General features: G+C 31.3%; 115 protein-coding genes, 1 tRNA gene and 1 pseudogene (2 of these 117 cut by a window edge). 66 read left to right on the top strand and 51 right to left on the bottom strand.

The window, feature by feature from the left end:
- From ftsY to JK636_RS03960, 11 genes are all read left to right on the top strand, one after another.
- Nucleotides 1-255: the end of a signal recognition particle-docking protein FtsY gene (gene ftsY / locus JK636_RS04010; protein WP_202747558.1), read on the top strand. It extends 660 nt beyond the left edge of the window; only the last 255 of its 915 coding nucleotides appear in the window; its start codon lies off the left edge, out of view; it ends in the stop codon at nucleotides 253-255.
- An 80-nt stretch (nucleotides 256-335) separates the two neighbouring features.
- Nucleotides 336-683 carry a putative DNA-binding protein gene (locus JK636_RS04005; RefSeq protein WP_202747557.1) on the top strand — a complete coding sequence of 116 codons (348 nt, stop codon included), beginning with the start codon at nucleotides 336-338 and terminating at the stop codon, nucleotides 681-683.
- Nucleotides 684-693: 10 nt separating this feature from the next.
- Complete coding sequence (ffh, locus tag JK636_RS04000) at nucleotides 694-2,049, top strand: signal recognition particle protein (RefSeq protein ID WP_202747556.1); 1,356 nt, start codon at nucleotides 694-696, stop codon at nucleotides 2,047-2,049.
- A 26-nt stretch (nucleotides 2,050-2,075) separates the two neighbouring features.
- Nucleotides 2,076-2,333, top strand: coding sequence for a 30S ribosomal protein S16 (gene rpsP / locus JK636_RS03995; RefSeq protein WP_202747555.1), 258 nt, complete (start codon nucleotides 2,076-2,078; stop codon nucleotides 2,331-2,333).
- Nucleotides 2,334-2,351: 18 nt separating this feature from the next.
- Nucleotides 2,352-2,579: a KH domain-containing protein gene (locus JK636_RS03990; RefSeq protein ID WP_021655071.1), complete on the top strand. Its 228-nt coding sequence runs from the start codon at nucleotides 2,352-2,354 to the stop codon at nucleotides 2,577-2,579.
- A gap of 64 nt (nucleotides 2,580-2,643) precedes the next feature.
- Complete coding sequence (gene rimM / locus JK636_RS03985; protein ID WP_202747554.1) at nucleotides 2,644-3,132, top strand: ribosome maturation factor RimM; 489 nt, start codon at nucleotides 2,644-2,646, stop codon at nucleotides 3,130-3,132.
- Nucleotides 3,129-3,833 carry a tRNA (guanosine(37)-N1)-methyltransferase TrmD gene (gene trmD, locus JK636_RS03980; protein WP_202747553.1) on the top strand — a complete coding sequence of 235 codons (705 nt, stop codon included), beginning with the start codon at nucleotides 3,129-3,131 and terminating at the stop codon, nucleotides 3,831-3,833. The genes rimM and trmD overlap by 4 nt, the downstream gene beginning before the upstream one ends.
- 115 nt (nucleotides 3,834-3,948) lie before the next feature.
- Entirely contained in the window at nucleotides 3,949-4,293 is a 345-nt protein-coding gene (rplS, locus tag JK636_RS03975) for a 50S ribosomal protein L19 (protein WP_202747552.1), read from the top strand.
- Nucleotides 4,294-4,341: 48 nt separating this feature from the next.
- Nucleotides 4,342-4,857 (top strand): signal peptidase I, encoded by a 516-nt coding sequence (lepB, locus tag JK636_RS03970; protein WP_202747551.1) that lies wholly within the window; start codon nucleotides 4,342-4,344, stop codon nucleotides 4,855-4,857.
- A 1-nt stretch (nucleotide 4,858) separates the two neighbouring features.
- Nucleotides 4,859-5,701, top strand: a complete 843-nt coding sequence (ylqF, locus tag JK636_RS03965; RefSeq protein WP_202747550.1) for a ribosome biogenesis GTPase YlqF — start codon at nucleotides 4,859-4,861, stop codon at nucleotides 5,699-5,701.
- Nucleotides 5,702-5,769: 68 nt separating this feature from the next.
- Nucleotides 5,770-6,552, top strand: a complete 783-nt coding sequence (locus JK636_RS03960; RefSeq protein WP_243428153.1) for a ribonuclease HII — start codon at nucleotides 5,770-5,772, stop codon at nucleotides 6,550-6,552.
- A gap of 36 nt (nucleotides 6,553-6,588) precedes the next feature.
- Here JK636_RS03960 and JK636_RS03955 read toward each other — a convergent pair whose 3' ends face one another.
- Nucleotides 6,589-6,957 (bottom strand): YraN family protein, encoded by a 369-nt coding sequence (locus tag JK636_RS03955; protein ID WP_202747549.1) that lies wholly within the window; start codon nucleotides 6,955-6,957, stop codon nucleotides 6,589-6,591.
- 146 nt (nucleotides 6,958-7,103) lie between these two features.
- Here JK636_RS03955 and JK636_RS03950 point away from each other — a divergent pair, with 146 nt between their 5' ends.
- The 39 genes from JK636_RS03950 (at nucleotide 7,104) to JK636_RS03760 (ending at nucleotide 46,393) form a co-directional block, all read left to right on the top strand.
- Nucleotides 7,104-8,627, top strand: a complete 1,524-nt coding sequence (locus tag JK636_RS03950) for a YifB family Mg chelatase-like AAA ATPase (protein ID WP_202747548.1) — start codon at nucleotides 7,104-7,106, stop codon at nucleotides 8,625-8,627.
- Between the two features lie 64 nt (nucleotides 8,628-8,691).
- Nucleotides 8,692-9,759 (top strand): DNA-processing protein DprA, encoded by a 1,068-nt coding sequence (gene dprA / locus JK636_RS03945; RefSeq protein WP_202747547.1) that lies wholly within the window; start codon nucleotides 8,692-8,694, stop codon nucleotides 9,757-9,759.
- Nucleotides 9,760-9,882: 123 nt separating this feature from the next.
- Complete coding sequence (gene topA, locus JK636_RS03940) at nucleotides 9,883-11,973, top strand: type I DNA topoisomerase (protein WP_202747546.1); 2,091 nt, start codon at nucleotides 9,883-9,885, stop codon at nucleotides 11,971-11,973.
- 202 nt (nucleotides 11,974-12,175) lie between these two features.
- Nucleotides 12,176-12,952, top strand: coding sequence for a GTP-sensing pleiotropic transcriptional regulator CodY (codY, locus tag JK636_RS03935; RefSeq protein ID WP_202747545.1), 777 nt, complete (start codon nucleotides 12,176-12,178; stop codon nucleotides 12,950-12,952).
- Nucleotides 12,953-13,086: 134 nt separating this feature from the next.
- Complete coding sequence (gene rpsB / locus JK636_RS03930; protein WP_202747544.1) at nucleotides 13,087-13,788, top strand: 30S ribosomal protein S2; 702 nt, start codon at nucleotides 13,087-13,089, stop codon at nucleotides 13,786-13,788.
- A gap of 83 nt (nucleotides 13,789-13,871) precedes the next feature.
- The gene (gene tsf, locus JK636_RS03925) at nucleotides 13,872-14,792 is read left to right on the top strand and encodes a translation elongation factor Ts (RefSeq protein WP_202747543.1); all 921 of its coding nucleotides are present in this window, start codon (nucleotides 13,872-13,874) and stop codon (nucleotides 14,790-14,792) included.
- 105 nt (nucleotides 14,793-14,897) lie between these two features.
- Nucleotides 14,898-15,608: a UMP kinase gene (pyrH, locus tag JK636_RS03920; protein WP_202747542.1), complete on the top strand. Its 711-nt coding sequence runs from the start codon at nucleotides 14,898-14,900 to the stop codon at nucleotides 15,606-15,608.
- A gap of 14 nt (nucleotides 15,609-15,622) precedes the next feature.
- Entirely contained in the window at nucleotides 15,623-16,180 is a 558-nt protein-coding gene (gene frr, locus JK636_RS03915; protein WP_202747541.1) for a ribosome recycling factor, read from the top strand.
- A 92-nt stretch (nucleotides 16,181-16,272) separates the two neighbouring features.
- Entirely contained in the window at nucleotides 16,273-17,037 is a 765-nt protein-coding gene (locus JK636_RS03910) for an isoprenyl transferase (protein WP_202747540.1), read from the top strand.
- A 9-nt stretch (nucleotides 17,038-17,046) separates the two neighbouring features.
- The gene (locus tag JK636_RS03905; protein ID WP_202747539.1) at nucleotides 17,047-17,844 is read left to right on the top strand and encodes a phosphatidate cytidylyltransferase; all 798 of its coding nucleotides are present in this window, start codon (nucleotides 17,047-17,049) and stop codon (nucleotides 17,842-17,844) included.
- Nucleotides 17,845-18,043: 199 nt separating this feature from the next.
- Entirely contained in the window at nucleotides 18,044-19,201 is a 1,158-nt protein-coding gene (locus JK636_RS03900; protein ID WP_202747538.1) for a 1-deoxy-D-xylulose-5-phosphate reductoisomerase, read from the top strand.
- A 21-nt stretch (nucleotides 19,202-19,222) separates the two neighbouring features.
- The gene (gene rseP, locus JK636_RS03895) at nucleotides 19,223-20,233 is read left to right on the top strand and encodes an RIP metalloprotease RseP (protein WP_202748721.1); all 1,011 of its coding nucleotides are present in this window, start codon (nucleotides 19,223-19,225) and stop codon (nucleotides 20,231-20,233) included.
- 20 nt (nucleotides 20,234-20,253) lie between these two features.
- The gene (gene ispG / locus JK636_RS03890) at nucleotides 20,254-21,303 is read left to right on the top strand and encodes a flavodoxin-dependent (E)-4-hydroxy-3-methylbut-2-enyl-diphosphate synthase (protein ID WP_202747537.1); all 1,050 of its coding nucleotides are present in this window, start codon (nucleotides 20,254-20,256) and stop codon (nucleotides 21,301-21,303) included.
- A 285-nt stretch (nucleotides 21,304-21,588) separates the two neighbouring features.
- Complete coding sequence (gene rimP / locus JK636_RS03885; RefSeq protein WP_202747536.1) at nucleotides 21,589-22,050, top strand: ribosome maturation factor RimP; 462 nt, start codon at nucleotides 21,589-21,591, stop codon at nucleotides 22,048-22,050.
- 13 nt (nucleotides 22,051-22,063) lie between these two features.
- Nucleotides 22,064-23,125 (top strand): transcription termination factor NusA, encoded by a 1,062-nt coding sequence (gene nusA, locus JK636_RS03880; RefSeq protein ID WP_202747535.1) that lies wholly within the window; start codon nucleotides 22,064-22,066, stop codon nucleotides 23,123-23,125.
- Nucleotides 23,126-23,134: 9 nt separating this feature from the next.
- Nucleotides 23,135-23,404: an RNase P modulator RnpM gene (gene rnpM, locus JK636_RS03875; protein WP_202747534.1), complete on the top strand. Its 270-nt coding sequence runs from the start codon at nucleotides 23,135-23,137 to the stop codon at nucleotides 23,402-23,404.
- Complete coding sequence (locus JK636_RS03870; protein WP_202747533.1) at nucleotides 23,394-23,696, top strand: ribosomal L7Ae/L30e/S12e/Gadd45 family protein; 303 nt, start codon at nucleotides 23,394-23,396, stop codon at nucleotides 23,694-23,696. The genes rnpM and JK636_RS03870 overlap by 11 nt, the downstream gene beginning before the upstream one ends.
- A 19-nt stretch (nucleotides 23,697-23,715) precedes the next feature.
- Complete coding sequence (gene infB / locus JK636_RS03865; protein ID WP_202747532.1) at nucleotides 23,716-25,809, top strand: translation initiation factor IF-2; 2,094 nt, start codon at nucleotides 23,716-23,718, stop codon at nucleotides 25,807-25,809.
- 21 nt (nucleotides 25,810-25,830) lie between these two features.
- Nucleotides 25,831-26,193: a 30S ribosome-binding factor RbfA gene (gene rbfA, locus JK636_RS03860; protein ID WP_202747531.1), complete on the top strand. Its 363-nt coding sequence runs from the start codon at nucleotides 25,831-25,833 to the stop codon at nucleotides 26,191-26,193.
- Nucleotides 26,174-27,139 carry a DHH family phosphoesterase gene (locus JK636_RS03855; RefSeq protein WP_202747530.1) on the top strand — a complete coding sequence of 322 codons (966 nt, stop codon included), beginning with the start codon at nucleotides 26,174-26,176 and terminating at the stop codon, nucleotides 27,137-27,139. The genes rbfA and JK636_RS03855 overlap by 20 nt, the downstream gene beginning before the upstream one ends.
- Nucleotides 27,139-28,008: a tRNA pseudouridine(55) synthase TruB gene (gene truB / locus JK636_RS03850; protein ID WP_202747529.1), complete on the top strand. Its 870-nt coding sequence runs from the start codon at nucleotides 27,139-27,141 to the stop codon at nucleotides 28,006-28,008. Before JK636_RS03855 ends, truB begins: the two co-directional genes overlap by 1 nt.
- A gap of 11 nt (nucleotides 28,009-28,019) precedes the next feature.
- On the top strand, nucleotides 28,020-28,955 hold the full coding sequence (locus JK636_RS03845; RefSeq protein ID WP_202747528.1) for a bifunctional riboflavin kinase/FAD synthetase: 936 nt from the start codon (nucleotides 28,020-28,022) through the stop codon (nucleotides 28,953-28,955).
- Between the two features lie 127 nt (nucleotides 28,956-29,082).
- Nucleotides 29,083-29,346, top strand: coding sequence for a 30S ribosomal protein S15 (gene rpsO, locus JK636_RS03840; protein WP_202747527.1), 264 nt, complete (start codon nucleotides 29,083-29,085; stop codon nucleotides 29,344-29,346).
- Nucleotides 29,347-29,467: 121 nt separating this feature from the next.
- A complete protein-coding gene (locus JK636_RS03835; protein ID WP_202747526.1) occupies nucleotides 29,468-31,588 on the top strand; it encodes a polyribonucleotide nucleotidyltransferase in 2,121 nt (706 codons plus the stop codon).
- A 76-nt stretch (nucleotides 31,589-31,664) separates the two neighbouring features.
- Complete coding sequence (locus JK636_RS03830) at nucleotides 31,665-32,963, top strand: M16 family metallopeptidase (RefSeq protein ID WP_202747525.1); 1,299 nt, start codon at nucleotides 31,665-31,667, stop codon at nucleotides 32,961-32,963.
- Nucleotides 32,920-33,369, top strand: coding sequence for a dUTP diphosphatase (dut, locus tag JK636_RS03825; RefSeq protein ID WP_338025724.1), 450 nt, complete (start codon nucleotides 32,920-32,922; stop codon nucleotides 33,367-33,369). Before JK636_RS03830 ends, dut begins: the two co-directional genes overlap by 44 nt.
- A gap of 94 nt (nucleotides 33,370-33,463) precedes the next feature.
- Nucleotides 33,464-33,739, top strand: a complete 276-nt coding sequence (locus JK636_RS03820; protein ID WP_202747523.1) for a YlmC/YmxH family sporulation protein — start codon at nucleotides 33,464-33,466, stop codon at nucleotides 33,737-33,739.
- A gap of 12 nt (nucleotides 33,740-33,751) precedes the next feature.
- Entirely contained in the window at nucleotides 33,752-34,951 is a 1,200-nt protein-coding gene (dapG, locus tag JK636_RS03815) for an aspartate kinase (RefSeq protein WP_202747522.1), read from the top strand.
- A 62-nt stretch (nucleotides 34,952-35,013) separates the two neighbouring features.
- A complete protein-coding gene (locus tag JK636_RS03810; protein WP_202747521.1) occupies nucleotides 35,014-35,694 on the top strand; it encodes a ClpP family protease in 681 nt (226 codons plus the stop codon).
- Between the two features lie 100 nt (nucleotides 35,695-35,794).
- Entirely contained in the window at nucleotides 35,795-38,020 is a 2,226-nt protein-coding gene (locus JK636_RS03805; protein ID WP_243428116.1) for an FtsK/SpoIIIE family DNA translocase, read from the top strand.
- Nucleotides 38,021-38,112: 92 nt separating this feature from the next.
- Nucleotides 38,113-39,450 (top strand): 30S ribosomal protein S12 methylthiotransferase RimO, encoded by a 1,338-nt coding sequence (gene rimO / locus JK636_RS03800; protein WP_202747520.1) that lies wholly within the window; start codon nucleotides 38,113-38,115, stop codon nucleotides 39,448-39,450.
- Nucleotides 39,437-39,982 carry a CDP-diacylglycerol--glycerol-3-phosphate 3-phosphatidyltransferase gene (gene pgsA / locus JK636_RS03795; RefSeq protein ID WP_202747519.1) on the top strand — a complete coding sequence of 182 codons (546 nt, stop codon included), beginning with the start codon at nucleotides 39,437-39,439 and terminating at the stop codon, nucleotides 39,980-39,982. Before rimO ends, pgsA begins: the two co-directional genes overlap by 14 nt.
- Before the next feature lie 156 nt (nucleotides 39,983-40,138).
- On the top strand, nucleotides 40,139-41,179 hold the full coding sequence (recA, locus tag JK636_RS03790; RefSeq protein ID WP_202747518.1) for a recombinase RecA: 1,041 nt from the start codon (nucleotides 40,139-40,141) through the stop codon (nucleotides 41,177-41,179).
- A gap of 201 nt (nucleotides 41,180-41,380) precedes the next feature.
- Nucleotides 41,381-42,937: a ribonuclease Y gene (gene rny, locus JK636_RS03785; protein ID WP_202747517.1), complete on the top strand. Its 1,557-nt coding sequence runs from the start codon at nucleotides 41,381-41,383 to the stop codon at nucleotides 42,935-42,937.
- Nucleotides 42,938-43,130: 193 nt separating this feature from the next.
- On the top strand, nucleotides 43,131-43,391 hold the full coding sequence (locus tag JK636_RS03780; protein ID WP_202747516.1) for a stage V sporulation protein S: 261 nt from the start codon (nucleotides 43,131-43,133) through the stop codon (nucleotides 43,389-43,391).
- A gap of 144 nt (nucleotides 43,392-43,535) precedes the next feature.
- Nucleotides 43,536-44,369, top strand: coding sequence for a PHP domain-containing protein (locus JK636_RS03775; RefSeq protein ID WP_202747515.1), 834 nt, complete (start codon nucleotides 43,536-43,538; stop codon nucleotides 44,367-44,369).
- A 10-nt stretch (nucleotides 44,370-44,379) separates the two neighbouring features.
- The gene (locus JK636_RS03770) at nucleotides 44,380-45,573 is read left to right on the top strand and encodes a pyridoxal phosphate-dependent aminotransferase (RefSeq protein ID WP_202747514.1); all 1,194 of its coding nucleotides are present in this window, start codon (nucleotides 44,380-44,382) and stop codon (nucleotides 45,571-45,573) included.
- 21 nt (nucleotides 45,574-45,594) lie between these two features.
- Entirely contained in the window at nucleotides 45,595-46,053 is a 459-nt protein-coding gene (locus JK636_RS03765) for a PTS sugar transporter subunit IIA (protein ID WP_202747513.1), read from the top strand.
- Between the two features lie 79 nt (nucleotides 46,054-46,132).
- Complete coding sequence (locus JK636_RS03760; RefSeq protein ID WP_021655118.1) at nucleotides 46,133-46,393, top strand: HPr family phosphocarrier protein; 261 nt, start codon at nucleotides 46,133-46,135, stop codon at nucleotides 46,391-46,393.
- A 56-nt stretch (nucleotides 46,394-46,449) separates the two neighbouring features.
- Here the strand turns inward: JK636_RS03760 and JK636_RS03755 are convergent, their stop codons facing one another.
- Entirely contained in the window at nucleotides 46,450-46,656 is a 207-nt protein-coding gene (locus JK636_RS03755) for a DUF378 domain-containing protein (RefSeq protein ID WP_202747512.1), read from the bottom strand.
- 727 nt (nucleotides 46,657-47,383) lie between these two features.
- On the opposite strand from JK636_RS03755, the gene JK636_RS03750 reads away from it, so the two are divergent.
- Nucleotides 47,384-48,394, top strand: a complete 1,011-nt coding sequence (locus tag JK636_RS03750) for a tyrosine recombinase XerC (protein WP_243428151.1) — start codon at nucleotides 47,384-47,386, stop codon at nucleotides 48,392-48,394.
- Between the two features lie 40 nt (nucleotides 48,395-48,434).
- On the opposite strand, the gene JK636_RS03745 is transcribed toward JK636_RS03750, so the two are convergent.
- Complete coding sequence (locus JK636_RS03745) at nucleotides 48,435-48,803, bottom strand: hypothetical protein (protein ID WP_202747510.1); 369 nt, start codon at nucleotides 48,801-48,803, stop codon at nucleotides 48,435-48,437.
- A gap of 140 nt (nucleotides 48,804-48,943) precedes the next feature.
- Here JK636_RS03745 and lexA point away from each other — a divergent pair, with 140 nt between their 5' ends.
- Nucleotides 48,944-49,552, top strand: a complete 609-nt coding sequence (lexA, locus tag JK636_RS03740; RefSeq protein WP_202747509.1) for a transcriptional repressor LexA — start codon at nucleotides 48,944-48,946, stop codon at nucleotides 49,550-49,552.
- Nucleotides 49,553-49,581: 29 nt separating this feature from the next.
- Here lexA and JK636_RS03735 read toward each other — a convergent pair whose 3' ends face one another.
- The 6 genes from JK636_RS03735 to miaB all read right to left on the bottom strand — a co-directional run bounded on the left by JK636_RS03735 (nucleotide 49,582) and on the right by miaB (nucleotide 58,145).
- Complete coding sequence (locus JK636_RS03735; protein WP_202747508.1) at nucleotides 49,582-50,865, bottom strand: methionine gamma-lyase family protein; 1,284 nt, start codon at nucleotides 50,863-50,865, stop codon at nucleotides 49,582-49,584.
- A gap of 131 nt (nucleotides 50,866-50,996) precedes the next feature.
- On the bottom strand, nucleotides 50,997-51,245 hold the full coding sequence (hfq, locus tag JK636_RS03730; RefSeq protein WP_202747507.1) for an RNA chaperone Hfq: 249 nt from the start codon (nucleotides 51,243-51,245) through the stop codon (nucleotides 50,997-50,999).
- 70 nt (nucleotides 51,246-51,315) lie between these two features.
- Entirely contained in the window at nucleotides 51,316-52,254 is a 939-nt protein-coding gene (gene miaA / locus JK636_RS03725) for a tRNA (adenosine(37)-N6)-dimethylallyltransferase MiaA (RefSeq protein WP_202747506.1), read from the bottom strand.
- 28 nt (nucleotides 52,255-52,282) lie between these two features.
- The gene (mutL, locus tag JK636_RS03720; RefSeq protein ID WP_202748719.1) at nucleotides 52,283-54,112 is read right to left on the bottom strand and encodes a DNA mismatch repair endonuclease MutL; all 1,830 of its coding nucleotides are present in this window, start codon (nucleotides 54,110-54,112) and stop codon (nucleotides 52,283-52,285) included.
- A gap of 17 nt (nucleotides 54,113-54,129) precedes the next feature.
- Nucleotides 54,130-56,736 (bottom strand): DNA mismatch repair protein MutS, encoded by a 2,607-nt coding sequence (gene mutS, locus JK636_RS03715; RefSeq protein WP_202747505.1) that lies wholly within the window; start codon nucleotides 56,734-56,736, stop codon nucleotides 54,130-54,132.
- A 77-nt stretch (nucleotides 56,737-56,813) separates the two neighbouring features.
- Nucleotides 56,814-58,145 carry a tRNA (N6-isopentenyl adenosine(37)-C2)-methylthiotransferase MiaB gene (gene miaB, locus JK636_RS03710; protein WP_202747504.1) on the bottom strand — a complete coding sequence of 444 codons (1,332 nt, stop codon included), beginning with the start codon at nucleotides 58,143-58,145 and terminating at the stop codon, nucleotides 56,814-56,816.
- A gap of 316 nt (nucleotides 58,146-58,461) precedes the next feature.
- Between miaB and JK636_RS03705 the strand changes: the two genes are divergently transcribed.
- Nucleotides 58,462-59,646: an aminotransferase-like domain-containing protein gene (locus JK636_RS03705; protein ID WP_202747503.1), complete on the top strand. Its 1,185-nt coding sequence runs from the start codon at nucleotides 58,462-58,464 to the stop codon at nucleotides 59,644-59,646.
- Nucleotides 59,647-59,709: 63 nt separating this feature from the next.
- Nucleotides 59,710-60,906: a pyridoxal phosphate-dependent aminotransferase gene (locus JK636_RS03700; protein ID WP_202747502.1), complete on the top strand. Its 1,197-nt coding sequence runs from the start codon at nucleotides 59,710-59,712 to the stop codon at nucleotides 60,904-60,906.
- Between the two features lie 31 nt (nucleotides 60,907-60,937).
- Here JK636_RS03700 and JK636_RS03695 read toward each other — a convergent pair whose 3' ends face one another.
- From JK636_RS03695 to JK636_RS03650, 10 genes and pseudogenes are all read right to left on the bottom strand, one after another.
- Nucleotides 60,938-61,807 (bottom strand): GNAT family N-acetyltransferase, encoded by an 870-nt coding sequence (locus JK636_RS03695; protein WP_202747501.1) that lies wholly within the window; start codon nucleotides 61,805-61,807, stop codon nucleotides 60,938-60,940.
- Between the two features lie 137 nt (nucleotides 61,808-61,944).
- A pseudogene (gene rpsA, locus JK636_RS03690) lies at nucleotides 61,945-63,036 on the bottom strand (30S ribosomal protein S1); the annotation flags it as partial.
- 44 nt (nucleotides 63,037-63,080) lie between these two features.
- On the bottom strand, nucleotides 63,081-63,752 hold the full coding sequence (gene cmk / locus JK636_RS03685) for a (d)CMP kinase (RefSeq protein WP_420839266.1): 672 nt from the start codon (nucleotides 63,750-63,752) through the stop codon (nucleotides 63,081-63,083).
- A gap of 77 nt (nucleotides 63,753-63,829) precedes the next feature.
- The gene (gene aroH, locus JK636_RS03680; RefSeq protein WP_202747498.1) at nucleotides 63,830-64,186 is read right to left on the bottom strand and encodes a chorismate mutase; all 357 of its coding nucleotides are present in this window, start codon (nucleotides 64,184-64,186) and stop codon (nucleotides 63,830-63,832) included.
- Nucleotides 64,183-65,409 carry a BaiN/RdsA family NAD(P)/FAD-dependent oxidoreductase gene (locus tag JK636_RS03675; protein ID WP_202747497.1) on the bottom strand — a complete coding sequence of 409 codons (1,227 nt, stop codon included), beginning with the start codon at nucleotides 65,407-65,409 and terminating at the stop codon, nucleotides 64,183-64,185. The genes aroH and JK636_RS03675 overlap by 4 nt, the downstream gene beginning before the upstream one ends.
- A 120-nt stretch (nucleotides 65,410-65,529) precedes the next feature.
- On the bottom strand, nucleotides 65,530-66,897 hold the full coding sequence (gene gdhA, locus JK636_RS03670; protein ID WP_243428115.1) for an NADP-specific glutamate dehydrogenase: 1,368 nt from the start codon (nucleotides 66,895-66,897) through the stop codon (nucleotides 65,530-65,532).
- A 196-nt stretch (nucleotides 66,898-67,093) separates the two neighbouring features.
- Nucleotides 67,094-67,972 (bottom strand): SIS domain-containing protein, encoded by an 879-nt coding sequence (locus JK636_RS03665; protein WP_202747496.1) that lies wholly within the window; start codon nucleotides 67,970-67,972, stop codon nucleotides 67,094-67,096.
- Between the two features lie 132 nt (nucleotides 67,973-68,104).
- On the bottom strand, nucleotides 68,105-68,650 hold the full coding sequence (gene mnmM, locus JK636_RS03660; protein WP_202747495.1) for a tRNA 5-(aminomethyl)-2-thiouridylate-methyltransferase MnmM: 546 nt from the start codon (nucleotides 68,648-68,650) through the stop codon (nucleotides 68,105-68,107).
- A 33-nt stretch (nucleotides 68,651-68,683) separates the two neighbouring features.
- The gene (locus JK636_RS03655) at nucleotides 68,684-69,394 is read right to left on the bottom strand and encodes a pseudouridine synthase (RefSeq protein ID WP_202747494.1); all 711 of its coding nucleotides are present in this window, start codon (nucleotides 69,392-69,394) and stop codon (nucleotides 68,684-68,686) included.
- An 11-nt stretch (nucleotides 69,395-69,405) separates the two neighbouring features.
- On the bottom strand, nucleotides 69,406-69,639 hold the full coding sequence (locus tag JK636_RS03650) for a TIGR04540 family protein (protein WP_202747493.1): 234 nt from the start codon (nucleotides 69,637-69,639) through the stop codon (nucleotides 69,406-69,408).
- Nucleotides 69,640-69,947: 308 nt separating this feature from the next.
- Between JK636_RS03650 and JK636_RS03645 the strand changes: the two genes are divergently transcribed.
- Complete coding sequence (locus JK636_RS03645; protein ID WP_202747492.1) at nucleotides 69,948-70,574, top strand: flavodoxin family protein; 627 nt, start codon at nucleotides 69,948-69,950, stop codon at nucleotides 70,572-70,574.
- Nucleotides 70,575-70,628: 54 nt separating this feature from the next.
- On the opposite strand, the gene JK636_RS03640 is transcribed toward JK636_RS03645, so the two are convergent.
- The 3 genes from JK636_RS03640 to JK636_RS03630 all read right to left on the bottom strand — a co-directional run bounded on the left by JK636_RS03640 (nucleotide 70,629) and on the right by JK636_RS03630 (nucleotide 73,340).
- The gene (locus tag JK636_RS03640) at nucleotides 70,629-71,423 is read right to left on the bottom strand and encodes a Cof-type HAD-IIB family hydrolase (protein WP_202747491.1); all 795 of its coding nucleotides are present in this window, start codon (nucleotides 71,421-71,423) and stop codon (nucleotides 70,629-70,631) included.
- A gap of 14 nt (nucleotides 71,424-71,437) precedes the next feature.
- On the bottom strand, nucleotides 71,438-72,265 hold the full coding sequence (locus tag JK636_RS03635; RefSeq protein WP_202747490.1) for a tyrosine-type recombinase/integrase: 828 nt from the start codon (nucleotides 72,263-72,265) through the stop codon (nucleotides 71,438-71,440).
- Between the two features lie 175 nt (nucleotides 72,266-72,440).
- Nucleotides 72,441-73,340: a hypothetical protein gene (locus tag JK636_RS03630; protein WP_202747489.1), complete on the bottom strand. Its 900-nt coding sequence runs from the start codon at nucleotides 73,338-73,340 to the stop codon at nucleotides 72,441-72,443.
- Between the two features lie 287 nt (nucleotides 73,341-73,627).
- Here JK636_RS03630 and JK636_RS03625 point away from each other — a divergent pair, with 287 nt between their 5' ends.
- Nucleotides 73,628-73,834 carry an alpha/beta-type small acid-soluble spore protein gene (locus JK636_RS03625; RefSeq protein ID WP_202747488.1) on the top strand — a complete coding sequence of 69 codons (207 nt, stop codon included), beginning with the start codon at nucleotides 73,628-73,630 and terminating at the stop codon, nucleotides 73,832-73,834.
- A gap of 78 nt (nucleotides 73,835-73,912) precedes the next feature.
- Here the strand turns inward: JK636_RS03625 and gndA are convergent, their stop codons facing one another.
- Together gndA and JK636_RS03615 are read right to left on the bottom strand one after the other, a co-directional pair.
- The gene (gene gndA, locus JK636_RS03620; RefSeq protein ID WP_202747487.1) at nucleotides 73,913-75,319 is read right to left on the bottom strand and encodes an NADP-dependent phosphogluconate dehydrogenase; all 1,407 of its coding nucleotides are present in this window, start codon (nucleotides 75,317-75,319) and stop codon (nucleotides 73,913-73,915) included.
- 401 nt (nucleotides 75,320-75,720) lie between these two features.
- Entirely contained in the window at nucleotides 75,721-76,620 is a 900-nt protein-coding gene (locus JK636_RS03615) for a Gfo/Idh/MocA family protein (RefSeq protein WP_202747486.1), read from the bottom strand.
- Between the two features lie 147 nt (nucleotides 76,621-76,767).
- Here JK636_RS03615 and JK636_RS03610 point away from each other — a divergent pair, with 147 nt between their 5' ends.
- A complete protein-coding gene (locus JK636_RS03610) occupies nucleotides 76,768-77,964 on the top strand; it encodes an MFS transporter (protein ID WP_202747485.1) in 1,197 nt (398 codons plus the stop codon).
- A 63-nt stretch (nucleotides 77,965-78,027) separates the two neighbouring features.
- Here the strand turns inward: JK636_RS03610 and JK636_RS03605 are convergent, their stop codons facing one another.
- The 10 genes from JK636_RS03605 to glsA form a co-directional block, all read right to left on the bottom strand.
- The gene (locus JK636_RS03605; protein ID WP_202747484.1) at nucleotides 78,028-79,461 is read right to left on the bottom strand and encodes an MFS transporter; all 1,434 of its coding nucleotides are present in this window, start codon (nucleotides 79,459-79,461) and stop codon (nucleotides 78,028-78,030) included.
- A gap of 34 nt (nucleotides 79,462-79,495) precedes the next feature.
- Nucleotides 79,496-79,891, bottom strand: a complete 396-nt coding sequence (locus tag JK636_RS03600; protein ID WP_202747483.1) for a MerR family transcriptional regulator — start codon at nucleotides 79,889-79,891, stop codon at nucleotides 79,496-79,498.
- Between the two features lie 152 nt (nucleotides 79,892-80,043).
- On the bottom strand, nucleotides 80,044-81,042 hold the full coding sequence (locus JK636_RS03595) for an inorganic phosphate transporter (protein WP_202747482.1): 999 nt from the start codon (nucleotides 81,040-81,042) through the stop codon (nucleotides 80,044-80,046).
- Between the two features lie 12 nt (nucleotides 81,043-81,054).
- On the bottom strand, nucleotides 81,055-81,678 hold the full coding sequence (locus JK636_RS03590; RefSeq protein WP_202747481.1) for a DUF47 domain-containing protein: 624 nt from the start codon (nucleotides 81,676-81,678) through the stop codon (nucleotides 81,055-81,057).
- A 192-nt stretch (nucleotides 81,679-81,870) separates the two neighbouring features.
- Nucleotides 81,871-83,007: an amidohydrolase gene (locus JK636_RS03585; protein WP_202747480.1), complete on the bottom strand. Its 1,137-nt coding sequence runs from the start codon at nucleotides 83,005-83,007 to the stop codon at nucleotides 81,871-81,873.
- Nucleotides 83,008-83,303: 296 nt separating this feature from the next.
- Nucleotides 83,304-83,867, bottom strand: a complete 564-nt coding sequence (locus JK636_RS03580) for a lytic transglycosylase domain-containing protein (protein ID WP_202747479.1) — start codon at nucleotides 83,865-83,867, stop codon at nucleotides 83,304-83,306.
- A gap of 4 nt (nucleotides 83,868-83,871) precedes the next feature.
- A complete protein-coding gene (gene coaE, locus JK636_RS03575) occupies nucleotides 83,872-84,471 on the bottom strand; it encodes a dephospho-CoA kinase (RefSeq protein ID WP_202747478.1) in 600 nt (199 codons plus the stop codon).
- Complete coding sequence (gene polA, locus JK636_RS03570) at nucleotides 84,471-87,101, bottom strand: DNA polymerase I (RefSeq protein WP_202747477.1); 2,631 nt, start codon at nucleotides 87,099-87,101, stop codon at nucleotides 84,471-84,473. Before polA ends, coaE begins: the two co-directional genes overlap by 1 nt.
- A gap of 15 nt (nucleotides 87,102-87,116) precedes the next feature.
- Nucleotides 87,117-88,262: a chorismate synthase gene (gene aroC, locus JK636_RS03565; RefSeq protein ID WP_202747476.1), complete on the bottom strand. Its 1,146-nt coding sequence runs from the start codon at nucleotides 88,260-88,262 to the stop codon at nucleotides 87,117-87,119.
- A 24-nt stretch (nucleotides 88,263-88,286) separates the two neighbouring features.
- Nucleotides 88,287-89,204: a glutaminase A gene (gene glsA, locus JK636_RS03560; RefSeq protein WP_202747475.1), complete on the bottom strand. Its 918-nt coding sequence runs from the start codon at nucleotides 89,202-89,204 to the stop codon at nucleotides 88,287-88,289.
- A gap of 167 nt (nucleotides 89,205-89,371) precedes the next feature.
- On the opposite strand from glsA, the gene JK636_RS03555 reads away from it, so the two are divergent.
- Nucleotides 89,372-89,453, top strand: a tRNA-Leu gene (locus JK636_RS03555).
- Between the two features lie 332 nt (nucleotides 89,454-89,785).
- Here the strand turns inward: JK636_RS03555 and JK636_RS03550 are convergent.
- The 5 genes from JK636_RS03550 to JK636_RS03535 all read right to left on the bottom strand — a co-directional run bounded on the left by JK636_RS03550 (nucleotide 89,786) and on the right by JK636_RS03535 (nucleotide 90,740).
- Nucleotides 89,786-90,019, bottom strand: a complete 234-nt coding sequence (locus JK636_RS03550) for a hypothetical protein (protein ID WP_202747474.1) — start codon at nucleotides 90,017-90,019, stop codon at nucleotides 89,786-89,788.
- A gap of 15 nt (nucleotides 90,020-90,034) precedes the next feature.
- The gene (locus tag JK636_RS23785) at nucleotides 90,035-90,157 is read right to left on the bottom strand and encodes a hypothetical protein (protein WP_021656586.1); all 123 of its coding nucleotides are present in this window, start codon (nucleotides 90,155-90,157) and stop codon (nucleotides 90,035-90,037) included.
- 18 nt (nucleotides 90,158-90,175) lie between these two features.
- Nucleotides 90,176-90,313: a CPC_1213 family protein gene (locus JK636_RS03545; RefSeq protein ID WP_202748815.1), complete on the bottom strand. Its 138-nt coding sequence runs from the start codon at nucleotides 90,311-90,313 to the stop codon at nucleotides 90,176-90,178.
- A 101-nt stretch (nucleotides 90,314-90,414) separates the two neighbouring features.
- Nucleotides 90,415-90,573 (bottom strand): hypothetical protein, encoded by a 159-nt coding sequence (locus JK636_RS03540; protein ID WP_202747473.1) that lies wholly within the window; start codon nucleotides 90,571-90,573, stop codon nucleotides 90,415-90,417.
- Nucleotides 90,573-90,740 (bottom strand): hypothetical protein, encoded by a 168-nt coding sequence (locus JK636_RS03535; RefSeq protein ID WP_202747472.1) that lies wholly within the window; start codon nucleotides 90,738-90,740, stop codon nucleotides 90,573-90,575. The genes JK636_RS03540 and JK636_RS03535 overlap by 1 nt, the downstream gene beginning before the upstream one ends.
- Before the next feature lie 96 nt (nucleotides 90,741-90,836).
- Between JK636_RS03535 and JK636_RS03530 the strand changes: the two genes are divergently transcribed.
- The 3 genes from JK636_RS03530 (at nucleotide 90,837) to JK636_RS03520 (ending at nucleotide 97,608) form a co-directional block, all read left to right on the top strand.
- A complete protein-coding gene (locus JK636_RS03530) occupies nucleotides 90,837-91,328 on the top strand; it encodes a DUF4883 family protein (protein WP_243428114.1) in 492 nt (163 codons plus the stop codon).
- 117 nt (nucleotides 91,329-91,445) lie between these two features.
- Entirely contained in the window at nucleotides 91,446-96,317 is a 4,872-nt protein-coding gene (locus tag JK636_RS03525) for a cytidyltransferase (protein ID WP_202747470.1), read from the top strand.
- A 16-nt stretch (nucleotides 96,318-96,333) separates the two neighbouring features.
- The gene (locus JK636_RS03520; protein WP_202747469.1) at nucleotides 96,334-97,608 is read left to right on the top strand and encodes a lactate/malate family dehydrogenase; all 1,275 of its coding nucleotides are present in this window, start codon (nucleotides 96,334-96,336) and stop codon (nucleotides 97,606-97,608) included.
- 39 nt (nucleotides 97,609-97,647) lie between these two features.
- Here JK636_RS03520 and folK read toward each other — a convergent pair whose 3' ends face one another.
- The 3 genes from folK to folE are packed head-to-tail and all read right to left on the bottom strand — an operon-like array spanning nucleotide 97,648 to nucleotide 99,859.
- Nucleotides 97,648-98,475 carry a 2-amino-4-hydroxy-6-hydroxymethyldihydropteridine diphosphokinase gene (gene folK / locus JK636_RS03515; RefSeq protein WP_202747468.1) on the bottom strand — a complete coding sequence of 276 codons (828 nt, stop codon included), beginning with the start codon at nucleotides 98,473-98,475 and terminating at the stop codon, nucleotides 97,648-97,650.
- A gap of 5 nt (nucleotides 98,476-98,480) precedes the next feature.
- Complete coding sequence (gene folP, locus JK636_RS03510; protein ID WP_202747467.1) at nucleotides 98,481-99,287, bottom strand: dihydropteroate synthase; 807 nt, start codon at nucleotides 99,285-99,287, stop codon at nucleotides 98,481-98,483.
- Between the two features lie 14 nt (nucleotides 99,288-99,301).
- Nucleotides 99,302-99,859, bottom strand: coding sequence for a GTP cyclohydrolase I FolE (gene folE / locus JK636_RS03505; RefSeq protein ID WP_202748717.1), 558 nt, complete (start codon nucleotides 99,857-99,859; stop codon nucleotides 99,302-99,304).
- 137 nt (nucleotides 99,860-99,996) lie between these two features.
- Between folE and JK636_RS03500 the strand changes: the two genes are divergently transcribed.
- Nucleotides 99,997-100,839: a PHP domain-containing protein gene (locus JK636_RS03500; protein ID WP_202747466.1), complete on the top strand. Its 843-nt coding sequence runs from the start codon at nucleotides 99,997-99,999 to the stop codon at nucleotides 100,837-100,839.
- Nucleotides 100,840-100,912: 73 nt separating this feature from the next.
- Here JK636_RS03500 and JK636_RS03495 read toward each other — a convergent pair whose 3' ends face one another.
- Both JK636_RS03495 and JK636_RS03490 read right to left on the bottom strand, forming a co-directional pair.
- Entirely contained in the window at nucleotides 100,913-101,830 is a 918-nt protein-coding gene (locus tag JK636_RS03495; protein WP_202747465.1) for a glycerophosphodiester phosphodiesterase, read from the bottom strand.
- 125 nt (nucleotides 101,831-101,955) lie between these two features.
- Complete coding sequence (locus JK636_RS03490) at nucleotides 101,956-102,855, bottom strand: hypothetical protein (RefSeq protein WP_202747464.1); 900 nt, start codon at nucleotides 102,853-102,855, stop codon at nucleotides 101,956-101,958.
- Between the two features lie 333 nt (nucleotides 102,856-103,188).
- Here JK636_RS03490 and JK636_RS03485 point away from each other — a divergent pair, with 333 nt between their 5' ends.
- Nucleotides 103,189-103,710, top strand: coding sequence for a GNAT family N-acetyltransferase (locus JK636_RS03485; RefSeq protein WP_202747463.1), 522 nt, complete (start codon nucleotides 103,189-103,191; stop codon nucleotides 103,708-103,710).
- Between the two features lie 260 nt (nucleotides 103,711-103,970).
- Here JK636_RS03485 and JK636_RS03480 read toward each other — a convergent pair whose 3' ends face one another.
- The 6 genes from JK636_RS03480 to JK636_RS03455 form a co-directional block, all read right to left on the bottom strand.
- Nucleotides 103,971-105,116 (bottom strand): NAD(P)/FAD-dependent oxidoreductase, encoded by a 1,146-nt coding sequence (locus JK636_RS03480; protein WP_202747462.1) that lies wholly within the window; start codon nucleotides 105,114-105,116, stop codon nucleotides 103,971-103,973.
- Between the two features lie 66 nt (nucleotides 105,117-105,182).
- Complete coding sequence (gene cydC, locus JK636_RS03475) at nucleotides 105,183-106,922, bottom strand: thiol reductant ABC exporter subunit CydC (RefSeq protein WP_202747461.1); 1,740 nt, start codon at nucleotides 106,920-106,922, stop codon at nucleotides 105,183-105,185.
- Entirely contained in the window at nucleotides 106,919-108,637 is a 1,719-nt protein-coding gene (gene cydD / locus JK636_RS03470; protein WP_202747460.1) for a thiol reductant ABC exporter subunit CydD, read from the bottom strand. Before cydD ends, cydC begins: the two co-directional genes overlap by 4 nt.
- Before the next feature lie 11 nt (nucleotides 108,638-108,648).
- On the bottom strand, nucleotides 108,649-109,653 hold the full coding sequence (cydB, locus tag JK636_RS03465) for a cytochrome d ubiquinol oxidase subunit II (RefSeq protein WP_202747459.1): 1,005 nt from the start codon (nucleotides 109,651-109,653) through the stop codon (nucleotides 108,649-108,651).
- Nucleotides 109,644-111,035: a cytochrome ubiquinol oxidase subunit I gene (locus JK636_RS03460; protein WP_202747458.1), complete on the bottom strand. Its 1,392-nt coding sequence runs from the start codon at nucleotides 111,033-111,035 to the stop codon at nucleotides 109,644-109,646. The genes cydB and JK636_RS03460 overlap by 10 nt, the downstream gene beginning before the upstream one ends.
- 102 nt (nucleotides 111,036-111,137) lie before the next feature.
- Nucleotides 111,138-112,019 (bottom strand): prenyltransferase, encoded by an 882-nt coding sequence (locus JK636_RS03455; RefSeq protein WP_202747457.1) that lies wholly within the window; start codon nucleotides 112,017-112,019, stop codon nucleotides 111,138-111,140.
- Nucleotides 112,020-112,164: 145 nt separating this feature from the next.
- On the opposite strand from JK636_RS03455, the gene JK636_RS03450 reads away from it, so the two are divergent.
- Entirely contained in the window at nucleotides 112,165-113,115 is a 951-nt protein-coding gene (locus JK636_RS03450; protein WP_202747456.1) for a polyprenyl synthetase family protein, read from the top strand.
- Between the two features lie 381 nt (nucleotides 113,116-113,496).
- Here the strand turns inward: JK636_RS03450 and JK636_RS03445 are convergent, their stop codons facing one another.
- The gene (locus tag JK636_RS03445) at nucleotides 113,497-113,730 is read right to left on the bottom strand and encodes a DUF2164 domain-containing protein (protein ID WP_202747455.1); all 234 of its coding nucleotides are present in this window, start codon (nucleotides 113,728-113,730) and stop codon (nucleotides 113,497-113,499) included.
- 290 nt (nucleotides 113,731-114,020) lie between these two features.
- On the opposite strand from JK636_RS03445, the gene JK636_RS03440 reads away from it, so the two are divergent.
- Nucleotides 114,021-114,587, top strand: a complete 567-nt coding sequence (locus JK636_RS03440) for a TetR/AcrR family transcriptional regulator (protein ID WP_202747454.1) — start codon at nucleotides 114,021-114,023, stop codon at nucleotides 114,585-114,587.
- Nucleotides 114,588-114,735: 148 nt separating this feature from the next.
- Nucleotides 114,736-115,343, top strand: the 5' end (the start) of a protein-coding gene (locus JK636_RS03435; RefSeq protein WP_202747453.1) for an oleate hydratase. 1,162 nt of this gene lie beyond the right edge of the window; 608 of the gene's 1,770 nt are visible here — the first part of the coding sequence; it begins with the start codon at nucleotides 114,736-114,738; its stop codon lies off the right edge, out of view.

The following is a 115,343-nucleotide window of genomic DNA, read 5'->3' as shown; positions in this document are numbered from 1 at the left end:
GCTCAAAAACAGACTTTACTGGTATTGGATGCTACAACTGGACAAAATGCTGTTCAACAGGCAAAACAATTTATGGATGTTTGCAAAGTGGATGGAATAATTCTTACTAAATTAGATGGAACTGCAAAGGGTGGTGTGGTTATATCAATAAAGCATCAGCTTAATATACCTGTTAAACTAATAGGTGTTGGTGAAGGTATTGATGATTTGCAAGAATTTGTTCCAAAAGATTTTGTTGAAGCTCTTTTTGAATAAAATTTTATGGCTGTTAAGTAAAAATACTTGACAGCCTTTTTAATGTCTGATATTATAATTGCTGTGGGTAAGGTGGTTATATGGAAGAAAGATTTGATATTTCTATTCTATTAGATTTTTATGGAAATCTTTTGACAGAAAAACAACTTGATATAATGAATATGTATTATAATGAAGATTTATCATTAAGTGAAATTGCTGAGCTTAATAATACAAGCAGACAGGCGATTCATGATATAATAAAAAGATGTCAAAAACTTTTGATTGGCTATGAAAATAAATTACATCTAAAAAAAAAGAGTGCTGACAATGCTTTAATTAAAAAATCTTTATTGAAAAAACTTGATGTTATAAAGTGCAAAGTTAATAATAATGATATAGAATTATATATAAATGATATTGAAAAAGAGATAATGGAGAATTTATAGGAGGATTACAATGGCTTTTGAAGGATTGGCTTCTAAACTTCAAGATACTATAAAAAAGCTCAAGGGAAAAGGTAAGTTAAACGAAAAAGATATAAAAGAAGCTATGAGAGAGGTTAAGCTTGCATTATTAGAGGCTGATGTTAATTATAAAGTTGTTAAAGATTTTATAAATAATGTAAGCGAAAAATGTACCGGAAAAGAAGTACTAGAAAGTTTAACTCCTGGACAGCAAGTTATTAAAGTTGTAAATGACGAGCTAACATCTCTTATGGGAAATAGTGAAAGCACCATAAATTATGTTAATAATGGTATTACTGTTATCATGCTTGTAGGTCTTCAAGGTGCCGGTAAGACTACAATGGCCGGCAAACTAGCTCTACAGCTAAGAAAGAAAAATAAGAAGCCTGTTTTAGTTGCTTGTGATATTTACAGGCCTGCCGCAATAAAACAATTGCAAGTTGTAGGAAAGCAAATTGATGTTCCTGTTTTTACTATGGGTGATAAGGTAAGCCCTGTTGATATAGCAAAAGCTTCATTAGAACATGCTAAAAATAACAATTATAATGTTGTAATAGTAGATACAGCTGGAAGACTTCATATTGATGAAGATTTAATGGGTGAACTCAGAAGTATGAAGGATTCAATACAACCAAACGAAATTATGCTTGTTGTGGATTCGATGACTGGACAGGATGCTGTTAATGTGTCTCAAAGCTTTAATGAGCAGCTTGATATTACAGGGGTTATATTAACTAAATTAGATGGTGATACTAGAGGCGGAGCCGCATTATCAATAAAAGCAATAAGCGGAAAACCAATAAAATTCATAGGTGTTGGCGAAAAAATGAATGATCTTGAAGTATTTTATCCTGACAGAATGTCTTCAAGAATCCTAGGTATGGGTGATGTTCTTTCATTAATTGAAAAAGCACAATCAGCCATCGATGAAAAACAAGCCAAAGAATTAAGCGCAAAAATGATGAGTCAGGAATTTAATCTGGATGATTATTTGTCTTTGATGAGTCAAATGAAGAAGCTTGGCCCTCTTAATAAAATAATGGAAATGATGCCTGGTGTTAATTCAAAAGAGCTTCAAGGGGTTGATTTTACACAAGGTGAAAAAGAGTTAAAAAGACGTGAGGCCATAATAAATTCCATGACTAAAAAAGAAAGAACAAATCCTAGTTTAGTTAGCAGCTCTCCATCAAGGAAGAAAAGAATAGCTCTAGGCTCAGGAAGTAATATACAAGAAATAAATAAATTTCTTAAAGAATTTGATATGATGAAAAAGTTAATGAAACAGACTAAAAACATGCAAAAGGGCATGAAAAAAGGTATCTTTGGCAAGTTGCCCTTTATGAGTTAGTCGTACTTTAAAAGGAGGTGAAATAAATGGCTGTAAAGATAAGATTAAGAAGAATGGGTGCTAAAAAAGCTCCATTTTATAGAGTTGTTGTTGCTGATTCAAGATCTCCAAGAGATGGAAGATTTATTGAAGAAATAGGTTATTACAATCCTACTACAGAACCTGCTCTTATTAAAATTGATGAAGAAAAAGCTGCACAATGGGTAAAGAATGGTGCTCAACCATCAGAAATAGTTAAAAAGCTTTTTAACAGAGCTGGACTTAACGAAAAGCTTTCAAAGTAATCACTGGGGGTGTATTCTGTGAAGGAATTAGTTGAAATTATAGCTAAATCATTAGTTGATAACCCAGAAGCTGTTCAAGTTAATGAAGTTCTAGGTGAACAATCTATTATACTTGAGCTTAAAGTTGCACCTGAAGATATGGGAAAAGTGATAGGAAAACAGGGAAGAATAGCGAAAGCTATCAGAACTGTAGTTAAAGCAGCAGCTATTAAAGATAATAAAAGAGTTGTTGTAGAAATAATATAGGGTTTAGGTGTATCCTAAACCCTTATTTCATTTTAAAGTAAATTAACTAAGAGGTGAAAGGGTAATGAAGGAATTTTTGACTGTAGGTCAAATTATTAATACCCACGGGCTACAAGGAGAATTAAAAGTATATCCTCTAACAGACGACATTAGAAGATTTAGAAAGTTAAAAAAAATATACATAGATAATGTTGAGAATACAGTTATATGGTGTAAATTACAAAGTGATAAGGTTATACTTAAAGTTGAAGGTATAGACAGTATAGAAAAAGCACAAAAATATAAAGATAAGTACATAGAGATACCTAGAGAGGAAGCTGTACCCCTATCTGAAGGTGAGCACTTTATAGCCGATATAATAGGCTGTAAAGTTTTAGATGAAAATGGCAGAGAACTAGGTACTGTCTACGACGTAATACAAACACCAAGTAATGATGTGTACTGGGTAAAAGGAAATACTGAAGTTCTAGTTCCTGCACTTAAAACTATTGTTTCTAACATAGACGTTACAAAAGGTATAATAATTATTAAACCACTAGAGGTATGGCAATGAAAATTCATATTTTAACACTGTTTCCTGAAATGTTTGATATTTTTAATTATAGTATTATAGGAAGATCAAAAGAAAAAAACTTAATAGATATCAATGCTATAAATATAAGAGATTTTTCTAAAGACAAACATAAAAAGGTTGATGATTATCCATATGGTGGCGGTGTTGGTATGATAATGACTGCTCAGCCAATAGTTGATTCAATACGGGCTGTTAGAAATATTAATAAAGGTAAAGTTATCTTTTTAGGACCTAAGGGAAAATCTTTTAATCAGGATATGGCAAAAGAACTTTCAGCAGAAAGTGAGCTTATATTTTTGTGTGGTCATTATGAAGGAATAGATGAGAGAGTGTATTCTTATATAGATGATGAAATTTCATTAGGAGATTTTGTATTAACAGGCGGTGAAATGGCCTGTATACCAATTATAGATAGTATTTGCAGATTGGTTCCTGGTGTTTTGTCCAGTTCAGAAAGTTTTATGGATGAATCTTTCTTTTCAGGGCTTTTGGAATACCCTCAATATACTAGACCTGAGTATTTTGAAAATATTCAAGTCCCTGAAATACTCTTGTCTGGCCATCATGAGAATATTAGAAAATGGAGAAGAGTGCAATCTCTTCGTATTACAAAAGAAAAAAGACCGGATTTATTTAAAAAGTTTGAACTAACTAAAGAAGACAAAAAATTGCTTAAATAATTAATATATTGCATTAATATATGATATATGTTAAAATACATTTTGTGCTAGTACGGGCGTTCCTCTGATACAAAAGCGATCAAGAACGTCAAAAAAATATTAGGAGGGAATGCACATGTTAGAAATTATAAGAGCTATAGAAGCTGAACAAATCAGAACTGACTTACCTAAATTTAATGTTGGTGATACTGTTAAAGTTCACGTTAAAGTAAAAGAAGGTAATAGAGAAAGAATACAGATATTCGAAGGTATCGTTCTAAAGAGACAGAATGGTGGAATCAGAGAGACATTTACAGTAAGAAGAATTTCTTATGGAGTAGGTGTTGAAAGAACTTTCCCTGTAAACGCTCCTATTATTAGTAAAATTGATGTTGTTAGAAGAGGTAAGGTTAGAAGAGCTAAACTATTCTATTTAAGAGATAGAGTTGGTAAAGCAGCAAAAGTTAAAGAGTTAATATAAAGAGGGGTCTATTTAGACCCTTTTTTATATATAAAGGGAAGTGTTAAAATGCTAAAAAACTTAATTGAGTTAGCTAAATCTGTAATAATTGCTATAGTTGCAGCAGTTCTTATAATAACTTTTGTTTTTGAAACAGTTAGCGTTGATGGCCTATCCATGTTTCCAACATTAAATAATAAGGATAGGTTAATAGTTGAAAAGGTTTCCTACTATTTTAGATATCCTAAGGTTAATGATATTATTGTATTAAAGTATCCAGCAGATACAAGAGAGAAATTCATAAAAAGAGTTGTAGCTGTAGCTGGTGATAAAGTAAAAATTGAAGATAATAGACTTTTTGTAAACGGTATTGAAAAGGATGAACCCTATCTAAATGAAAAATTTATAAATGGATTTTTTAATGAAGTTACTGTACCTGAAAATACTGTTTTTGTTTTAGGGGATAATAGAAATAATAGTAGAGACAGCAGATTTCCGGATGTAGGATTTGTTAATAAAAAGCTTATAGTTGGTAGGGCTGTTTTAAGATTATACCCATTCAACAAGATAGGAAGGATTAGATAATATGGCAATAAACTGGTTTCCAGGACATATGGCGAAAACAAGAAGAGAACTAAAGGAAAATATTAAACTTGTAGATGCCGTTATTGAAATAAGAGATGCACGAATAGTTAAATCCAGCAGAAATCCAGAAATTGATGATATTTGTGGAGATAAACCTAGGGTTATTTTGTTAAATAAAAGCGATTTAAGCGAAGAGAGCGTAACCAATCAGTGGATTAAGTCTCTTTCAAAAAATAATGTTGCAGCCATAACAGTGAATAGTGTAAGTGGAGGTGGTCTAAATTTAATCAAGCCTACTTTAGATAAAATTTTGAAAGAAAAGCACGATAGATTAAAAGCTAAAGGGCTGTCAAATATTACAACACGTGTTATGGTTGTAGGAATCCCTAATGTAGGTAAATCATCATTTATAAATAAGCTTGCTAAAAATAATATAGCTAAAACTGGTGATAGACCTGGTGTTACTAAAAGCAGGCAGTGGATAAAAACAAAGATAGGTATAGAGCTTATGGATACTCCGGGTATATTATGGCCTAAATTCGAGGATGAAGATGTTGCTCTTAATTTAGCTTTTACCGGTGCTATCAAGGACGAGGTAATGGATATTGAGGAACTTGCTCTTAAACTTATAGAGAAGCTTTCTATAGATTATAAAAACAGACTACAAGAAAGATATAAACTGGAACATATAGGCGATAGTCCATTAGAGACCATGGATAATATAGCAAAGAAAAGAGGAACGATACTATCAGGCGGCATAATCGATTATAATCGCGTTTCAGTAATGATTTTAGATGAATTTAGAGGAGGAAAGTTAGGGAAGATTTCATTAGAAAGGCCTTAACTTGAGGAATATTATTTGTGAACAGTATGAATGATTCAAACATTGATTTTACGAAAATGAATTATAATATGATAAAGAAACTTGCAGATAGTTTTAAAGATGATTATACAAATTTTAATATCACTAAAGAATCAATATTACAAATAATTAAATTGCTTAATGAAGATGATAGAAAAAATGTTCAAGAATTATCTATAAGACTATCGAAACAAATACAATCTTTTGATACAGAAGTTTCTAGAGTAAAAAATATGTATAACTTTGATAAAAATTATTTATCTTTAGGATACATAGCTGGCGTTGATGAGGTCGGACGCGGACCTTTAGCAGGCCCTATAGTAGCAGCCGCAGTTGTACTTAACTTAAACACTACAAAAGATTCTGAGCTAATATTAGGTATAAAAGATTCTAAAAAACTATCAAGCAAAGCTAGAGAAGAACTGTCCTCAAAGATTATGAAAAAAGCTATAAGTTATTCTTTTTCTGTAATAGATAGTAATGAAATTGATTCAAAAGGAATAGCTTGGTGTAATAATGAGGTTTTTAAAATAGCTGTCTCAAAACTTAATACGCTGCCTAATTTAGTTTTATCAGATGGATATCCAATAAAGAATTTTAAAATTAAAAATAATTATGTCATAAAAGGTGATGAAAAAAGTGCAAGTATTGCTTGTGCTTCTATTATAGCAAAGGTTTACAGAGACAATATAATGAAAGATTATTCAAAAATATATCCTGAATATTCTTTTGAAGAAAATTCAGGTTATGGTACAAAAGAACATATAGATGCTATAAAAAAGTATGGACCTTGTAAGATACATAGAATGTACTTTTTAAGGAATATAATTTAAATAAAACCAAGTGTGGTTAGTATTTCGCACTTGGTTTTATGTTTGAAAAGCATTTTTTATCAAAGTAACAGTATATTCATTACAGTACTTATTCAATATTACTTCAATAACATCAAATCGAAAAGTTAACTTTTCAATTCTATTTTTTAGTATATAAAATTGTGCAACCTTACATATCTTGTATTGCTTTCCTTTAGTTACAGCCTCTCTCGGGTATCCGTACTGCTTATCATATCTTGTTTTAACCTCAATAAAGGTTATATAATTGCCATCTCTTGCTATTATGTCAATTTCACCTATATTACACCGAAAGTTTCTGCTCATTATTTCATACCCTAGATTTTTAATATAATTTTCAGCTATTTCCTCTCCATATGAACCAACAGGTTTATTTTGATTGTTCATAAACTAGTCTCCTTACAAGATTTTAATTTACTATTTATTAATATTGACAGGTATTTTAATACTAAACAATTTTATTTATATTTATATTTATTTTTAGTTATATAAATATATTTATTTGTCAATAATTTATGGCTAGAGGTGATAATATGTCTGTTAAAATAAATACTGCAACCTTTAGCGGAATTGAAGGTATAAGTATCACTGTTGAAATTGATATTTCTATGGGTTTGCCAACTTTTAATATTGTTGGCCTTGCAGATACTTCAGTAAAAGAATCAAAAGAAAGAGTAAGAGCTGCTATTATAAATTCTGGTTTTGAATTTCCTATAAATAGAATAACTATTAATTTGGCACCTGCAGATATAAAGAAAGACGGATCTCTGTTTGATTTACCAATTGCTATAGGCATTTTAGCAGCTTCTAAGCAAATCTACTCTGAAGATATAGATAAATATTTATTTATAGGTGAACTTTCATTATCAGGTGAAATACGAAAAATAAGGGGAGCACTTCCTATCATTATAGAAGGCCTAAAGAATGATATTAAAAATTTTATAATACCAACCAATAATAGAGTTGAATGCTCAATAGTAAAAAATTCTTGTATATATCCTTTTGACAATTTAAAACAAGTTATAAGTTTTTTAGAGAATGAAGATATGCTTCCCATAACTATTAATTATAGTAATGAACAGGAAAATAACAATTCCAAATTTGACTTTGAGGATGTTATTGGTCAGGAGAGCAGTAAAAGAGCTATAGAGGTAGCAGCTGCCGGAGGTCACAATATACTTCTTTGGGGGCCTCCTGGCTCGGGTAAAAGCATGCTTGCATCAAGAATACCAAGTATATTACCAGAGCTTGATTACGAAGAAGCTTTAGAAGTTACTAAAATTTATAGTGTTTCTGGAAATTTAAAAGAGGAAGGGCTTGCTAAATATAGACCATTTAGAAATCCTCACCATACCAGCTCTAATATATCGTTAATAGGTGGTGGACGCAATCTCGCCCCAGGAGAAATATCATTGTCACACAACGGTGTATTATTTCTGGATGAAATGCTTGAATTTAAAAAAAGCGTTCTGGAAGTATTGAGGCAACCCTTAGAAGATAAGATTGTAAAAATATCACGTGCTAACGGTAATATAAGCTATCCTGCTAATTTCATGTTAGTCGGAGCGACTAATCCATGTCCCTGCGGTTTTTATGCAAGTAATACCAAAGTATGTACATGTACTGATCATGAGAAGAAATTGTATCTAAGTAAATTATCGGGGCCTCTCCTTGATAGAATAGATATTTTTTCATTTGTAACATCTTTAAAATATGAGGAATTTAATAAAAAAACTAAAAGTGAACCTTCTGTGTCTATAAAAGAAAGAATTGTCAAAGCCAGAGAAATTCAAAAGTCACGATATAAAAATGATAAATTATGCTGCAATTCGCAGATGACTGGGAATCAAATTGATAAATACTGTAAGCTTGATAGTCAAAGCAATAAACTATTAAAAGTTGTATATACAAAATATAATTTAAGTAATAGAGCATATAATCGCTTACTTAAATTATCAAGGACTATTGCGGACTTAGATGGCAGAGAAGATATACAGTATAGTGATGTGATAGAGGCTATACAATATAGAAAATTCATTAATGAAAATATAGTTTGATAAAAATATTTAATCAGTATATTATTGGTAATTATTTTAATGTTATAATTAGGAGTATATTGCAATGATTGAACATGATATTTGGTTTTCAACACTTAAGTTATCAAACCAAACTAAAAATAATCTCATAAAATATTATAAAGATCCTAATAACTTGTGGGATGCCCTTTCTCAAGGTGATTTGGTTTATAAACAACTAAAAAATATACTAATTGATAGTTGGGATGATAAAAAAATAAATTTTATTAAAGATATAATAATAAAAAGTAACATAAAAATAACAACATATAATAAAGAAAATTATCCTAGTAAGCTAAGATTATATGATGACTCTCCTGTCGTTTTATATTATTACGGAAATATAGATATGTTAAATACAAGGACTAATGTTTCCATTGTAGGTTCTAGGAAAAATTCTATTTATGGAACAAATGTTACAAAACTTATATCAAAAGAATTAGCTATTAATGATATAAATATTATTAGTGGTCTTGCAAAAGGAATAGATACCTATGCTCATTCTACTTGTATTGAGAATGATGGCTTTACATGTGCTGTACTTGGCTGTGGTATAGACATAATTTATCCAAAAGAAAATAAAATTTTATATGAAGATATGAAATTTAAAGGTGTAATTTTATCAGAATTTCCTCCTGGAACACAACCATACGCATATAATTTTCCGATTAGAAATAGAATTATAAGCCAATTAAGTGATTTGGTTATAATCGTTGAGGCTGGAATTAAAAGTGGTTCACTAATTACTGCAAATTTAGCTTTAGAACAAGGTATAGATGTTATGGCAGTTCCTGGTTCTATATTTTCGGAACAAAGCAAAGGATGCAACAAGATTATTAGAGATGGAGCCTATCCATTGACTTCTATAGAAGATGTTTTTGAATTATTAAAAACGAACTATATACATACTGGCAATAATAGTTATACATTAAATCCTAGTGAAAAGAAAATTCATGAGTTAATTAATGATAGCCCTATACATATTGATGATATTATTAAAATAGCTAATATTGACATTAAACAATTATATGAGGTATTATTTGAATTGCAACTAAAAAATGAAATAATGTGCTTGTCTGGAAATTATTATGTAAAAAACATTAAAGAAATATAATTATATATATAAATCTTTAATAATTTGCATATTAACAAATAAATTACAAATAATTTATTTGATAGTACTATATTATGAGGGGGTGAATAGCCTAGTTAATAACTAAATTAGCTAGGTATATATATGGGTCAGAAGTTAGTAATTGTTGAGTCACCTGCTAAAGCTAAAACTATAAGTAAATATCTTGGAAAAGATTTTATAGTAGAAGCATCAATGGGGCATATAAGAGATTTGCCTAAAAGCCAATTAGGAGTGGATAAGGAAAATAATTATACTCCTAAGTACATAACAATAAGAGGAAAAGGCGAGCTGCTGGAAAAACTAAGAAAAGCCGCAAAAAAAAGTGATAAAATTTATTTGGCGACAGACCCTGATAGAGAGGGCGAGGCAATTTCGTGGCACTTATCAAAAATATTAAATATAAGTGATTCCGAAAAGTGCAGAATAGAGTTCAATGAGATTACAAAAAATGCAGTAAAAACCGCAATTAAAAACCCAAGGACTTTAAATATAAATTTAGTCGATGCACAACAAGCAAGGAGAGTTTTAGACAGGCTTGTTGGCTATGAGATAAGCCCAATCTTATGGAGAAAAATAAGGTGGGGCCTCAGTGCTGGAAGAGTTCAATCTGTTGCTCTAAAGATGGTGTGTGATAGAGAAAATGAGATAAATACATTTTCTCCAAAAGAATACTGGTCTATTGATTCCAAATTACTTTCACCAAATAGCAAAAAAACTTTTATAGTAAAATTGTTTTCAAAAGATAATAAAAAAATCGAAATACATAATGAATCTGAGAGCAATAAAATAATTGAAGAATTAAATTCACAAAATTTTGTCGTAGATAAAATTAAAAAATCACAAAAAAACAAAAATCCTCTTCCTCCATTTACAACTAGTACTCTACAACAAGACGCCTATAAAAAATTGAATTTTTCAACAAAACGAACTATGTCTATTGCGCAGCAGCTTTACGAAGGAATAGATATTAAAAGCCATGGAACATTGGGTCTTATAACTTATATGAGAACGGATTCCGTTAGAGTTTCAGAAGAAGCTCAAAAATCGGCTGGCGAATTTATTGAAAATAACTTCGGTAGCGAATATAAGCCTGAAAACCCAAGAATCTTTAAAAGCAAAAAAAATATTCAAGATGCTCATGAGGCAATAAGACCTTCTTATATAGATTTAACTCCTGAGAAGGTAAAAGATAGTTTAAAGGATGAACAATATAAACTTTACTCATTAATTTGGAAAAGATTTATTGCAAGTCAAATGTCATCTAGTATACTTAATACAATAACTGTAGAAGTCATAAATGGGAACTATCAATTAAGGGCAAGCGGATCTACAGTAAAATTTGATGGTTTCATGAAAATTTATGAATATTCAACAGACGAAGAAGAAGAATCAACTTACCTTCCAGATTTATATGAAGGTGACACCTTGACTAAAAAATCCATAGAAGGAAAACAGCACTTTACACAACCGCCTGCAAAATATTCAGAAGCGACATTGGTTAAAACATTGGAAGAATACGGTATTGGGAGGCCGAGTACATATTCCCCCATTATTTCTACATTATTAGACAGAAAATATATAGAAAGAGATAAAAAAACTTTGATTCCAACAGAGTTAGGAATAATTGTAAACAATGTTGTTAGTGATTACTTTAAAGAAATAGTTGATGTTGAGTTCACTGTAGATATTGAAGAAAAACTAGATAGAGTTGAGGAAGGTAAAGATAATTGGAATAAAGTTGTAGATGAATTCTTCAAACCAATTAAAGAATCAATTGAGATAGCTGAAAAAGAATTATCAAAAATTACAATAGAAGACAAAATAAGCGAAGAAAAATGCGATAAATGTGGCCGAAACATGGTAATAAAACACGGACGTTTTGGAGATTTTCTAGCTTGCCCAGGTTATCCTGAATGTAAAAACACAAAACCAATAGTTGAGAAATTAGATGTTAAGTGCCCAAAGTGCGGTGAGAATATTCTTATTAAAAAAAGCAAGAAAGGCAAGAAATTTTTTGGATGCAGTGGCTATCCAAATTGCGATTATGTCAGCTGGTTTGAACCAACTAATGAAAAATGTGATTTATGTGAAGGGTTAATGGTAAAAAGGTATTCAAAATCCAAAGGAAACTTCCTTGAATGTTCAAATCCAGAGTGTAAAAACAAAAAATATAGTGATGATAAACAAATATAATGCAAAATATTGTCGAACTTAATAAAAAATATGTTGAATTATAAGAGACCTTGTGATATTATTGTTTGGGAAAAAGAATCCAATTCAAAATTTTTCAAAAAGTCTTAATTAATAAAGCTTTTATAGAAATTATTTCCTTTAGTGCTATTGACATAAAAAATATCATGTAATTAATATTATGAGAAACGTAGGAGGAATTTAAATGGCATCTTTATTAAATAAAACCCGTATGCTAAATAAAATTTTGCAAAAGTCAGGAACCGAGCCAGTTGTATTTGATGACATTTGTAAATTATTAAGTGATGTTCTATCATGTAATGTTTATATAATTAGCAGAAAAGGTAAAATACTTGGCTATAATTTATCTGCAGACTTTGAGTGTGATGTTGTAAAAAGCAAAATAATCACTGAAATGAGATTTCCTGAAAGTTATAATAATAAGTTATTGAACGTTCATGAAACACTATCAAATATAGAGAATGATGGGCTATGTACATTCGAACAGGAAATGGAATGTAAAATACAAAGCAAACTTTCCACTATAGTACCAATAAACGGTAACAGAGAGCGTTTAGGTACACTTTTAATTGCTAGATTCGATAATCAGTTTAATGATGATGATTTAGTTTTATCTGAATATAGTGCTACTATTATTGGACTTGAAATATTAAGATCAAAAAGTGAACAAATAGAAGATGAAGCAAGAAAGAAAGCTGTAGTTCAATTAGCAATTGGTACTCTTTCATATTCTGAATTGGAAGCTGTAGAACATATATTTAATGAACTCGAAGGTAGCGAGGGACTTTTAGTTGCTTCAAAGATAGCTGATAAAGTTGGTATTACTAGATCGGTTATTGTTAATGCTTTAAGAAAATTTGAAAGTGCAGGCGTTATAGAATCAAGATCTTTAGGAATGAAGGGAACTCATATAAAAATATTAAATGATAAACTTCTTGACGAATTAAAAAAAATAAAATAAAATGTTGAACAGCATAAAAGCTTATGTTATACTACATAAGTAGAAAATACACACACTATCAAACTTATGAATTGGTGCCCTTGGGTAGTTCATAAGTATGACGATAGTGGAGGAAAAACCTAGGAGGTAGAAAAATGTCAGTTATATCAATGAAACAATTATTAGAAGCAGGTGTTCATTTTGGACATCAAACAAGAAGATGGAACCCTAAGATGGCTCCATATATCTTTACAGAAAGAAACGGTATCTATATTATCGATCTTCAGAAAACTGTAAAGAAAATAGAAGATGCATATGAATTTGTTAAGAGTGTATCAGCAGAAGGAAAAGATGTTTTATTCGTTGGTACAAAGAAACAAGCTCAAGAAGCTATCCAAGAGGAAGCTGTTAGAAGTGGAATGCACTTTGTAAACAATAGATGGTTAGGCGGAATGCTAACTAACTTTAGAACAATAAAAGCAAGAATAAGAAGATTAGAAGAGTTGAATAAAATGGAAGAGGACGGAACATTTGAAGTTCTTCCTAAGAAAGAAGTTATAAAATTAAAAGCTGAAAGAGAAAAACTAGAAAAAAATCTAGGCGGAATTAGAAACATGGACAGCAACAATATCGGAGCTTTATTTGTTGTTGACCCAAGAAAAGAAAAAAATGCAATCTCAGAAGCTAAAATACTTGGTATACCAGTAGTTTCTATTGTTGATACTAACTGTGATCCAGATGAGGTTGATTATGTAATACCTGGTAATGATGATGCTATAAGAGCTGTTAAACTTATAACTGCAAAGATAGCAGATGCTATAATTGAAGGAAGACAAGGCGAACAATTAGCTGAGTAATTTTATTATAAGTAATAAAAAAGGTAGGTGAAAAGTTAATTTCATTTACCTTTTAAATTAACTTTTTATAGGAGGAATTATAAATGATTACCGCACAGATGGTTAAAGAATTAAGAGAAAGAACTGGCGCTGGCATGATGGAATGCAAAAAAGCATTAAATGAATCTAACGGCGATTTAGAAAAAGCAGTTGAAATTTTAAGAGAAAGAGGATTAGCTGCTGCTGCAAAAAAGGCAGGAAGAGTTGCTTCCGAAGGATTGGTTGAAACTTATATTAGTGATGATAAAAAGTCTGGATCAATAGTTGAAATAAACTGCGAGACTGATTTCGTTTCAGCTAATGAAGAATTTGCTTCATTAAGTAAAAATATAGCAAAACAAGTTGCTTCTACTAATGCTAAAACTATAGATGAATTAATAGAAGAAAAATACATAGCTGATAATAATATTTCAATTAAGGATGCTGTTACTGCTTTAATCGCAAAATTAGGTGAAAATATGGCAGTAAGAAGATTTAACAGATTCTCAATTGATAAAGGTGTGGTACATAGTTATATTCATGGCGGCGGAAGAATAGGTGTATTAGTTGAAGTAGCCTGTGAAAAAGAGAGCGATGAAGTAGCAACTGTTGCTAAGGATGTTGCTATGCAAGTTGCTGCTGCAAATCCATTATTCCTAAGCAGGGATCAAGTTGATAATGATACACTTGCTAAAGAAAGAGAAATATATAAAGTTCAAGCTATGAATGAAGGAAAACCTGAGCATATAGCAGAAAAAATGGTTGAAGGAAGAATCCAAAAGTACTATAAAGAAAATTGCTTGTTAGAGCAAGTTTGGATTAGAAATTCTGATTTAACAATAACTAAGTATTTACAAGAAAAATCAAAAGAAATTGGTGCACCTATAACTGTTACTAGATTTGTAAGATTTGAAAAAGGCGAAGGTATTGAAAAGAAAGAAGAAAACTTTGCTGAAGAAGTTCGTAAACAAATGCAACAGGGATAATTATTGAAAGAGAACATCTTGTGTTCTCTTTTTTTAAGATAATTATAAAATTTACATTTTTCTATTATACTATGTAATTATTGCTAATTTGGAGGTATAATATATATGAAAACAGCAAAGTACAAAAGAATTATGCTTAAATTATCAGGTGAAGCTCTTGCAGGGCCAAATGGATTTGGTATTGATTTTAATGTTGCCCAAAGAATTGCAGAAGAAATCAAAGAAATCTCGGATATGGGCATTGAAATAGGCGCTGTAGTAGGTGGAGGAAATATCTGGAGAGGACGCTCTGGAGAAGGTATGGATAGAACAACAGCTGATTATATGGGCATGCTTGCAACCTGTATAAATGCTCTTGCACTACAGGATTCCTTAGAAAATATAGGTGTTAATACAAGAGTACAAACAGCAATAGAGATGCGTGAAGTCGCAGAACCTTTTATTAGAAGAAGGGCAATGAGACACCTAGAAAAAGGAAGAGTTGTAATTTTTGCAGCTGGAACTGGTAATCCATATTTCTCTACAGATACAACAGCTGCTTTAAGAGCAGCTGAAATAGAAGCTGATGCTATACTGCTTGCTAAAAAAGTAGATGGTGTTTATGATAAAGATCCTAATAAATATTCGGATGCTAAGAAATATAATAAACTTACATATATACAAGTTTTAGAACAAGGTTTACAAGTTATGGATTCAACTGCTACTTCTCTATGTATGGATAATAATATTCCTATACTAGTATTTGGACTAGACGCACCTGGAAATATCAAGAGAGTTGTATTAGGTGATGAAATCGGAACCTTAGTTTCAAAATAGAAGGAGGCAATTCTATGATTAAAGACATAACTCATAATACAAACGAAAAAATGAACAAGACTGTTTCTGTTTTAAAAAATGAATTAGCTTCTATGAAAGCAGGAAGAGCAAATCCTACAATGTTGGACAGAATTGAAGTAGAATACTATGGAAGTATGGCATCAATAAACCAAGTAGCTAATGTATCTGCACCAGAACCAAGGATAATACTAATTCAGCCTTGGGAAAAGAGTACACTTAAAGCCATTGAAAAAGCTATACTTAAATCTGACTTAGGATTAAATCCGTCAAATGACGGTTCGGTTATTAGACTTATTGTTCCAGAACTTACTGAGGAAACTAGAAGAAACTTAGTTAAGACAGTTAAAAAAACTGGTGAAGAGGCTAAAGTCGCTGTAAGATCTATAAGAAGAGAAAGCAACGATAAAATAAAATCATTAAAGAAAAACAATGAAATTTCAGAAGATGATTTAAAAAAATCAGAAGAAGATATTCAAAAGATAACTGATAATTTTGTAAAAGAAATAGATAAAATAATAGACGCAAAAGAAAAAGAAATTATGTCTGTATAAATAGAACCTGCGTTATCGCAGGTTCTATTTATACACATTAATTAAATGGCTAAAAATAAATAGGCAAATTTGTAGAAACGGAGAGATTTGTTGTGTTTAAATTCTTTAAATCAACAAAAAAGATTACTGATTCAGATAATGATAATATAGATATGGATAAAATACCTAAGCATATTGCGATTATCATGGATGGTAATGGAAGATGGGCAAGAGAAAGAAACCTTCCAAGAACTATGGGCCACAGAGCAGGAGTAGAAACTATACGTGATATCGTTAAAGAATGTAATAATCTTGGAGTTAAATATTTAACGTTATATGCATTTTCAACAGAAAATTGGGGAAGACCTTCTGAGGAAGTATCTACACTAATGAAATTGTTAGTTGAATACTTAAGAAATGAATTTGAAGAGTTGAATTCAAACAATGTAGTAATAAGTTCAATTGGTGATATATCAAAACTTCCTCAAATATGCCGAGCCGAGTTAATGACAGCCTATGAAAAAACAAAATTAAATACAGGTTTAATTTTAAATCTAGCTCTTAACTATGGTGGAAGAGATGAAATAACAACGGCTTTTAAAAAGATGTATACAGACTTAAAATTTAGCAGACTAAAAGAGGAAGATATAACCGAAGACACAATCTCAAGTTATTTATATACTAAAGGGATGCCGGATCCTGATATTATTATAAGACCGAGCGGCGAACAAAGAATAAGCAATTTTTTATTATGGCAAAGCGCTTACTCTGAATTTTGGATATCTGATATAAAATGGCCTGATTTTAAAAAAGAACACTTGCATAAAGCTATATTAGATTTCCAGAAAAGAGACCGAAGATTTGGCGGAGTAAAGTAGAGGTGTATTATGAATAAAAGATATTTAGGTGCATTATTAATATCACCATTTTTGATTTTTTTATTTTTAGGCGGAATTTATTTAAAATATATAATTATGTTAATGTCTTTAGCAGGAATGTATGAATATTTTAAGGTTTCAAAGCAAAAAAATATTAATCCAATGGAATACATAGCGTACTTATTGTGCGTCATATATTATATACTAATAAATAAAAATATTAACTATCAAAATATATTACTATTAATAATATTTTTAGTTTTTATTTTGTTATGTATACCAGTAATAAATATAAAATATAATTTTATAGATGTTGCTGTTACAGTCTTAGGCTTCATATATGTTTCAGTTTTTTTCAGCTTCATAGTATTAGTTGATATGAAACAATATGGAAACTACTTATTATGGCTAATATTCATATCTTCATGGCTATGCGATACTACAGCATATTATGCAGGAAGATATTTGGGAAAAAACAAACTATGTCCCAAAGTCAGTCCTAAAAAAACTATTGAGGGTTCAATTGGCGGTATGCTTGGAAGTTCATTAGGATGCTTGATATTTGGCTATATACTTAATAGATACGGAATTAACATCCCTCTTTATCATTTTATATTAATAGGGGTTTTATGCGGTATATTTGGCCAATTTGGAGATTTAGTAGCTTCCTCGATTAAAAGAGTTGCAGGCGTGAAAGATTACAGCAATTTAATTCCTGGACACGGCGGAATATTAGATAGGTTTGACAGCATATTGTTTTCAGCAGTAATAGTATACTATTATTTGACTATATTTTTAAAATTATAGTATTTATTAGTTTGTATTATATAATTTGAGCAGTTTATATTTATCATGTAAAATTATAATATGTGATAAATATAACTGCTTAATTTATTTTTAATTATATTTTTATTTTCAGTATTAATTATTTATATGCTATATTATTTTGTATATAATAAAATATATCTTCGATAGGTAAAACGTTAATTACTAGGAGGAAAAGAAATTGAAATATATAAGCATTTTAGGTGCAACAGGCTCAATAGGAACCCAAACTTTAGAAGTTTTAAGAAATTCTAATAATAGTTTTAAATTGTTAGGTTTTTCTGCAAATAAAAGTTACAGTGAAATCATAAACATAATTAATGAGTTTAATCCTGAGCATGTGGCAATTACAGATGAAACTACATATCAAAGGGTTAAGGATTTTTGCTCTAAAAATAATATTTGTATAGAAGTTTCCTATGGGATAGATGGACTTAATAAAGTAGCTACCCTTCCAGTTGTTAATATAGTTGTTACTTCAATTGTCGGAATGATTGGTCTTGTTCCTACAATCAATGCTATAAAAGCTGGAAAAGATATTGCATTAGCTAATAAAGAAACTTTAGTAGTAGGAGGTAAATTAGTTAAAGCTGAAGCTCAAAAACATAACGTAAAAATTCTACCTGTAGACTCAGAACATGGAGCAATATTTCAATGCCTTCAAGGAAATAAGCATTCGGAAGTTAAAAAAATAATACTGACAGCATCTGGTGGACCATTTAGAGGAAAAACCTCCGAAGAATTAAAATCTATAACACTTAAAGATGCATTGGCACACCCAAAATGGACTATGGGTAAAAAAATAACTATTGATTCAGCTACACTTATGAATAAAGGGTTGGAGGTGATTGAAGCTCATTGGCTTTTTAATATGAATTACTCAGATATTGATGTAGTAGTACATCCTGAAAGTGTAATCCATTCTATGGTGGAGTACATTGATGGGAGCGTTATGGCCCAAATGGCGGCAACTGATATGAAGTTACCGATACAATATGCAATAAATTATCCAAACAGACAAAATAGTGTTGTAGAGTATTTAGATTTTTGCAAAATTAAATCATTAACTTTTGAAAATCCAGATATATCTACCTTTAAATGTTTAAAACTAGCATATGAAGCAGGAGAAATCGGCGGTACACTGCCAACTATTTTAAACGGAGCTAACGAAGTGGCTGTTGATTTATTTTTAAATAATAAAGTAAGTTTTCTTAAAATTGGAGATATTATTGAGGAGTGCATGAATATATTTTCTTATTCTAATAATTTCACAATTAATGATATATTAGAAACAGACAATAAAGTTAGGAAATATGTTTATAATAAATATGGGGATTAAGGAGGAGTTTTTATGAGCATTATTTATTTATTAGGTGGGCTGTTAGCATTCAGTGTGTTGATTATAGTTCATGAATTTGGTCATTTTATTTTAGCCAAACTGAATGGGGTTAAAGTTGAAGAATTCTCTATTGGAATGGGACCAAAACTTTTTGGTGTTAAAGGGAAAGAAACAGAATACCTTATTAAGGCGTTTCCTATAGGCGGTTATGTTAAAATGCTGGGTGAGGAAGAACAAGTTTTAGATTCAAGATCATTTTCTTCCAAATCAGCGCCCCAAAAATTAAGTATAATTGCTGCAGGACCAATTATGAACTTTGTATTGGCAATTTTGCTTTTTACAGTAATAGGGTCAGTGAGAGGATTTCAAATTCCTGTGGTTGATAAGGTGGAAAATAATTTACCAGCCTATGAAGCAGGTATTCAAAAGGGCGATAAAATTATTAAAGTTAACAATAAAAAAATCAGCACTTGGGATGATTTCTTTACACAGGTATATATGGCAAATGGCGGTAATTTGAATATTACTTTATTAAGAGATGCTGAAAACAAAACATTAAATATTACTCCTGTAAAGGATACAAAGGAAAATAGATATATTATTGGAATCTATCCGGTTGTTCTTGAAAAGCCTGGTTTTTCAAAATCCGTATCCTATGGGTTTACTCAAACGAATACAATTATAAAACAAACCTTTGATGTCTTAAAAACCTTAGTTAAAGGTAAAGTATCTTCAAATGATATAGGTGGACCTATTACCATCATTAAGGTATCAACTAAGGCTGCTGAACAGGGGTTAATTCCACTTATGGCATTTGCAGCATATCTGAGTGTTCAATTAGCCATATTTAACATAATTCCTTTCCCCGCTCTTGATGGAGGATGGATTTTCCTACTATTATTTGAAATCATTACACGTAAGAAAATTGATGACAACAAGATCGGAATAGTCAATTACATAGGATTTGCTATTCTTATGACATTAATGGTAATTGTAGTAGTAAAGGATATTTTATATCCGATAAAACTTTAATATAATTAGGAGATAACAAAATGGATAGACGTAACACTAAAAAAATAAAACTTGGTAATATATATGTTGGCGGTGATTCTCCAATAACTATTCAGTCTATGACTAATACTGATACAAGAAATATATCAGCAACTGTTTCTCAAATTATTGCTCTTGAAGAAGCTGGATGTGATATAATTCGTTGTGCAGTTCCTGATATTGAAGCAAGTGAAGCTTTAGAAAAAATTATAAAGCAGGTACATATTCCTGTCGTAGCTGATATTCATTTTGATTACAGATTGGCTTTAAGTGCAATAAAAAGCGGTGTATCAGCATTAAGGATAAATCCAGGAAATATTGGAACTAAGGAAAGAGTAAAGGCTGTGGCAGAAGCAGCGAAAGAAAAAAATATTCCTATAAGAATTGGTGTAAACTCAGGATCAGTTGAAAAAGATATATTAAGTAAGTATGGTAATGTATGCCCTGAAGCATTAGTAGAAAGTGCTTTGAAACACGTTAATATATTAGAAGACTTAAATTTCTATGATATTGCCATATCAATAAAATCATCTAATGTTCTTCAAATGATAGACAGTTACAGATTAATATCAAAAAAGGTTGAATATCCTTTACATGTTGGTGTTACTGAATCGGGGACTATTTGGAGAGGCACAATTAAATCCAGCGTTGGAATCGGAACATTATTATGCGAGGGCATAGGTGATACTATAAGAGTTTCTCTCACTGGAGACCCTGTTGAAGAAGTTAAAGTAGGAAAGGAAATTTTAAAGTCTATTGGACTATTAGATTCAGGTGTAGAATTTATATCATGCCCAACCTGCGGAAGAACTCAAATAGATCTTATAAAGATTGCTAAGGAAGTAGAAGAAAAAGTATCCAAATTAGATAAAAAGATAAAAATAGCAGTTATGGGTTGTGCTGTAAATGGTCCTGGAGAGGCTAGAGAAGCAGATATAGGAATAGCAGGTGGCAATGGTGAAGGTCTAATATTTAAAAAGGGAGAGATCATAAAAAAAGTAAAAGAGGAAAATTTGGTTGAAGAATTATTAAAGGAAATTAATAATTTATAGAATTCTTAGTCTATTTACTCTATTTTAGCTAAATAATGAAGTTTTCCTTGAATTTAGTTTTTTGTTGTGTTAAACTGTTTATAGTTAATTATTACTGATAATTTTTCGGCGAAGGAGTGGGTTGTAAAAGCCCGCTTTTTCTATTTTTAAGACGCAACATAAGTTGCGTTTTATTATAAACAATTTTAAATATAAACCCATAATAGTAAACTTAAGTTAAAACTTATTATAACTGTAATATACTTTTATAATTTTGTAAAACATATAGGTAAGGAGGGAGTATAAATGAACAAGGATGATTTAATAAAAAGATTATATCAAATAATAGAGCCAAGTATTGCTGAGGAAGGATATGAACTTTACTATCTAGAGTATGTTAAGGAAAACGGTGAAAACTTTTTAAGAATTTATATAGATAATTCTTCTGGAATTGGCTTGGATGATTGTGAAAAGGTAAGCAGACGTGTTAGCGACATTATTGATGCAGAGGATCCTATTTCAGACTCATATTATCTCGAAGTATCATCTCCAGGAATAGATAGAACTTTATATAATGACAAACATCTAGAAAAAAATATTAATAATTCAGTAATAGTAAGATTAAATAAATTGTATGCCGGCAAAAAGTTATTTGAAGGAAAGTTAATTTCATTTAATCCTAAAGAAATAATTATTAATTCAGACAATGTTGATACTAGTATTCCAAGGGAAATAATAAAAATCATTAATTTAAAAGGGGATTTTTAAGGAGGTTACAAAAATGAATGAGGAATTTATAGAAGCTTTAAGAGAAATTGTTAAAGAAAAGGGTATTAGTGAAGATTTACTTTTCACTACAATTGAAGATGCTTTAGTAGCCGCCTACAAAAAGAATTATACTACAGGAAGTACCCAAAATGTAAAAGTAACTATGAATAGAGCTAATGGAGAAATCCATGTATATTCTCAAAAGAACGTAGTTGTTAATGTTGAAAATGACGTTGAGGAAATTTCTTTAGAGGAAGCAAGAGAAGTAAATCCAAGATATCAATTGGAAGATATTGTAGATATTGAAGTAACTCCAAAAAAATTTGGAAGAGTTGCTGCTCAAGCTGCTAAACAGGTAGTAATACAAAGAATTAAAGAAGCAGAAAGAAGCATTATTTATAATGAATTCATAACAAAAGAGTATGATATTATTACTGGTACTGTCATTAGAAAAGATAAAGGTAATGTATTCGTAGATTTAGGAAAAATTGAAGCAGTACTTGGACCAAATGAACAGATGTCAGGTGAAGCATATAATTTTAATGATAAATTAAAATTATATATAGTGGAAGTAAAAAATACAACCAAAGGCGCCCAAGTAGTAGTATCTAGAACACACCCTGGACTAGTAAAGAGATTGTTTGAACTTGAAGTTCCTGAAATATTTGATGGAGTTGTAGAGATTAAAAGCATAGCTAGGGAAGCAGGATCAAGAACTAAAATATCGGTTCACTCAAATGATGAAAATGTTGATGCTATGGGTTCTTGTGTTGGCCCTAAAGGCAGCAGAGTTCAAAGTATTGTAAATGAGTTAAAGAATGAAAAAATAGATATCATAAAGTGGAGTAAGCTTCCAGAACAATATATATCCAATTCTCTAAGTCCCGCAAAAGTTTTAGATGTAACTCTAGATGAAGAAAGTAAATCAGCAAAAGTAATAGTTGATGACAATCAACTATCACTAGCTATAGGAAAAGAAGGTCAAAATGTCAGACTTGCTGCAAAACTTACTGGTTGGAAAATAGACATAAAGAGCAAGTCTCAGTCTGAAAGCTTAAACAATCGTAATGAGTAGGTGAGTGTGATGAAGTCCAAAAAAATACCTCAGCGAATGTGCACAGGTTGTATGGAAATGAAACCTAAAAAAGAATTAATACGTATAGTCAAATCTAATGATGGAAAAATATTTGTTGACTTAACCGGTAAAAAGCCTGGTAGAGGTGCTTATATTTGTAGAAATGACGAGTGCCTTTTAAAAGCTATCAAAGCAAAACGTCTAGATAAAAATTTAGAAACAAAAATTGATGATTTAATATACAATAAACTGAAAGAAGAGATAGCTGATGAGAGATAAGTTTCTTCAGTTTTTAGGTTTAACTAAGAAATCTGGTAATTTGGTTGAAGGTTATAATAAGTGTGAAGATATATTAAAGAGAAATAAACTATTTTTAATAATATTATCTTCAGATTGTTCAGAAAATACTAGTGACAAATTTATCAGATATTGCAATAACTACAAAATACCTTATATTCAAGCTTATACTAAGGAAGATCTAGCAATACCTTTAGGAAAACCAGAAATTAATGTGTTAGGTGTTACAAACGAGCAAATGAGTAAAAAACTATTAGAATTATGGAACCAGTAAAAAATTCGGGGGTGAATATATGTCAAAAATAAGAGTATATGAATTAGCAAAGGAATTAGACGTATCAAGCAAGGACTTGATTAATTTATTATCAGAAGAGTTTAACATTAATGTTAAGAATCACATGAGTGTAATAGAAGAAGAAGATAGTGAGTTAATCAAAGAATTAATTAAAGAAAGTAATAAATCTCAAGAAAAAACTACAGCAGCTCAAACTGAAGATGAAGATATTATAGAAAAATATGAAGAATTAGCTGAAGAAAAAGTTAAAGTTAAGAAAAACAAGAAGAAAAGCAAAAACGATTTTTTTAGTCTAGAGGATTTAAACGAAGAGAATGATGTAGTAAATACATCTGATAGCTCAATTATAGAAGTAGGTGATACCATTACTGTAAAAGAGTTGTCAGAAAAATTAAACAAACCTACAACTGAAGTTATCAAGCAATTAATATTTATGGGAGTAATGGCTGCAATAAATCAAGAGATAGATTTTAATATTGCAGAAAAAGTTGCAGAAAAATTTGAAGTTACTATATCAAAAAAAGAAGACACACATGTAAATGTTGAAGTAGAGCTCGATGCTGAAGAAGATTTAGATGCTGAAAAACGACCTCCTATCGTAACTATAATGGGTCATGTTGACCATGGTAAGACTTCTTTACTTGATGCAATAAAAAAATCAAAGGTGACTGAAACAGAAGCCGGCGGTATAACTCAGCATATTGGTGCTTATACAGTAACAATAAACGATGAAAAAATAACTTTCCTAGATACTCCAGGACATGAAGCATTTACTGCTATGAGGGCACGTGGGGCTCAAATTACAGATATAGTAGTTTTAGTAGTTGCAGCGGATGATGGGGTTATGCCTCAAACTATAGAGGCTATTAATCACTGTAAAGCGGCTAATGTACCTATGATAATAGCAATTAATAAAATGGATAGAGCTAGTGCTAATCCTGACAGGGTAAAACAGGAATTAACCGAGTATGGATTAGTATCAGAAGACTGGGGTGGCGACACTATTTGCGTTCCTGTTTCTGCTCATACTAAAGAAGGTATAGATAATCTTTTAGAAATGATTATATTAACCTCTGAAATTCAAGAATTAAAAGGGAACCCTAATAGAAATGCGAAAGGTACAGTTGTTGAAGCAAAGCTAGATAAAGGCAGAGGTCCTGTAGCTACTTTATTAGTTCAAAATGGTACACTTCATGTAGGGGATTCTATACTTGTAGGAACTACTTATGGAAGAATAAGAGCTATGTTTGATGATAAGGGCAAAAAAATTAAGCATGCTGGACCTTCCATTCCTGTAGAGATTTTAGGACTATCGGAAGTTCCTGCTGCTGGAGATAAGTTTAATGTTACAAAAGATGAAAAAACTGCAAGAGAAATGGCTGAAAAGAGAAAAGATAAGTTCAGAGCAGAACATTTACAGTCTACAAACAAAGTTTCTCTAGAAGACTTATATAGTCAAATTCAAGAAGGAAAAGTTAAAGAACTAGGAATTATTGTAAAAGCCGATGTTCAAGGTTCTGTAGAGGCTGTAAAGCAATCTTTTGAGAAATTATCTACTGATAATGTAAAAGTTAGAATAATACATGGTGCAGTAGGAGCAATTACTGAAACAGATGTTATTCTTGCCACTGCTTCTAATGCCATAATAATTGGTTTTAATGTACGACCTGATACTAATGCAGCAGCACTTGCTGAAAAAGAGAAGGTTGATATAAAAACTTACAGAATTATATATGATGCTATAGATGATATAAAATCAGCAATGATTGGAATGTTAGAGCCTGAATACAAAGAAGTTGTTTTAGGTAAGGCTGAAGTAAGAATGACATATAAAATTTCTAATGTTGGAACAATTGCAGGATGTTATGTATTGAATGGTAAAATTACAAGAAACAGCAGCGTTAGAGTTATAAGGGACGGAATTGTAATTTTCGAGTCAACTTTGGCTTCTTTAAAAAGATTCAAAGATGACGTAAAAGAAGCAGCTGCCGGATATGAATGTGGTCTTAGTGTCGAAAAATTCAACGACTTAAAAGAAGGCGATATTATAGAAGCTTATACTATGGAAGAAATTAAACCTAAGCAATTATAATACTGAAAAGGAGAGGATTGCATGGCTAAATACCGAAGCGGGAGAATTAATGAAGAGATTAAAAAGGAAATTAGTGATATAATCCATAATGAAATTCGAGATCCAAGATTAACTGCTATGGTAAGCGTAACGAGAGTTGATGTAACAAAAGACTTAAGATACGCTAAAGTATTCGTCAGTATATTCGGTAAGGAAGAAGAAAAGAATGCTTCACTTAGTGCTCTTAAAAGTTCTTCTGGATTTATAAGACGTGAAGTAGGTCATAGGGTAAATTTGAGATATACTCCCGAGATATTAATAGAGCTTGATAATGCTATAGAGCACGGCATGCATATTAATTCACTAATTGAGAGTTTAAAGGAGAATGTTAAGCATGATAAATAAGGTTGTTGAAGTACTAAAAAAAAGTACTTCAGTTGGAATTACCTTTCATGTTTCTCCAGATGGTGATTCGTTAGGCAGCGCTTTAGCTCTCATGCTTGTACTAAAAAAACTAGGAAAGGAAGCTTATATAGTTTCAAGTGATAAAATTCCTGAAACATATAGCTTCTTGCCTTATTTAAATTCTATAATGAATGAGTTTAGAATTAGTGAGAACTCTCTCGACTCTATAGTAGTATTAGATTGCGGTAACTACGAAAGAATATCTGCTAAAATAGATTTTGATAAAAAAGAATATACTCTAGTTAACATAGATCATCATATTTCTAACGACTTTTATGGTGATATTAATTTTATAGATACCAAAGCTTCATCTGTTGGAGAACTTATCTTTGAAATTATGAAATTATTACAGGTTGAGCTTGATGTTGATATAGCAACATGTATATATACTTCAATTTTATCCGATACTGGCGGTTTTAAGCATTCAAATACAACTAGTAGAACACACTCAATTGTAAGTGAATTATTAATCTCTGGTGTTAAATTTAGTGATATACATAGATTAATTTTTGAGAACAAAAAATTTAATCACATAAAGCTTATGGGAAAGGTTATAGATAGTTCTTATCTAGCTTTCAGCAATCAAGTTTGTGTTATGAAATTCACAAAAAAAATGCTGGAAAATTTAAATATAGAGCTTACAGATACCTCATATTTAGTGGATTTAGGCATGAATATTGATTCAGTAGAAGCTGCTGTTCTAATTAAGGAATGTGACGAGTGTGTCAAAGTAAGTTTAAGATCAAAATCATTTCTAGATGTTAGAAAAATAGCCGAAAGTTTTGGTGGTGGCGGACATATTAGAGCAGCAGGCGCTACCTTAAAAATAGGAGTCAAAGAGGCCGAGGACGTAATATTAAAAGTTATTGAAAAAGAGTTGATATAATGGATGGAGTTTTAAATATTTATAAACCTTCTGGTATTAGTTCGTTTGATGTAGTTAGAAAAATAATGAAACTATGTAACACAAGAAAAGTAGGTCATACTGGTACTTTAGATCCATTGGCTTCTGGAGTACTGCCTATATGTGTTGGTAAAGCTACAAAGATAGTAGATTATTTAATGAGTGAAACAAAAACATACAGGGCACAATTGAAACTAGGAATTACTACTGATACTTATGACAGAGAAGGAAGTATTATTTCCGAAAAGAAAGTGAATATTTCTGAAGAAGCAATATTGAGAATCTTTAATCAGTATATAGGGGAGATTGAACAAGAACCGCCTATGTATTCCGCTTTAAAAGTTAATGGTAAAAGATTATATGAACTTGCGAGACAGGGGATAGTAATAGAAAGGAACAAGAGAAATATAACAATTTTTGATATAACTATTGAAGACATTTCTCTACCCATTATCACTTTTATTGTAACTTGTTCTAAAGGCACCTATATAAGGAGTTTATGTCATGATATAGGTAACAATTTAGGTACAGGCGGAATTATGTGGAATTTGGAACGCACGCAGACTGGTAATTTTAAAAAAGAAAATTCAATTGATTTTTATTCGCTTGACGAAGAAATTATATCAAAAAATATATTGCAAATAGAACATTCTCTAAATATATTTGATAAGGTTTCGTTTAGTAATAAGTACGAAAAGTTATTACTAAATGGTGTTAAAATAAAAAACACATTTATTATAAATTCTATAGATATGGATAAGATTCTCAGAGTTTATGTTGATACCAATAAGTTTATAGGTTTGGGCAAAAGAGATGAAGAGGGATTTAAAATCATTAAATTATTAGTTTAGGAGCAGTAATTATGATAGTTTTACAAGATAATTTTGATAGTAAACTAAGTTTTAAAACCTATATAGCACTTGGAAGTTTTGATGGTTTACATATTGGTCATATGAGTTTAATTAATAAAACACTGGAATTATCAAAACATAATAAGGTTAAAAGCATGGTATATACCTTTAATAATCATCCACTTAGTATTATAAATAAAGATAAAGTTCCTAAATTATTAATGGACAATGAATCAAAACTTAATATATTGGATAAAATCGGAATAGATATCGTAAATTTAGTGGATTTTAATATAGATTATATGAAAATTGTTCCAGAGCAATTTGTTATGAATATGCTTGAATTTTACAATGCCGCTGGTATAATTGTTGGTTTTAACTATAAATTTGGTTATAAAAATGCAGGAGATGTATCATTGCTTGAGAAATTAAGCAAAAGACTTAACTTTGAGTTAATCGTTATGGATTCTGTTATGTATAACGATAATGTTATTAGTAGTTCGAGAATTAGAAATTTAATATCAGACGGAAATGTTGCAGAAGCTAATAAAATGTTGTTTCAACCTTTCATGCTTAAGGGTAAAGTTATAAAAGGAAAACAGCTTGGCAGAAAATTAGGTTTCCCGACTGTAAATTTACAATACAATACCGAATTCATTCTTCCTGCTACAGGAGTTTATTATACAACCATCGAATACAACGGAATATTTTATAAAGGTATTACTAGTGTAGGATATAATCCAACAGTAGAACCTATAAATATTAAAATTTCAATAGAAACTTATATATTAGATTTTAATAAGAATATATATGATGAAAATATAAAAGTCTATTTTATTGAAAAAATGAGAGATGAAATAAAGTTTGATAGCTTAGATGACCTTATTAGACAGCTTGAAAAAGATAAATTTTATGCTGAAAGTCAAGTTTTGCAAAAAATTGATTAAAAAGAACAAAAAGTAATTTACATTATATTATATATTTGTTATAATACTTGCGTGAACCTTATGCTAAGAACAACGAATTGCCAACGTAATTCTTGGGATAAAGGGGATAATTTTTGGAGGTGTTACAATGGAAAAGGCAAAAAAACAAGAGATAATTGAGCTATATAAAAGACATGAAGGAGATACTGGTTCTCCAGAAGTTCAAATAGCTTTACTAACAGAAAGAATTAATCATTTAACAGATCACTTAAAGAGCCATAAAAAAGATCACCATTCAAGAAGAGGTCTTCTTATGATGGTTGGTAAAAGAAGAGGTCTTCTAAATTATTTAGCTAAAGAAGATATTCAAAGGTATCGTGATATTGTTGAAAAACTTGGATTAAGAAGATAATCAAGAGCGGGTCAACACCGCTCTATTATTTTAAAATTATTTACTACAAATAGATTAAATTTTATAATAAATAATTTTTAGTAGATAATACTATAAGTGTACATTGAAGGGAGGTAAATGTATGAGTAATATACTAGAAACCACCGTTGCAGGTAGAAAACTTAAAATTGAATATGGTAAAGTCGGTATGTTATCAAATTGTGCTTTATTGGTTAGTTATGGAGATACTGTAGTTCTTACTAATGTAAATGCTTCACAAAAACCAAGAGAGGGGATTGATTTCTTTCCTCTAAGTGTAGAATACGAAGAGAGGTTATATGCAGTAGGGAAAATTCCAGGAGGGTTTATTAAAAGAGAAGGAAAACCTTCAGAGAAGGCTATTTTAAATGGCAGAGCTATAGATAGACCTCTAAGACCTTTATTTCCAAAAGGATATAGGAATGACGTTCAGGTTGTTTGTACTGTAATGTCTGTTGAACCCGATAATCTTCCTGAAATCTTAGCAATTAATGCAGCATCTGTTGCTTTATGTATTTCGAGTATTCCATTCACAGATCCTGTTGGCGCTGTATCTGTTGGTTTAATTGATGGCAATTTTATTTTAAACCCTACATCGAAAGAAAGAGAGCAGAGTATATTAAATCTTACCGTTTGCGCTACTAAGGAAAGAGTAATAATGCTTGAAGCTGGCGGCGATGAGATACCAGATGATGTAATGTATGATGCTATTATGTTTGGTTTTGAGGAATGTAGAAACATAGTAAAATTCCAAGAAGAAGCTATGGCTAAGATAGGTAAAGAAAAAATAGTTCCAGAGCTTTATAAGGTAGCGAAGGAATTAGAAAACGAAGTGAGAGAATTCTCCTTCAATCTAATCAAAGATGCTATGTACATAACCGACAAAGATAAGAGAAATGAAGCAATGGATTCAGCTAAATCTAAAATTAGTGAAACCTTTGCTGAAAAATATCCTGATAACTCTTCTGACATATCTGACGTTGTTTATAGAATTCAAAAAGAAGTAGTTAGAAATATGATATTAAACGAAAAAAGAAGGCCTGACGGAAGATCATTTGATCAAATAAGACCTATAGGCTGTGAAGTAGCTCTATTACCTAGAACACATGGAACTGGATTATTTACTAGAGGGTTAACTCAAGTTATGACAGTTGCTACAATTGGTGCTTTAGGTGACGTTCAAATTTTGGATGGTATTGGTGAAGAAGAATTTAAGAGATATATGCACCATTATAATTTCCCATCTTACAGCGTAGGAGAGGTAAAACCTTTAAGAGGACCTGGAAGAAGAGAAATAGGACATGGAGCGTTAGCTGAAAAGGCTTTAGAACCTCTTATTCCATCAGAGGAAGAGTTCCCATACACTATTAGATTAGTCTCAGAAGTTTTAAGCTCGAATGGTTCTACATCTCAAGCCAGTGTTTGTGGTAGTACGCTTGCACTTCTTGATGCTGGTGTACCAATAAAGAGACCGGCTGCAGGAATTGCTATGGGATTAGTTACAAGTGAAGATTTAACTAAAGAGGAAGTCTTAACTGATATTCAGGGGATAGAAGACTTCTTTGGAGACATGGACTTCAAAGTAGCAGGTACAGAAAAAGGAATAACAGCAATACAAATAGATACAAAGATAAAAGGAATTTCTAATGAGTGTATAAAAAAATCAATCGAAGATGCACGAAAAGCAAGACTGTATATCTTAGATAAAATCAACGAATGTATACCTGCTCCTAGAAAAGAACTTTCCAAGTATGCACCAAGAGCCTATACAATAACAATAGATCCTGAAAAAATCAGAGATGTTATAGGTACAGGAGGCAAAACTATTAATAGAATAATAGCTGAAACTGGAGTTAAAATTGATATAAAAGATGATGGAAAAGTTTTTGTTATGTCTAATGATAGTATTGGTGCGGAAAGAGCCCTAAAAATCATAGATGATTTAACTAGAGAAATAAAGGTCGGCGAAATCTACCTTGGTAAAGTAACTAAGATTGCAAACTTTGGTGCATTTGTGGAAATACTGCCAGGTAAAGAAGGATTAGTACATATATCAAAATTGGATTTTGCAAGAGTTAACAAAGTTGAAGATATTGTTTCTGTTGGTGATGAAATTTTAGTTAAGGTTACAGAAATTGATAATCAGGGTAGAATTAATCTTTCGAGGAAAGATGCTATTAGAGATTCAGAATCAGAAAATGATGAAAAGGAAACTGAAAAATAGAAGGGCATCACTGCCTTTTTATTTTTTATAAAAATAATTGCTTACTATTTGATGCTTCTTGTTATAGGAGGAAAACATGTATAATATTTTTAGACTTAGTAATGGTTTGAGGATAGTTGTAGAAAATATAGATTATGTGAATTCAGTAAGTGTAGGACTATGGGTAGAAAATGGATCAAGAAATGAGAATAACTTAAACAATGGTATATCTCATTTTATTGAACATATGTTTTTTAAAGGAACAAATACTAGAACTTCAAAACAAATTGCAGAAGCCATAGAAGATGTAGGTGGTCAAATAAATGCTTTTACTGGCAAAGAAGCTACATGTTTTTATATCAAAGCTTTAGATTCCCACTTAGAGCTATCATTGGAAGTCTTATCTGACATGTTATTTAACAGCAAGTTTTCTGCCGACGATATCGAAAAAGAAAAAAGTGTCATCATTGAAGAAATAAATATGAGTGAAGATCAACCAGAAGATGTACTATCCGATTTGCATAGTATAGCAATATGGGGCGATGATAGTATATCTATGCCTATACTTGGATCAATAGATACTGTTAAGTCCTTTAGCAGAGAAAAGTTAATTAAGTATGTTTCTGAATACTACATTCCTGAAAATTCAGTAATTTCAATAGCAGGAAAAATAAATATGAATATAATAGAAAGTATAGTTAGTAAATACTTTGGCCATTGGACTAGTTGCAACAAAGTAATCACTAAGTACTCTTCTCCGAAAATATTAAACAATCATTTAATGAAAGAAAAGGATATAGAACAACTTCATTTAAGCTTAGGACTAATTGGAATTGACACGGGGAATGATGATATATACCCAATGCTACTTTTAAATAATATGTTTGGCGGAGGTGCTTCGTCTATATTATTTCAAAAAATACGAGAAGATTTAGGTTTATGTTACTCCATATATTCTTATATTTCATCTTTTAATAATACTGGTGTTCTAAGCATTTATACTGGCTTAAATTCTAAGTATTCAGTTGAAGTTGTGAGCACCATCAAGGATGAGATTATTAAATTTTCAACGATTGATATCACAAATGAGAAATTATTCAAACTAAAAGAACAGCTTAAAGGAAATTATATTTTAGGACTTGAAAGTACTAGCAGCCGTATGTTTAGCAATGGAAAATCAGTCTTATTTTTAAATAAAGTTAAAACCCCAATGGACATAATCACAAAAGTTGATAGTATTACTAAAGAAGATTTAAATGATGTAATGAATAAAACCTTCACAAAAGGAATACAAAATTCATCATTTGTAGGTAACAATTTAGATTTAGATTCGTTAATTAACATAATGGAGAGTGATAGTATTGCTTTTAAAAATAAAAAAAGTAAAAGGGTTTGAAGACCTACCTACTCCTAAATTTATGACTAGTGGAGCTGCAGGTATGGATTTATTTGCAGCTATAGATGGAGATATTACTATTAAACCATTTGAAAGACATAAGGTGCCTATTGGTATCTGCATAGAACTACCTAAAGGGTATGAAGCACAAATACGTCCAAGAAGCGGGCTAGCAGCTAATTATGGGATAACTCTTTTAAATTCCCCAGGAACTGTGGATTGGGACTACAGGGGTGAAATAAATATAATATTAATAAATTTAGGTACTGAGAATTTTATAATTAAAAAAGGTGATCGGATTGCCCAAATGGTAATAAATAAAATAGAAACACCAATTATAGAATTAGTTGAAGAGATAAGTGAATCACAAAGAGGAACTGGAGGATTTGGTTCTACCGGACTTTAGTACTAAAACCTTAATATCTTTCATAGTATTCTATATAAATAGATTAGTATTTTATAATGCCAAATTCTATGTAAGATATTAAGGGGGAACCAACATGAGTGAAAATATAAAATATTATAGTGAAATGGAAAGATACGAAATTATAAATATTAATGATGGAGAAAAGTATAATTATTTATCCAACAATGATATTGTAATAAGCGATGATGGAAACTTGAAGTTTTTAATTTTAAATGATACTAAAACCAAATTTAGTTTTTTTGGTGGTAATGAATTCATTGAGGTACCTTGGGACTTTATAAAAAAAATTGGATCAAGGACTATAATAATAGATGCTGAGGAAAGTGTTTTAAAGAAAACTCGGGTATGATGGAGGGTCAATATGAGATTGTTAATTCAAAAATTTGGAGGTACGTCCGTTTCATCTCATGAGAGACGACAATTAGTTATAGATAAAATTATTCATGCTATAAAAGAAGGATTTAGTCCTATTGTTGTAGTTTCTGCTATGGGGAGGAAGAATGATCCTTATGCAACTGACACACTTCTTTCTCTGATTAGTGATGATTTTAAAAGTAAAAATCTTTTAGCAACAGATTTAATAATGAGTTGCGGTGAAACTATAAGTACTGTTGTAATGGCTGATGAATTAAGTAAATTCGGCATAGATTCAGTTCCTCTAACCGGAGGACAGTCAGGTATAATTACAGATTCAAATTTTAACAATGCCCAAGTATTGAATATTAATACAGAAACTTTATTAAATTTAGTTGAGAGTGGAAAAGTTCCTGTAGTAGCAGGATTTCAAGGACAAACAAAAGATGGATTTACTACCACACTTGGACGAGGTGGTAGTGATGTTACTGCTTCTTTATTAGGTGTGGCATTAAATGCTGAAAAAATTTATATTTATACTGATGTTGATGGAATTATGACAGCTGATCCAAGAATTGTTTCTGAGGCTTCATTAATAGAGGAAATAAGTTATAACGAAGTCTTTCAATTTGCTCATCAAGGTGCCAAGGTTATTCATCCTAGAGCAGTTGAAATTGCAATGAAAGGTAATATTCCTCTTGTAATAAAGAATACACTCAGCAACTGTGGAGGCACAGTAATAAATAATACTGGAAGCTTTAATACTGAAAGCGTTATGACCGGAATAACTCATATGAGCAATAGAGTACAATTAAGAGTTAGTTTAGCTGATAATAAAAATAATGACAGCTATGCTGTTTTACTAGATGTACTTGCGCAAAATATGATTAGTATTGATCTTATTAATGTATTTCCTAAAGAAAGCATTTTTACTATTGATTCTAAAGACTTAGAGAAATTTAATGAGATAATGAGTGTTCTCGAATTAAAATATACATGTATTGAGAACTGCAGCAAGATAGCGTTGATTGGAAGCAGAATTAGAGGAGTACCTGGAATAATGGCTAGAGTGCTTAAAGCATTGGCTAAAGAAAATATTGAAGTTTTACAAACGGCGGATTCTCATACTACTATATGGTGTCTTGTAGAATCAAAGTTTACTGATCAAGCAATTAATGCACTTCATAAGGAATTTAGCTTAGGATAATCATTTTAATGCATATATATTTCTTCTATTGTAAAAACTAGTTTATGCTAGGAGGAATGTATATGTCGGAAGAAAATACAAAAAAAGATTTAGATAATATTAAAGAACTTGGTGTATCAAATATACCTAGGCCAGATGAGAGAATTCAAATTCTCCCAATTATAGGCCAAGTGGAAGGGCACATGATGCTTCCGCCACAAACAAAGGCCACTAAGTATGAACATGTAATCCCACAGCTTATATCTATTGAAACTAATGAAAGGGTAGAAGGTGTACTTATAATATTAAATACTGTAGGTGGAGACGTAGAAGCAGGTCTTGCAATTGCAGAAATGATAAGAAGTCTAAGTAAACCTACTGTATCACTTGTTATTGGAGGAGGTCATTCTATAGGAGTTCCTTTAGCTACCTCAGCAGATTATTCCTTTATTTCACCTTCTGCTACAATGATAATCCATCCAATAAGAATGAATGGGTTAATAATAGGTGTTCCTCAAACCTTTGAATATTTTAATAAAATGCAAGATAGGATTATAGAGTTTATCACTAGAACGAGCAATATAGATAAAGAAACATTAAAAAAGCTTATGCTTCAAAGTGATGAGCTTCTTAATGATATGGGAACAATTCTAATAGGCAATCAAGCTGTAGAATATGGATTAATTGATGATGTAGGAGGTATAAGTGAAGCATTAAGAAAACTTGATTCACTTATTGATACTACGACTAAAAGTAAACCATAGGATTTTTCCTATGGTTAGTTTTTGTAATTTTAACATTTATATTTAGAAGTAAAGGAAATTTGTAAATTGTGTAGAATAATATTTCAAGGAGGTGACTATTTTGGCAAAGAAAAAAACAAATACTAATTATGATATTATCGGGTTATTATATATAACTTTTGGAATTCTTTCTATGTTCAGTATATTTTCAACTTCTTCTTCTGGTATAGTAGGAAAGTTTATCAAAAAAATGCTAATAGCAATATTAGGACTTGGAGCATATATACTTCCTTTTTTTATTGTCTTTATAGGCTTTTGTTACATACTAAAAAAGGGTAATATTAGCTTCAACAAAAAATTTTATGGTATTCTATTATTTTTTATAACTACATTAATGTTTTTACAAATGCTTAATATGACTTCTTATTATTCACAAGACAGTATAATTCTTGGAATATCGCAAATATATAATTCCGATACTAATATACATGGTGGAATAATTAGTTTTCTTATAGATGTTCCACTATATAAGTTGTTTGGTGTAATAGGTTGCTATATTATCTTTATATTTTTATATATTATTTCGATTATAATGGTTTGGCAGGTTTCACTATATGATGTTGTTATTAAGATAAAACCAACCTTAAAAGTAAAGAAAAAAAGTCAAAAGAATATACACAATGAGAATTCACCTAGTGTAGAGAGCGAAAATTTAGTTGCATATGATAGTGAAAAGGAACATTTTATTAACAAGGTCAACAATAAATTGAAAATTATTGATTTCATGAAATCTACGGATGAGCTTTCAGAATCTAATATTTCACAAAATAATGAAGATACTATTTCAAAGGATTCTATTAATAAAGAACTTGAGGCACAAATAAATAAAGTATCTGGTGAAGATATTGCAGAATATACATACCCTCCTACTGAATTTTTGAATTTTAATAATTTATCTAAATTGAACAAAGAGGATAAAAAAGATTTAATTAATAATGCCAGCAAACTTGAAGAAACATTGAGTAGTTTCGGTGTTGAAGCTAAAGTTGTACAAGTTACAAAAGGACCTTCTGTAACAAGATTTGAAATTCAGCCTAACGCTGGAGTTAAAGTAAGTAAAATTGTTAATTTGTCTGATGATATAGCGTTAAGTCTTGCAGCATCTGGAGTAAGAATTGAGGCTCCTATTCCTGGTAAGTCAGTTGTTGGTATAGAAGTTCCAAACAGAGATTTAACACCTGTTTTTTTAAGAGAAGTTGTTGAATCTCAGGAATTTACAGCCCATAGTAAAAATCTATCCTTTTGTTTAGGAAAAGACATAGCAGGCAATTGTGTTGTTTCTGATTTAAGTAAAATGCCTCATCTACTTATTGCTGGGGCTACTGGCTCTGGTAAAAGTGTGTGTATTAATACGTTAATCATAAGCTTGCTTTATAAGTATTCTCCAGAAAATGTAAAGCTTCTTATGATTGATCCTAAAGTTGTTGAACTAAGTGTTTATAATGGAATTCCTCATTTGTTAATTCCAGTTGTTACAGATCCTAAAAAAGCCGCAGCGGCATTAAATTGGGCTGTTAATGAAATGACTAGGAGATATAAGCTGTTTGCAGATAATAATGTCCGAAATATCGAAAGCTATAATGAACTTGTTAATAAGGGAAAACTACAGGACAAATTACCTTGGATAGTTGTTATTGTAGATGAATTAGCAGATTTGATGATGGTATGTCCTAATGATATTGAGGATTATATTGGACGACTTGCACAAATGGCAAGAGCAGCAGGTATGCATTTAGTTATCGCCACCCAAAGACCATCAGTTGACGTAATAACAGGTGTTATAAAAGCAAATATACCTTCACGTATATCATTTGCAGTTTCTAGTCAAATTGACTCAAGAACAATTTTAGACTCATCAGGTGCCGAAAAATTGCTAGGTAAAGGAGATATGCTGTTTTATCCAGTAGGTGAATCAAAACCATTAAGAATACAAGGAGCATTTATTTCAGAGGAAGAAGTAGAAAAAGTAGTTTCTTATATTAAGAATCAGAAGTCTGAATTGGAGTATAGTACTGAAATACTTGAAGAATTAGATAATAAGACAGAATCTTCCTCGGATGAAATAGATGAGCTTATGAGAGAGGCTGTTAAAATAGTTTTTGATGCAGGACAAGCTTCAACTTCTTTGTTGCAAAGACGACTTAGAATAGGGTATAATAGAGCGGCAAGAATTATTGAACAAATGGAAGAACTAAGAATTATCTCAGGAAAAGATGGCAGCAAACCAAGACAAATATTAATAGATAAAGAATCCTTATCAACGGAATCTTATCTTCATAATAATTAAAATTTATTAATAATTTTATATAGTACTTGTGAATTTGCCAAATGAGATTTAAAATTATTTATGTATTCATATTAACATTAGGAGGAAGCCTCGTGGATAGACTAAAGTTTGGTACTATAAGTTTAGGTTGTGACAAAAATAGAATTGATTCAGAAATAGCCATAGGGAAATTGAATAAAAAATATGAGTTAGTCAATAATCCGAAAGAAGCAGATATTATTTTAGTAAATACTTGTGGATTTATAGAATCATCTAAACAAGAATCTATAGATACAATTTTAGAAATGGCAAAATACAAAAAGCTATATAACTGTAAGGTGCTTGTTGTTTCAGGGTGTCTAAGCCAAAGGTACAAAGAAGAATTATTGGATTTAATGCCTGAAATTGATATAATGCTAGGCGTTAATAATTATGACAAATTAATTGATAGCATAGAAAACTTTTTAGCTAAGAGTACTAGAATATATCATCTTGATTACAGTGACAACTATTTTCAAGAAGGCGAAAGAATCTTAACCACAAGCAAATCCACTGCTTATATAAGAATAGGCGAGGGTTGCAACAACTTTTGCACATATTGCGTAATCCCTAAAATTAGAGGTAAATATAGAAGTAGAAAAGTAGAGGATATACTTAATGAAGCAAAAGTATTAGCCGAGTCTGGTGTAGTTGAACTTATATTAGTAGCTCAAGATACCACTATGTATGGAATTGATATATACGGAAAAAAGAATCTTAATTATCTTCTAAGTGAACTGTCCAAAATAGAAGGAATATCTTGGTTAAGACTATTATATTGTTATCCTGAAGAAATAACGGATGAATTAATTCAAGAAATTGCTGATAACCCAAAAGTATGCAAATATATAGATATGCCAATTCAGCATATAAGCAATAATATATTAAAAAGAATGAATAGAAGAGGTCGTAAAGAAGAAATTATCAATAATATAAAAAAAATGAGAGAAGCTATACCAAAACTTACTTTAAGAACATCAATTATTGTAGGTTTTCCAAATGAAACTGACGAGGATTTTAACGAACTAAAAGAGTTTATTTCATACACAAAGTTTGATAAATTAGGAGTTTTTAAGTATTCACAAGAAGAGGATACACCTGCAGCATTAATGGAAAACCAAATTTCCGAAGAAACTAAAGAATTACGTGAAAAAGAGTTAATGCTATTGCAGCAGCAAATTTCTTCAGCAATAAATGATAATAAAATTGGTAAAGTGTATGAAGTGATAGTAGAAAACTATAAAAAAGATGGACTATACTCAGGAAGAAGTTATGAAATGTCTCCTGAAATTGACGGTGAAATATATTTTAAGAGTAATGAAGAATTAACTTTAGGCCAATTTATAAATGTAAAAATAACTGAGTCGTTAGAATATGATTTAATAGGAGTTGTATATAATGAATCTTGCTAATAAACTTACAGTTATTCGAATCTTTTTAATACCAATATTTTTGGTATTTATAGCTGTCAAAGGAATACCTTACGGCAAAGAAATAGCTACTGCTGTTTTTATAGTTGCTGCCATGACCGATAAACTAGACGGGTACATAGCACGAAGCAGAAATCAAATTACTCGCTTTGGAAAATTCATGGATCCTCTCGCTGACAAGCTTTTGGTAACAGCAGCTCTTGTATCGCTTGTTGAGTTTCAATTAATTCCAACTTGGATAGCTATGGTTATTATTGCTAGAGAATTTGCTGTAACTGGACTAAGATCACTTGCTGCTGCAGAAGGGGTTGTTATTGCAGCAAGCTGGTGGGGAAAAATAAAGACAGTTGTACAAATTATTGCTATTATCTTAGCATTAGTAAACCTAACATACAATAATTACTACTTTGTTTTAATAACTAAAATAAGTATGATATTGGCTGTAATTATAACAATTTTATCTGGATTAGACTATTTTATGAAAAATAAAGATGTTATTAGAACAGATAAGTGATTAATAATTTTAAAAAAGGATATAACTATAAAAAGTTCCTAGAAATTTTTAGGAACTTTTTATTATTCAGTGTTGACCAATTAAATAATATATTATATAATTAAATAGAACTAATGTTCGTTAAATAGAAAGGATGTGAACCCTTACGGGGTAATTATGGATAATGAAAAGTTAAAAGCTATAGAAGCTGCTATGGGACAAATAGAAAAGCAATTTGGAAAAGGCTCAATAATGAAACTTGGTGAGCACAGTGTTTTAAATCTTGATTCTGTTTCAACAGGATGCTTAGATTTAGACATTGCACTTGGAATAGGAGGAGTACCTAAGGGAAGAATTGTAGAGATATTTGGGCCAGAATCTTCAGGTAAAACAACTGTTGCTCTTCATATTGTTGCTGAAGCACAAAAAAAAGGCGGTGCTGCAGCATATATTGATGCAGAACATGCTTTAGATCCCACATATGCAAAAGCTCTTGGCGTAGATATAGATAATCTTGTTATATCACAACCTGATACAGGTGAGCAGGCTTTAGAAATTGCTGAAGCTTTAATTAGATCTAATGCCATAGATGTTATTGTAGTTGACTCAGTTGCTGCTTTAGTTCCTAGAGCTGAAATTGAAGGTGAAATGGGTGATTCACATGTAGGCCTACAAGCTAGATTAATGTCTCAAGCGTTAAGAAAACTGGCAGGCTCAATAAGCAAATCAAAATGTGTAACAATTTTTATAAATCAACTTAGAGAGAAAGTTGGTATCATGTTCGGTAATCCAGAAACAACACCTGGTGGTAGAGCTCTAAAATTCTATTCATCTGTGAGACTTGACATTAGAAAAATAGATTCAATCAAGCAGGGAGACGAAGTATTAGGAAACAGAACAAGAGTCAAAGTAATAAAGAACAAAGTTGCTCCACCATTTAGGCAAGCAGAGTTTGATATTATGTATGGCGAAGGTATATCCAGACAAGGTAATGTTCTAGATGTAGGTGTAAGAGAAGAGATTGTTCAAAAGAGTGGGGCATGGTTCTCTTATAACGAAACAAGACTTGGGCAAGGAAGAGAAAATGCTAAGCAATTCTTAAAGGAAAATACAGATATATTGTTAGAAATCGAAAACAAAATTAGGGGTAAGTATGACCTTCCTCTAGCTGAAAATAACGCTGTTTCGAATTCAAAAGAAGATGTATCAAATAAATAATTTTACAACAATTTTCAGTATACTATATATCCGATAAATTGTATTAAATGCTAAGTATATAAACTTGACATATAGTTAAATCTAATATAAAATAGTATACAAATACTGGTTTAGCATATTCAAATTTTGCCAATTAAATAAATATAACACCTTTATAAGCTTATATCCTGATAATTTAAATTATGCAAAGGAAGCAAGGAGGTGTTAGATTTGACTAATACAATTATAATTATTATTGGCATCATAATAATCACTGTTGCAGCAATTATATGTGCTGCAGTTTATGTAAGAAAAAATATATCACAAGCTAAAATTTCACAAGCTGAGGAAAAGTCAAAACACATTATGGACGAAGCCTCAAAAGAGGTAGAATCTTTAAAGAAAGAATCAGTACTTGAGGCTAAAGAAGAGGTACATAGACTCAGGACTGATTTTGAGAAAGAGTCTAGAGATCGAAGAAATGAAATTCAACGACTTGAAAGAAGACTAATTCAGCGTGAAGAATTATTAGATAAAAAAGGTGATATGCTTGAAAAAAGAGATGAAAATCTCAACAAAAAACAACTTGAAATTCAATCATTAGAAGAACAAATTCAAAATCTTTATCAAAAGCAAAGAGAAGAACTGGAAAGGCTTTCTGGTTTAACTTCAGAAGATGCAAAACAATTATTATTAGATGAAATTAGAAAAGAAATTAAACACGATGCTGCAATTTTAATAAAGGAAGTAGAAACTAAAGCTAAAGAAGAAGCTGATAAGAGGGCTCGCGAGGTTATTACTTGTGCTATTCAAAGATGTGCAGCAGATCACGTAGCTGAAACAACTGTTCATGTTGTAGCACTTCCTAATGATGAAATGAAAGGGAGAATAATAGGTAGAGAAGGAAGAAATATAAGAACTCTCGAAACACTTACAGGAATTGATTTAATTATTGATGATACTCCTGAAGCAGTTATTCTTTCTGGTTTTGACCCAATTAGAAGAGAAGTCGCTAGAATTGCACTTGAAAAATTAATTGTAGATGGTAGAATTCATCCAGCAAGAATTGAAGAAATGGTTGAAAAAGCTAAAAAAGAAGTTGAAAACCACATTAAGGAAGAAGGAGAACAAGCTACTTTTGAGACTGGTATACACGGATTACATTCTGAACTAATTAGATTGCTTGGAAGATTGAAATATAGAACTAGTTATGGTCAAAATGTTTTAAAACATTCGATTGAAGTGTCTTACTTAGCAGGATTAATGGCTTCAGAATTAGGATTAGATGTAGCAGTTGCAAAGAGAGCAGGCTTACTTCATGATATTGGTAAGGCTGTTGATCATGAAGTTGAAGGTCCACATGCTTTAATTGGAGCGGACCTTGCAAAGAAATATCACGAATCGTCAATTATAGTAAATGCTATAGGGGCTCATCATGGTGATGTTGAATTCCAGTCATTAGAAGCAATACTTGTTCAAGCAGCAGATGCTATTTCTGCAGCAAGACCTGGTGCTCGAAGAGAAACACTAGAAGCATATATAAAGAGACTTGAAAAATTAGAGGAAATTGCAAATCTTTATGAGGGTGTAGAAAAGTCTTTTGCTATTCAAGCAGGCAGAGAAGTTAGAATTTTAGTTAAGCCTGATGAAGTTGATGATGCTGGCGCAACAGAATTAGCTAGAAATATTGTTAAGAAAATAGAAAGCGAATTAGAGTATCCTGGCCAAATCAAAGTTAATGTTATTAGGGAAACTCGTTCAATTGAATACGCAAAATAGTAATAATAGATAGGCTGCTGACTAAATAGGTTAGCAGCTTATTATTTTAATGAGTTATATACTATTACAATAATTACTATTAAATTCTGTATCCTTCTGAAAAATATTTTTATTAAAAGGATTTTTTTACTTCAATGTAGAAATATTAGTATGTCAATAAAATCTAGTAGATTTTTACAGGAGGGTTATTATAATGGAAGTATTAAAAGTTTCAGCAAAATCTAATCCAAATTCTGTAGCAGGTGCCTTAGCCGGCGTTTTAAGAGAAACTAGCACTGCGGAAATTCAAGCAATTGGAGCTGGGGCACTTAATCAAGCAGTAAAGGCTATTGCAATTGCAAGAGGGTTTGTGGCTCCTACTGGAATAGACTTGGTATGTATACCAGCGTTCACAGATGTTATAATTGATGGTGATAAGAAAACAGCTATCAAACTTATAATCCAACCTAGATAAGATAAAACAATCACAAACTTGAAGAAAACCTTTCTTCAAGTTTTATTATTATTTATAAAAATGTTTACAATAGGAATACTAAATGATATATTATTATTATGAAATGAATGTAATCCTTCATTTTTTTGTGAAAAGGTGTATAATATGCAGTTTTCAGATTTACATATCCATTCAGCGTACTCAGATGGATTAATGTGGCCAAGAGAAATTGCTGAAATGGCTAGTCAAAACAATGTTAAGTGTATCTCTATAACAGATCATGACACTATAGATTCTCAATATAAAATAAATGAGTTATCTAGGCAATTTGGTATTAATATTATCCCCGGAATTGAGCTAAGTACTGAATATAATGATACAGAATTACATTTACTAGGATACTTTATTAATATACATAATGCCGAATTACAGCAAGTGCTTAGCTTAATAAAGGACAGTAGAGTAAAAAGAATAAAAGATATTATTCAGAAATTGAATAATCTGGATATAGATATTTCGTATAGCGATATTATTCACGAAGGTTCTACCTTAGGTCGTCCTCATATAGCAAAAATATTAGTCTCTAAAGGGTATGTCTCTAACACAAAAGAGGCATTTACCCAATACTTAACTAAAGGAAAACCTGCTTATGTAGATAGATATAAAATTTATTATAAAGATGCTTTAAAACTCATTAATAATTGTAATGGTATTTCCGTTTTGGCTCATCCTGGTGAAATAAGAAAAGGAATCCACCTCAAAGAAACAGTTAAAGAATTGAAGGTTTATGGGCTAAACGGTATTGAAGTATTTCATCCAGCTCATTCTTCTACGCAAGTAAATGATTATTATAATCTGTCTAAGAAATATTCTTTAGTGATAAGCGGCGGCAGCGACTATCATGGAAGCCATAATAATACTGTTTCTACTATTGGTACATATGGTTTAGACGAAAACCTTACAAATAAGTTTCTAAAATTAAATTTTTTTAATAGATAGGAGATTAATTATGATTTACTCAATTAAAGCAGAAGGTATATCACCATCTATAACATTATCTATAGATGCAAAAGCTAAGAAAATGAAAGAAGAAGGAATTGATGTAATTGGGTTTGGCGCTGGAGAACCTGATTTTAACACACCTAAAAATATTCAAGATGCGGCTATAGAAGCTATAAAAAAAGGGTTTACAAAGTATACTGCTGCGTCAGGGATAAAAGACCTCAAAGAAGCTATTGTTGAAAAATTCAAAGCAGATAATAATTTAAATTATAAACCTTCACAAATAATAGTTTCAACAGGTGCAAAACAGAGTCTTTCTAATGTATTCCAGGCAATTCTCAATCCGGGTGATGAAGTAATTATACCTACACCATATTGGGTTAGCTATCCAGAGTTAGTAAAATTATCTGATGGTGTACCAAAGTTTGTTGAAACAAATGAGAAAAATAACTTTAAATACGATATAGATTCACTTAAAAAGATAGTTACAAATAAAACTAAAGCTATAATAGTCAACAGCCCTAATAATCCAACAGGTACGGTATACAGTAAAGAAAATTTATTAGAAATTGCTGATTTTGCAAAAAAGCATGATTTAATTATTATTTCTGACGAAATTTATGAAAAGCTAATATATACTGACAATAAACATATAAGTATTGCTAGTCTTTCAGATGATGCATATAATAGAACAGTTGTAATAAATGGTGTATCTAAGTCTTATGCTATGACTGGATGGAGAATAGGCTATGCAGCTTGTGGAGATGAAAAAATAACTAAACTAATGTCTAATATACAAAGCCATGTCACTTCAAATCCGAATTCAGTTGCTCAGTATGCTGCTCTTGAAGCATTAAAGGGGGAGCAAAGCACTATCCAGTATATGCTTAATGAATTTAACAATAGAAGAAAATATATGATAGACAGAATAAATAAAATGGATTATATATCATGTAAAGAGCCTGAAGGCGCCTTCTATGTAATGGTAAATATATCGAAAGTTCTAGGTAAAAGTATACATGGAATTTGCATAAATGATTCTTTAATATTCTCAGATGTACTTCTTGATGAAGAAAAAGTTGCAGTTATTCCTGGTAGTGCTTTCGGTGTAGATAACTATATTAGATTATCCTATGCAACATCATTGGAAAATATAGAAAAGGGCCTAAATAGAATCGAAAATTTCTTGAAAAAGCTTTAGTTTAATTAGGAGACGTTTTTTATGAATGATACTATAAAATTAGTTATGCCAGTAGATGGCGAGGTTTTGCCATTATCAGAAGTTCAAGATTACTTATTTAGCAAAAGAATAATAGGTGAAGGCCTAGCAATAAATCCTAAAGATAACTTCATAATTTCTCCTGTTGAAGGCGAGATTACACTTGTATATGATACAAAACATGCTATAGTATTAAAAACTAAAGAAGGACTTCAAATTCTTATACATGTTGGAATTGATTCAGTAAAACTTGAAGGCAGAGGTTTAGCTACCTACGTAAAAGTAGGAGATAAAGTATCAAAAGGAGATAAGTTGATGTTTTTTGATAAAGATTTTTTAGAGAAAAAAGCTTCATCAATTACTCCTATAATAATAACTAATCCTGAACTTGTTGAATCATTTGATATAAATTATAAAGCTTCTAAATGCGGAGATACTCTTCTAGTTATTAAATTAAAATAAACGTTTTATCATTGTAATATTTTTTAAAAATGCTATAATATAAATGTTAGTTATAATTAATTAGTAGAGGTGATATGAAGTGGTAACTAAAGAGGTAGTTGTTAAAAACGCAACTGGCTTACATGCTAGACCTGCGACTTTATTAGTAAAAAAAGCATCATCCTTTAAATCAGACGTAAGTATAGAATTTAATGGTAGAAAAGCTAATGTAAAGAGCCTTATAGGTGTTTTATCATTAGGAGTTACAAAAAACTCCACTGTTAAGGTAATTGCATCTGGAGACGATGAAAGCTTAGCTGTTGAAGAAATAGTAAAGTTAATAGACTCACTAGAAGAGTAAAAAATAAAAGGCTAAAATCAGCCTTTTATTTTTTTCGCCATTCCAATGCATTTTATTCATTTTCTTGTTTTTAATAAAAAAATCAACATATCAACTCCAGCTATCCCTATTAAAATATAAGCAATTCTAGAAGCAAGCTGTAAATTAGCTTCAAACAATATATGTATTAGATCAAAATTGAATAACCCATACAACCCCCAATTAATTGCGCCAATAATAGTCAGAATAAAAGATATCTTATCAAGTATACTTAATTTATACATTCTAAGCCTCCATATTTATAAATTATATATATATTATATTATCCTTAAACATAGATAAGAACATTTAAGCCTACCACTAAAGCTATTAGTGCATAGGAAGGCCATAGGCAAGTTATAAAGGTTTTTTAGCCCTTCTACTCCTGTTTTGGGAAATATTCGTTCTAGGGGCTTATATGGAGTTTGAAGTCTGAATTTACCGAAGCTATAATTTATTTATCTATTAGGACACTAAATGCGAAAAATATAGTTTAATAATTTGAATTAAGTTTTATATTTAAACTAAAGTTATGGTTTTACATATAAAACTAGGGGAGTGCAATTTATACAACAAGAATTTCGCATAAGTATATTTCGCTAAATGTAAATTTATTAGAATCGACTTTACAAACGAAGTGATCTTCGATATAATTGAGAAGGGGGTGGAGAATTTATGAAAATTAATAGATATGAATCTATTACATACAGTAATAAAGAAAAAGATATATTATCAAATACATTTTTGAGCAGTGATGAAAAAGAAATTATTAGCAATCTTAGAATCAATTTTAAGGATAAAATCTATTCTTTTATAATTGAAGATTTATATAAATTTCGAAAGAATAACTACTCTACTTCTCAACTTGCGCATATATACAATATTAGTACTAGGCAGATTCAAAACATTTTAAAGGATTTAGATTTAAATAAATATAAACCTCCGAAAGAAAACCCTTCTAATGATAATGAAATGCAAAATAAAGCTAAAGGTTTCTCTAGTTATAATTCTGATTCTATTTTACCTAATAGATTAAAAGAATTTCTAAACTATCTTTCTGTAATTAAAGGGAGATCTAAAAATACTATCGATGGATATAAGATAGATTTGTCACTGTTATTTAGATTTATCAAGCTTTACAGAGGCGAATTAGATAAAGATGTAGAGGATATAGAGTTCGAGCAAATTTCTATAGCTGATATTGATGATGGTTACATAAAAAGCATAAAACTACCAGACTTTTATGCTTTTCTATCGTTTGTTGAGAGCGATAGAAATAATAGCACCTATGCAAGAGCAAGAAAAGTAGCTTCAATTAAATCCTTTTTCAAATATCTTTACACTAAAGCAAAGTTTCTGAATGAAAATCCAGCTTTAGAATTAGAAACTCCTAGAATAAGTAAAAGGAATCCTATTTATTTAACTTTAGCTGAAAGTAAAAATTTATTAGATACCACTATCACTAATGATTCAAAACATACTAAAAGAGATTTTTGCATAATAACTTTATTTTTAAACTGCGGACTTCGTTTATCAGAACTGTGCAGCATCGACATTTCAAAAATAAAAGACGATACTTTAACTATTGTTGGTAAAGGAAATAAAGAAAGAACTGTTTACTTAAACAACGCATGTATAAAAGCTATTTCAGAATATATGCTTGAAAGAGCTTCCATGAAAATACTGCCCGAACACAAAGATGCACTTTTTATTAGTGAAAGAAACTGCCGTATAAATAAACGCACTGTAGAAATAATAGTAAAAAAATACATTAAGCTTTCCGGGCTGACTAATTTAAAATATACACCTCATAAACTAAGACATACTGCGGCTACTTTGATGTACAAACATGGTAATGTAGATATTAGAAGTCTACAGATGATCCTTGGTCATGAAAATATATCTACTACTCAAATATATACACATGTGGATGATGAAAGACTTAGAAACGCTGTTAAATCTAATCCGTTAAATATAGAATAAAATTGGAAGGTAAATCAATACCTTCCAACTTTACTCTTTATTATTTTCTGCTTTGGTAAACTAAAAGGCCAGGATATTGTTCTACTAGCTGTCCTTTTAATTCCTCCCCTGATTCAACTAAATCCTTAAGTTCTGAAATGTCCTCTATATAGTCCCAAAACTCGTCATCCTCGCTTAATACTATATTAGCATCTTCATGTATCTTATTTAACTGCTCATTTTCGTTCAAATCCCTGTCAGTTTCAAAAACCTCATCAATCTTTATAGCCTTGATATCATACCCTTCCATTTCAAGGCACTTACCACAGTTATCGCATTTTTTTCTTGGATTTAAATCACATATATCACACTCATTGCAATCATTACAGTTCTTATTTTTATCAAAAATACAAAGCTCATTTTTACCCATTGTTATACAGCTCCTTAAAATAAGTATAATAAAGATTATATCAAAATACTTTTCTTAAATCAACTTAGAATTAGAACACTTGTTTGATATTTAATTATATATATGCTATAATCAAATTAAAGATTGAGAGGTGTTATTTCTTGTTAGAAAAGAAACGCGACAAACAAACAGAAATCTATGAATTTATGAAATCTTTTGTACTATTAAAAGGATATCCGCCTTCTGTTAGAGAAATATGTGAAGCTGTTGGCCTTAGATCTACTTCTACAGTTCATGGCCATTTGGAAAGATTAGAAAGAAAAGGACTTATTAGAAGAGACCCTACCAAACCAAGAGCCATTGAGCTAATTAAGGATAATGTAACAAAGAGAGAAATTATTGACATACCTGTAGTCGGTAAGGTTACTGCTGGTTTGCCTATTCTTGCAGTAGAAAATATTGAAGATACTTTTTCTATCCCTTTTAATTACATAAGAAGCAACAAAGAACTTTTTAGTCTTCGTATTTCTGGAGAAAGCATGATTGATGCTGGTATCATGGACGGCGATCTGGCTATTATAGAAAAAGACAGCACTGCTTCTAACGGTGATATTGTTGTTGCATTAATTGAAAATGAAGCAACATTAAAAAGATTTTTTAAAGAAAAAAATCATATCAGGCTTCAACCTGAAAATAAGACTATGTCACCTATTTTTGTAGCTGACTGTAAAATACTAGGAAAGCTAGTTGGTTTATATAGATCTTATTAAAACAAAAAAGAGAAGATATCTTCTCTTTTTTATTTTAATATTTTAGACAAAGAAATTAAAACTCCTATTTTTGCATGATCAAAGGTAAGACCACCTTGAAGATATGCAATGAATGGTTCTCTAATTGGTGCATCTGCAGAAAGCTCTATGGACGAACCTTGTATAAAAGCTCCTGCCGCCATAATTACCTGATCATTATACCCCGGCATATCCCATGGCTCACATTGAACAAAAGAATCTATCGGAGAGCCAGCTTGGATGCCCTTACAAAAGTTTATTAATTTTTCTTTATCATTAAACTTAACTGCCTGAATAATATCACTTCTTCTATCATTAAACTTTGGTAGAACTTCAAATCCTGCAAGTTCCATTATTCTCGAACAAAATACAGCACCTTTAACAGCTTCCATAGCAATATGGGGAGCTAAAAACAGTCCCTGATATAGAAGTCTCATTACCCCAAAGGTTGAACCGCACTCTCCCCCTATTCCAGGAACGGTAAGCCTGTAAGCTGCTTGTTCAACATATTTTTGCTTTCCAGCGATATATCCTCCTGTAGGCGCTATGCCACCACCAATATTCTTTATTAGCGATCCAGCAATTAAATCTGCTCCCACATCTGTTGGTTCATATTTATTGATAAGCTCTCCATAACAATTATCTACAAAGCATATAACATTAGGATTTATTCCTTTAATAAAACTTATTATTTCACCAATTTCTGATACAAGTAAAGACTTTCTCCATCCATAACCTGTAGAACGCTGAATATGTACCAATTTTATAGTCTTATCCTCTTCAAGATGTTTCTTAATTGCTTCAAAATCAATTTTTCCATCTTCAGTTAAATTTACTTGCTTGTAATTTACACCATACTCAGCTAAAGAACCAATATTCTTATTACCGCTTATTCCTATAATATTGTGAAGCGTATCATAAGGAGTTCCACATATTGACATCATAGTATCTTTAGGTCTTAAATTACCAAATAAAGCAGCACCTATAGCGTGAGTACCATTGACAAAATGTGGTCTAACTAGTGCGCTTTCACAGTTAAATACCTTAGCATATACCTTGTCTAAACTATCCCTTCCAATATCTCCATAGCCATAACCAGTAGAATTAGTAAAGTGCGAATCGCTAATTCTTTCCTGTTGAAAAGCATTTAAAATTTTAAGTTGGTTGTATTCTCTTATTTCATCATAGTACTTAAACTCTTCTTCAACATCTTTAAGTGCTTTTATGTATAATTTTATAACATCGTCATTTATTTTATATTGCTCTTTTAAAAGATTAATTGTATTATCAAGCATCGTAAAGCTACCTCCTATGTAAAACAAACATATATTTCAATGAAAAATATAATATTCTTTTCAAACACTAAATAATATAACACAAAAAAAAAAAATAGGCAATTAACAGCCTATCTTTTATGTAATACTAATTATACTAACTCATCTTCACCAGGTTGATTGCTAAATAATATTGGTTTTAAAGGAGTTATGGTTGATACTGCATGTTTATAAATAAGCATTTGTTTACCATCGCAATCTAGTACGACTGTAAAACTATCAAACCCCTTAACGTTTCCCCTTATTTGGAACCCATTAGTTAAATATATAGTTACAGGTATTTTACTCTTTCTTGCTCCATTTAAGAAGATATCTTGTAGATTATTAGCTGTTTTATTCATTCTATTCCCCTCCAAATAAAAATTTATTTTAAATATTTATTCTATAAATATTATAAAACTCCTCTAATTTTTATAAATTCTTCATACTATTTACTTTACACATTATATGTTCAACAATTTCTTCTTCACTTGCAAAATCATCTTTATTTATCCATACAGCTCTATTATCTTTTCTAAACCAGGTTAGCTGCCTTTTAGCATAGTTTCTGCTTCCCTTTTTTATCATTTCAATGCTTTCCTCGAGTGTAAGCTTTCCCTCAAGGTAAAACAATATTTCTTTATATCCTATCCCTTTCATAGACTGCATATTAGAATTATATCCCATTTTCTTTAGTTTAATAACTTCTTCTATAAGACCTTCCTCAAGCATCATATCAACTCTTTGATTTATTCTTTCATATAATTGAGCCCTATCCATCGTTAGAACAAAATAATATACATTATAAGGTATATTGTATATATCTTCTTCTTTAATAAACTCACTTATAGGCTTTCCAGTACACTTATAAACCTCAAGAGCTCTCATAACTCTTTTAGAATCATTAGGGAACAAACGATTATAGGCTTCTATATCTATATCCTTGAGCAAAGAATGTAAATGCTCCTTACCCTTTTCCTGTAATATTATTTCAAGTTGTTTTCTATATTCCTCATCCTTTGCAGCATCTGTAAAACCGTAATTATATATTATTGAATTTATATATAACCCAGTGCCTCCTACAAGCATTGGAAGTTTATTTCTATCTATAATATCTTCTATAGCTTCCTCGGCATGTAATTTAAACTGAGCCACACTGAAATCTTCATTAGGTTCTACCACATCAATTAGATGATGCCGTACTCCATTCATCTCATCCTCTTTTATTTTAGCAGATCCAATATCCATATGCTTATAAATCTGCATAGAGTCAGCAGATATTATTTCACCATTAACTTTCTTTGCCAGTTCAATGGATATAGATGTTTTACCAATTCCAGTTGGCCCAGCTATTATAAGTAAATCCTTCATATTAACTCCCTTCCCCTTAGAAGATCTATTACTGTATTCTTTTGAATCTTTTTTCCAATTCATTTAAAGTTATTTTGATAATAGTAGGTCTTCCATGAGGACAAGTAAATGGATTATCAATGAACCTAAGTTCATTGATTAATGAATTCATTTCAAGCATGGATAATCTATTATTAGCCTTTACAGCAGACTTACAAGCCGCTGTGGCTATCCTGTCATACTTTACTTCAACAGTTTCTCCAGACCCCATAGATTTAAGATTATCAATTATATTTAGAAATAAATTTTTTACTTCTATGTTGCCCAAGATAATAGGTACTTCTCTTATACTTATAGTATTCTCTCCAAAAATTTCAATGTTAAATCCCGTTCTCATAAATATTTCTTTATTCTCCGAATATATCATAAAATCCTCACTACTCATTTCTAATACTACTGGTAAAGAAAGTAGTTGAGCTACAACTTGACTTTCCTTTACTTTTTTAATGAATTTCTCAAACATAATTTTTTCATGAGCTGCGTGTTGATCTATAATATATAATTCCTGACCTGACTGAGCAAGTATATAAGTATCATTGAATTGTCCAATAACTGACAGCTCTGCAAATTTAGCTTCCTTCATAGACAATTCCTCCTGTTCCTTTATCACAGGTAAATTGTTCTCGGAAAGGATATTATAATGCTTATTATTTAAAGGCATATCTCCATATATATTCGAATTATAAGTAGTCGCAGTTTCTTCTATATTTTCGTATTTATAAGAATTACTTTTTAAATCTATAGGCACTTGAACTATAGTTTTTTCTCTTGCTTCCTTGCCAAAATCAAAGCTTTCAAAATCATTGTTTTGGATATCGAATGAATCTTTAAGACTTTTTCTTAAAGTTTCATGCACCGTATCAAAAACTAGCTTAAATATAAATCTTTCATCTTTAAACTTTATTTCTGATTTTGTAGGATGCACATTTATATCAATTAACTCCGGGAAAATTTCTAGAAAAATTATAAAAAATGGGTATTTATTGATAGTTAAAAACGATTTAAAAGCACTTTCAACAGCTGTAGTAATTAATCTGTTTTTAACATATCTTTTATTAACAAATAAACTTTGATTATTCCTGCTGCCTCTGCTGATTTCAGAATTACCTATGTATCCGTATACTGAAGCAATGTCCGTATGTCTTTCTATTTCTGTGATATTATCGCTTATATTTTTACCATAAATAGCTCTTATAGTATCACTTACATTATTGCTAGGAGCAGTAAATAATACCTTATTATTGTTGCTAAGGGCTTTAAAAGACACTTTAGAATTTACCAAAGCTAATCTTTGTATAATATCATTAATAAGAGCTGCTTCTCTTTGTGACGATTTCATAAACTTTAATCTAGCCGGGACATTATAAAACAAATCATTTACCTCAATAGTAGTACCTATATTGCTGCCAGTATCTTTAAAATAGTTTATTCTTCCACCAGAAATTGAAATTTCCTTACCATACTCAAATTCAGAAGTTCTGCTTTTTAATATTACATTTGATACTGCAGCCACACTTGCTAGTGCCTCTCCCCTGAAACCGAATGTATTAATTTTATAAATATCGTCTATTTCGTTTATCTTGCTAGTTGCATGAGGCAGAAAAGCTTTTTCTATATCTTCGGGATGGATTCCTTCTCCATCATCTATAATTCTTATAGATTTTTGTCCACCCTCTTGAATTTCTACCGTTATATTTTTACTATTTGCATCAAGACTGTTTTCAATTAATTCTTTTACTACAGAAAATGGTCTTTCAACAACCTCTCCAGCCGCTATTTTATTAGAAGTATTAACATCTAATACATTAATTCTCTTCAAATTATCACCTTCACGTTTCATAGAGATTTAACCTTTTTAATTAAATCATATAACTTATTAAACCCTTCCATAGGTGTTAAGTTTAGAATATCTATTTTCTTAATTTCTTCAATTATACTATCTTTCTCAATATCAGAAAAGCTTATCTGAAGCATGTTATTTTTTGCACTTGCATCGACTGCTGTTTCCTTAATTGATAAATCTTCATTTTTCGAAATATCCTGTTCTAAAGATTTTAAGATTTCTTTTGCTCTTGCAATAACGCTTTCAGGCAGCCCTGCAAGCTTTGCAACTTCAACACCATAAGATTGATCTGCTCCGCCTCTTATTATTTTCCTTAAAAAAATTATATCTTTTCCCATTTCCTTTACTGCTACAGAATAATTTTTAACACCCTTTATTTTACCTTCAAGCTTTGTAAGTTCATGGTAATGAGTTGCAAACATAGTTTTACATCTTATATCCTTATTATCACAAATATACTCAATAACAGCCCAAGCTATGCTTAGTCCATCATAGGTACTGGTCCCCCTCCCAACTTCATCCAAAAGAACAAGACTTCTATTAGTGGCATTTTGAAGTATATTAGATACCTCCCACATTTCCACCATAAAAGTGCTCTTGCCTGAATTCAAATCATCAGAAGCGCCTATCCTCGTAAATATCCTATCGCATATTGAAATAGAAGCACTTGAAGCTGGTACAAAGCTCCCCATTTGGGCCATTAAGGTTATAAGTGCCACCTGTCTCATATAAGTTGACTTTCCAGCCATATTAGGCCCAGTAATAATAAGCAGCATATCTTCTTTATTATTTATAAAAGTATTATTTGCTACAAAAGTCCCAGAAGGTATTACCTTCTCTATAACAGGGTGTTTTCCGTCCTTAATAGAAATAGCACCATCATTTGTAATATTTGGCTTGCAGTAATTACTTTCCACTGCTAAAGTTGCCAAAGACATTAAGCAATCTAGTTCAGCAATGAACTTTGCAGTTTTTTTCATCCTATCAATATGTTTTTCAACTTCATCTCTCACTTCTACAAAAAGTTCATATTCAATGGTGATAAGTTTTTCTTCTGCGCCTAATATTTTATCTTCCACTTCTTTCAATTCCTGAGTAATATATCTTTCAGCATTAGATAATGTCTGTTTTCTTATATACCTTCCCTCTGGTATTAAATGTTTATTAGCATTTGTTATTTCTATATAGTATCCAAATACTTTGTTATAGCTTACCTTTAATGATTTTATACCAGTAACTTCTTTTTCCTGCTGCTCTAATGAAGCTATCCACTCTTTTCCATGAGCTTTAGCTGCTCTAAGATCGTCAACTTCGTCACTATATAACTCTTTAATTATGCTTCCATCTTTAACAGACAAAGCAGGATTATCAATGATAGCTTCATCCAAAAGCTTATAAATATCACTAAGCTCATCTATATCTTGAAAAATACTTTTTATCATAATAGAACTACATTGTTCTATTATTTCTTTAACCTTAGGAACCCTTCCTAAAGAATTTTTTAAGGCTGTCAGTTCTTTAGCATTAACACTCTTAGACGCTACTTTTCCAATAATTCTTTCGATATCATAAATTTCAGATAAAGCATCCTTTAGATCACTATGTAAGGTTATATTATGAACTAATTCATCAATAGCATCAAGTCTTAATTCTATTTTTTTCTTATTTATAAGAGGTTGCTCTATCCATCTTCTCAACTCTCTGGCCCCCATGGAAGTGCAGGTTTTATCCATTATGCCCAGTAAAGAACCTTTCTTAGTCTTATCTCTCTGTGATTCTGTAAGTTCTAAATTTCTTCTTGTATTGATATCAATATTTAAGAATTCTTCCACGCTGTAATACTGAATAGTATTTATATTACATAAGCTGTGTTTTTGAGTTTCAAAAATATAATTAAGCATCCCATTTGCTGCATTTATTGTACAGGAGTGAAATAATTCCTCATTAAAATCAGTAAATTGTTCTTTTAAATTATGCAGAGACCCTTCAATAAAAAAGTCCTTATTTCTTTTAGAAATTAAAATATTATATCTTTCATTTACAGCTTTCAGCAACTCTTCATCTGACTCATCTAAAATTATTATTTCAGTCGGCAAATACTTTGATATTTCGTCCATTATGATATTCTCATTATATTTTGTATTAGCGCAGTAAAAATCCCCTGTAGATATATCAGCAAAACAAATACCAGTATTTTTAGAATTATCTATATATAAGCTCATAATATAATTATTTTTTTTCTCATCTAAGAAAGATGAATCCGTATAAGTTCCAGGAGTAATAATCTTTATTATGTCTCGTTTTACAATGCCTTTTGCTACACTTGGATCCTCAAGCTGCTCACATATTGCAATTTTATACCCTTTCCCTACAAGTCTTCCAATATATGAATTTGCTGCATGATAAGGTATACCACACATTGGTGCTCTGTTTTCAAGTCCGCAGTCTCTTCCTGTTAGTACTAATTCAAGTTCTCTTGATGCAACTTCTGCATCTTCAAAGAACATCTCATAGAAATCACCAAGCCTGAAGAAAAGAATGCTGTCTTTACATTTTTCTTTTACTTGCAGATACTGCTGCATCATTGGAGTTAATGCCACTTTTATACCTCCTTTTGTTCATGTAGTGAATTTTAAAAAAGCTCTTTTTTAAAAGAGCTTTTTTAAAAGAGCTTTTTTTATAACTGTTCCCCGTTTAGTGAAAATGAAAACGCCTCTGTTATTTTAACTTTTGAAATATGTCCTATGGAGCTTTCATCACCTTTAAAGTTCACCAGTTTTCCAGTAGTAGTTCTTCCCATTAACTTATCAGTATTGTTTTTACTTGTACCTTCAACTAATACATCAACTATTCTTCCAGCATATCTTTTATTCTTTTTAGCACTTATTTCATTAATAGCTTCAACTAATCTGTTAAACCTTTCATGCTTTACTTTATCGTCAATCTGCTCGATCATATCATCAGCAGGCGTGCCTTTGCGTTTTGAATAAATAAAAGTAAATGCTGAATCATACTCTACTTCTTTTACCAAGCTTAAGGTTTCTTCAAAGTCTTCTTCTGTTTCTCCAGGGAAACCTACTATAATATCAGTAGTTATCGCTACATCTGGTATTGCTTCTTTAATTTTTTTCACAAGTTGTAAATACTGGTTCCTGTCATATTGTCTGTTCATTTTCTTTAATATATTTGAAGACCCTGATTGAACCGGAAGATGTATATGATCGCATACTTTGCTGCACTCAGCTATTGCATCTATTACTTCCTGAGATAAGTCCTTAGGATGAGAAGTCATAAATCTGATTCTTTCAAGACCTTCAATATTATTTATTCTTCTTAAAAGCCTTGCAAAGTTCATATTATCATCAAGACCTTTACCATAAGAATTTACATTCTGACCAAGCAAAGTAATTTCTTTATAGCCTTTAGAAACTAATTCTTTAATCTCTTTTTCAATATCTTCAGGCCCTCTGCTTCTTTCTCTGCCTCTAACATAAGGTACTATGCAGTAAGTACAGAAATTATTGCATCCATACATAATAGTTACAAATGCTTTTATGCTGCTTTCCCTATCTATTGGAATACCTTCAACGATACCTTCTTCCTTATTAATAATCTCAATTATGGACTTGCCTTCCTGTTTAACTCTATTTAAATACTCTGGAAACTTATATGCATTATGAGTTCCAAATATTATATCTACAAAAGGATATTTCTTTATAATATTTTCGGCCATACCTTCCTGCTGCATCATACATCCACATACAGCTATAATAAGCTCCGGTTTTTTTTGCTTCAAGCTTTTTAAAGCTCCTAGGTTTCCATAAACCTTAAGTTCAGCATTCTCTCTAACGCAACAGGTATTAAATATAATAATAGAGGCTTCTTCTTTAACCTCTGTCCTAACGTAACCTTGGGACTTTAGCATGCCTGAAAGTTTTTCTGAGTCCTCTTCGTTCATTTGACAACCCCAAGTCTCTATAAGATATTTCTTGTTTTGTTCATTATTCATTACAACTCTCCTTTAACTACTGTATAAAATTATAGAAAATACAACTATATTTACTTTACATAATTTAATTAATCAAATAATATTATATATAATTTACACCAAATTTTAAAGGGTTTATCTTATTTATTATTATACTCTTCAATATTTAAATTTTATAAAGTATTATTTTAATAATAGTTAAAAAAATATCAATTGTCCGGTAAATGAAATTTGTATAACATTTTATTTTAATATTGAAATAATTGCTTCATTTTTGTTATAATGATTATAAGGGGACAAAAATATAATTTACAATATAAAATATGGGGGTGTTCTTATGAACATACGTTATTCTGAAAGAACTTCAAAAATTAAAGCTTCTGAAATTAGAGAATTGTTGAAATTAACAGAGATGCCTGATATTATTTCATTTGCAGGAGGCCTACCCGCTCCAGAGTTATTTCCAATAGATAAAATGGAAATAATTTCTTCAAAAGTTTTAAGAGAAGATGGGAAAGCTGCACTACAATATAGCACGACCGAAGGTTATGTACCTCTTAGAGATATTATTGCTAAGCAGAGAATGAGCGTTGCAGGTGTTAAAGCATCAGTAGATAACATTATGATTACCAGCGGCTCTCAGCAAGGTTTGGAATTTTCAGCAAAAATTTTTGTTGATAAGGGAGATATTATAATTTGCGAAAGCCCAAGTTATCTAGGTGCGTTAAATGCCTTTAAAGCTTATCAGCCAACATTTATTGAAATACCGATGGATGATGATGGAATGGATGTTGATGAGCTTGAAGCAGCTCTTGTTAAATATCCAGATGCAAAAATGATATATACTATTCCAGATTTTCAAAATCCAAGCGGAAAAACCATGTCAGTAGAAAGAAGAAAGAAAGTCGCTAAGCTAGCTAAGCAATACAGTATACCTGTTTTAGAAGACAGTCCTTACAGTGAATTGGCTTTTGAAGGAAACGTTAATCCTTCTATTAAGAGCTTTGATGAAGAAGGCTATGTTATATATCTTGGAACTTTCTCTAAAACCTTCTGCCCTGGTTTAAGAATAGGCTGGGTATGTGCGGATCCTGAAATACTTCAAAAATATATAATTGTAAAGCAAGGCGCGGATCTACAATGCAGTACAATTTCACAAAGAGAAATAGCTTTATTTATGAAAGAATATGATTTAAATGAACATATAGACAATATAAAAGAAATTTATAAAAGAAGAAGAGATGTAATGCTGGACTCCATTGAAAAGTATTTTCCAAGAGAAGTAAAATATACACGTCCTAAAGGCGGATTATTTACATGGGTTCAAATAAATGAGAATCTGGATGCAGCAAAAATTTTAGAAGAAGCATTAAAATATAAGGTAGCATTTGTTCCAGGCGGCTCTTTCTTTCCAAATGGAGGAAACTTAAACCACTTTAGACTAAATTATTCCAATATGAATGAAGAATTGATAGTTGAAGGTATGAAAAGATTAGGTAATGTATTGCAAAAATGTTGTTAACCTTTTATTATATATAGTGTGCTTATAAGAATTACTTAATGTCCATAAACAAGGAGGATAAAAATGAATATTTCTAAAAGAATTTCAAACATGCAGTTTTCACCAATAAGAAAACTAACACCTTATGCAGAAAATGCTAAAAAAAGAGGAGTAAAGGTTTACCACTTAAATATAGGACAGCCTGACATAGTAACTCCTGATACATTTTTCGAAGCAGTTAACGGCTTTAATGAAACCGTTTTAAAGTATGCAAACTCTCAAGGTGTGGATGTTCTTGTTGAAAGTTTTATAAAGTATTATAAAGAATGGGATATAAATTTTGACACTGATGAAATTATGATAACCAACGGAGGAAGTGAAGCCATTCAATTCACATTAATGGCTATATGCGATGTTGGTGATGAGATAATAATTCCAGAACCATTTTACACTAACTATAATGGTTTTTCTGAAGCTGCAGGCGTAAATGTAGTTCCATTTATAACTAAAGCTGAAGATGGCTTCCATCTTCCAGCTAAAGAAGTAATTGTGAGCAAAATTACAGATAAAACAAGGGCTATATTAGTATCAAATCCTGGTAATCCTACTGGTGTTGTTTATACTTACGAAGAAATAAGAATGCTTGCAGACATTGCAAAAGAACATAATTTATATATTATAGCAGATGAGGTATACAGAGAGTTTGTTTACGATAATTTAAAATTTACTTCTGCACTTTATATGAATGATATTTTAGACAGAGTTATACTTATTGATAGTATATCAAAACGTTACAGTGCATGCGGTGCTAGAATAGGACTTGTAGCTTCAAAGAATAAAGAACTAATTAATCAAATATTAAAACTTTGCCAGTCAAGACTTTGCTGCCCTACTATAGAACAGCTGGCTGCTGCAAACTTAATTAATACACCAAAAAGCTATTTTGACGAAGTGAAAAACGAATATGAAAGCAGAAGAAATATAATGTTTGAAGGATTATCAAACATACCTGGAGTAATATGCAAAAAACCTACAGGTGCATTTTATATAATGGCTAAACTTCCAATTAATGATGCGGATGATTTTGCTAAGTGGATGCTTACAGATTTCAGCTTTGAAAATAAAACTGTAATGTTTGCACCAGCTGAAGGTTTCTATGCTTCAGAAGAACTTGGAAAAAATGAAATTAGATTATCCTACTGCTTAAATTGCGATGATTTAAAAGATTCTATGAAGATATTAGCTATAGCATTGGAAGAGTATATTAAATTAGGAAGATAATAATAAAAAACTCGGGATTACCCGAGTTTTTTTATCTTCTTAGCTCCCATTTACATGTTTCGCGCTGTATTTTAAAACCTAAGCTCCTATAAAGATTTAAAGCTGTTGAATTATTAGCAGATACTTTTAAATTAACTTTTTTAAAGCCATTAATAATTACTATTCTTATAAGAGACTCTACCAAAAATCTTCCGTAGCCCTTCCCTCTATAACCTTCTATAACTCCAATATTTACAATAGTGGGAATATCACCATCTATTATTATTTGTCCATATCCAATATATTCATTATCTTTCTTTATGAAAATCGATCCTTCATCATAATAGTATTTCTGTGATTCATCATAATAAATATCTTCAATACCAAGAGGAATTCTTGAATCGTTTTTGAACACCTCATTTTGAATATTACACCTAATCTGCTCATGTAACCCTTTCTTAAAAGGTTCTATATCCACACTATCCTTAACGCTTATATTGTTAAACATGCACGTATTAAGACACATTATATATGTACTCTCTCTTTTATAGAAACCAAGCTCCTCTAAAATAGAAAAATTAATGCTGTTCTTTTCACAATAATACGTATAAAAGGCTCGCGGCTTTAGCGATTCAATAAGTTCTCTGAATCCTTTTATCAAATTTTCTTGTTGTCCATTTATATACATTGAATTAATAACATAATGTCTATCATCATATTTTGAAAACCAAATATAGCCTGTTAGCTCATCTTTAGTATATAAAAGCTTTACAGACCTGCTCAAAAAAAATTGTTTAGTAAAGTTAATAGTATTATAATAATCAAAAAAATTTTCATTTAACTCATTAAATAATTTTCTTTTCTCATTTAGTATTGAAAACTTTTTCAATCTCTTTTTATTAAGAGTAACACAGCTATACATACAACAAACCTCATATGCTCTATAAAGTCTAATATATTAAATTATATTACAACTATAATTATATATTACTTTTACATAAATTTAAAACTTAGTTTTATTATAAAAAAATATCACCTATATTAGGTGATATTTGAGCATTATACTTCTTCAATTTCTCTTATGCTTAAACTTATTCTCTTCGTTTCTCTGTTAACTTCAAGAATTTTAGCCTTCACCATCTGATTAATTTCAAGCACTTCACTTGGATTAGCTATTCTTTTATTGCTTATTTGAGATATATGAACTAAACCGTCTACTCCAGGCTCTAATTCAACAAAAGCTCCAAATGCAGCAAATCTAACTACTTTACCTAAAACTATATTTCCAACAGGATATTTTTCTTCTATTCCTGTCCAAGGATTTTCAGTTAATGCTTTAATACTTAAAGAAAGCTTTTTGTTTTCTTTATCTAAACTTAATATAACAGCTTCAACCTTATGTCCAACCTTTAAAACATCACCTGGCTTATTTACTTTGCCCCAGGAAATTTCTGAAACGTGAAGAAGACCATCGACACCATTAACATCAACAAAAGCCCCAAAGTTTGTAAGCCTTTTTACTTCCCCTGTAACCTTATCTCCTTCTTTAAGAGTTTCCCATGCTAACTCTTCCTTCTTTTCCTTTTCTTTCTTTAATAGTTCGCGTCTTGAACCTACGATTCTTGTTCCTTTTCTATCCTGGCTGAATTCTATAATGTTTATTTCAACTTCTTTTCCTATATAATGCTCCATATTATTTACATGAAATAATTCAATATGAGAAGCTGGTATGAAAACCCTCACTCCTCTATAACTTGATATTAATCCCCCGTTTACAGCTTCCTTAATTACAGCAGTTATAGTCTCTTTATTTTCATAAATAGACTTAATTTGTTTTAAGGCTTCATCTCTTTCTATTTCAGTTCTTGAAAGCACAACATATCCATCTTCATTATTTCTATTTATTACTTTTACCTCTATTTCGTCTCCAACCTTTAATAAATCAGACAGTTGTGTATTACTATCTTTAACAACCTCTTCTTTAGGAAGATACCCATCAGATTTATAACCTATATTTATGTACGCTTCTTTTTCATTTAATGAGATAACTGTACCCTTAATTATTTTTCCAACAGATACTGAAGAAAGATTCTCATTCATAAATGCTAATTGTTCATTAAACTCTTCAGATTTAATTTCATTCATTTTGATATTTCCTCCTTTATAATCAATAAGTATAAAAGCTCATAAAAAGCTTAAATCTTAACTTTACATTCCAGATATTCTTTTACGAAAATGCTCATTTTTTCTATAACTTCATCAATTGTTAATTCAGAAGAATCTATTTCTATAGCGTCTTCTGCCTTAGTTAAAGGATTTACTTCTCTATGTGAATCTATATAGTCTCTTCTAATAATATCATTTAAGAGTTCTTCATAATTTACATCAATACCTTTATCTGAAAGTTCCTCATATCTTCGCTTTGCTCGTGTTTTAGGGCTCGCAGTTAAGTAAAACTTAATAGGTGCATCCTTTAATACAACAGTTCCAATATCTCTGCCATCCATAACAACATTATACTTATATGACATCCTTCTCTGCATTGAAACTAGTTTTTCTCTTACTTCTGAAACTGCTGCATAATTTGAAACATTATTGCTTATTACAGGCATACATATTTGTTCATTAATATTCTCGTTATTAAGAAATAAATCGTCATGCTCAAAATGCATTTCCATAGTATCTATAAGTTTTAAGAGCTCTTTTATATTGTCATAGGAAATATTTTTCTCCATAGCCTTTAAAGTTACAGCTCTATACATAGCACCTGTGTTTATATACATAAGATTAAATTTGTTTGCTAAAATTTTAGCTATTGTGCTCTTTCCTGCTCCAGCAGGACCATCAATGGCAATAGATAACTTCAATTCCATTCCGCCCTTCTATGTTATTGTAACCTTAATTTATATTCTATACAAATAATAAAATTCCTCTAATTTAAGACTTAATTAGTTAAATCTTTTCTTAATCCTTTTGCTTTATTGAGATATATAAATTTAACCTCTTTATCATTAAAACCTTCACATAATACGGAAACCCTTATACATAGTTCAAGTGAATTTTCTACTTTCATTTCGTTAAAATGCATAATTGCTTTATTCTTAATATCAAAATGCTCTCTTAGAAATTTTCCTGGATAATCTTTCGTTATATCATCTGTGCAGGAAAATATAATCATAACTATATCATCAATTTTTATATTGTTAGTTTCGATTATTCTCTCAAAAAGCTCTATCGTACATTCTTTTATATTCTCTTTACTGTCGCTTTCCACTGTTGTTGCTCCTCTTATTGCTATCATATATCTTCACCAGCCTTTACCCCTGCCAAATAGCCTGTGGATAACGCTATTTGAATATTATAGCCTCCGGTAAAAGCATCAACATCAATTACTTCACCTGCAAAGGCAAGGTTATTAATAATTTTGGACCGCATAGTTGAAGGGTCAATTTCCTTTGTATCAATCCCTCCTGCTGTAACTATAGCCTCTTCAACTGGTCTTAGAGCCTTTATGGTAAGTGTAAAATTACTTAATAAAGCTACAAGCTTCTTTCTTTCTTCCCTTGTAATTAAGTTAACCTTTTTATTCTCATCTATACCAGAAAGAGTAATAACTGTATTAATTAACTTTTGTGGAAGCAAATCATCTAATGAATTTTTAAAATCCTTATTAGAATATTTTGCAAAGTCATTTTGTATTCTTTTATCAAGTTCTTCAGTACTTAGAGCAGGCTTTAAATTGATAACTGCTTTAAGATCTTTTTTATCTTTAACAACTGAACTTGAACTTAATACTATAGGACCTGAAATTCCAAAGTGAGTGAAAATCATTTCTCCAAAGTCTTTGTACAAAGTTTTGTTCTTTTCCATGATTTTTAATTCTACATTTTTTAGAGAAAGCCCTTGAAGATCCTTAATCCACTCTTCCTCAACTACAATTGGTACTAGGGAAGGTCTTGGCTTAATTATTTTATGTCCTAATTCCTTTGCAAAATTCATACCCTCTCCCGTAGAGCCTGTTCTAGGATAAGAAAGGCCTCCTGTACAAATAATAAAGTAGTCTCCTTCTATTATACTATTGTCCCGAAGTTTTACAGACTGAACTTTATTATTATGGCTTATTAATTCTTTTACAGCAGCGTTAAACCTTACTTCCACACCTTTTCTTAAAATCTCACTTGAAAATGCATTTATAATATCCGATGACTTATCAGAGGCCGGAAAAACCCTCTCTCCTCTTTCCACCTTTAAGTTAACTCCCAACTTTTCAAAAAAATTTATTGTATCTTCATTAGTAAAACTATAAAGAGGACTATATAAAAAATATGGATTACCAGGTATGTAATTAAAAAACTCGCCAATATCCTTTGCATTAGTTATATTGCATCTTCCTTTGCCTGTTATAAAGAGCTTCTTGCCAAGCTTATCATTTTTTTCAAGAAGTATAACCTTATGCTTATCTGCTGCAGCAAGTGCAGCCATCATTCCAGCAGGACCTCCACCAATAACAACAACTTTAGCCATTAAATCACCACCATTTTTATTCACTATTATAATTTAATATATTATCTAATATTATTCAATGCTAAAATAAAATACAGCATAAAAAGAGAACCTAGCTAAGAGGTTCTCTTTTTATGCTGATTAATAATTTCCTTGTGAGTGCATAGCTTCTGCAACTTTTACGAAGCCTGCTATATTAGCTCCAGCAACTAAATTGTATCCATAGCCATAGTTTTCTGAAGCTTTCTTACAGTTATTGTATATATTAACCATAATTGTATGAAGCTTTTGATCAACTTCTTCAGCAGACCATGACATTCTCATGCTGTTTTGAGCCATTTCTAATGCTGATGTAGCAACACCGCCTGCATTTGCAGCCTTTGCTGGTCCTACAATTAATCCATTCTTTTGGAAGTATTCAACTGCTTCATTAGTACATGGCATATTAGCAGCTTCACAAACAAATTTAACTCCATTTGCTACTATTTGTTTAGCGTGTTCTAATTGAATATCATTTTGAACAGCACATGGCATAACTATGTCAACCTTTACATTCCATGGCTTTTGACCTGGGAAGAATTGAACGCCGTATTTATCAGCATAGTCTTTAATTCTTGCACCTTTGTTTTCATTAAGCATTTGAACCATGTAATCAATTTTTTCGCCACTAACTCCGTCTGGATCATAAATATATCCGTCTGGTCCTGAAAGTGTTACAACTTTACCGCCTAGTTGGCTAACTTTTATACATGCTCCCCAAGCAACATTACCAAATCCTGAAACAGCAACTGTTTTACCATTGAAGTCTAATCCTTCATGTCTAAGCATTTCCTGACAGAAATAAGTTACTCCAAAACCAGTAGCTTCTGGTCTTATTAAGCTTCCACCATAAGTTAATCCTTTTCCTGTAAGAACTCCATTTTCAAAGGATGCTTTAATTCTTCTATATTGTCCAAATAAGTAACCGATTTCTCTTCCTCCAACACCGATATCACCAGCTGGAACGTCTACATCTGGACCTATGTGTCTGTATAATTCAGTCATGAAACTTTGGCAGAATCTCATTATTTCTGCATCTGACTTTCCTCTTGGATCAAAATCTGAACCACCTTTTCCTCCTCCTATTGGAAGACCAGTTAGGGAGTTCTTTAATATTTGTTCAAAACCTAAGAATTTAACTATTCCTATATATACTGATGGATGGAATCTAAGTCCGCCTTTGTAAGGTCCTATAGCTCCATTAAATTGTACTCTGTATCCTCTGTTAACTTGAACATTTCCTTGATCATCAACCCATGGAACTCTAAACATTATTTGTCTTTCTGGTTCGCAGAATCTCTCAAGTAAATTTTCTTCAATATATTCTGGGTGTTTCTCAAGAACTGGAGCTAGAGAGTTCATAACTTCCTCTACAGCCTGAAGAAATTCTGGTTCATGAGCATTTCTTTTCTTAACGTTTTCAATAACCTGCTCAATATAGGTTTTAGGATCCATTTTTACATTTGACATAATATTTACCTCCTAAAATGAATGTTTAATTTCATTCATAATAATTATTGAATGTTAACTTGCTTACAGTATATATTATTCTATACAAAATGCAATATTCCTTCTTTTTTTTAAAAAAATTTTAATATTTTTTATAATTAAATTTTTAAATGAAAATGACTAAAAAAAAGGTTTATATAAAGATAAAGAGGATAATTTATCTATCCTCTTTATCTTTATATGAGTATACCTGATATTCTTCCCAAATACTTTCTAATTCATTAAAGGTATTTGAAATTTTTTGTTTTTCTCTGAGTCCAACAGCTATTATAAGAGCATTTATAACACTTAAAGGTGCAACTAGTGAATCAACAAAGGAAGCCATATTGCTTTGCGCTATAAGAGTATAATCAGCTTTAGCTGCAAGCGGAGATAATAAACTATCTGTTATCGCAACAACTTTTGTCCCTCGGCTTTGTGCAAAACTTAGAGATTCAATAGTTCTAGCTGCATATCTTGGAAATCCTATACCAATAACCAAATCTTCATCTGATATATTTATCATTTGTTCAAATATATCACTTATTCCATACCCAACTATTTTTACATTATCTAATATAAGATTAAGGTAAAAACCTAAAAATTCAGCTAACGCTGTGGAGCTTCTTAAACCGATTATGTATATTTTTTTAGCGGTAAATATACTGTTTACAACGTCTTCAAAATTCTTATGATTAATTTTTTCAAGAGTTGCTCTAATATTCTCCATATCTGACTTTAAAACGCCTTTTAAAGCTGATTCTTCACTTACATAATCATTGGAAAGTTCAATCCTTTGAACTGTGGTAAGACGGTTTTTGATAAGCTCTTGAAGAGCCTTTTGCAATTTAGGATAGCCGCTGAATCCAAGTTCATTTGCAAATCTTACAACTGTTGATTCACTTACTCCAACACTAGTACCTAATTTTGCAGCTGTCATGAAAGCAGCTTTATCATAATGTTTTAAAATATATTCTGCTATTAATTTTTGTCCTTTACTCAATCTAGGAAATTTCATCTGAATGGTTCTCATCAGATCCTGTTTATTTTCTTCCACTGAAGTTCAATCCTTTCTATTAAGTTTAATGAAAAAATGAATGATTTATTTCATTTTAACATTTATTGAAAAAATTATCAACAGAACTTTCAATTGTTCGTTACTTTTTACGATAAAAATATTGCAAAGTCACTATTTAATATTTTTTTCAATTATAATTAGCAATGGTGCATTATCTCGATTCGCAAAATAATGCACCATTACTCCAAATTCTTTTTTAGGAAGCTTGCTGACAAAGCTTAAAACAGCCTCTTTTTCTTTCATACCTTCTTCATGTCCAATATAAACAGCAATACTTATTATTCCTCCTGGGGCTAAGATATCTAGTCCTTCTTCTAAGCTTTTTATTGTTGTATATGCTGTGGTTGTCAATTCCTTATTTCCTCTTGGAAGAAACCCTAAGTTATACATTATACAATCTACTTTTTCACTTACATATGTTTTGAAATATTCATGTGAGTCATTAATCAAGACTACATTTTCTTTATTGCGTTTCTTATAATTATCAACTGCTTCATTTTGAATATCAAAAGAATAAACCTTATTAAACTTTTCGCTTAAAAAATCAGTGTCATAGCCATTTCCAAGCGTTGCATCAACAGCATACTGAAAATTACTTAAATATTTCGATATGATACTTTGAGCTAGTTGACTTATATCATAAACATATTTATACATATATATCGCCTTCTTAATACAAGTGGGTAAAGTTTATAAATTTTTCAAATAAGTTATTTCTTCTGCTTTTAAATATCTCCACTCACTAAGCTTTAAGCCTTCAAGCTTTATGTCCCCTACTGCAACTCTTTTAAGCTTCATAACAGGATGATTTATAGCATCGCACATCTTTCTTATCTGCCTGTTCTTGCCTTCGTGAATAATTATTTCTGCAGAGCATGTACTTCCTGATGATTTTAATAATCTAAATTTTGCTGGGGCTGTAATATAACCACCAATATCTACACCACTGCAGAATTTTTTAATATCATTTTTATCCGGAACACCTTTAAGTTCTGCTATATATATTTTATTTACAGATTTTCGAGGATGAATTACCTTATTATATACTTCTCCATCATTTGTAAGAAGTATCAAGCCTGAAGTATCATAATCAAGTCTTCCAATAGGATAAATTCTTTCCTCTACATTTATCAAGTCCACAATTGTTTTTCTTCCTTTTTCATCTTTAACAGAAGATATAACTCCTACTGGCTTGTTTAATGCAATATAAACTTTTTTCTCTTCTGGAGTTATTAGCTCATTATCTATAAAAACCTTATCTATAGCAGAATCAATTTTATATCCAAGCTCAGTAATAATTGTACCATTAACTTTTACTCGTCCTTCTAAAATTATCTCTTCACTTTTTCTTCTTGAAGCAACTCCGCAATAAGCTATATATTTTTGTAATCTTTCTACCACTATATCACCCTTTATTTATCTCTAAGCTTTTGTTCTACCTCATCAATGATAGTTTTTCTATCTTCACCTATAATACTTATAAGTCTTGCAGGCATAAATCCATTTTTATATATTGTATTTTTTTCTATAATTGCTGTTATTGACTTTTCAAATTTTTCTTTGTCAATTAACTCTTCCCTATAGGTATCTACCAAATCAATTAATTTTGTTGCTAATTCTTTTGGATTTTTATAAACTGCTTTCATATTTATATCTCCCTTACAAAAAATAAAACTTTTCATTTTATTATGATACATTTTTTATTAAATTATTGCAAACACATTTTAATATTGTAACACACATAGCTTTCTAATTACCAATATATATAATGCAAAAGTTCTACCACATTAATGATGTCCTAAAGTCCTTGAAGATTGGATATTTTATGACTGCATTAGTGTAAGAACTTTATTGCATTATATATAGGTTGTGAAATTCTACATTTTTCAGATAGATTATTGTATAATATACAGTGGAAGTTATAAATTATTTTAGATTGGGATGGGTGATAATAATGAAGGTATTACTTATTAACGGAAGTCCAAAAGCTAAAGGCTGTACTTATACCGCTTTATGTGAAGTGGAAAAAGAACTAATAAAAGAAGGTATTACAACAGAAATTCTGCATGTAGGAAGTAAACCTATCAGAGGATGCATGGCCTGTGGTGGATGTTTTAAAGATGATAATGGCAAATGTATATTTAATGACGATATAGTAAATATAGCTTTAGAAAAAGCAAAAGAAGCTGATGGTTTTATTTTTGGCTCACCAGTACACTATGCTGCCGCCTCAGGGCAGATAACCTCTTTCTTAGACAGATTTTTCTATGCAGGAAACTGCTTTCAATATAAGCCAGGAGCAGCAGTTGTTAGCTGCCGCCGCGGTGGCTCTACTGCTGCCTTTGATCAGTTAAACAAATACTTTACTATTTCAAATATGCCTGTAGTATCCTCTCAATATTGGAATATGGTTCATGGCAATACACCTGAAGAAGTAAAGCAGGATTTAGAAGGAATGCAGACAATGAGAACCTTAGGCAGGAATATGGCTTGGCTTTTAAAATGCATACAAGCCGGTAAAGAAGCGGGGATCACGCTTCCAGAAAAAGAAGAAAGAGCAGTTACTAATTTCATAAGATAACTAAAGAGTCAGCAAAAGCTGACTCTTTATATTTAGAACTACAAATATTTAATTTTATATTATCCGCAGTCTTTCAAGACCATTATAAATACCATGGGAAAAAACATCATTAGTAACGAAATAGGCAACTTTTTTTAACTTTTCGTTAGCATTTCCCATAGCAATTCCATATTTAACAGTCTGCAGCATCTCGATATCATTAATTCCATCTCCAAAAGCAATTGTATTATCTATGCTTATATTAAGGTTGTCCGCAAATTTTTTTATACCATCAGCCTTAGTACAGTCCTTAAAATAAACATCATAGGAACTAAGTCCTGGATGATTCATGAAATTAAATTTATCTTCTAACAGACTAGTACTTAATTTTTTTTGCCTGTCATTATTAAAAATTAATACCATTTTATTTGCTGATATCTCATTAGGATCATTAATATCCGTCAAGTGATTTGGATTAATTGAAAATACTTGGAGCAGATTTTTAATATTATTTGAATTAAAATCAGAAACGTAGGATAAATCCTGCCCTTCAAATATATAATCAATCCCTTCAGAGCTGCACATGGATATGACCTGACCTAATGTGCTTATGTCAATTTTTCTATTGTACAATGCTTTGCCATTCATCTCTATATAAGCTCCGTTTGAAGTTATATATGCGTCAAATTTCAGTTTTGTAATTTCTTTATCTAAAAAAGATTTAGGTCTTCCTGTAGCTAATACCGCTAAATGTCCATTTTTCTTTATTTTCGTAATTGCTTGTTCAGTAGAGTCTAAAACACGCTCCATACCGTTAGCGCAATCAATTAAAGTTCCATCTACGTCAAAAAATACTGCCTTTTGTCCCATCCATTATCTCCTTTTTATAGTTCGTTTATAGCTGTCATTAACTGTTCTTTTGTTTTTCTTGTATATATTCTTGTAGTATTTATATTGCTATGCCCTGCAAGATCGGCAACTACATCAATGCTAAGCCCCTTTTCAATAAGGCTTAAACAGTAGAGATGCCTGAAATTATGAGCGTGAGCTGAATCGATATTAACATTTGCCATGTTTGCATATTTTTTTATCATGTTATGAACAGTTTGTCTATTTATCGGACCTCTTTGTCCTGTAAACAGTTTATCGCTATTATTTGTTCTTTGAAGCTTATATTCTCCAAGTATATCTACAAGCTTTGGAGGCACAAAGATAGTTCTGTACTTGCTTCCTTTTCCTTTAATAGATAAATAATTTTTCCCTACATCCCCTACTCCAAGCTGAAGCAGTTCGCTTACCCTCATTCCAGTTAAGTATAAAGTTTGAAATATAGTCTCAGCTCTAATGTCCTTATTTTTCCTTGCGCAATTAATAAGCTTATCAAAATCTTCCTTAAAAAGCAAATCATCAAGATACTGTTGATGTTGAGTTTTTATTTGTTTTAACTTAAAAGTAAAACCAGCATTATACTCTTCATTAAGAAAATCCAGAAAATTTTTGATGCTTATAAATTTTCTATTAATAGAGGTGACATTAATTTCTTTTTCTTCAAGATGTCCAACGAAACTAAGTATATCATTTTTATCAATACTTAACACTGGCTTAACTATATACTCTAGAAATTGTCCAACATCACTTTTATAACTGCTAATAGTATTTAAGGATAAATCTCGCTTTTTTAAATAATCGCAAAAATAATTCAAGTAATCCATCTCTGTCTCCTATTTTTAAAAATCCACTTCAAAATCTATTATACCACAACTCGATACATAACTTAAATTATGTATCGAGTTATATCGAAAACTTTCTAAATAAACTAAAAAGTTTTATGCAAAACTAATATTTCTACTTCTGCAAAAAACTTTTTTCAAAAATTTTAACACAGCGCTACTTCTTTATACGCTCCATATCTTTTATATACCGAAGCTGAAGCTTATTATATTCTGACTTAAGCTCCAAAATTTCAGTTTCTTTTCTAACTTGAAACTCTTTTCTTAAAAGTTCTTCAAGTTCTTTTATATCAGCTTCTTTATCTTTTCTCATTCTGTCAATTTGTTTAGCCATTTCTTCTATTTGCATTTCAAGCAGTTCGCTCTTTTTATCACTCTTATCTTCCAGTGCATTGTAATTGTATTTAAGCTTTTCTATCTCTTTTTCCTTATCATTAACAATTGCTTTAATAGCTTCTATCTGCGCGGAAAGTTCTTTATTTTCAGCTGTTCGCCTTAAATTTTCAACCTCCAAGCCTCTTAAACTATATACATCTTTAAGCACTGCTGCGTGGGCATCTTTTGCTTTATCCGCATCTTGTTGAAGATATTTATTTTTGTCTTCTAATTTCTTATTTTCCTCATTTAGTTTATTAATAACAAGTTCAAGTTCATTATTTTGAAGCTTAAGTTCTTTTATTTGAACTTCTTCGCTTTCAAATTTCATTTTATAACTCTCAATTTCCTTTTTATAATTTTCAATTTGCTGTTCATAGAAGCTTCTATCAGATCCAATAGTGTCCTGAGCCTTAGTTGAAATAGTTTTAAATACTCCCAAAATATCATTAAGACTACTTGAAATCAAACTTATTTCATGCTCTAGATTCAAATTGCTCTGCCTGTTATCTTCTCTTTCTTTACTTATATATGTACTTATCATATTTTCAAGAAGTCTTTTTCTATTATATCCAGGTTTCTCACTCAACTCTAGAAATAGCTCCTTATAATACTGTTCCACTCTTACACTAAGAGGCGAATCTTTCTTATTGTCTTGAGTTTCGTTATTAAATTCATCCATTGTTGTTACCTCCAGACTATATATCAACTCAAATATTATTATACAACTTATTTTTTAATTTGTATACATTCTTATTTTTTTGTTTACCATATTTATTATGTTTACTCCAGTATACTTATAATTTGTTGTATACATACCTTGAATTATTGTTTACATAATATCTCAAAATACATTTCATTATTTATTAAAAATTACATTATTAAATGGAAAAGAGTTTTTTATAGTTTAATTTGCCAGTATATATTTAGATTTATAATTCAAACTAATAAAGACATGGAGGTGTTTTTATGAGTAGAAGACCGTTAGTTCCAGAAGCTAAAAATGCATTAGACAAAATAAAAACAGAATATGCAAATGAAATTGGACTTAAATACAATGATGGATATAAGGGTAATGTAAGTTCAAAATTAAACGGATATATCGGTGGTCCCGTAGGTGGGTTAATGACCAAAAAGATGGTGGAAGAATTTGAAAGAAAATTAATAGATAAATAGAAATATAAAAAAAGAGTCTGGATTAAATTAAATTTATCCTAGACTCTCTAATTTTGCATTGATTAATTATTAATATTCTTAAAACCATTTATAATGGAATATACCTTCTTTATCAATTCTTTCAAATGTATGTGCACCAAAGTAATCTCTTTGAGCTTGAAGCAGGTTAGCAGGAAGAAATTCACTTCTGTAACTGTCAAAATAAGCTAATGCACTTGAGAATGCTGGTGTTGGTATACCACATTTTACCCCAATGCATATAACTTCTCTAAAGGCGTCCTGGTAGCTTTCCAGTATGTTTTTAAAATATGGATCAAGCATTAAATTTGCAATGTCCTTATTATTATCGTAAGCTTCCTTTATTCTATGAAGAAACTGTGCTCTTATAATACATCCGCCCCTAAATATCATAGCAATTTCGCCATAGTTTAAATTCCAGCAATATTCATCTGCAGCTGCCTTCATAAGTGCAAAGCCTTGAGCATAAGAGCATATTTTACTAGCATACAAAGCTTTTCTTACAGCTTCTATAAACTCCTTTTTGTCTTTATCATAGGAAAAATTCGATGGTCCTCTTAATATTTTACTCGCTGCTACTCTCTCGCTCTTAATAGCAGAAATGCATCGCGCGAATACAGCTTCAGTAATAGTTGGAATTGATACTCCTAGGTCTAGTGCACTTTGACTGGTCCATTTTCCTGTTCCCTTCTGACCAGCAGTATCAATTATAACATCAACCATGGGCTTGCCTGTTTCTTCATCATACTTAGTAAATATATCTTGAGTAATATCTATAAGAAAACTATCTAGTTCCCCTTTATTCCACTCTGAAAATACTTCATGAAGCTCCTTTTCGGAAAGGCCAAGTATATTTTTCAAAAGAAAATAAGCTTCACTTATAAGCTGCATATCTCCGTATTCAATACCATTATGAACCATCTTAACATAATGGCCTGCTCCATCCGTACCAATGTATGTGCAGCAAGGCTCTCCATCTACCTTTGCAGAAATAGCAGTAAGCATTGGCTCTACAAGTTTATAAGCATCTTCCTGTCCTCCAGGCATTATAGATGGACCATGTAAGGCTCCTTCTTCTCCTCCTGAAACACCTGTTCCAATAAACCTGTAGCCTTCTCTTTCAAGATCTCTGTTTCTTCTTATAGTGTCTACAAAAAAGGAATTTCCTCCGTCAATTAAAATATCGCCTTTACTAAGGTATGGTTTAAGCTGCTCTATAGTATCATCAACAGGCTTTCCTGCCTTTACCATTATAAGAATTTTTCTTGGAACTTCTAAAGAATCTACAAAATCTTCAATTGAATAAGTTCCTATAAGATTTTTACCTTGTGCTTCCTTTAAAAGTTCATCTGTTTTTTCTCTAGACCGATTAAAAACTGATACAGAGAAACCTTTACTTTCTATATTTAATGCAAGATTTTTCCCCATTACGGCAAGCCCTATTACACCTATTTGTTGTTTATTCATTTATGTAACTCCTTTCAATATATAGATTTCTATATTCTAGTACAGGCAATTATATTATGCTGTTTTTATATTACATATTCTCTAGTTTTATTATGCTTTTACACATTTATATTATGCAAGAATTACCTATTACTTTCTAGTTAATGAAAAATCATATCTTTTTAATTTATATTACCATTATATACTAAAAAAATAAAGTAGTACTTATTAATTAATAACAATTTTTAATACAATTTCGTTTTATATAGCGATTTTATTTTTTATCACTCGTTTTATTAACCTACAACTTACATCTACCAGCATTCATAATGCAATACCAATATGCTAGTAAAAAAGCAGGTTTTACCTGCTCAATCCTAATAACACTTATCCTATTTTTATCTTCTTATATTTAAAATTTTTCAATCTATACACTTAACTATTCTCTCACAAATTTCATGTGTAATAAGAGAATCTTCAATAGATGGATTTGGAGTCTTGTTATTCTTTACACAGTCTATAAAATGATCAATTATTTGATAAAACCCACGTTTATAAAGCGTTGGTTCCCAATCCCCAAACTTTGATATACATAATTCTTTGTTGTGATAGTGAGTTGTCTCAACAAGACCGTTTACTACATATTTATGGTGCCCAGTGGTATATTCAATAATTTCTTCTGTAACTCCGCCGTTTCTGTTCATAATCCCGATTGCTATGCAGCCTTCTCCTATAAGTTGTATTACTAAACTATCAAGCATATCACCATTTTTAATGTATTCTACTTTAACATCTTTCACATTAGTGTCCATTAAAAATCTCAACGTATCAACCACATGAATAAAGTCTTCTACAACAAACCTTCTTACATAGTCAGGAAATGCAAATCTGTTTTTCTGCATTATTATCATAGATGCCTTCCCATGATCCTTAAGCTCTTTAATCATAGGTATAAATCTTCTGTTAAAACCTGTCATAGCAATGATTCCTTTTTTCTTTGCAAGTTTTACAATTTCCTGTGTTTCATTAAAATTCATAGAGATAGGTTTATCAATATATGTATTTATTCCGTTTTCTAGAAGCTTCTTTGCAGTTTCATAATGACCATCAGTAGCAGTGCTCACAAAAGCTGCATCTATACCCTTTTTAATAAGCTCCTCTACTGTAGAAGCCTTATCATTAATTCTATACTTTTTTGAAAATCTCTCTAAGGTATCTTTATTTCTTGTACAAAGCACCAATTCTATTCCTTCTTTTTCCGAAAGAACAGGCAAATACGCTTTTTTAGCTATATCACCTAAACCTATAATTCCGATTCTCAATGGATTTACCTCCTAAACAGAATTATCTAAACTTTAATTTCATTATAGTACTTTTATAATTAGTTTTAAAGTTCTATAATAAAACTGTATTTTAAAATAATTGTTTCTAAATTAAAGTTTATTTCATAAATTTGAGGTGACATAATTATGGGTTATATTGAAAAAGGATCAAAGGAATTTAAAAAAGCCAACATAGCACTATTTGCAGGCGGTTTTAGCACATTTGCTGTTTTATATAGCACGCAGCCGCTACTTCCATACCTTTCTAGAGATTTTCATATTTCTCCTGCATCTGCAAGTCTTTCCCTTTCTACAACAACTATTTCTCTTGCTGTAAGTCTTCTAATTGTAGGTTCTCTATCTGAAGCCTGGGGCAGAAAAGTAATTATGACATTTTCTATGTTTTCAGCCTCCATACTTGCAATACTTACAGGCTTTGCCCCAAGTTTTCATATTCTTTTAGCACTTCGAATACTTCAAGGTTTTGTTTTATCTGGATTATCTGCAATTGCAATGGCATATTTAGGTGAAGAAATAGAGGAGAAAAGTCTTGGCATGGCAATGGGAATGTTTATTAGTGGAAATTCCCTTGGAGGAATGTTTGGACGTATTACCATAGGAATTATTACAGACCTTTTTAATTGGCGTGCTGCTCTCTGCGGTGTAGGTGTGTTGAGTCTTATTGCCAGCATATTGTTTGTAGTAGAGCTGCCAAAATCAAAGCATTTTAATCCTCGCGTTCTTGACACAAGAAAATTATTAAAATCAATGCTAAATCATTTAAAGAATCCAAGTTTACTCTGTCTTTATGGCATAGGCTTTTTACTTTTGGGAAGTCTTGTTTCTTTGTATAATTATATAGGCTTCCAATTAATAGCTCCACCTTATTCATTAAGTCCCTCTATAGTAGGTTTTATTTTCATTCTATATCTCATGGGGACTTTCAGTTCTACATGGATGGGACAAATGGCAGACAAGCATAGTAAGCATAAGCTTCTTTTAAGTGCACTTATTGTAATGTTTGCAGGTGCAGCAGTAACCTTAAGTACCAGCCTAGTCATAAAGATAGTAGGTATAGCTCTTTTGACCTTTGGATTTTTCGGAGGACACTCTATTGCTAGCAGCTGGGTTGGACATCTTGCATCTCATGATAAAGCTCAGGCTTCTTCACTTTATCTTTTTTTCTACTATGTGGGCTCAAGCATAGGCGGAACTGCAGGCGGAACTTTCTGGTCCTCATTTGGATGGAGCGGTGTTGTTACAATGATAATGTGCTTTATTATTTTAGCTCTTTTACTTACAACAAAACTTTCGCCAAAAAAATCCAGAAAAGAATATATCTAGTTATCTAGATAACTAGTTAAAAAGGACAGCTTAACAAGCTGTCCTTTTTAACTGCAAAATAACTTATGCAGCTTCTTCTTTCCATTCAGGTTCGCTGCCTCTCATATAGGATATAATAGCAGCTATTACACTGAATATGAAAGATATAGTAAATGCTATTCTAAGTCCTGAAACAAACTGACCGATAGCAATTCCTTCTGAACCTACCTGTGTGCCCACAAATAAAGCTTGCATTGCTTCAGGAGATATACTTGAGGATATTATAGCCATAGATATTGCTATGCTCAATACATTACCTGCATTGGTAGCCATAGTTCTAACTCCTGCTGCAACACCTCTTTTATTTGCTGGCACCATACCCATTATTGCACTTGTATTTGGAGAGAAAAACATTCCTGAACCAAATCCCATTATAAGCATCCATATAACAAGTTCAGCAGTTGATGTATCAGCAGTTATAAACATCATTCCAAGTAAGCCAAAAGCAGAAACAAGTAATCCAACAGAACTTAGAATTCTTGCCCCGTATTTGTCTGAAAGATATCCACTTATGGGTGATACAATCATCATGGATATTGCAAAGGGAGCCAGGAGCATTCCAGCAACTATTGGGTCAATTCCCTTAATACCTTGGAAGTAAAAGATTAATAAAAAGGTAACCGCGCCCCTTGCTATTCCATTTAGAAGGTTGCTTGCATATGCAAAAGCAAGTACCCTTGTTTTTAAAAGTCTTAAATCCAGCATAGGTTCTTCTGTGCTGTTTTCAATTCGTACAAACATCCAAAGCAATATTATTGATGCTATAATAAGACCAATTACAGTTATATTGATCCATCCAACGAATCCCCCAAAGGATAAGGCTACTAAAAGAGCCAACATCCCTGCTGTAAAAGTTAGTGTACCTTTTAAATCAAATTTCTTATTATCAGATAAAACACTGCTTTCTTTAAGCTGAAAGGCTGCCCAAAGTGTTCCAATAATTCCTATTGGTATATTTATATAAAATATGCTTCTCCAGCCGATTGTTATTAAAAATCCACCTAGAATCGGCCCTGCAATTGAAGCTATACTTATTATCATACTATTAATTCCTAATGCTTTTCCAAGCTCTTTCTTAGAAAATGCATCTGCGACTATAGCTGTACTGTTTGCAACCATCAAAGATCCGCCAACAGCTTGAACCATTCTGTATATGAGCAGCTGCATTCCAGTATGAGACATAGCGCATAATAAAGAGGCAAAGGTAAATATAGCAAAACCAGATACATAAAGTTTCTTTCTTCCAACCATATCTGCCATTCTTCCTATAGAAGGAACTAATATTGTCATTGCCAGCATATATCCCATTAGAGTCCAAGTTACTACACTCATGCTAGCATTTAAATCTTTCATAATAACAGGAAGTGCAATCATCAAGGTACTACCACTGAGCACTGAAAAAAGTGCACCTATTGTTGTACATGAAAGCGCAATCCATTTATAATTATCTTTTGTCATTTAACGACCTCCATTTTATTCATTATTAATTGCTTTAACGTAGTGCTTCAAGCTTTTCTAAAATCTCTACACATTTGTTTTTTACTCTTTCAAAAGTTTGCTCTTTTTCTTCTATAAGCTTTATCTGGTTCTTAATCAAATTTTTTGATTTTTCAACTAAAACCTCATCCTTTTTCTCACCTTTAAAGATACTTTTTAAATCAACTTCCAGATCAAAAATAACTTTAACTTCATTTAAAGAAAAACCAAGACTATCTCGTAATTCTTTTATTCTAATAATTTTTTCTATATCTTCCTCGGTGTAAAGTCTATAGGAGGATTCAGCTCTAACTGGCTTTATGAGTTCAATATCCTCATAATATCGTATCGCTCTTTTTGTAAGTCCTGTTTTTATTGCTACTTCCTCAATTTTGTAGTATTTGCTTTCCATATTCTCACCTGCCAATAGATATTTTATCACTGCATAACCTTAACGTCAAGGTTATAGTTTGGTCTTTAAATTTCAAGAAATAGTATTATTCTCCAAAATAAAAAAGGCAGCTACTTTTTATCTACAAAAGTCTCTACCTTAAATTTATTAAATTAAATAAATATGTTCATAAGCATAAATATAACTGCTGAAATTGAGGCTGCTATAGGAAGAGTTATAAACCATGTGATTATCATTCTTTTACCAGTATTCCACTTTACAGCTTTAACTCTATAAGCCGTGCCTACCCCCATTATTGAAGAGGATATAACATGGGTTGTACTAACTGGAAGTCCAAATTTAGATGCCCCAAATATTACTAAAGCTGATGACAGATCTGCTGCGACACCATTTACAGGTTTTATCTTCATAATTTGTGTTCCAACAGTTTTTATTATTCTCCAGCCGCCAATAGAAGTTCCTAAAGCCATAGCTGTAGCACAACATACTTGTACCCATAAAGGAATGTTTCCAGATTTGTCAAAGCCATTGCTTACAAGAGCCATAGTTATTATTCCCATAGATTTTTGTGCATCATTTGTACCATGAGCAAAGGCTTGAATTGCAGCAGTTACTGCTTGAAGTCTTCTAAATCTTCTATTAGTTTTAGATAAGTTCAAGTTTTTAAATATTTGTTTAATAATAGTAAAAACAATATAGCCTACTCCAAAAGCAAGTATAGGTGACAAAATTAAAGATTCTATAATAGAAATAAATCCTTTAAAGTTAATGGAAGCTGTTCCCGCAGCAGCTATGGCAGCACCCGCAAGAGAGCCTATAAGTGCATGAGAGGAACTGCTTGGTATTCCAAAATACCAAGTAATAAGGTTCCAAGCTATAGCAGAAACAAGCGCAGCAAGTATAACCACAGCACCGTTCGGTATTGCATCAAGATTTACTATGTCTTTTGCAATAGTTTTAGCAACTCCAGTAAAAGCAACCGCCCCAATAAAATTCATTAATGAAGCAATCATAATCGCACGTCTTGGAGTTAATGCTTTTGTTGATACCGCCGTTGCAATAGCGTTTGCAGTATCATGAAAACCATTGATAAAATCGAAAGACAGTGCAAGAATAATCGTAAAAGCTAATGTAATATATGATGTACTCATTTTAAATTCTCCTTACGCATTCTTCATTACTACTGTCTCAAGCACCTTACTAACTCTTTTGCATTCATCTGCGGTGTTTTCAAGAAGTTCGTAAATTTCCTTATATTGTATAAGTCTTTTTATGTCATTTTGTTTTTCAAAAAGTTCCTTTAAGGCTACTCTTTCAAGAATATCGCATCTTTCTTCATATTCCTTTATCTTAATTGAATGTTCTCTGATTTGAGTAAGCTTCTTTTGGGACAGCAAGTCTATTGCATTATGTATTTCCACTATGCATTTATAAACTAACTCGCTAAATTCAACCATAAAATGATCGATTTCGTAAACATTATAAATATAAAAGTGGGCTGCACACTGTTCAAGTCCATCAAGAATTTCATCCATATGAACTGCTAATTCTAAGGCATCTTCACGCTCAATTGGAGTAATAAAAGTATTGTTCAAATCTTTTATTATTTCTGCAACTAAAACGTCCCCCTTATGCTCGTATTCCTTCATTTCCTTTTGAAATTCTTCAAGATGTTTTTCTTCCTTAATTTTAAAATCAAGAAAATACTGTCCTCCCTGCTTTAGATTCTCAGAAATGTCTAAAAGCATTAAAAATAATTTATCTTTTTTATGTGTGTTTCTCTGCATTATTTTGTCTCCCTTCCCCTATTAGGTTAAAGATATGTTAATTATTGTTAAAATCATGTTAAATTGCAGTCCTTTAACATTTTATCACTATTTGTCATATTTTTAAATAACTTGTTTAATTTTTTATTCTTACTTAACAATTATTTGCATTGAAAATGAGCTTTCTTACCCATTATTCAATAAATTATATTTCTATCTTTTAAAAACAATTTCTCCATCTATTAAAACGCAGATAGTTTTAGCTTGAATATCAAAAGGATGCTTATCAAAAATAACAATATCCGCATCTTTATTAATCTCCAAAGAACCAACTTTTTCTGAAATTCCAAGTATTTCTGCTGGATTAATTGTTATTGCCTTTAGTGCTGTTTCTTCATCAAGTCCTGCTCGTACAGCTAAAGCAGCACACATTGGAAGATGATGAACTGGTATTACTGGATGATCTGTCATTATTGCTATTTTTACACCTGCTTTATGGAGTACTGCTGCTGTTTCAAAAGTCTTTTCCCTCAGTTCAACTTTACTTTTAGATCCAAAAGATGGACCAACTATAGCAGTAAAGCCCTCTTTTGCAAGTTCCTCAGCAATTAAATGTCCTTCGGTGCAGTGTTCTAAAGTCATCTTAAGGCCAAACTCCTTGGCAATACGAATGGCTGTAAAAATATCGTCTGTTCTATGAGCATGTGCCTTTACATTAAGCTCTCCCTTTACAACTGGTATCAAACTCTCAAGTTTCATATCAAAGCTTGAGTTCTTTTCTTTATTCTCCATATAATTTTTTGTTTTAAGAATATATTCCCTAAGTATTGCTGCAGTAGCCATTCTTGTTGAAGGCGATTGTTTTTTTGCATTATAGCATCTCTTAGGATTCTCACCAAAAGCCACCTTCATTGAAGCAGTCTGTTGAAGAACCATATTGTCAATTCTTATTCCCTTTGTTTTAATAGTAGTAAATTGTCCTCCGATAACATTTGCACTTCCTGGTCCTGTACACACGCAAGTAACACCATTTTCATAAGCTTCTGTAAAGGCTATATCCCTTGGGTTTATTGCATCAATTGCCCTAAGCTGAGGGGTTGCTGGATCTGTTATTTCATTTCCATCGCTGCCTTCAATGCCGAGACCTTCCTCCCACATACCTATATGGCAATGAGCATCAATAATTCCGGGCATAACAAAACCACCATTTGCATCAATAACCTGACAATTCTCAGTACCTGATATATCTTTTCCTACATTTATAATTTTCCCATTATCAACTAATACTTGTCCATTTTCAATTGGCTCCCCAATCATAGTAAGAATTGTTCCATTTTTTATTAATAGCATTTTAATTCCCCCATTTATATTTAATCTAAATTACTCAGTTTTCAAATTCACTTTTACTCTCTTGCAAACTAACTTTATAGAATACATCTAAATTATACTACTAAAGACTCTATTTATATATAGCATCCAAACAGACTATTTATCAAAAAGAAAAAAGTATAGAAATTAATCTATACCTCTAAATATATACAATGCAAAAGTTCTAATACATTAATGATGTCCCAAAAATCCCTGAAGATTGGATATTTTATGACATCATTAATGTAAGAACTTTATTGCATTATATATATATTATTTTATTCATTAAATCTTGCTCCATATAACAACTTATATATATTATAATTTACTTTAACTCTTTTTATATATTTATCTGTTTCCTTAAAAGGAATATAGTAAAGATTTTTTCCATCCTTTGAGTGATTCAAGTCCGACAACCACTTTTGAACATTTCCTCTGCCCCCGTTATAAGCTGCAAGAACCAAATCTGTATTATCATTAAATTCCTTATTTAAATTATCCAAGTACCAGCAGCCCATTCTTATATTAAACTCTGGATCTTTAAGCATTTCAACAGAATAATTTTCAAGATTCATTTCTTTAGCTGCCCATTCTGCTGTTGAAGAAGTTATCTGCATTAAGCCATGAGCGTTTTTAGGTGACTTTGCACTTGGTCTAAAATTGCTCTCAGTTTTTATAACAGCTGCAACCAAGTAAGGGCTTATATCATATTTTTCAGAATACGTCATTATATGCTCTGAATAATAGAGAGGGTAAAACAATCTTATAATGTTTAAAGAATTTAATGCAGTAATAATAATAATTACAATCACAAAAGAACGCAGTAAATTTTTATCTTTCATTTCGCTACCTCATTAATAATAAGCTATTTAATATTACTTCAAATTGTTCTTTTGTATGCTTAAGGCTGCACCTATTGTCAATGATAAAATCTACATATTTCTTTTTCTCATCAATAGGCAGTTGAGCTTTTATCCTGTTTATTATGTCTTCTTCTTTTGCATTATCTCTTAACTTTACTCTTTCTATTTGAGTATTTAAATCTACCCATACTAAAATATTAGTATCCATATGTCTATGAAGACCCACTTCAATAAGTGTAGGTGCATCAATAATACAAAGCACATTATCCTCCCTGTTTAGCTGTTCTAATCTTTCAAAAATTTCTTTGAGGATATACGGAAGTGTTATTGATTCTATTTTTTTCACACGTTCCTTGTCTTTAAATATAAAGGCACCAAGTTCTTTTCTTATTAATAGGCCGTCAGTGTCAAAAAAAATGCTTCCAAACTGCTTTCTTATTTCTTTGTTTACATCAGGGTAAATATTATATATTTCTCTTGAAATCATATCAGCATCTATTATCGGAAATCCTTTTTCTTGAAAAAGTCTTGAAACGGTGCTTTTACCGCTGCCAATTCCTCCTGTTAAGCCAACCTTAAGCATTATTTTGCCTCATACCATGTATCACCTAAGTTAACATCAACTTCAAGAGGAACCTTAAGTTCAAGCACCTGTTCCATCTCTTTCTTTACAATAGCCTGAACTTCCTTGAGTTCTTCCTTATAAACATTTAATATAAGCTCATCATGAACCTGAAGTATTAAAGTACTTTTCAAGTTCCTTTGTTTAAGCTCCTTATACACGTTAACCATAGCAAGTTTAATAATATCTGCTGCGCTTCCCTGAATCGGAGTATTCATAGCAAGTCTTTCACCAAGGGCTTTCACCATATGGTTTGAAGCTGTTATTTCTGGAATATATCTTCTTCTATTCAGTATTGTAGTAACAAAAGATTGATCTTTCGCACCTTTCACAATATCTTCCATGTACTTTTTTACATTTGGATACCTTTCAAAATAGGTATCAATATAGATTTTTGCTTCTTTCTTTGTTATCTTTAAATCCTTTGCCAGGCTAAAATCACCAATTCCATAAACTATACCAAAATTTACTGCTTTGGCTCTGCTTCTCATAAGAGAAGTTACCTCATCAATTGGAACTCTAAAAACCTCTGAAGCAGTTTTTGTATGAATATCACTGTGATTTATAAACGCATCAATTAAATTTTCATCCTCTGCAATATGAGCTAAAACTCTTAATTCAATTTGCGAATAGTCAGCAGATAATATAATACACTCAGCTTCATTTGGTATAAATACCTTTCTAATTTCCCTGCCAAGCTCATACTTTATAGGTATGTTTTGAAGGTTCGGCTCAGTACTTGAAAGTCTTCCAGTAGTCGTAACTGTTTGGTTTAGGCTGGAGTGAATTTTTCCATCCGTATCTATTACAGACTTTAATCCCTCCACATAAGTTGAATGAAGCTTTGTAAGCTGTCTGTAATACAATATTTTTTCTATGATAGGATGTTTATCCATAAGTTCTTCAAGAACCTCTGCATTTGTGGAATAGCCTGTTTTTGTCTTTTTAATCACAGGCAAATCAAGCTTTTCAAACAAAATCTTACCCAACTGCTTTGGTGAGCCTATGTTGAACTCTTCCCCTGAAAGACTATATATATCATTTTGAACTATTTCAATTTCTTTTTTAAACTTTACCCCGAGTTCCTCGAGCTTTTCTGTATCTACCTTAAAACCTTCAGCTTCCACAGCTGCAAGAACTTCTGTAAGCGGCTGTTCAACCTCATAAAGAAGCTTATCCATATCATATTCCTTAATTTTTTGTTCTAAGACTTCTTTAAGATTTTTTAAATATGAGGTTTGCTTTATATGTATATCTTCGTCATCTTTTCTTATGTCAACCTTAAGATATTCTCCTATAAGATTGCTTAATTCATACTCTCCCTTTGAGGAATCAATTAAGTAGGCAGCCACCTTAATATCAAATATAACGCCCTCAAGGTTTATACCTATTCTATTAAATAATAAATACGAAGCCTTATTGTCATATCCAACTTTTTTTAAAGCCTTGTTTTCAAATATATCTTTTATAACATTTATAGTTCTATCTTTTTCTTCTTCGAACAAACTGTTAAAAGTTATAACATAATTATCATTATTAAAAGAAATATATATTTTTTGTATCTTACACTTTGAATACACATTTAGATCTGAAAATTCAAGACTAAAATATATTTCTTCCTTAAATTCTTTTGCAAGACTTTCAAATTTATCTATAGAATCTATAGTTTTATAATTTACAACCTCTTCTAAAGCTTTAACTCCCTTATCTGCTTCACTGTCATCAATAGGAAGTCTTTCAAGTAAAGATTTAAATTGAAGCCTGAAAAACATCTGCCTTAGTCCATCAATATCAAAGCTTTCTTTAGATTTAATAGAATCCAAGCTTATATCTATAGGAACATCAGTAATAATAGTAGCAAGTCTTTTGCTGAATATTGCCTGTTCACTGTACTCTAAAAGATTCTGTTTCACTTTATTGCCAGTAACATTATCAATATTCTGAAGTAAGTTTTCTATACTGCCATACTGTTGAATGAGCTTGTAGGCTGTTTTTTCTCCGATACCAGGAACCCCTGGAATATTATCAGAACTGTCTCCCATAAGCCCTTTAACATCTATAAACTGAGTTGGAGTAACTCCAAAGTCCTCAATCATTCTATTTTTATCATAGATTTCCTTTTCGCTCATGCCTTTTTTAGTTATTACAACTTTAATATTATCTGAGGCTAATTGAAGAGCATCTCTATCTCCAGTAACAACGTAAACTTCAATGTCATTTTTCTCAGCGAATTTTGATAAAGTTCCAATCAAATCATCTGCCTCAAAGCCGTCTATTTCAAATATATCAATAGCCATCAATTGCAGTAGATCCTTTAATACAGGAAATTGTTCTGCAAGTTCCTCGGGCATTCTCTTTCTTCCAGCCTTGTATTCTTTGTATTCCTCATGTCTGAAGGTTGGGGCTTTTCTGTCAAAAGTACATACTATGTAATTGGGCTTTATCTCTTCCTTCATTTTTATAAGCATATTAGTAAAGCCATATAAAGCATTTGTATGCAGTCCTTCAGTATTAGTTAAAGGCGGAAGGGCATAAAAAGCTCTATTCATCAAGCTGTGTCCATCTAATATTATTAGTCTTTCTTTTGACATAATAACTTTCCTCCATTAATATGTATATATTTCGTTTCTATATTGTTCAATACTTCTCTTAAATTCCATGAAATTATCGCCAGGAAACTTGTTTAGCATTTCCTTTAATATTTCAAAAGCACATACATTTTCAAGAACAATAGATGCAGGGACAACGCCGCACACATCAGATCTTTCATATCTGTTTGTAACATTTGTCTTGGTTTTTAAATCAATTGAAGCGATACTCTGTCTTACAGTAGGTATTGGTTTCATAAAAGCTTTAAGTTCAATATTTTCACCATTAGAAACACCAGCTTCTATACCGCCGCAGTTATTTGTTTTTCTTTCAATTTTATTATTTTCATAGTATATTTCATCATTAAACCTGCTTCCAGTTAGGCTTTGAGAAAGTCCATTTCCAAACTCTATAGCCTTTATGCCTTGAACAGACATTACTGCAAAGCTTAAAACAGCATCAAGTTTTCTATCCCATTGAGAATAGCTCCCTATTCCAGCAGGAATACCTTTCATAGATATGAAAATACTTCCACCTATAGTGTCTCCATTTTCTTTACAAATATCAATTTGATTTTTCATTTTAGCTTCAATATTTTTATTATAACACCTTAGTTCACTTTCTTCTATTATTTTGTAATTGCTGTTATCGAATAAATCTGCTTCTTCATCCTGTATAGTCCCTATGCTGTTTACCTTACTTCTAATAGTTATATCAAGTTCTTCAAGTATGCTTTTGCATAAAGCTCCAACAGCAGTTCTTATGGCAGTTTCTCTTGCCGAAGTTCTTTCTATTACATCTCGTATATCTCCAGTTTTATATTTTAAGAATCCTACTAAGTCTCCATGTCCTGGCCTTGGTACTGTTATCTTTTTATCTTCCTCAGGCTTACTTTCAAGTATATCCTTCCAATTATCATAATCCTTATTATAAATTACCATTGTTATTGGACTTCCTGTAGTAACCATTCCTCTTACACCAGACCATATTTGAGCTTTATCCTGCTCAATTTTCATTCTTGCTCCTCTGCCATAGCCTTTTTGCCTTCTTCCTAGTTCACTGTTTATATAGTCCAAATCTATTTTTATATTAGAGGGTAACCCTTCAATGATAGAAACTAAAGCCTTTCCATGTGACTCTCCAGCATCGAGAAATCTAAGCATATGTTTTCCTCTTTTCCTTTTATGTTAAAAAATATTTAAATCAAGTTCTCTTGACAATTCTTCAAGTATTCTTATACCTGCAATACTATTTCCCCTTGCATCTAAAGCAGGTCCATAAACTCCTATTCCCATTCTTCCAGGAATTGCAGCAACTATTCCTCCGCCAACTCCGCTTTTAGCCGGAACTCCAACCTCTACAGCAAACTGCCCTGAAGCATCGTAAAGTCCACAAGTAACCATAATAGTCTTTACTATCCTTGCAATATTTCTAGGTACAACCCTTTCTCCGCTCCATGGTAAAACCCCGTCATTTGAAAGCATTGCTCCAATCCTAGCGATGTCTCTGCAGGTTGCTTCAATGGAACACTGCTTAAAGTATACATCGAGTACTTCTTCTGCATCCTGTTCTATAACTCCTGTACTTCTCATGAAATATGCCAAAGCCCTGTTTCTATCTCCAGTTTTCTTTTCCGATTGATATACATCTTCATTGATATTTATGTCTGGATTTCCTGTTATCTTTCTTGTAAAGTTTAATATTCTATTAAAAATAACCTCTGAAGTCTCACCTTCAATAAGGGAAACTGTAGCTATGGCCCCAGCATTAATCATCGGATTTAATGGTCTTTGAGGATTTTTAGTCTCTAAGTTTATTATTGAATTAAAGGCATCAGCAGTTGGCTCTACTCCAACCTTTGAAAATACTCTATCCCTTCCATTTTCAAGAAGAGCAAGCATTAAAGTTATTATTTTTGATATGCTTTGTATAGTAAACTTGGTTTTATAGTCTCCGCCATTATATTCTTCTCCATCTAATGTAATAATGCATACTCCTGCTGCATCTTGGTCTGCTTTTCCAAGCTCAGGAATATATGTTGCCACCTTGCCATCTTTAGTCCATCTTCTATTATTTTCAATAACTGCTTCTAATAATTTGTTCATCTTATTCCTCCACTATAATATAATGCTATTTACATACATTAAATATTTTAACATTAATTATTGTTTCTTATAAAGTATATAATTAGTTTTTATATAAATTAAATTATAATTTTTAAAAAAACATTGCTTTTTTAAAATATATATGATAACATAACTTATGTAAATTTGCCGATGTGGCGGAACGGCAGACGCACTCGACTCAAAATCGAGCGGGAAACCATGTGGGTTCGAATCCCACCATCGGCACCAAGATTATCCATACTTTTAGTATGGATTTTTTATTTTATTTAAAATAACTTAATTTAAATTACAAAAAAGCAACCGGATAAACCAGTTGCTTTTAAACTGAAGGAAGTATCAATAAATTTGGATTTGGGGTTTAGGGTTTGGGATTTGTTTATATTTATATTATAAATAATAATTATCAATAAATCAATACTTTTCTTTAATATTTTTTAAATTTAATAATTATCATTTATGCTTCTTCTTATTGGTCCTTTTCCATCCTTCTCTTCTTTAATATCAACTCTATTTGGCTCTTTATTTTTTGCTTTATGCTTGTTGCTTTCTTTTGTCATGTGCTACTCCTCCTTTGTATCTGCAGTGCCGTTTAGCTCAAAGATTTGAGGTTTAATTTCCACTTCTTTAATGCTGCCATTTTCATTATAGCCTACCTGTGTTGTAGGCCTGTTAACTATTGGAGTTTTCATATAGGCTATATTACTTACATTTATTTCTTCCTTATATCTTTCTATTTCTTCATCTGTAAGTTCTCTTCCTTTCATGGAAGTTCTAATCATTTCTTCACTGCTCATTATTTCACCGCCTAACTATATTCCTCTTATAAGGCCTTGGGTCTTATGCTTTTCTATTTCTGCACCTTGTATTATCTCTGGTTTTGAAGGTTTCTTATTTTCCTTTTTTGTAGATTTTTTAGTTTCTCTATGTGACATTATTATCTCCCCTTCCTATTAACGCTTCTTTCCTGGATCATCATATACTGCCCTTGCACTTTCAGCCTGAGGATCATGTTTTATATTTTTCTTTTTAAAATGATTATCTTGTTTTTTATTATTAAAAGTATGACTCATTCCTTGATTTTCACTCATATTTCAACTCCCCTTTCACTAATTAGATTTTCCACTGTAGGTCTATTTATGCTTTATAAATAATAGCAAAAAAGAGCCAAAAGGCTCCAAGTTTGTTTGTGTTATTTATTTTCCTTAATTTTATCCATAATTAAAATGTTAAAGTCTTCGCCAAATTCTTCATTAAACTTTGCTTCAAATTCTCTAAGCTTATTTTGTTGTTCCTGAGTAAGAACAGCATAATCTACATCTTGAAGTGCCTTAATTTCTTTTTTATCCATTATTGCTCCTCCTTTTTATCATCATTTAATATTGTACTGCAGGCATTTCCTTCTATTCTTTGATTATTAATTATACAATAGTCCTCCGATTTTTTTGTAACTTTCATTTTTTCAGTTGTATTAATATATTCTTTAGTTATATTTTTCTGTTTTAAATTACTTTTCAACTAAACCACTTCCTCAAAAATATAATGTGCTTTTATAATCTTTTGTATTCATTCAGCATATATTTATTTAGAGAATACTTATACAAGGTGGTAACATTGAATAGAAAAACTCTGTACATAATATCCATTTTAATCCTTCCTATTCTATTTATAGGCTGCACAATAAAGTTAGGAAGTTATTCAATTAATAATTTTACTGTTACGAAAAAAAAACCAAACAACTACTTTTATACAAATTTGCTTATAAAAAATTTAGTAACACAATCTAAAGTAAAAGTAGAGCTTTTAGATACGAATTTTTCTAAAGAAGCTGATTTAAGTTCCGAAGATATAGATACAATCAAAAAATTCTCCAAATCAATTAAAAAATCAAATTTTATAGAGAAACCAAAGGACATATCAGACAAACCACAATATAAGCTTTTCCTTAACTTTGATAAAGAAAAATTTGTCATAAACGTTTATAATGAAAAATACATATCAGTTTATCCTTGGGATGGGACATACTCCATGGATTATGTAGATATGGAAGGCATTCAGCCTTTGTATAATTTGTATGGTTTATGCAAATATCTAATTCCTAGATAACATTTTTGCCTTGGGATCCAATCCTAAGGCTTTTTTTCTTAACCCTCTATGAAATTATCTTCTATAGATATATAATCTTTAATATAATTTCTAATATTTATGAAAAAGGAGGAAAAGATGAGCAGTCTATCTTTCCAAAGCCTATACAGTAAAATATCAAGAAAACTTTTAAGTACAAAATGGCTGGATAAATTAAATATTGACTTTAATTTTATTGAAGAGAATTTAAAGGCGGATAAGTTTGTTAATAATCTTAAAGAAAGTATTAAAAATAATGATTACAGCTGCAGAGCAGTATTGACTTTATGCATGGATATGATTAATAAATTAAGCTATCCTAATCTTCCAGATGACTGGCTTAATTATATTTATCAGTACACTTTAAATAAATCTTTTCCTGAAGCTGTAAATATAATACTTTTAGACTCCTTAAACCCTGCCTGTGAAATATACTTAAGAGTTTTAAGAGTTTTTTGCGAAGCACAAAAAATATCAAAAGATGGCACTTGGCAGAGTATTTATCCAATGAACTTTTTAACTGAGGAGGAAGAAAACTCACTTGAACATCCTGAAGAATATAAAAGGTTTTTAAAAACCTTTAAACATAATTATACTTATGAGATGATGAAGCTTAATGGTGAAGTTTTTGGCTTTAACACTCTAGACCATATATGCGGAGTTCACTATCTTTCACTTTACTTAGCAAGGCAGCTTAAAGCTCTTTCGGTACCAGTAGATTTAGGAAGAGTATCAGGAGCAGCCTCAGGACACGATATTGGAAAATACGGCTGTAAGCGTTCTGAACTAAAACGCGTTCCCTATCTTCACTATTATTACTCAGACCAGTGGTTTAAACGCATAGGCAGCAACTATATAAGAAATATAGCCATCAATCATTCAACTTGGGATTTAGAACTTGAAAACCTCTCCTTGGAATCCTTAATTCTAATTTACTCTGATTTTAGAGTTAAAAACAAAGTAACTGATCAGGGAGTTAAAATGCACATCTTTAATTTAAAGGATTCTTTTGAAGTTATTCTTGAAAAATTAGACAATTTAGATGAAGCAAAAGAAAAGCGCTATAAGAAGGTTTACGGAAAACTTAAGGATTTCGAGAACTTCTTACTAAGTATTGGAGTCAATACAGCAATAGATTTTTCAAATTCACTCCCAATTAAGAAAACAGATATAAAAAATTATTCTCTTATGCAGGGAGATGAAATAGTACAAAATTTAAAATACATTGCAGTAAGTCATAATATTAATTTAATGTATCAGCTTCGTGACGAATATTCTCTTGATTATATCCTTGAGCTTGCCCGAAGTGAAAAGGATTGGAAAAACTTTAGAGAGTACATAAGAATATTTCAGGAATATTCTACTTATCTTACGCAAAACCAAAAACTTCAAACTATAAAATTTCTTTACGAAAATCTTGTTCATCCTGAAGATGATATTAGACGACACTGCGCTGAATTAATAGGTACACTTATTGCTATTTTTGATGAAGACTATAGAAAAGAGATACCTGAAAATGTTAAATTGGAAGCTCCTCCTGTAACCAGCACTAATTTATTGAGACTTTATATGGAGCAAATGCTTTTTCCAAGCTATAAGCTTATTTCTGAACATCGATTTTTTAATGGCTACAATATAAGCATAATGGTAAACTCTCTGTTTAAAAGCTGCCAAAAAAAGTCAATGCCTGAATACAGAAAAATTATATTAAGTTATTTTGATGAAAAAATTTCAAAAACTACAGAAGCCCAACTTTTTCTTATAGAAACTATTAAATACATACCTGTATCCCCTGAAGATGATAGTTTGAAAAATCTATATTCTTTTTTGCTTACTATGATGAAAAAACACAGTAACACATTAAGACTTAGCTCTCTTGAAGCTTCCTTAAGACTTTTATCAAGATTAGATAAGGAGCATTATTTTAGAGTTTCATTAAAGGAGTTTTTAGCTTCTAAGCAAAAAAGAAGCAATGTAGCCTCTGAAAACCTTTTGAAATACAATTTGTCAGTGCAGCTATATATGGATGATTTAAACGAAGTTTTCAGTGCTCACTGCAGATTAGATGAAAAGAAGATATCCGATATTTTTCTAAGCAACCTAAAAACCGCTACAGATTGGATAAGAAAAAGAAGTCAAATCTTACTTCTTCTTGATTATACCTTAAAAAATATCGAAGGAAACGGACTTCATACAGCCATTCACTTTTGTAATTTGTTAAAGGTGAGCGCAATAGAAAATGTACGTAATACAGCTGGAGATGCTATTTTAGAAATAATGCCTCATATATCTCTTGCGGAAAGAAACGAAGTTGCTGTAGAGCTTTTACGAGCACTCGAAATAGAGGGAAATAGATTTACTGAATACATTCCTCACTATATAGGGCAAATTATTCTATGGCTGCAGCCTGTTGAACTAGATGAGATTATAGAAGATTTGCAAAACAAAATTAAAACCTCTAGTTCTAATGTTAAATCCTTAATTCTTAAAACTATAGGTGTAGCTATCTCTAACTATCCTAACTATAAACATAGATTTTCAGAGTCTTTTGAAGACTATAATACTAGAAAGGTCTTTATGCTTGGAATATTATTAAACTCCCTTGCCGACTATGAGACCAAATCAAGACAAACAGCTTTCAGTGTACTCGGGAAAGATATCTTTGGAACAACTAATCTTAGCCTGGATAATAAAGAAGTTATTTTTAAGCTGATAAGCAAAAAAATACTTACAATGATTACAGATACTCAAGGAGAAGAGCTATTATTTTTATCAAACTCAGCTGCCTTAAATCACTTGTATAGATTTATTTCTGACTACAGCTTTATTAAGGGAAGTATTAATATCGAAATTCCGAGCAAAGTAGCTTTCTTCCCTGGAACCTTTGATCCCTTCTCACAAAGCCACAAGGAAATAGCTAAATTTATAAGGGATAGAGGTTTTGAGGTTTATCTTTCAGTGGATGAATTTTCATGGTCTAAAAAGACCTTGCCAAATATGCTTAGACGACGTATTGTCAGCATGTCTGTTGCAAATGAATTAAATATTTATGTATATCCTCATACACTGCCTGTAAATATAGCAAATGAAGAAGATTTGAAAAACTTAAAGTCTAGTTTTCAAAATTCTGAAGTCTATATAGCTGTTGGAAGCGATGTTGTTCTTAATGCCTCCTCTTATAAATCCTCTAGAACACCAGAGTCTATACACAGCTTTAATCATATTATATTTGAACGTGGTAAAAACAAAAAACTTGAAGCAGCTGTAAAAAATATAGACGGTAAGATAGAATGGATTGCATTGCCTTCAAGATATTCAGATATAAGTTCTACTCAAATCAGAAACTATATAGATGAAAGCAGAGATATCTCAAGTCTTATAGATCCTCTTGCTCAAAAATACATTTACGAAAATGGCTTTTATCAAAGAGAGCCTCAGGAAAAAGTCTCTGTTAGTTCCTTATGGCTTAAGGTTGAGGTTTTTGAAGAAATTACTGAAGAAATCTTATTAGATATTTATTCCATAACCGGCATGCAAAAAGATGTTTTATATCATAAAATAAAGGAAACTATGACGAAACCGTCTGGCAGGCTCATTATTATAAGAAACACTTTAAACAAAAATGAAGCAGTTGGATTTTCGCTGTTTCACTGGATACGTTCAAGCGCACTATACGAAGAACTTAAAGATATAAAACTTTCTCAATATATTAGAGAGCAAAGCACTGGCAGAACTGTATTAATTCATGGTGTTGGCGTGAAAAATCCTGACAAGTATAAATCTCTTGATCAGATCATAATAACAGAAACCCTTGCATTTTGCTTATCAAGGGACTACGAGTTTGCTATATTTAAAAATAGCCTTACGGATTCCTGTTCCTCCACAATTTATGAGCTTTTAAAGCTCCAGGGTTTTAAGTATGTCCCAAGCTCATCAATAGACAATCCGGCCCTTGTAGTAGATATGAGTACACCATGTGTATTAAATTTAGATACGGAAAACCTATTAAAGGAACCTTTTAGGGGCAATGTGAAAATACGCTCTGCTGTATCAGTAGCAAGACGGAAGCTTCAGGAAGCACTTACAAAGCTTTACCCTGGTGAGCTTATACTAAGCTTTGACAGCAGCATGCTTCATCAATCTATGATTAAAAAAATATGTAATGAAAACAATGTTCCGACTGAAATTTCCATTCCAAGAAAACTTGGAAATTCTATGTGCGTACCTTATGGTGATATATTAGAAAGATATGTAATACCTAATACAGTTACAAAGGCCCTGCATACAGAAAAACTTTTTGAGCCCACTATGAAGAATTTTAATATTGGCCCTTTTCCATATTATCTTGATTTAGAAACTCAGGTTAAAATGCTGAAATCCTTTAGGAAACCTGTTATATTAGTAGATAATATACTTCATAAAGGTTATAGGATGAAAGCTCTTGACCCATTATTTAAGGAGAAAAACATAAAGGTTCAAAAGATCGTATGCGGTATATTGTCCGGGCGTGGCAAAGATCTTATGGATATCCAAAACAGAGAAGTTGATTTTGTATATTTTATACCAAGATTAAAAATATGGTTTAATGAAAACTCTCTATATCCTTTTATAGGAGGAGATGCTCTTTGGAGAGGCAGCTTCCCCGAAAGAAACCTGCTGCCTTCAATTAATCTTATTATGCCATATACTTCTCCAACCTTTATAAGAAATTCAAATAAAAGTGCAGTTTATAATCTTTCAAAGGTATGTCTTGAAAATGCACTGCATATACTTTCAACTATAGAGGAGGAGTATCATATCCTCCATGAAAGAAATTTAAGCCTCCTAAATTTAGGCCAGGTTTTTACTATTCCACGATGTCCTGACAGAGGAAAAAATATTAATTACGATTTGAACTTAAGTCCTTCAAATTATATAAAAAATGATTTAGAACTGTTATTGAGACTTGATAATATAATTAATTCTCAATAAAGAAAGGGGTTAACTAATGATATTTTATAAAATAAAAGGTAAAATTGTTTTATCTAAAATTCCAAGAGATAGCTACGAAATAATTTCTGAGGAAGAAGCAAAAAACACTGATGGAATTATTTATTCTTTAACAAATATGAACCCTAGGAAAAGCAGAAGAAGCTTTTGTGTTACAAACCCTTCAGAGCTCTTTCTTGAAAAAGAAGATCTTAAGCTTCTAAAAAACCAAAGCAGCACAGCTGAAGCCTCTGATATTCCTGATTGGATTAAGAATAAAATCAGTAATAGAGAAATTACATGTATAAATGCAACTTTTCCTAATTGGGAAGAAGTTATAGATGGACCTGCACTTCCTCAAGGCAAATGGAGAATAAATATTATAGGACTTGGAGATGTAGGAGGAAACCTTGCTGCAGGACTTAGACTTGCTGCCTCAGATTATGTATCAGAAATTGGACTTTATGATATAGATCCTAATAGAATAAAGCGATGGAAGTACGAAGCAGCACAAGTACTCTCTCCTTCATATGAGATGATACCTCCAAAGCTTTATCCATTAACAGAGGATACTATGTTTGATTGCGATATGTTCGTATTTTGTATTTCTGTAGGCGTACCTGAGGTAGGTAAAGAACCTGAAGATGTTAGAATTGCTCAATTCGAAGGCAATGCTGAGGTATTAAAGCAGTATTCTAAGCTTGCCAGAGAAAAAAACTTTAAGGGTCTATTCATAGTTATGTCAGATCCTGTTGATCTTTTAAGTAATATAGCCTACAACTTCAGCAACATGGATGAAGACGGCAATATGGACTTTAAAGGTCTTGCACCTGAACAGATCAGAGCTTACGGTCTAGGAGTTATGCATGGAAGAGCAGCCTATTTTGCTGAGGAGGAAGGCGCTCTTCAATATTTAACTGAAGGAAGATGCTTTGGTCCTCATGGAGAAGGTGTTGTAGTAGCCGACAGCATAAAAAACTATAATGAGAAGCTTTCAGATTATTTAACTGTAAGAACAAAGAACGCCAACTTAGATGTACGTACCTTTGGATTTAAACCATATATTGCTCCTGCCTTTTCCTCAGGAGTTCTATCCTTTATAGAAACCATAAAAGGCAATTGGCATTACAGCGCCACATCCATTGGGGGAATATTTATGGGCTCTAGAAATAAGCTGCTAAAATCAGGTGTTGAGCTTGAAACCTATGATTTCCCTGATAATCTTTATAATAAGCTTCAAAATACCTATGACTACTTAGCAGACTGGTACGAAAAGCCTATATTTCATAAATAAACAAATAAAAAATCTTGCACAAAATGCAAGATTTTTTAATTATAATTCTGAAACCCTTGAAAGCTCTTCAAAAATATTCATTATTCTTTTGTTAAGTAAAGGATGCATTAAATATGGTGCTATATCATTAAGAGGTTTTAGAACAAAAAGTCTTTCATGCATCCTTGGATGAGGCACGATTAACTCCTCGCTGCTTATTACCATATCATCATAAAATATTATATCTAAATCTATAGTTCTTGGTCCCCATTTAATAATTCTTTCTCTTTTAAGAATTTGTTCTATAATCATAAGCTGTTCTAAAAGTTTCTTTGGTGAATAAAGTGTTTTTATTTCTATGACGCAGTTTAAAAAATTGTCCTGCTCTAAATATCCTACTGGTTTTGTTTCATACATACCAGATACTTTTTTTACTATGGTACCTGGCAGTTTATCTATTTTATCTATAGCATCCTTAAGATAACTATTTTTGTCTCCTAAATTCGAACCTAATGCAATATAAGCAGTATGCCAGCCCCTTTCTACCTCAACAGAAGCATACCTCAATGGCCTTCCTATCGGAGCCCAAGGTTTTTTAATACAAACCTTAATTGATTTTACTAATTCATACTTATTAAGTATAAATTGGGCAAGCTTCTCAGCAGCACTTTCAATCAAATCGTATTTTTCCTTCTTAAACTCTTCCTCTGCAGCTAAGCATAACTCACCATAATTTACAGTTTTATCTAGGTCATCAGAATTTCCTGCATCTTCAAGGTCTAGCGAAAGTTCTAAAGATATTAAAAATTTTTGTCCCATAGCCTTTTCCTCAGGATTTACTCCATGGTAAGCATAAACTTCCAAATCCTCTATGTTAATTTTATCCATGCAATCTATCTCCTAACTATTGCGTCAGTCATTACTGCCGCTCTTTTATTTTCCTTCACATCATGAACTCTAACAAAATCACAGCCCTTTATAATACCTATTACAGTTGTAGCAAGGGTACCCTCTATTCTATCATGGGAAGGTAAGTTTAATGCATTTCCTATCATCGATTTTCTTGAGGTTCCAAGAAGAACAGGAAGTTTTAACTTTTTAAGATACTCAAGCTTATTCATAACCTCTAAATTCTGCTCATAGGTCTTTGCAAAGCCTATACCAGGATCTAAAATTATATTCTCAGCTTTTACTCCCGCACTTAAAGCTATATTAATACTTTCTTCTAAATCCTTCAATAAATCATCCATAAGGCTTTTATAGTCCATATTATCCTTGTTATGCATAAGAATATTTACTGTATTATATTTCGCTGCAACCTCTGCGATATATTTATCCTTCTTAAAGCCCCAAACATCATTTATTATGGAAGCTCCAGCTTTTACCGCAAGTTCTGCCACCCTTCCTTTATAAGTATCAACAGAAATAGGTACGTGAGTTTCCTTAGAAAGTGCTTCTATTATAGGTATAACTCTTTTTATCTCTTCTTCTTCATTTACAGGAAGATGGTTTGGTCTTGTTGATTCTCCCCCTACATCTATAATATCTGCACCCTCTTCAAGCATTTCTCTTGCATGTGCTAAAGCAGCTTCTATATTATTGAATTTTCCGCCATCAGAAAAAGAATCAGGTGTAGCATTTAAAATTCCCATTATGTAAGTTCTTTCCTCTAGTTTAAATTCCTTGTTTCCAATAAACATCTTTTGTCCCCCTTTTAGCTTAAGCTTATCATTCTAAAAACCTCATTTTTTAAGCTTTCATTATCTTTAAAATCACCAAGATATGCGGTTGTTACTGTTTTACTTCCTGGCTTTTTTACTCCCCTCATAGTCATGCAAAGATGTTCCGCTTCTATAACTACCATAACTCCCTTAGGGTTTAAATATTCCATTAAAGCCTTAGCAATTTGATTAGTCATTCTCTCCTGAAGCTGAGGTCTCTTAGCAAAAACTTCAACAGTCCTTGCAAGCTTGCTTAAACCTGTTACCTTTCCATTTGATATATATGCCACATGAACTTTACCGTAAAAAGGTATCAGGTGATGCTCACACATGGAATAAAACTGTATGTCCTTTTCTAAAACAATACCATCTTCCTCTACTGAAAACACTCTATCTAAATGAGTCTTAGCACTTTCAAAATTCCCAGAAAATATTTCTTCATACATTCTGGCAATTCTGTCGGGGGTATCCAAAAGGCCTTCCCTCTCAGGATCCTCTCCTATAGCCTCCAGCATCATTTTTACTGCTTCTTTTATCTTAAGCTTATCTATCATTTTAACACTCCTATTGCATTACATTTGTTTACAGATAAATTATATAACTTATTCTTTATTATATCAAAAAAATAGTTTATAATTAATTAAAACATTTTACAAATACACTATTTAATAGTTAAAGGAATGATTTTATGACGCTTAAAGCAGATTTACATATGCACACTCATGCCTCTGATGGAAAATTAACTTCCATAGAGATAGTAAATAAATGCAAAATCAAAGGTCTTGATATAATATCAATAACTGACCATGATACAACTGCCGGCATAGAAGAGGCGCTTACTCATGGCTTGGAGCTTGGAATAACCGTTGTCCCAGGTATAGAGCTTTCAACAACCTATAACGGAGAAAGTATTCATGTTCTTGGATATTTTAGAGATGATTCTTATAAAAATAAAACTTTTTCTAAAATATTGAAGGAAATGACTGACTTTAGAATAAACAGAGGAAAAAAAATAGTAGAAAATCTAGATAAACACTTTAATATTGAGCTTGACTATGACGATATATTAAGAAAGGCAAAAGGAGTAATAGCAAGGCCTCATATTGCAAAAGCCATTGTAGACAAAGGTTATGACTACAGCTGGGAATATATATTTAAAAATATTATTGGTGAAAACAGCCCTGCCTATGTTCCCAAAAAGAACTTGTCCTTAGAGGAAGGTATTAATTTACTAAAATCTGTTAATGCATTGGTGGTTTTGGCCCATCCAATTCTATACAAGAAGACAAGTGCTGAAGAACTTATGAATTATGAATTTGATGGTATTGAAGCTATATATCATATGAATACACCTAAGCAGAATGATTATTACAAATCTGTAGCCAAAAAATATAAAAAAATTATAACTGCGGGTTCTGATTTTCATGGAATAGAAAAGAAAGATAATGGTCACGGCTCCATAGGCTGTGTATCACTTACTGGAGAATATCTGACCATTTTTATGGATTCAATAAATTTAAAACTAAAATAAAAACTGGAGTCATTTAAGCAGGCTCCAGTTTTTTATAAATCATTGCTATAAATACTCATATCAACATTCTGCACTACATTGTTGATATATTCTTAAGTAACACATCTTTAGTTTTTAACTTTAATTTATCAGTTACAATCATGATTGCACCTTTTTTATAAAAATAATCAGCAACAATTTCATCGTTTACAGTCCAAACTCCAAACTTTAACTTATTATTATTTATAAGTTGTATTTTTTCATCAGAAGTATTCTCATAATTACAGTACATAAAGGCATTTCTTAATTTGTTAGCAAAATCTAAATTATCCTGATTTACATCCATCATGACAGCAATAGTAGTTGCATCACTGCGTTTTCTTAATTCAAACAAAACTTCCTTTGAATAGGAGCAAAATATAGACTTGTCCAATAATTTGTATTTATTTAAGCTGTTTAATAAATTATTATAGCTTCTAGAGGATATTTGTTTTTCATTAGGTTTAATATCTAAAATAGGTATTAATTTTTCGCTGCCGCATAGTTTAAGAAAATCCTCAAGGGTAGGTATGGAAAGACTCTCATTAACATTTCCTTTTAATCTTAGTCCTTCTATTTCCTTTAATGAATGGCTCCTAACAGTGCCCTTGCCGTTTGTAGTTCTATCTAAAATATAGTCATGCATTATAATCCATTGTCCATCTTTTGTTAATTGCAAATCTGTTTCGACTATCTTGTAGCCAGATTCCTTTGCAGCTTTAAAAGCTTCAATAGAATTTTCCGGTTCCTTTGATATCATTGGTGCACCACGATGAGCCACATAAGTAAAATCACCTAAGGATTCTATAAAATTATTATAATCATGATATGGAAAAACAACAGGCTTGACTGATTTACTATCGTTTGAGGAAGATAAAAAAGAAAAATTATAGCTTTGAAGGGGGTTGGCCATTGATAAACCTAATAAAACAAGAGACATTAAAATAACGATTACAGCAAATGGCTTACTCATAAAATCTCCTTACACTCTCCAATAGTATTTTTACTGTGCATTATATAGTATACATATAATAGCATAAAGCATTTAGAAATGATATAGTATTGGAGAGCTAAAAGAAGAAAACAAAGGAAGTTCTCTTAGAATGATTTATAATTTATAATAGGCCAAACTCTTCCAATATAAAGCTGATTCCTGTTAACAGCTCCCTTAAAGTTTACATTAATATTATCACTAAAGTATTCCTCTTTGTAACTAATTCCATTTGTAGAATCTTGCGTTGACCAATATTTGAAGCCTACTATATTTCCTTTGTCATCCTTTATCCAATTAATAAACACAGCAGTATGCCCAGATTTTGTTCTGCTAAAATCAATAAAATCGCCAGATTTAGCATCTTCAAGTCTTTTTATTTGAGTCCCAAGTCCATATTTGACTATTGCTCCAGCAAGCTGATCACCTTCAGACTTTGGTCCTCCTTGTGCAGCAAACCAAGTCAGCATAAAATCCTTCATATTATCAATAGACATATTATTAAAGTTATCCATTTGCATTCCGGCTTCCTTATTTCGTTCTTCCATGGCTTTAAAGAAAACTTCAAATGTTAAACCAACACAATGACTAGATTTGCTCCCGTCTGGGTTTGCCTTAGCAATTGTAGAACCTTTATAAGCAATATTTTCTGTTACTCCGTTATAATGCTCATAATCATTATTTAAAAGATATGGATATTTCCCACCCTTATAAGACTCTATAACCTTTATTACATAACTATTTAATTCTGAATTTTGAGCAATAGCTTTCATATCTTTTTGTGAAACATTTACACTTGCAGCTTGTGAAGTCTTTTCTTCTGAACCTAAGTTTTGAGAAGAATTATCGGCACTCTTATTTGTTGATTCATTTTTTATAACATTCTCTGAAGATTTATAAGCCTTATTTGACTTTAATATAGTTTGTCCCAAAATAATATAGGAAGCACCAGCAGTTAATATAATTAATAAAGCAATACTTCTAAAAGTCTTATTTTTCAAAATCATAAGCTTGTCTCCTTGTCCATCAGTTTAAACTTATTTATAATAATAAATTAACAGACAAAATTTTTCAACAAATATCGACATATTTCTGCATATACCAATTTTACTATAACTGGTTTTACTGGTCTTATAAGCATTGTATGAACAGTAAAACTTATCAAAAGTATCAATGCAGGTATTCTTACTAGGGAATGGCTGATAATGGCAAGTTAAAAGAAGATATAATTTATTTCAAATAGAAAACAATAATCTCCTTGAATCATTGTTATTACCTTCACGCTTCAGATATAATAATAGTAAATACTTGCAGATTACTACGATGTTAAGGAGGCTTTTATGTCTGATATTATAATCAAATTGCTCGAGGAGTCAGATGCACAGGAACTTTTTACATTTGAACTTAAAAATAGGGATTTTTTTAAAAGAGTAGGTTTCCCAAGAGGCGATAACTATTATGAATTAAATAATTTCAGTACAATAGTAAAGGAGTCAGCTGAGGAACAAGAGAAAGGATTATCATATATGTATTTAATAAAGAATCATTCTGGAATGATTCTTGGCAGAATAAATTTATTATCAATAGTAAGAGGAAGTTTTAATAAGGCTGAACTAGGCTATAGAATGGGCGAGGAACATCAGGGAAAGGGATATGCAACAAGCGCTGTAAAACTTGTTTTAGATGAAGCAGTAAATAGGCATAAGCTTCATAGGATAGAGGCTGGGACATCACCTAATAATATAGGATCTCAAATAGTATTAATAAAGAATGGTTTCCAGTTTGTTGGGCGTTTTAGTAAATATATCAATAAGAATGGAGAATGGTGTGACAGCATATATTTTGAAAGAATACTTGATTAAATATATTTTGTTATTACCGTTATTCGTACAACTTATTTAAGAGCATGATAAAAACAGCATTAATATATATAATGTAATAAAGTTCTTACATTAATGAAGTCATAAAATATCCAATCTTCAAGGATTTTTGGGACATCTTTAATGTATTAGAACTTTTGCATTATATATAAATATTAATACTGTTTTTGTGTTATTCTTTATGATTTTTTTTATTTTGATCCTCAAAACTGTATATCGATGTTCTTATAAAAAATGGATTCTTATATCTTAGTAAATGGATATTTAAATGCTGCTATAAGCTCTCTTCCAAAATTTTTAAAGCTGTAATTCTTAATACCGCATAAAATATAGTGCATAAAAATGCCTTTGCGCCCTCTTACCTCAACTCCCATTGCTTCACCAATACTTGAAATATATAAAGGAATTATCCAGCCTAAGTCTATAGGATTAAATTTGCTTTTGGATCCATTGTTTATTGCTGCTGCAATATTCTTACCAGCATGTTTTCCTGACATTTCAGCGAAGGTAACAGCCCTTCTTAAAAATTTTCCATCCTTACCTTTTATAGCGGCAGCATCTCCAGCTGCATAAACTTCTTTATAATTTGGTATTGATAGATATTCATCTACGATTATTCTTCCATCAGGAAGTGACGCATAATTTCCTATTGGTTTTAAAGAAGATTTAACTCCACTGCACCAGCAGAAAAAAACATCCTTAATAATTTCATCGTTCTTTAAGGTTATATTTTCACCATCAAACTGAGCAATTTGATTTTCAGTATAGATTTTAAAATCCAACTTCTTAAGTTTACCCATAACATGACTAGAGGATTTTTCTGAAAGCATAGGAAGTACTTTTTTCGCTAGCTCAACAAATACTACATTAAGTTTTTTGCCTTGCTTCTTTGCATAGTCATATAGGTTGCAGGCAAGCTCAATACCTGTAAATCCAGCCCCTGAAACTACTAAAGTAGGATTCTCAGTCTTTCTTATATAACCTTCAAATCTTTCCCTAACATTATTAGCAGCCTCTAGTGAATCTAATAAATTTACATTTTCAAGATGCTGATTAAAACCATATAAGTTCGTTGTTGAACCAGCGGCCATAACTAGATAATCATAAGTGTACTTAGTTTTTGAGGTTGTAATTTCATTCATATCTAAATTGATATTTGTTATTTCTTCCTTTAAAAATTTAACTCTTCTTGGCAGTAAGCTGGATATTTTTTCAGTTATATCTTTTTCTTTCAGCCTGCCGCTTGTAAGCTCCGGAAGATTAGGAAGCATTGTTGTATATTCATTCTTGTCTATAAGATAGATTTCATTTTCTTTTGATACTTTCTTTGATAGCTGCTTTGCTGCCTTAATACCAGCAAAGCCCCCGCCAACTATAAATATTTTCATAATATATTCCCCCTATGTTATATAATTTTATTTTTATTTAACTATATAGATTTCAAAGTAAATCTGCTAATTGAAACTATGTAGTTCAGTTATATATTGCTGTTGTATGTTCCACAGCTTATAATAAGTTCCCTTTATATTTATCAGCTCATTATGGGTTCCTCTTTCGATAATCCTACCTTTGTCCATTACCAATATTTCATCAAACTTTTCCATAGAAACCAGTCTATGAGTTACCCAAACACAGCTTTTGTTTTCTATATCCTCATGAATTTCCTCTATGATTTTTCTTTCAATATTTATATCAAGGCTTGCAGTAGGTTCGTCTAACAACACTATTTTACTTTTCTTAAGCATTGCTCTTGTTAAAGCCAGTCGTTGTTTTTCTCCTCCTGAGTAATTACTTCCAAACTCTCCAAGCATTGTATCCAAGCCATCTGCGAGATCTCCAACAAATTGTTCAAGCTGCATTTCCTTAAGCTTTTTCATTATATCTTCTTCACTTATATCGCCATTTGCAATAAGTAAATTCTCTTTAACTGTAGTATTAAATAAATATGGGTTCTGATCTACATAAGTAAAGTTCTTTCTCAGCTCTTCCTTATCGATTTTTGAATAAGGGAGTCCTCCAAGTTCAATTTGTCCACGTTCATATCTCATGAAGCCAAGCAGAGTTCTTAAAACACTGCTTTTGCCAGACCCGCTTGCTCCAACAATAGCTATCTTTTTACCATAAGGAAGGTCAAAAGATATATTTTTAATGATTGAATTTTCTCCGCCCTCTTCACAAACCTCTAAATCTTTAACTACCAAATCAAATTTATCTGCCTTATTATATTCATTATCTTTATAATCACTGCTGTCTATTATAGAAAAAATATTAGTCCCAGCATTATTTGCTTCTTTAAATTTATAAAGAATGTTTGGCATCGGCATTAAAGCTTCAAAGGAGGCCATAGCTGCTAAAGGAATCATGGCATAGTAAACACCTTCCAATACTCCCATACTTACAGCTGGAGCCATAATTAAAAGAGAAAATACTATAACTAAACTTACGGATAGAGAATATAAGCTTTCTCCAATAACTGCAATTAAATTTTTCCTCTTTTGAATTGCTAAGTGTTCAACGCTTAATCTATTAAACTCTAAGGTAAATTGCTCCTTTAGTGAAAATATAGAAGTTTCAACTATTCCTTTTACTATATCTATTATTAATGAATTAAGTTCCTTCTTTATTTCCGCCTCTCTTTCAATGTAGCCTTTGTTAAATTCATATAATATTACAGGAATAATAAAGCCGGAAATTATATAAATTAAAATATAAATAATAGCAGCTTTTTTATTAAAATATGAAATAAAAATAGAAGTTATTATTCCAGTCAATACTGCTGTTATAAGAGGATATATCCCCCTTAAAAAAAATTCCTTTAATGTATCTACATCATTTATAAGCTTTGTGTAAATATCGCCTGTTTTAAAGTTTTTGTTGTTCTCAGAATAGTGCTCGTTAAAATTCTTGTAAAACCACCTTCTCATACTGCTTAATATTCTAAAGGTAGTATCATGAGAAAATATTCTTTCTAAATATCTGAACACTCCTCTTGATATTCCAAAAAACCTGACAGCTACAATTAAAACCATAAGATCCAGTACATCAGGATGCAGAGCAGCTTTCGATATAAGCACAGAAGATGTAGCAAGCATTCCAACATTGCTCATAATTGTAAATATACCCATTAATAATGCTAAAGCAACAAAGAAAATATGCTTTTTCATCAGGTAATTCATCACTTTTAAAATCCTCATAACTGCCCCTCCATAGATGTTATCATTTCATAATACATTCCCTTGTGCTGCATCAGAGTCTCCGGGCTTCCAAATTCAACTATCCTTCCCTGCTTAAGTACCATAATTTTATCTGCATTCTTTATGGTATTTAATCTATGTGCTGCAATTAAAACAGTTTTTTCCTTCAGTGAATCTCTTAACATATTGGAAAGCATTTCTTCAGTTTCAGAATCTAAGGCTGAGGTTGGTTCATCAAGTATTACAAGATCTGAATCTTTAGCAAGAACTCTTGCTGCTGCTATTCTTTGCTTTTCTCCTCCGCTGATTTCAATTTTTTCTCCATCTCCAATTAAAGCATCATATTTGTATTCAAACTGTGCTGCAAAGTCTTTTATATTAGCAGCTTCATATATATAGGAAAGTCTATCAAGCTCTTTATCCTTTCCTAAAGAAACATTATCCTCTATACTCATATTAAATATATGCGGAAACTGTGGCACTATTGAAAGCCTGCTAAAATAGCTCTTAAGGTCTATTTTATTAATATCAATACCATTTATAAAAACCATTCCATTTTGAGGCTTTAAAAATCCACTTAATATATTTACAAGGGTAGTTTTACCGCTTCCGCTTTCGCCAACAATAGCAACCTTTTCCCCTTTATGGATTTCAAAAGTCAAATTATTTAAAGTTTCCTTTTCATCATGTGAGAAGCTAAGATTATTAACATTTATATCAATTATATTTTCATTCATTTGAAGCATTTCATCTGAATTATCATCCTTTAAACTATCCTCAATTGCCTGTATCTTTTCAATGGCAACCTGTCCATTTAAAGAAGCGTGAAACTTCATACCCAGCTGCCTCATAGGAATATAAAATTCCGGAGCTAAAATAAGTATAAAAAACGCATTTAAAAAACTTATTTTGCTATAAACAAGCCTTAGCCCAAGATTAACTGCTAACACAGCTGTACTTATGGTTGCAGAAAGTTCTAACACAAGAGCTGATAAAAAAGAAATTTTAAGCACATCCATAGTGGACTTTCTATATTCTTCACTTATTTGAAATACTTTTTCCTCCTGCAGATTGCTTCTTCCAAACAATTTCAAAGTGCTTAAACCCTGAAGCATTTCAATAAAATGAGAACTTAAAATACTTAGCTTCTTCCATTGCCTTTCATTTACTTCCTTTGACTTATAACCTATAAGCCTCATAAAAAACGGTATTATTGGATAGGTTATAAGCATAATTGCTGCAGAAAGCATATCTCTTGAAGCTGCTGCAATGCATATGATTAAAGGTATCAAAAATGAAGCAAAAGCCTGAGGTATATATTGTGAAAAATAAGGAGTTATATTTTCAATACCATCAGTTAAAATATTTATGGTTTCCCCAAGCTTTTGATTTTTAACTTTATATGGATTTGAGGAGAGTATAAGTGAGAATGTTCTTCTCCTTATACCCTCCTTAATATCTTCAGAGCAATTTTTGATATACCCTTCAATTATAAAGTTAACAAAAGATTTCAAAGCAGCATTTGCTAAAAACATAATTGTATAATTTTTTATACTTTGTACACCTAGCTTCTTTATAAATATGCTGTCTACTATTAGCGCTAATAGATAAGCGTTTAATATAGTAAATGCAGAATTTAAAATAGAAGAAAGTACTGCTGCGGGAATATAAAGTTTTTTTAGAACGCCTTCTTTTAGTAATCTTTTATTAAACATTTTTTACCGCCTTAATATTCCAAGTCTTTCACTGTAATTCTTTTTCTAAATACCCAATAACTCCATGCCTGATAGCCTAAAACAATTGGTACAAACACTAAGGCAACCTTAGTAATAAGAGATAAAGTCTTTAGACTGGAGGATGCATTTTGTATTGTAAGACTGAATTCAGGACTTATATTAGAAACCATAACTCTTGGGAATAAGCCTAAGAATAAAGCCCCTACTCCAAGTGCAATTGCAAAACCATTTGTAATCATAGCAAACTTTACTTTTTTAGTGTTTACTAAATATAAGCTCAAAACTAAGAAACAAAGTCCTAAAATAGATGCTGCTATTGCAAAACTGCTCTTAAATAAATCAGTCTGAACAAAGGTTAAAATTATTAAAATCAAGGATGCTGCTATTGCATAAATACCTTCTGTTTCAGCAACCTTCAAAGCCTTCTTTTCAATATCCCCTGTAGTCTTTAAGGATAAAAATACTGCTCCATGGAATATGAATACTAAAAGTGTAGTTACTCCAGCGACTAAAGTGTAAACTGAAATCAAGTCAAAGAATCCGCCCACATAATTCAAAGTTTTATCTATAGGGACACCTTTTATAAGATTAGCTAAAGCGACTCCCCATAAAACAGCCAGCAGAGTGCTGCTTGCAAAAATTATTCTATCCCAATTTTCTCTCCAGGTCTTGCTTTCATTCTTGCTTCTAAACTCAAAGGCAACGCCTCTAAGAATTAAAGCAACCAAAACCAAAAGCAAGGCTAAATAAAAACCACTGAACATAGTAGCATACCAGTTAGGAAAAGCAGCAAATATTGCTCCTCCTGCTGTTATAAGCCAAACCTCATTTCCATCCCAAAAAGGTCCTATGCTATTTATAATTGCTCTTCTCTCTTCATCCTTTTTACCCAAGAAAGGAAGCAATATTCCTACTCCAAAATCAAAACCTTCTAGAAAGAAGAAACCAATAAAGAGTATAGCAATGAGTGCAAACCATATATTTCCTAAATCCATAATGATCCCTCCTTGTTACCTTTTGCCTCAGACTTTCCTGCTTCCACTTTAAGAGGAGACTCTTTAGCAAATTTAAACATTAAGATTACATCTATTACCATTAAAATAGAGTACAGTAGTGTAAACACTATTAAAGAAGTTAATACATAAGAAGCTGATACTGTAGGTGAAATAGCTTGATCAAGCTTTAAAAGTCCAAATACTATCCATGGCGTACGGCTTGACTCTGTTAAGATCCAGCCTGTAGAGTTTGCTATATATGGAAGTACTATTGCAATTGTTAAGATCTTAAGAAAACCCTTTTTATCTTCTATTTTACCTTTTTTATAAAAGAACACTGCAAGTAGCGCTAAAAGCAGCATCATAACTCCTGAGCCAACCATAGCTCTAAAGGTATAAAAGGAAAGAGTAACAGGCGGTATATAATTTCCAGCCCCATACTGCTTTTCATATCTTGCCTGAATATCATTAAGACCTTCAACTTTCCCGCTGAAGCTATTGTAGCTCATAAAACTTAAAAGTTTTGGAATAGCTATCTCAAATGTATTCTTTTTATTTTTTTCATCTACAATAGATACGATGCTAAGAGGAGCCGGATCCTTGCTGTCCCATAATGCTTCTGCTGCAGCCATTTTCATAGGAAGATGCTTAACAAGGTATTTTCCCTGTGCATCCCCTGCTCCTGCTACCAAAATAGTTGAGATTAAAGCTGTAACAATTCCAATCTTTAAGGATGACTTCACCCATTCTTCTTTATTCTTTTTAGCTAAGTGATAGGCACTGATTCCTAAAACAAAGAATCCACCTGTGGCCATAGCAGCAAAGATTGTATGAGGAAATTGAACCCACAAATGAGAATTTCCAAGTACCTTTGAGAAGCTGTCTAATTCTGCTCTTCCATTATTAATAACATATCCAACAGGCTCATGCATAAAGGAGTTTGCAGTCAAAATCCAAAATGCAGAAAGCATTGTAGATAATGCTACTATCCAAATTGATGCCAAGTGTATTTTTTTAGAAACCTTGTCCCATCCAAAAATCCAAATTCCAAGAAATGTGGATTCCAGAAAGAAAGCTAGCAAAGCTTCGATGGCAAGAGGAACTCCAAAAATATCTCCTACATATCTTGAATAATTAGACCAGTTCATACCAAACTGAAACTCTTGAACTAATCCTGTGACAACTCCCATTGCAAAATTAATCAGAAATAATTTTCCCCAGAACTTGGTCATATGCTTATACTTTTCATCTTTAGTTTTAACATAGAATGATTCCATAATAGCTAAAAGCAATGCCAGTCCAATAGTCAATGGTACAAAGAAAAAATGATAGACTGTTGTTACTGCAAATTGCAGCCTTGCTAATGTAATTACATTTCCCATTTTAAATTTACTCCCTTCAATAATTGTTATTATTAGATAATTCCTTTTTTCTTTATTATAAAACTTTTTTGTAAACATTTAAAGTACTTTTGGAAAAAAAGTCTAAATTTTTGTTAAAATTAATACTATAAGTAATTCTATTCCAAAAGCTAAATAGAGCTTTGCAGTAGCCGGTATTAATAATTTTGTATTTTCCTTCATATTTCGCGTGATATTTTTAACTAAAGGAAGGGTTGTTACTATTATTAGACTCCATAATGGAAGAAGTTTTACAAGAGCAAGAATTATAGTATTTATATAAGCAAAAACTATAAGACCATAGTATATATTTACTCCATGCTTATACCCTATTCTCACAGTTAAGGTTTTTATTCCTCTTTCTTTATCTTTTATATAATCTCTTATTTCATTTGCAAGAAGTATTGCCGGTATAAAAAGTCCGAAGGTACAAGAATAAAGAATAGGCATTATAGAAAAACTTTTTGAAAAAACAAGGTAGCTTGAATAAACCATAAGAGGACCCATCATAATAAATGACATTACTGCTCCTAAGCCGTAATTTTTATAGCTAAAAGGCTTTCCAGCATAAGCATAGGCTGAAAATAATCCTATTAATTCTATTACAAAAAGTTGTATGCCGCTGTAAAAGCTAAGATATGTGCCAATTAAGAAAGTAATAAACATAAAAATAAGTCCGCACTTAAAAAATAATATTTCATCCTTTGTTCTTTTATAACCTAAAAAATAGGAATTTCTGTTTATTTTTATTTCTTCATCTACCTCTTCATCGAAAAAGTTATTAATCAAATTAACACCACTCTGAAGTAAAATACCTGCAATAGTAATTAAAAATATTTTAAACAAATCGAATTTTACATTCTTAAACAGATAACCAGCTCTACAAGCAGAAATAATTCCAAGAGTTGTAGATATTATAGTCACAACTAAAGTAGCAGGTCTTGATTCTTTTATTATCTTTTTCATCATAAAATCACCTCATAAAGATTTTAAAAATAGCATAATAATATACTGAATGTTTTCCTATAATATGCTAAAATTAATTATTATTGGACATATATTATTAGAATTATTATAATGTAAAAAATAGACAATGAAAAGAGGACAGGCTATGAAAAATGAGAATATTACCAAGAATAAGCTTGATGGGGATTTATTAGAAATAAGAAAAACCATTCTTAATAATTTAAAAAGCACAGAAAAAAATTCTACTAAACTTATGGACAACCTAGCAGCTGACAAGGGGAAATTGCTAAGAGCACTGTTTGTTCTTTTAGGGGGAAGCTTTGGAAACATAAATCGTGAAAAGCTTATAGAAATGGCGTCAGCTATAGAACTTTTGCACCTGGCCACCTTAGTTCATGACGATATTATAGATGAGGCAAATTATAGACGAGGAAAAAGCACTATACAAAGCAGCTTCGGAGTAAAGGCTGGAATATTTACAGGAGATTATCTTTTTGCTCAAAGCTATGTCATTTTTTCAAGAAATGTTAGCCCTGAAAGCATTATGGAAGTATCAAACACTATAAAAACTATTTGCACAGGTGAAATAAATCAGTTTTTTTCTGTTTTTTCCTTAGAGGCTGACATAAAATCTTATTTAAAAAGAATAAATGGCAAATGTGCTTCCCTATTTTCATTAAGTCTTTCAATTGGTGCCTATGAAGGAAATGCGGATAAAGTTATAATAAAAAAATTAAAATCAATTGGTTATTATACAGGAATGGCTTTTCAGCTTATTGACGACATTCTTGATATAACAGCTGAAACTGATCTATTAGGAAAGCCTTCTGGAAACGATATAAAGGAAGGAATTTATACGCTGCCCCTTCTTTATGAGATAAAAAACTCTCATAACCTTATTATTGAAAATCTAAGAAATGGCAGCACTGAAAAAGTAATAGAAATACTTAGGACATCAGAAGGACTGCTTAAAGCAAAAGAAACAGCAAAAAAATATACAGATAAATCTTTAAAACTCATTGATAGCCTACCTGAAAGCTTTGAGAAATCTTATCTGAAGCAAATTGTTGAGAAGATGTTAGTAAGAGAATATTAGAAAGATACTAATATAGAAAATAAAATTTCAGACAAAGTGGCAGGCTCAAAACAGCTAAACTTAGCGTGGTATTTGAATATGTAGAAACATTTGAGCAAGCAGCAATAAGACTTCAGAGAAAGGGGCTGTGGCACAATGGCTAAACTAGCGTGTTATTTGAAATTGTAGGAACGTTTGAGTGAGCATTAGATATTCTTGTTTCTGAATTTGAATAAGACCTTAGAGTTGTTGGTTATGTTTGAAGTATGAGTTTAACCAAAACTCTTGGTTTTATTCAAATTCAGAAACTTAGAATATCTTTGCGAAACGAAGGTTCTCTAAATTTCAAATAACACGCTATAGATTTAAGCCATTGTGCCACAGCCTCTCTTACGCTCCAAGTTATTTCTGAATTGTTAATATATCTTCAACTCTATCGCTCATATATTTGTAAGAGTCATACACTCCTTTATTATAAAATTCCGGTGCGATTTCTTCTATTATAAAATTCAGCATCAGATTTGAAGCCAAATCTCCTATCTCTTCTTCCCTTTCATCTAAAAAATAGTTTTTTATTGAATTTATCATATCTTCTCTTTGTTCTTTAGTTAATTTGAACATATCCTTATTCTTCATTTGACACCTCTAAAATTCATTAATATTATAGTTTCTACTAATTATAGTATCAGCTTCCAAATGCTAAGTAAATATCATAAATAATAATTGCTTATACTCTTTAAATGAATTATATATACAATGCAAAAGTTCTAATACCTTAACAATGTCCCAAAAATCCTTGAAGATTGGATATTTTGTGACATTGTTAAGGTAAGAACTTTATTGCATTATATATAGCTAGAAAGCCATAAAGATTATATAATATATTATAATATCCTAATTTATTTTCCTGAACTGGAGGAATATTTATGGCACAAACAACAAAAAAAGCAATTGCTGCATCTCTTAAGAAGCTATTGTCGGAAAAATCCATGGATAAAATCACTGTTATTGATATAGTTGAAGACTGCGAAGTTAATAGACAAACTTTTTATTATCATTTTAAGGATATATATGATCTCGTTGAATGGATTTACACCAACGAAGCCTCAAAGGCACTCGGTGATAAAAAAACCTATGATACATGGCAGCAAGGATTTATTCAAATTTTTAAATACGTGCTTGAAAACAAATCTTTTGTAATAAATACATATCACTCCCTTAAGCGAGAACACTTAGAAAATTATCTTTACAATGAAACCTATAATCTTCTTATTGGAGTTATCGAGGAAAAAGCAGCAGGTCAGAATATAAAAGAGGAAGATAAGGCATTCATAGCTCATTTTTATAAATACGCCTTTGTTGGACTTACGCTGGACTGGATTGGAAAAGGCATGAAGGGTGACCCCTCCTCTATAATAGAAAGAGTTAATATTTTAATTCACGGAAATATAATTAAAGCGCTTGAAAACTTTAGATCAGACGTTCATATTTAGACAATTACGCTCTAATGTATAAAGTTTTTACAAAATGGGTGTTGTGTCTAAAATTTCAACACTGTACTTATTTCGTCTATGGTATATGTTCTCATTAATTTTTATCATATAAGTATAGATCAAAGATAAAAATTAGGAGGTAATCAATATGTATTATAGCAATGGAAATTATGAAGCATTTGCTCGTCCTCAAAAACCTGCTGATGTGGACAAAAAATCAGCTTATCTTGTTGGGTCAGGTTTAGCAGCTTTAGCAGCTGCATGTTTTTTAGTGCGTGATGGGCAGATGAAAGGTGAAAACATTCATATTTTAGAGGAGCTTAACATCGCCGGTGGTGCCTGCGACGGTATAAATGATCCTCAAAAAGGATTTATTATAAGAGGCGGACGTGAAATGGAAAACCATTTCGAATGTTTGTGGGATTTATTCCACTCAATACCATCCATTGAAACTGAAGGAGTATCAGTTTTAGATGAGTTCTACTATCTTAATAAGAAAGATCCTAACTATTCACTTATGAGAGCTACTGTAAACAGAGGAGAAGATGCTCATACTGATGGAAAGTTTACATTAAGTCAAAAAGCATCCATGGAAATCATTAAGTTATTTATGACTCGTGATGAAGATTTATATGACAAGAAAATAACAGATGTATTCACTGATGAATTTTTCGCCTCAAACTTCTGGTTATATTGGAGAACAATGTTTGCTTTTGAAGATTGGCACAGTGCATTAGAGATGAAGCTTTATATTCA

It is taken from the genome of Clostridium rhizosphaerae (assembly GCF_016765585.1).
Lineage (GTDB): Bacteria > Bacillota > Clostridia > Clostridiales > Clostridiaceae > Clostridium_AT > Clostridium_AT rhizosphaerae.
This window is presented reverse-complemented; position numbering and strand designations above follow the sequence as displayed.

What these genes read in the sequence shown, in the direction of transcription:
- JK636_RS03830 (WP_202747525.1), top strand. Translation starts at nt 31,665, where the DNA reads ATGTATAATATTTTTAGACTTAGTAATGGTTTGAGGATAGTTGTAGAA.
- rpsP (WP_202747555.1), top strand. Translation starts at nt 2,076, where the DNA reads ATGGCTGTAAAGATAAGATTAAGAAGAATGGGTGCTAAAAAAGCTCCA.
- JK636_RS03635 (WP_202747490.1), bottom strand. Translation starts at nt 72,265, where the DNA reads ATGGATTACTTGAATTATTTTTGCGATTATTTAAAAAAGCGAGATTTA.
- JK636_RS03490 (WP_202747464.1), bottom strand. Translation starts at nt 102,855, where the DNA reads ATGATTTTGAAAAATAAGACTTTTAGAAGTATTGCTTTATTAATTATA.
- JK636_RS03590 (WP_202747481.1), bottom strand. Translation starts at nt 81,678, where the DNA reads ATGCAGAGAAACACACATAAAAAAGATAAATTATTTTTAATGCTTTTA.
- JK636_RS03765 (WP_202747513.1), top strand. Translation starts at nt 45,595, where the DNA reads ATGAATGATACTATAAAATTAGTTATGCCAGTAGATGGCGAGGTTTTG.
- folK (WP_202747468.1), bottom strand. Translation starts at nt 98,475, where the DNA reads ATGGATAAAATTAACATAGAGGATTTGGAAGTTTATGCTTACCATGGA.
- dapG (WP_202747522.1), top strand. Translation starts at nt 33,752, where the DNA reads ATGAGATTGTTAATTCAAAAATTTGGAGGTACGTCCGTTTCATCTCAT.
- rimM (WP_202747554.1), top strand. Translation starts at nt 2,644, where the DNA reads ATGAAGGAATTTTTGACTGTAGGTCAAATTATTAATACCCACGGGCTA.
- JK636_RS03905 (WP_202747539.1), top strand. Translation starts at nt 17,047, where the DNA reads ATGAATAAAAGATATTTAGGTGCATTATTAATATCACCATTTTTGATT.
- JK636_RS03695 (WP_202747501.1), bottom strand. Translation starts at nt 61,807, where the DNA reads ATGTATAGCTGTGTTACTCTTAATAAAAAGAGATTGAAAAAGTTTTCA.
- tsf (WP_202747543.1), top strand. Translation starts at nt 13,872, where the DNA reads ATGATTACCGCACAGATGGTTAAAGAATTAAGAGAAAGAACTGGCGCT.
- JK636_RS03810 (WP_202747521.1), top strand. Translation starts at nt 35,014, where the DNA reads ATGTCGGAAGAAAATACAAAAAAAGATTTAGATAATATTAAAGAACTT.
- nusA (WP_202747535.1), top strand. Translation starts at nt 22,064, where the DNA reads ATGAATGAGGAATTTATAGAAGCTTTAAGAGAAATTGTTAAAGAAAAG.
- JK636_RS03955 (WP_202747549.1), bottom strand. Translation starts at nt 6,957, where the DNA reads ATGAACAATCAAAATAAACCTGTTGGTTCATATGGAGAGGAAATAGCT.
- rnpM (WP_202747534.1), top strand. Translation starts at nt 23,135, where the DNA reads ATGAAGTCCAAAAAAATACCTCAGCGAATGTGCACAGGTTGTATGGAA.
- pgsA (WP_202747519.1), top strand. Translation starts at nt 39,437, where the DNA reads ATGAATCTTGCTAATAAACTTACAGTTATTCGAATCTTTTTAATACCA.
- JK636_RS03485 (WP_202747463.1), top strand. Translation starts at nt 103,189, where the DNA reads ATGTCTGATATTATAATCAAATTGCTCGAGGAGTCAGATGCACAGGAA.
- mnmM (WP_202747495.1), bottom strand. Translation starts at nt 68,650, where the DNA reads ATGTATAAATATGTTTATGATATAAGTCAACTAGCTCAAAGTATCATA.
- JK636_RS03495 (WP_202747465.1), bottom strand. Translation starts at nt 101,830, where the DNA reads ATGAGTAAGCCATTTGCTGTAATCGTTATTTTAATGTCTCTTGTTTTA.
- truB (WP_202747529.1), top strand. Translation starts at nt 27,139, where the DNA reads ATGGATGGAGTTTTAAATATTTATAAACCTTCTGGTATTAGTTCGTTT.
- JK636_RS03745 (WP_202747510.1), bottom strand. Translation starts at nt 48,803, where the DNA reads ATGGGTAAAAATGAGCTTTGTATTTTTGATAAAAATAAGAACTGTAAT.
- JK636_RS03600 (WP_202747483.1), bottom strand. Translation starts at nt 79,891, where the DNA reads ATGGAAAGCAAATACTACAAAATTGAGGAAGTAGCAATAAAAACAGGA.
- JK636_RS03675 (WP_202747497.1), bottom strand. Translation starts at nt 65,409, where the DNA reads ATGGCTAAAGTTGTTGTTATTGGTGGAGGTCCTGCTGGAATGATGGCT.
- gndA (WP_202747487.1), bottom strand. Translation starts at nt 75,319, where the DNA reads ATGAATAAACAACAAATAGGTGTAATAGGGCTTGCCGTAATGGGGAAA.
- lepB (WP_202747551.1), top strand. Translation starts at nt 4,342, where the DNA reads ATGCTAAAAAACTTAATTGAGTTAGCTAAATCTGTAATAATTGCTATA.
- JK636_RS03650 (WP_202747493.1), bottom strand. Translation starts at nt 69,639, where the DNA reads ATGAAAGCAGTTTATAAAAATCCAAAAGAATTAGCAACAAAATTAATT.
- JK636_RS03645 (WP_202747492.1), top strand. Translation starts at nt 69,948, where the DNA reads ATGAAGGTATTACTTATTAACGGAAGTCCAAAAGCTAAAGGCTGTACT.
- topA (WP_202747546.1), top strand. Translation starts at nt 9,883, where the DNA reads ATGGGTCAGAAGTTAGTAATTGTTGAGTCACCTGCTAAAGCTAAAACT.
- JK636_RS03580 (WP_202747479.1), bottom strand. Translation starts at nt 83,867, where the DNA reads ATGAAAGATAAAAATTTACTGCGTTCTTTTGTGATTGTAATTATTATT.
- JK636_RS03440 (WP_202747454.1), top strand. Translation starts at nt 114,021, where the DNA reads ATGGCACAAACAACAAAAAAAGCAATTGCTGCATCTCTTAAGAAGCTA.
- rbfA (WP_202747531.1), top strand. Translation starts at nt 25,831, where the DNA reads ATGGCTAAATACCGAAGCGGGAGAATTAATGAAGAGATTAAAAAGGAA.
- JK636_RS03595 (WP_202747482.1), bottom strand. Translation starts at nt 81,042, where the DNA reads ATGAGTACATCATATATTACATTAGCTTTTACGATTATTCTTGCACTG.
- JK636_RS03705 (WP_202747503.1), top strand. Translation starts at nt 58,462, where the DNA reads ATGAACATACGTTATTCTGAAAGAACTTCAAAAATTAAAGCTTCTGAA.
- rplS (WP_202747552.1), top strand. Translation starts at nt 3,949, where the DNA reads ATGTTAGAAATTATAAGAGCTATAGAAGCTGAACAAATCAGAACTGAC.
- cydB (WP_202747459.1), bottom strand. Translation starts at nt 109,653, where the DNA reads ATGGATTTAGGAAATATATGGTTTGCACTCATTGCTATACTCTTTATT.
- JK636_RS03835 (WP_202747526.1), top strand. Translation starts at nt 29,468, where the DNA reads ATGAGTAATATACTAGAAACCACCGTTGCAGGTAGAAAACTTAAAATT.
- ffh (WP_202747556.1), top strand. Translation starts at nt 694, where the DNA reads ATGGCTTTTGAAGGATTGGCTTCTAAACTTCAAGATACTATAAAAAAG.
- JK636_RS03960 (WP_243428153.1), top strand. Translation starts at nt 5,770, where the DNA reads ATGATAAAGAAACTTGCAGATAGTTTTAAAGATGATTATACAAATTTT.
- JK636_RS03775 (WP_202747515.1), top strand. Translation starts at nt 43,536, where the DNA reads ATGCAGTTTTCAGATTTACATATCCATTCAGCGTACTCAGATGGATTA.
- rpsB (WP_202747544.1), top strand. Translation starts at nt 13,087, where the DNA reads ATGTCAGTTATATCAATGAAACAATTATTAGAAGCAGGTGTTCATTTT.
- aroC (WP_202747476.1), bottom strand. Translation starts at nt 88,262, where the DNA reads ATGCTTAGATTTCTCGATGCTGGAGAGTCACATGGAAAGGCTTTAGTT.
- JK636_RS03605 (WP_202747484.1), bottom strand. Translation starts at nt 79,461, where the DNA reads ATGACAAAAGATAATTATAAATGGATTGCGCTTTCATGTACAACAATA.
- JK636_RS03950 (WP_202747548.1), top strand. Translation starts at nt 7,104, where the DNA reads ATGTCTGTTAAAATAAATACTGCAACCTTTAGCGGAATTGAAGGTATA.
- JK636_RS03585 (WP_202747480.1), bottom strand. Translation starts at nt 83,007, where the DNA reads ATGCTATTAATAAAAAATGGAACAATTCTTACTATGATTGGGGAGCCA.
- JK636_RS03525 (WP_202747470.1), top strand. Translation starts at nt 91,446, where the DNA reads ATGAGCAGTCTATCTTTCCAAAGCCTATACAGTAAAATATCAAGAAAA.
- JK636_RS03550 (WP_202747474.1), bottom strand. Translation starts at nt 90,019, where the DNA reads ATGAGCAGTGAAGAAATGATTAGAACTTCCATGAAAGGAAGAGAACTT.
- gdhA (WP_243428115.1), bottom strand. Translation starts at nt 66,897, where the DNA reads ATGTCAAATGTAAAAATGGATCCTAAAACCTATATTGAGCAGGTTATT.
- JK636_RS03455 (WP_202747457.1), bottom strand. Translation starts at nt 112,019, where the DNA reads ATGAAAAAGATAATAAAAGAATCAAGACCTGCTACTTTAGTTGTGACT.
- cydC (WP_202747461.1), bottom strand. Translation starts at nt 106,922, where the DNA reads ATGAGGATTTTAAAAGTGATGAATTACCTGATGAAAAAGCATATTTTC.
- JK636_RS03750 (WP_243428151.1), top strand. Translation starts at nt 47,384, where the DNA reads ATGCAAAATAAAGCTAAAGGTTTCTCTAGTTATAATTCTGATTCTATT.
- aroH (WP_202747498.1), bottom strand. Translation starts at nt 64,186, where the DNA reads ATGATAGCAATAAGAGGAGCAACAACAGTGGAAAGCGACAGTAAAGAG.
- JK636_RS03700 (WP_202747502.1), top strand. Translation starts at nt 59,710, where the DNA reads ATGAATATTTCTAAAAGAATTTCAAACATGCAGTTTTCACCAATAAGA.
- JK636_RS03870 (WP_202747533.1), top strand. Translation starts at nt 23,394, where the DNA reads ATGAGAGATAAGTTTCTTCAGTTTTTAGGTTTAACTAAGAAATCTGGT.
- infB (WP_202747532.1), top strand. Translation starts at nt 23,716, where the DNA reads ATGTCAAAAATAAGAGTATATGAATTAGCAAAGGAATTAGACGTATCA.
- JK636_RS03480 (WP_202747462.1), bottom strand. Translation starts at nt 105,116, where the DNA reads ATGAAAATATTTATAGTTGGCGGGGGCTTTGCTGGTATTAAGGCAGCA.
- recA (WP_202747518.1), top strand. Translation starts at nt 40,139, where the DNA reads ATGGATAATGAAAAGTTAAAAGCTATAGAAGCTGCTATGGGACAAATA.
- codY (WP_202747545.1), top strand. Translation starts at nt 12,176, where the DNA reads ATGGCATCTTTATTAAATAAAACCCGTATGCTAAATAAAATTTTGCAA.
- frr (WP_202747541.1), top strand. Translation starts at nt 15,623, where the DNA reads ATGATTAAAGACATAACTCATAATACAAACGAAAAAATGAACAAGACT.
- trmD (WP_202747553.1), top strand. Translation starts at nt 3,129, where the DNA reads ATGAAAATTCATATTTTAACACTGTTTCCTGAAATGTTTGATATTTTT.
- JK636_RS03855 (WP_202747530.1), top strand. Translation starts at nt 26,174, where the DNA reads ATGTTAAGCATGATAAATAAGGTTGTTGAAGTACTAAAAAAAAGTACT.
- ispG (WP_202747537.1), top strand. Translation starts at nt 20,254, where the DNA reads ATGGATAGACGTAACACTAAAAAAATAAAACTTGGTAATATATATGTT.
- folP (WP_202747467.1), bottom strand. Translation starts at nt 99,287, where the DNA reads ATGTTTATTGGAAACAAGGAATTTAAACTAGAGGAAAGAACTTACATA.
- hfq (WP_202747507.1), bottom strand. Translation starts at nt 51,245, where the DNA reads ATGAATAAAACAGCTAATAATCTACAAGATATCTTCTTAAATGGAGCA.
- JK636_RS03545 (WP_202748815.1), bottom strand. Translation starts at nt 90,313, where the DNA reads ATGAGTGAAAATCAAGGAATGAGTCATACTTTTAATAATAAAAAACAA.
- JK636_RS03610 (WP_202747485.1), top strand. Translation starts at nt 76,768, where the DNA reads ATGGGTTATATTGAAAAAGGATCAAAGGAATTTAAAAAAGCCAACATA.
- JK636_RS23785 (WP_021656586.1), bottom strand. Translation starts at nt 90,157, where the DNA reads ATGTCACATAGAGAAACTAAAAAATCTACAAAAAAGGAAAATAAGAAA.
- dprA (WP_202747547.1), top strand. Translation starts at nt 8,692, where the DNA reads ATGATTGAACATGATATTTGGTTTTCAACACTTAAGTTATCAAACCAA.
- JK636_RS03540 (WP_202747473.1), bottom strand. Translation starts at nt 90,573, where the DNA reads ATGGATAAAAAAGAAATTAAGGCACTTCAAGATGTAGATTATGCTGTT.
- JK636_RS03625 (WP_202747488.1), top strand. Translation starts at nt 73,628, where the DNA reads ATGAGTAGAAGACCGTTAGTTCCAGAAGCTAAAAATGCATTAGACAAA.
- glsA (WP_202747475.1), bottom strand. Translation starts at nt 89,204, where the DNA reads ATGAACAAATTATTAGAAGCAGTTATTGAAAATAATAGAAGATGGACT.
- ylqF (WP_202747550.1), top strand. Translation starts at nt 4,859, where the DNA reads ATGGCAATAAACTGGTTTCCAGGACATATGGCGAAAACAAGAAGAGAA.
- JK636_RS03630 (WP_202747489.1), bottom strand. Translation starts at nt 73,340, where the DNA reads ATGGATGAATTTAATAACGAAACTCAAGACAATAAGAAAGATTCGCCT.
- polA (WP_202747477.1), bottom strand. Translation starts at nt 87,101, where the DNA reads ATGTCAAAAGAAAGACTAATAATATTAGATGGACACAGCTTGATGAAT.
- JK636_RS04005 (WP_202747557.1), top strand. Translation starts at nt 336, where the DNA reads ATGGAAGAAAGATTTGATATTTCTATTCTATTAGATTTTTATGGAAAT.
- JK636_RS03520 (WP_202747469.1), top strand. Translation starts at nt 96,334, where the DNA reads ATGATATTTTATAAAATAAAAGGTAAAATTGTTTTATCTAAAATTCCA.
- JK636_RS03460 (WP_202747458.1), bottom strand. Translation starts at nt 111,035, where the DNA reads ATGGGAAATGTAATTACATTAGCAAGGCTGCAATTTGCAGTAACAACA.
- coaE (WP_202747478.1), bottom strand. Translation starts at nt 84,471, where the DNA reads ATGCTTAAGGTTGGCTTAACAGGAGGAATTGGCAGCGGTAAAAGCACC.
- miaA (WP_202747506.1), bottom strand. Translation starts at nt 52,254, where the DNA reads ATGAAGGATTTACTTATAATAGCTGGGCCAACTGGAATTGGTAAAACA.
- rimP (WP_202747536.1), top strand. Translation starts at nt 21,589, where the DNA reads ATGAACAAGGATGATTTAATAAAAAGATTATATCAAATAATAGAGCCA.
- rpsO (WP_202747527.1), top strand. Translation starts at nt 29,083, where the DNA reads ATGGAAAAGGCAAAAAAACAAGAGATAATTGAGCTATATAAAAGACAT.
- JK636_RS03820 (WP_202747523.1), top strand. Translation starts at nt 33,464, where the DNA reads ATGAGTGAAAATATAAAATATTATAGTGAAATGGAAAGATACGAAATT.
- JK636_RS03755 (WP_202747512.1), bottom strand. Translation starts at nt 46,656, where the DNA reads ATGTATAAATTAAGTATACTTGATAAGATATCTTTTATTCTGACTATT.
- JK636_RS03770 (WP_202747514.1), top strand. Translation starts at nt 44,380, where the DNA reads ATGATTTACTCAATTAAAGCAGAAGGTATATCACCATCTATAACATTA.
- JK636_RS03450 (WP_202747456.1), top strand. Translation starts at nt 112,165, where the DNA reads ATGAAAAATGAGAATATTACCAAGAATAAGCTTGATGGGGATTTATTA.
- JK636_RS03445 (WP_202747455.1), bottom strand. Translation starts at nt 113,730, where the DNA reads ATGAAGAATAAGGATATGTTCAAATTAACTAAAGAACAAAGAGAAGAT.
- cydD (WP_202747460.1), bottom strand. Translation starts at nt 108,637, where the DNA reads ATGTTTAATAAAAGATTACTAAAAGAAGGCGTTCTAAAAAAACTTTAT.
- JK636_RS03640 (WP_202747491.1), bottom strand. Translation starts at nt 71,423, where the DNA reads ATGGGACAAAAGGCAGTATTTTTTGACGTAGATGGAACTTTAATTGAT.
- JK636_RS03845 (WP_202747528.1), top strand. Translation starts at nt 28,020, where the DNA reads ATGATAGTTTTACAAGATAATTTTGATAGTAAACTAAGTTTTAAAACC.
- JK636_RS03500 (WP_202747466.1), top strand. Translation starts at nt 99,997, where the DNA reads ATGACGCTTAAAGCAGATTTACATATGCACACTCATGCCTCTGATGGA.
- JK636_RS03735 (WP_202747508.1), bottom strand. Translation starts at nt 50,865, where the DNA reads ATGCTTGATAATACAATTAATCTTTTAAAAGAGCAATATAAAATAAAT.
- pyrH (WP_202747542.1), top strand. Translation starts at nt 14,898, where the DNA reads ATGAAAACAGCAAAGTACAAAAGAATTATGCTTAAATTATCAGGTGAA.
- miaB (WP_202747504.1), bottom strand. Translation starts at nt 58,145, where the DNA reads ATGAATAATGAACAAAACAAGAAATATCTTATAGAGACTTGGGGTTGT.
- JK636_RS03780 (WP_202747516.1), top strand. Translation starts at nt 43,131, where the DNA reads ATGGAAGTATTAAAAGTTTCAGCAAAATCTAATCCAAATTCTGTAGCA.